The following is a 100632-nucleotide window of genomic DNA, read 5'->3' as shown; positions in this document are numbered from 1 at the left end:
GGGTTCGGGGCGGGATGGGGATGATGGAACGGCGCAGGCCGGCCTTTGCGGCGCCGCGCGCGGTCAGGGCGTGTCCAGCTAATCCATCTGCAAGGCTCCTCCCTCGCATTGTCGCCTGCAGCTTGGTCGGGCCGGGCAAGGCTGTCAACCAAGGGCACAGCCCCGCCTATGAATGGCATAGGGGCGGCTGCTTGTTGCGCCCCGGCCTTGCGCCGTGGTTGGGTTCATGCATGCCCGCCCGCATCGGCGGGCGCGACCAGGAACGGAGAGACCCATGATCGAGACGCTGGAGCTGCGCGGTGACTTCCCGATCCTTGCGCGCAGGGTGAACGGCAAGCCGCTGTGCTATCTGGACAGCGCCTCTTCGGCGCAGAAGCCGCGGGCGGTGCTGGATGCGGTGATGTCCGCCTATGCCGAGGATTATTCCAACGTGCATCGCGGGCTGCACCACCTGTCCGCCGTGATGACCGAGCGCTATGAATCCGTGCGCGGCATCGTCGCCGATTTCCTGAACGCCGACGAGGACGAGGTGGTCTTCACCTCGGGCGCGACCGAGGGGATCAACCTGGTCTCTGCCGCCTGGGCCGCGCCGCGGCTGGGGCCGGGCGACGAGATCGTGCTGACCGCGGCCGAGCATCACGCCAATGTCGTGCCCTGGCATTTCCTGCGCGAACGCCAGGGCGTCGTGCTGAAATGGGTCGATTTCGATGCCGGCGGCTGGCTCGACCCGCAGGCGGTGATCGACGCCATCGGACCGCGGACGCGGCTGGTCGCGGTCACGCAGATGTCGAACGTGCTGGGGGTCGAGGTCGACCTGGCCGCCATCTGCGCCGGCGCGCGGGCGCGGGGCGTGCCGGTGCTGGTCGATGGCGCGCAGGGCGCGGTGCATGCGCCGGTGGACGTAAAGGCCATCGGCTGCGATTTCTATGCGCTGGCGGGGCACAAGCTCTATGGTCCCTCGGGCTCGGGCGCGCTGTGGGTCCGGCGCGAGCGGGCGGCCGAGATGCAGCCCTATCGCGGCGGAGGCGACATGATCCGCGAGGTCACGCGCGAGGCCGTGACCTATGCCGCGCCGCCCCTGCGGTTCGAGGCCGGAACCCCGGCGATCGTCGCCCAGATCGGCCTGGGCGCCGCGCTGCGCTATCTCGGCGGCATCGGCATGGCGCGCATCCGCGCGCATGAGCAGGCCGTGGTCGCCCATGCGCAGGCGGAACTGGCCAAGGTGCCGGGGATCGAGCTGTTCGGCATGGCGCCGGGCAAGGGGCCGCTGTTCTCGTTCCGGCTGGAGCGGGTGGGATCGCCGCAGCGCCTGGCGGCGCTGCTGGACCAGGAGGGCATCGCCGTGCGCGCCGGCTCCTTCTGCTCGCAGCCGCTGATGGCCTCGCTGGGGGTCACGGCGCTGTGCCGCGCCAGCCTGGGCCTTTATACCACGCGCGAGGACATCGACCGGCTTTGCGCCGCGCTCTGCGCCCTGTGACCCTCGAAGCCGCCTGACATGCCCCGCCGGTGCGACAGGCCGGCGGCGGGGCGAGGCCGAAAGACGCCCCGCTGCGGCCCTTGGACAGGCAGGCATCCGGGACCGGAACGCCTGCCCGAGGGGGTTGCTCAGACCTCTTGCGCGGTCATCTCGTAGGAGAATGCCTTGGCGTCCAGCTCGTCCAGCCGTCCCTGGGCGTTCAGGCCCTGCGGATACATCAGGAAGGGCAGGGCCGGGGCGCCGTTCGCGCCGGGCAGGGACACGTCGCTGGCGGTGTTGTAGGCGACCCAGTTGCCTTCCCAATTGCCGAAAAGCGCCGCATTGACGGGTGCGACCAGCGGGTCGGCCGGATCCTTGATCCAGCGGTCCGTCTCGGCCCGCATCACCTTCAGCACGTCCGCCGGGTCCATCGCCACCCAGCCGTGGCCCGCCAGCCAGACTTCGGCCCGGCAATGTTGCGCGCCGGTCACGTCGGGGCTGTTCGCGCCCAGCTGCTTGTAGCCGAAGGCCGAGGGCGCCACCCGTACGCCGTAGATGTCGCGCGCCGGCACGCCCGCGGCGCGGGCAAGACCCACGAAAAGCCCGTTCAGGTCGGCGCATTTGCCGCCAAGGCCCGCGCTGGTCAGCGTGGCCTGGATGTCGCCGGGGCCGCAGCCGGGGGTGTCGAGGTTGCGATGGCAATTTGTGACGATCCAGGCATAGATCGCGGCGATCTTCTCGCGGTCGGTGGTGGCGCCCTGGGTGATCTCGCGCGCGCGGTCCAGCACCACGCCGTCCAGCGGCTTGAAGCTGGAGCCCTTCAGCGCGGCTTCCAGCACCGCCGGGTCTTCCTGCACCTCCGAGGTGCGGCTCCAGTCCACGGTGCGGTTGCGGGTCTGGATGCGGCTGACCAGCTCGACCGTGGGCTCGGCGACCGAGGCGTCGAAGCGCGCGTGCAGCATCCGTGCCCCGCTGGCCGGATCGGTGACGAAGGCGGCTTCGCTGGCATTGCCGGTCACGCTGTCGTCCAGCGAGCGCTGGTAGTCCGACTGGGCCGAGGGCACCGGCAGCCAGATCTGCGCTGGGCCCTGCGGCGCAAGCCTGACCCGCGTGCGCAGCTCGAAGCTGCGCCAGTCGCCGGGCGCGGGGGCGAAGCCGCGGGGTTCGGGCGCCGCCCGCAGCAGGCCCGGCACCGCGGGGATCGCGGCGGCGGCCAGGGCGAGTTTCAACAGGTTGCGTCGGCTGGTGCTGGGCATGGTCTGGTCCTCTGGTTGCGGGAGGGTGCCGGGATGATGCGGGGTGCTGCCGCAACTGCCATCGGAACCTCCGACGTTGCACGGGGTCGCGTTCGGCTGGACAGCCACGACACATGCAGCCTAGTCGGCGGCGGCCGGCACCGTCAACGAATCTGAAGCGGGCCTATGAATGCCATAGGAGCCAGGGGAGGCCGTTCCGGCACGTCGCCGGCCTTGCCCCATGCGAGCGCCCGCGCCGCGCCGACCCAGGGCCGGGCCTGTCCCCCCGCCATGCCTAGGCGCGCCGCGGCTTTGGCATAGGGGGCGCCTATGCGGCCCGCTCGGCGATTGCCTCACGGGCCGTTCTGCCGGATCATCCAGGGCACCAGGGCCATCGCGCCCCCCGCGTTTTCAGGAGGGAACCATGACGGAACGACTGTTTATCCATGATCCGCGTGCCAAGGCCCGCGATGCCGCGGCGCAGCTTTATCCCAAGATCGACGGCTTGCAGGGCAAGACCATGGTGGTGCTGAACAACCACTGGACCTGCATGGACGAGATGATCGACCATCTGGGCACCGCGCTGAAGTCGCGCTATGGCGTCAAGGACGTGATCCAGTTCGACGTCCCGGTCAGCACCGCCGTCGACGAGGCCGTGATCGCCGAGGCCGCCCGGCTGGGCGATTTTGCCGTCGTCGGCCTGGCCAACTGAGGCTCATGCACGTCGTGGAGTGTCCATGACTGCATCGAATTGACCAAACGCGGAATCCCCTCGGTCGTCTTTGTCACCGAACGCTTCACCGCGCTTGCCAGGATGGCGCGCACGGGACGGGGAATGCCGGATCTGCCCACCATCGTCTTTCCGCTCAACCCGCAATTCTACGCGGAGGGAGAGGTGGCGCGCGTCACCGAAACCATCGTCGAGACCTATGTCGGCCTGATCGCACCGGGCGCTGTCGGGGCGGGGCGGCAAGGCGGGGGAGATACGGAATGAACCAGCAGAACGCCGCCATGATCGAGGCGCCGGCCGATCCGGCCGAGCTGTTCGACACGCTCTATCGCATGGGACTGACCGACGGCATGCCGGTCATCCCGCCTACCGACGACCTAGTGCAGCGGTTCATCGCCGCATCGGGCCGGCCCGGCTCGGACGAGATCGCCGTGATCCCGCCGGCCAACCATCTGGCCACCGTGACGGGGATCGCGGTCAACGCCGTCATGGCCGGCTGCCTGCCGGAATACATGCCGGTGCTGATCGCGGTGGTCGAGGCGCTGGTCGAGCCGCAGTTCAACCTGTTCGGCGTCGCCACCACCACCAACCCGGTCGGGCCGCTGATCCTGGTCAACGGCCCGGTCCGGCAGCAGCTGGACCTGAACTGCGGGCGCAATGCGCTGGGTCCGGGGCGGCGGGCGAATGCCACCATCGGCCGGGCGATCCGGCTGATCATGCTCAACATCGGCGGCGCCATCCCCGAAGAGGTGGACAAGGCCACCCTGGGCCAGCCGGGCAAATACACCATGTGCCTGGGCGAGGCCGAGGAGGAAAGCCCCTGGGTGCCCTTGCATGTCGAGCGCGGCTTCGAGCCGGAGGACAGCACCGTCACCGTGGTCGGCGTGCAGGACATCGGCAACATGTTCGTGTGCTTCCAGCAGGCCGAGAGCATCCTGCGCACGCTGGCCAGCGGCATGGTGTCCTTTGCCGCCAACAACATGCTGCTGGGCGAAGGCAACCCGATCCTGTTCCTCAATCCCGGCCATGCCGACCTGCTGGCCAAGCAGGGCTACGACAAGCCGCGCATCCGCGAGGAGCTGTTCCGCCGCGCCACCTTTCCGGCCAGCGAACTGCCCCAGGAGGTCAGCGCGGTCGAGCAGAACTCGCGCAACATCATCGACGGCAGGAACATGGTCACGGCCAGGGCCGAGGACATCCTGATCGCGGTGGCGGGGGGGCCCGAGGCCTATCACAACTCGTATTGCGCGACCTTCGGCAACATGGCGGTGACGAAGAAGATCCGGCTGCCCTGAACCAGGCGCGGGGTGCGCCCCGGCGCACCCTGACGCGCCTCAGTCGCCGGCCGGTTTCAGCAGCCGCGCCTTCAGGCGATAGCGGGCGATCATCTCGGCCAGCACCGACAGGATCATCCGCTCGACCAGCAGGCTGGCCGAGGACACCGGCCGGTCGCGCCGGCGCAGCAGATAGGCGGTATGGGTCGGTGCCGGCTCGCGGAAGGGGACCAGCACCAGCGTTCCGTTCGCCACCTCCTTGACCACCGCGGCATGGGACAGGACGATATGCGCGCTGGCCCGGCTGGCGAATGTCACCAGGCTCAGCAGCGAATCCAGCTCCAGCAGCGGTTTCAGTTCGCATTTATGCGCCTTGGCCAGGCGATCCAGCATCAGCCGCATCGGGTTCTGCTTTGCCGGCAGGACCAGCGGCAGATCCGCCAGGCGATCGAAGGCGATGGCCTTCTGAGCCAGGCCGTCGATGACCGGGCTTTCGCTCCAGTTGTCCGAGGCGGCGACCAGGAACAGCTCTTCCTCGAAGATCGGCTGCGCGGCGAAGGCGTCGAAATCCGCCCCGCCATAGCAGACCGCAAGGTCCAGCGCGCCGCTGGCCAGCTGCTCCAGCAGGACCGTGGTGGTCGCCTCGGTGATCTGCACGCGGATGTCGGGATGCTCGTGGGCGATGCTGTCGGCCAGCGGCACCGCCATCAGCCCGGTCAGCGTCATCGGCAGGCCGACCGCGATCTCGCGCCGGCTCTGGTGGCCCAGCTTCTGGACCTGCTCCAGCGCGGTGTCGATGGTGTCCAGCACCTGCCGGCCGGTCTCGGCCAGGGTGGCGCCGGCCTCGGTCAGGATCACGCCATGCTTGCCGCGCACCAGCAGCGCGGTGTCGAGATCCTGTTCAAGCCGGGACAGCGCCTCGGACAGCGAGGGCTGGGCGATGCCCAGCCGGGCGGCGGCGCGGGTGATGCTGCCGCATTCCGCCACCATGGCCACGTAGCGCAGCTGCCGCAGCTCCAGCCGCGGCGGCTTGTTGTCCACGGCCGTCATGGCCGGGCATGTCCGGCAAGCGCCGGTATGGCTGGTCGGGACATGCCGCGCCTCCTCCGCCCGCAACGGTCAGGCGAGCATTTGCAGGTCGCCGTCGATGCTGATCGCCTGCCCCGAGATCGAGCGCCCCCGCGGCGAGGCCAGATAAGCGATCATGTCAGCCACCTCCCCGGCCTTCAACATCCTTTTGATCGAGGCATGGGCCAGCCAATCCTGCGCCACCGCCTCGGGGCTGCGGCCCTGCGCCTGGGCATTCGCCGCCAGCACGCGCTGCAGCCGGTCGCCGTCGACGATGCCGGGCAGCACCGCGTTGCAGCGGACCCCCGCCGGCCCCAGCTCGCGCGAGAGCGTGCGGGTCAGGCCCAGGATGCCCGATTTCGCCGCGGCATAGGCCGAGCGGTTGGTAAAGCCGAACTTCCCCGCCGCCGAGGACAGGTTGACGATCGAGCCGTTCGCCGAGCGCCGAAGATGCGGCACGGCAAAGCGGCAGCAGTAATACTGCCCGAACAGGCAGACCCGCAGGCAATGTTCCCAGGCCGCGATCTCGGTTTCCTCGACCGGGGCCAGCGGCCCCGAGACGGCGGCATTGTTGACGAGACAGTCGAGCCCGCCCAGGACCTGCACCGCCGCGGCCAGCATCCGCTCGACCGATTGCGGGTCGGCCACGTCGCAGGCGCCCAGCGACAGCCCGTCCTGCCGGCCAAGCCGGCCAAGCGCCGCCTCGTCGATGTCGCAGGCATGGACGCGCGCGCCTTCTGCCAGGAAACGGCGCACGATTTCCGCGCCCAGCCCCAGGGCGCCCCCGGTGACGACGACGCGCAACCCCTTGATGTCCAGATCCATTGCCGCCCCTCCCCTCGTCATGGCCCGGTTCCCCGCAAGCCTAGCGGCCTGGCGGTGGCGGGGAATACCGGCGCGGCCCGATGTCGATCATAGGCGGTGCCTATGCAGGTGCTTTCGTCGTAGGTGCGCGCTGGAAATTGCCGCATCATCCCTGCGTCCGGGTGGAGGAGACGCCCGATCGCCAGGCCCCGGCCGGCGAAGACAGATCAGGGAGGACATCATGATTTCATGGAAAGCCGTGTTCCGACAGGGCAGCCGCCTCGTCGGTCCCGCCGCGGCGCTGGCGCTGCTGGCCGGGCCCGCGATGGCGGAGGACACGATCACGCTGAAGATCGCGCATCTGCTGCCGGCGGATGTCTATATCTGGAAGCAGGGCGGCCAGGTCATGACGGACGAGATCACCGCCAGGACCGACGGCCGCGTCCGCTTCGAGGTCTATCCGGCGGGCCAGCTGGGCAAGGACATGCTGTCGGTGCTGTCCTCGGGGATCGCCGACATCGCCTTCTTCGTCCCGCAATATTCCCCCGACAAGCTGCCGCTCTCGACCGCGGGCGAGCTGCCGGGGCTTTACGATTCGTCCTGCGAAGGCACGCATATGGTCTGGGACATCGTGAAGCCCGGCGGCCTTCTGGGCGACAGCGAATACAAGGCGCAGGGCATGCGCGTGCTTTTCGCCAACGTGATCCCGCCCAACGTGCTGATGACCACCAGGGTCCGGCCCGAGGGGATCGAGGCGATCAAGGGGCTGAAGATCCGCGCGAACGGCAATGCCGTCGGCAAGACCGCCAGCCAGCTGGGCGCCGTGCCGATCCAGGCCCCGGTGGGCGAGCTTTACGATTCGCTCAGCCGCGGGACCATCGACGGGACGTTCTATCCCTATGTCAGCCTGCCCGACTTCGACCTGGAGAACCTGCTGAAATACTCGGTCCACGGCCCGCGCTTCGGCGGCAACCTGGTCGGCTTCGCCATCAGCGAGGCCAGCTGGAACAAGCTGCCCGAGGACGTGCGGCAGATCGTGGCCGAGGCCGGGCTGAAGGCGCAGGACCAGCTTTGCAGCTACGAGGATCGCGAAACCCTGGTGATCCGCGACCGGATCGTGGCCGAGAACGGCCATAGCGTCGTCGAACTGACCCCCGAGCAGATCGCCCAGTTCGAGGAGAAATTCGAGGGCGTGGTCGCCGCCTGGGCGCAGGACATGACCAAGGCCGGGCTGGACGCGCAATCCGTGCTGGATGCGCTGAAGCAATAGCCCTGGGGGCGCGGTCCCCGTGCCGGATGGGCCAGGGGTGGCCGCGATGCCCCCGTGGCCCGCGCGGCCCGCCGGGGCCGGACGCAAGCCGGATCATCGACAACAATGGAGCGTGCCATGGTTTCCCGCAGCGCCATCTTTCTGCGCAACGGCCTGCCGCATCGGGCCCGGCCCGTGGCGGGGCGGCCATGATCGTCGCCACGGCCGGCCATATCGACCACGGCAAGACCACGCTGGTCCGTGCCTTGACCGGGATGGAGACCGACCGGCTGAAAGAGGAAAAGGCCCGCGGCATCTCGATCGAGGTCGGCTTTGCCCATCTGCCGCTGGACGACGGCCGCATGCTGAGCTTCATCGACGTGCCGGGGCACGAGCGCTTCATCCGCAACATGCTGGGCGGGGTCTATGCGGTGGGCCATGCCCTGCTGGTGGTGGCGGCCGACGACGGGGTGATGCCGCAGACCCGCGAGCATCTGCATATCCTCGGCCTGCTCGGGCTGCGCGACGGCACGGTGGTCATCACCAAATGCGACCGGGCCGGCCCCGACAGGATCGCGCAGGTCCGCGCCGAGGTCGACGAGCTGCTGGAAAGCGCGGGCTTCCCGCCCTTTCCGCAGATCGCCGTCTCGGCAACGACCGGCGCGGGGATCGGGGCGCTGCGGCATCGGCTGGCCGAGGTCGCAGCCCTGGAAAGCCCGCCGGAAAGGCCGGATGGCGCCTGGCCGCGCTTTGTCGTGGACCGCGTCTTCGTCGCCGCCGGCAGCGGCACGGTCCTGCGCGGCACCCTGCTGGCCGGAGAGGTGCGGATCGGCGACAGCCTGCTGGTCAGCCCCGCCGGCATCCGCGGCCGGGTGCGCAAGCTGCAGCGCCACGGCCAGGCGGTCGAGCTGGTCCGCGCGGGCGAGCGCTGCGCGATCAACCTGGCCAATCTCGACCATGCCTCGGTGGCGCGTGGCGATTGGCTGGTTCACCCCGAGGCCGATCACGTGACCGACCGCATCGACGTGCGCATCCGGGTTCTGCGGGGCGAGGCGCGGGCCCTGGCGCATTGGACGCCGCTGCATCTGCATATCGGCGCCGCCGACATCCCGGCCCGGCTGGCGCTGCGCCGCGGCGGCGCCATCGAGGCCGGGCAGGAGGCGCTGGCACAGCTGCGGCTGGATCGCCCGGTCCATGCCGCGCATGGCGACCGGCTGATCATCCGCGACCAATCGGCCAGCCGGACCATCGGCGGCGGTTTCGTGGTCAATCCCTTTCCGCCCTCTCGCCGCAGCCGGCGGAGCGCGGTTTTGCAGGCGCTGGACGGCCGCGACAGGCAGGCGGGGTTGCTGGCGCTTCTGGACGGCCTGCCAGACGGGGTGCCGATGGACTGGTTCGCCCGCATCCACACCATGCCGCTGCCGCAGGCGCTGGAGCTGCTGCCCCAGGGGGCGCCGCTGACCAGGACGCGCATCCCCACCGCCTTTTCCTTCATGCGCGCCGAGCGGCTGGGCCTGCGCGCCGCCGAGGCGGTGGCGCGCTTTCACGCCGCCCGGCAGGATGCCAGCGGGATCGAGCTGAGCCGGCTGCACAAGGAAATCGCGCCCGGACAGGAGGCCAAGGTCTTTGCCGACCTGGTCCGGCAATGCGCCGCGGGCTGGGGGCTGGAACTGGTCGGCTCGCAATTGCGGCTGGCCGGCTTCGATTCCACGGCAAACCCGCAGGACAAGCAAAGCTGGTCGCTGATCTGGCCGATCCTGGAAGATGCCGGCTTCCAGATCCCCAGCGCCCGCGAACTGTCGGTCCAGACCAGCATCCCCTTGCAGAAGGTCCGCGACCTGCTTCACCGCAAGGCCGCCCTGGGCGAGGCGGTCAAGATCACGCCCGAGCGCTTTGCCCTGCCCGAAACCGTCGAGACGCTGGCCCGCAAGGCGGCCGAGACGGCGCGGCGGTCCGCGGAGGGGCTGTTCAGCGCCGCGGACTACCGCGACGTGATCGGGACCGGGCGCGCCCTTGCCATCGAGATCCTGGAATGCCTGGACCGGCAGGGGGTCACGCTTCGCCAGGGCAATGTCCGCTTGCTGCGGGCCGGGCATGACGCGACGGCCGCGACCGCGGCCGGGCCGGCGCATCCACCCCGCATCCAGAACAGGAGAACGAGATGAGCAATCCCTACGACATCTTCATCATCGGCTCCGGCGTCGCCGGCATGGCGGCGGCCGGGCAGGCCGCGCAACGGGGGCTCAGGGTCGCCCTGGCCGAAGGCGGCATGTTCGGCGGTCTGGTGCTGAACATCAACAGGCTCTGGCCCGGCCCCGAGGGCATGCCGGAATCCGGCGTCGACCTGGCGGCCGAGCTGATGATGCGCGCCACCGAGCTGGGGGTGGAAAACATCCCCGAACATGTGACCGCCATCGAGCCGGGCGAAGGCGGCGGCTGGACCGTCGTCACCGGCGCCGCACGCCACGCCGCGCGCAGCGTGATCGTCGCCAGCGGCGCCGGCCACCGCCCGCTCGGCATCCCCGGCGAGGCCGAGTTCCAGCATCGCGGCGTCTCGCATTGCGCCGATTGCGACGGCCCGATGGTGCGCGGCAAGCCCGGCATGGTGGTGGGCGGCGGCGATTCCGCCCTGCAGGAGGCGCTGATCCTGGCCGAATACTGCCCGGTCGTGCATCTGGTCCATCGCGGCGACCGCTTTACCGCGCGCCCGGATTTCGTCGAGGCGGTCGGGGCCGCTGCGCCGATCTCGGTCCGCTTCGGCACCGTGGTCGAGGCGCTGGAGGGCGCGGGCGGGCTTTCCCATGCCCGGCTGCGCGACCTGCGCAGCGGCGCGCAGGACCGCGTCGAGGTGCAGGGCTTCTTCGCCATGGTCGGGTTGGTGCCGAATACCGGCTTCCTGCCGCCGGGCGCGGTGCAGGGCCAGGAACCGCTGGCCGTAGACGACCATCTCGAGACATCGTTGCCGGGAATGTATGCCATAGGTGCGGTGCGCGCGGGGTTTGGCGGCGAGGTCGGCCATGCGCTGGAAGATGCGAACCGGGCCGTGGCGGCGATCTGCGCCCGGCTGCAGGCCGCCTGAGGGGCGGCGATGGAAGGGAAGCGTTCCTGGTGGGGCGGCCGGATTTCAAATCCGGTTGAGGCTGCGTCAGTCTTTGGTGGGTTCGACTCCCACTCCCTTCCGCCAATCGCCTTGCCGGAGGGTCCGGCGCAGGCCGGCCTGCCGGGCCGGGCCCCTGCCTGCGGATCCGGCTTTGCAGGTGTAGCGCGTCAAAAAACCGGCGCTTTGCGTCAAAAAAAAACCGGCGCGGATGAAGGGAGGTTGAAGGCGCCTTCAAGCCTCGATCCTCGGCCAGCTATGCGCCAGACGCATGACGCGTCACCAAGATCGGCCCCCGTACCGCTCGCAGGGAGCCCTCCGGCGGGGGGCGTTGCAGCACGGTCTCCAGCTTGGTCCGTCCGCTGACAGCCTAGGCCCGCCCCTCATCCACCAGGGTCATCAGCGCCCGCTGTGCCGTCTCGGTGGCGCAGGTCGAGCCGCGCAGCCAGCGGCCCAGCGTCTGCTCTGTGGTGTGCAGCCGCGGCGCGGCAGCATAGGCGCTGCCGCCGTGCCGACCGATCCAGTCGCGCAGCACCTCGGCGAAGGGGCGGGGGTTAGATATTGGGGTCACGATATGCCTCACGCGCCCAATCGACTAGACCGCGCGTGAATGCGTCGAACTCTGCCTCCGTCATCCTGGTGACGTGGCGGTGATCCGATGACGACGCTCGGCGCCAGGCCTCCGCCTTGCTGTTCGATATTTCGAGGCGAGCCGGACAAGACGCGGCGGATCTTCGTTCTGCACCGCATCCGGGGCCTTAGCTATCGCAAGGTGGCGCGGCATATGGCGCTGTCGGAAGGTTCGGTGCAAAAGCACCTGGCGCGGGTGCTCCTCGAGGTCACGTGCCGGTTGCGGGAATACGAGGACGGCCGATGAAGGCACAATCCGGCAAGGGCGCCCCCGCCGGCAATCCCCGCCGCCAGGGCGCGGCTTCAGGCCCCCAGCAGGGCCATGCGGAAATCGCGGTCGCACAGGACGACCTCCTTCGTTCCCAGCGCCGCCGCGCGCATCAGCGCCCGCGAGGTCTGGACCTGCGCATATTCGACCGCCTGCGCCAGGCTGCGCCCGCTTCCCAGCGCCGCGGCGACAAGGCCGGCGAACAGGTCTCCGGTTCCCGCCATGGCCAGCGGCAGGTGCGGCGTGGGGTGGCGCGACAGGCCCTCGGGACCGTGGATCACGCTTTCCAGCATGTCCGGCGCCGTCTCGCGCAGCTTGCAGCCGGTGACGATCAGCCGCGCCTCGGGGGCCATGCGCAGGGCGCGGGCGGCGCGGGGGATGTCGGCCAGTTCCGCGATGGGCTGGCCGGTCAGCCAGGCGACCTCGAACGGGTTGGGCGAGGCGATGTCGGCCATGGGCAGCAGCCGGTCGCGGAAGGTGTCGGCGATCTCCCTGGGCACATAAAGCCCCGGCTGCTCGTCGCCCAGCACCGGATCGCAGTAATAGCGCAGCCGCGGGTTCGCCGCCTTGGCGCGGGCGACGAAATCGGCGGTCAGCCGCGCCACCTCGACCGAACCGATATAGCCGGTCAGCAGGAAATCCGCGCGCTCGGGCAGGCCGCGGTCCCAGGCGCCCTGCAAGAGGTCGGCGAAGAAATCGCCCGGCAGCGCCCGGCCGCGCAGGGTCGGGTAATCCGGCGTGTTGGAAAAGATCACCGTCGGGATCGGCGCCACCTCCAGCCCGGCGGCCAGCATCGGAAAGACCGCGGCGGAATTGCCGACATGGCCCATGACCACCTGGCTCTGGATCGAGATCACCAGCGACCGGCTCATGCGCTGCCCTCCAGCCGCCTGGACCAGTCCTCGACCCGCCCGCTCTCCAGCCGGCGGATGGCGTAGCGCCGCCAGCCCTCGGCCAGCACGTCGAGCCCGGCGATGCCCTGCAACTCGCCCAGGTTCAGCCGGTCCACGTAAAGCGCATGCCACAGCCGGCCGAGCGTCCATTCCGGCGCCACCCGGTCGACCAGCTCCAGCCGGTCGCCGGGGGCGATCATGCCGGGCTGCAGGACGCGGTAATACCAGCCGGTGCGGCCGCTTTCCTGCACGCGCCGCGCCATGTCCGCGACCCCGAAGCGGCGGTTCAGCTTCCAGCAGGGCTGCCGCCCCTGCGAGACCTGCACCAGCGCCGTGCCCAGCCGGAAGATGTCGCCCACCGCGACCTCCGCCTCGGTCGACCCCTCGGTCGAGATATTCTCGCCAAAGGCGCCGGGTGCCCCCAGCAACCCCATGATTTCTCCGTTTTCCAAATACCCCACGGGGGTCCGGGGGTGTGAAACCCCCGGTGCTTCGGCCGGGCGCAGCTGCCCAAGTTCCTCGCGCCAGGCCGCATAATGATCGAAAGGATAGTGATGCACGGCCTTTTCCGGCCCGCCATGCACGCGGCGGTCGGCCTGTTCGTCGCCTTCGAGCCCCTCCGGGCCAAGCGCCAGCGGCCGGTCCACCGGGCGCTTGTCGATGCCGCTTTTCTGGTTGTTTCCGGGCAGGGGGGCGGCCTTGCCCGTCAGCAGGATGATCTCTGGCATGGTGTCCCTCTGCTCGCGCGTCGCCGCCAGATTAGCCAAACCCCCGCCAGGCTCAAGGGAGCGGGCGCGGCAACCTTCCTGCCCGCCCCTTGGGCAGAGCCGTCCGAAAACTGCCCGCCGGGCGGGCAGATCCCGCGCGGGGCGGCACGGCGACGGTGTGATGCGTTGCGGGCGCGCGGCTGCGATGGCACCTGCAAGGGCGGCACAGATCAGGAAGCAGATGGACAAGCGCCTTTCCATCGTCGTCATCGAGCCCGACCCCGAGCGCGCCGCCCCGATCGTGGACGGGCTGCGCGAGATCGGCGACCACGACATCCGCATCATTTCCGAGGAAACCGGCCTCGCACGCCATATCGCCGAATGCCGGCCCGACATCGTGCTGATCGACCTGGCCAACCCCTCGCGCGACGTGCTCGAGGAGCTGGCGCTGGCCTCGGGCCCGACCGAGCGGCCGGTGGCGATGTTCGTGGACCGCTCGGACGAGCATCTGACGCGGGCGGCGGTCGAGGCCGGCATCTCGGCCTATGTCGTGGACGGGCTGCGGCCGGACCGGATCAAGCCGGTGCTGGACGCGGCCATCGCGCGCTTTCACATGTTCCAGCGCATGCGCGCCGAACTGGCCGCGACCCGCGCCGCGCTGGAGGAGCGCAAGGTGATCGACCGCGCCAAGGCGGTGCTGATGAAGGCGCGCGGCATCGACGAAGAGGCCGCCTATGCGCTGTTGCGCAAGACGGCGATGGACCAGGGCAAGCGCGTGGCCGAGATCGCGCAGCAGCTGGTCCTTGCCGCGGGGTTGCTCTCATGCCGCTGACGCCCCTGCGCCTTGGCTATGTGCCGCTGATCGACGCCGCCCCCCTGATCGTGGCGCGCGAGCTGGGCTTTGCCGCAGAAGAGGGGCTGGAATTCCAGCTGCTGCGCCTGGGCGCCTGGGCGCAGGCCCGCGACATGCTGGGCGCCGGGCTGATCGAGGCGGCGCATATGCTGGTGCCGATGCCGGTCGCGCAGGCGCTGGGTCTGGGCCCGGCGCTGCCGGAGCTGGACCTGGCGATGTTCCTGTCGCAGGGCGGGCAGGCGGTCGCGGTCAGCGCCGCCCTGGCCGCCCGGATGCGCGAGCAGGGCCACGACTTCGACTTCCGCGATGCCCGCAAGGCCGCCCATGCGCTGCATGAGGCCGCGCCCGGCCGGCTGCGGGTGGGCGTGCCCTTCCATTTCTCGACCCAGCTGGAACTGATCCGGCACTGGCTGGGCGCCAGCGGCTTCAGCCCGGCCCTGGAGGTCGTGACTGTGCCGCCGCCGCTGATGGCCGAATCCATGGCCGCGGGCGAGGTCGATGCCTTCTGCGTCGGCGAGCCCTGGGCGTCGAGCGCGGTGGACCGCGGCCTTGCCTCGCTGCTCTTGCCGGGCACCGCGATCTGGGCCTCGCCGCCGGAAAAGGGGCTGGTGCTGCGCCGCGACTTCACCGAAGGCCAGCCGCAGCTGACCGGCGCGCTGATGCGGGCGGTCTGGCGCGCCGGGCGCTGGCTCGACGAGCCCGAGAACCGCGATACCGCCGCCGAGATCCTGTCACGGCGCGAATACCTGGACCTGCCGACCGAACTGGCCGAGCGCGGGCTGACCGGGCGGCTGCAGGTCACGCCCTCGGGCGAAATCCGCCATGTGCCGGGCTTCATCGCCTTCCATGCCGGGGCGGCGAATTTCCCCTGGAAAAGCCTGGCCGCCTTCTTTGCGCAGCGCATCGCCGCGCGGCATGGGCTGGACCCGGCGCCGGCGATGGAAAAGGCGATGGCGCATTTCCGCACCGATCTTTATCGCCAGCACCTGCGCGAGGCGGGGGCGGCGCTGCCCGGCGCCTCGGCGCGGCTGGAAGGCGCGCTGGCCGAGGACCGCGAGGTCGCGGCCGAAAAGGGCCAGATGATTCTGCGCGCCGATGCCTTCTTCGACGGCACCATCTTCGAGCCCCCTTTCGCCGGCTGAGCGTTTCGCGGGCAGGCCGGGCGCGATGCTGCCCGGCTTTCGGGCGGAACGGGCGGCGGATGCTGCGATGCCGCATCAAGGCTTGATCCGGCCGGCATCCTGACCCAATCTGGTCCCATGGCCCGGCGCAATGGCGTGCCACCGGCCCGCTCGCAATGATGCGGCACGGATTCCCGCAAGGGCGCGGAAATCCCTCCCCTCCGAAAGCGCAGTCCCGCTGCGGCGTCCCGCCGCCCTGGCCGCGCGCTTTCCGACAGCTTTCGCCATCAGCAACGCATCGGAGCCACCATGCCCGCCGTTTCCCCCGTTCCGCCCTCCGAGGCCAGCCGCGCGCTGGGCCTCTCGACCTTCGCCTTCACCATCTGCTTCGCGGTCTGGACGATCTTCTCGATCATCGGCCTGCAGATCCGCGAGCAGCTTTCCCTGACCGAGACCCAGTTCGGCCTGCTGATCGGCCTGCCGATCCTGACCGGCTCGCTGGTGCGCATCGGCTTGGGCGTGCTGACCGACCGGCTGGGCGGGCGGCGCGTCTATACGCTGACCATGCTGGCCGCCGCCGGCGCGACCTTCCTTCTGTCCCATGCCTCGACCTGGCCGCAGATGCTGCTGGCGGCGCTGGGCGTGGGGCTGGCCGGCGGCTCCTTCGCCGTGGGCGTCGCCTATGTCTCGCGCTTCTATGCCGAGGGGCGGCAGGGCACGGCGCTGGGCATCTTCGGGGTCGGCAATGTCGGCGCCGCCGTGACCAAGTTCGCCGCGCCCTTCGTCATGCTGGCGCTGGGCTGGCAGGCGACCGCGCAGATCTGGGCCGGCGCGCTGGCGCTGACCGCGATGCTGTTCTGGCTTTTCAGCAAGGACGATCCCGTCACCGCCGCAGGGGCCGGCCGCAAGGCGCCGCTGCGCGCCGAGTTCGCGCCGCTGGGCCAGGTCCGGGTCTGGCGCTTCTCGGCCTATTACTTCTTCAGCTTCGGCGGCTTCGTGGCGCTGGCGCTGTGGCTGCCGCATTACCTGACGCAGGTCTACGGCTTCGACATCGCCACCGCCGGCATGATCGGCGCGGCTTATTCCATCCCCGGCTCGATCTTTCGCGCTTATGGCGGGGTGCTGTCGGACCGGATCGGCGCGCGGACGGTGATGTATGCGACCTTCGCCGTCTCGCTGGTCGCGACCGGGATCCTTTCGATCCCCTCGGGCGTGCCGGTGCCGGTCTTCCTGGCGGTGATCTTCGTCCTTGGCTTCTTCATGAGCCTGGGCAAGGCCGCCGTCTACAAGCACATCCCCAGCTATTACCCCGGCCATGTCGGCGCGGTGGGCGGGCTCGTCGGCATGATCGGCGGCCTTGGCGGGTTCCTGCTGCCGCTGCTCTTCGGCTGGCTGCGCGACCAGACCGGGCTGTGGTCCAGCTGCTTCATGGCGCTGTTCCTGCTGGTCGGGGCCTGCGCGCTCTGGATGCATGCCTCGATCCGCCAGATGGGCCGCGCGCCCCTGCAAGCCGCCTGAGAAAGGAGTCACGCGATGAAGAAACTCGTCGTCATCGGCGCCGGCATGGCCTCGGGCCGCCTGCTGGAGCAGCTGTTCGAGGCCGCGCCCGGCGAATGGCATGTCACCCTGTTCAATGCCGAGCCGCGCGGCAATTACAACCGGCTGATGCTGTCGCCGGTCCTGTCGGGCGAAAAGACCTATGAGCAGATCGTCACCCATGACGCGGACTGGTATGCCGCGCATGGCGTCGACTGCCGCTTTGGCGAGCCGGTGGTCAGGATCGACCGCGCCAATCGCGCCGTCTATTCCAACACGGGCGGCGCGCCTTATGACGCGCTGGTCATCGCCACCGGCTCGGCGCCCTTCATCATCCCGGTGCCGGGCAGCGACCTGCCGGGCGTCGTGACCTATCGCGACCTCGAGGATACCAATGCGATGATCGAGGCCGGCGTCGCCGGCAAGGACGCGGTGGTGGTCGGCGGCGGGCTGCTGGGCCTTGAGGCGGCGGCCGGCATGGCGGCGCGGGGGGCCAGCGTCACCGTCGTCCACCTGATGGGCCACCTGATGGAGCGGCAGCTGGACCCCGCCGCCGGCTACCTGCTGCAGCGCGACCTGGAGCGGCGCGGCATCAAGGTGCATTGCAAGGGCGCGACCAAGGCCATCCTGGGCCACGACCGGGCCGAGGCCGTGCTGCTGGAGGACGGCACCGTCCATGCCGCCGACCTGGTCTGCATGGCCGTCGGCATCCGCCCCGAGGTGCGGCTGGCCAATGACGCGCATCTGGAGGTCGAGCGCGGCATCGTCGTCGACGACGCCCTGCGCACCAGCGACCCGCATATCTTCGCGCTCGGCGAATGCGTCGAGCATCGCAGCCAGGTCTTTGGCCTTGTCGCGCCGCTTTACGACCAGGCCAAGGTGCTGGCCCGGACCCTGCTGGGCGAGGAAGCCGCGTTCCGCCCGGTGCAGACCGCGACCAAGCTGAAGGTGACGGGCTGCGACCTCTACAGCGCCGGCGATTTCGCCGAAGGCGAGGGGCGCGAGGACATCGTCTTTCGCGACCCCGGCCGCGGCATCTACAAGCGGCTGGTGCTGGAGAACGACCGCATCGTCGGCGTGGTCATGTATGGCGACACCGCCGACGGCAACTGGTTCTATGGGCTGATGAAGGACGAAACCGACATCGGCGAGATGCGCGACACGCTGATCTTCGGCCCGGCCTTCCAGGGGGGGACCACGTTGGACCCTATGGCGGCCGTTGCAGCCTTGCCGCCTGAGGCGGAGATCTGCGGCTGCAACGGCGTCTGCAAGGGCACCATCGTCGATGCCGTTCTGGGCGGCGCCCACACGCTGGACGCCGTCCGCGCCTGCACCAAGGCGTCGGGATCGTGCGGCACCTGCACCGGGCTGGTCGAGCAGGTGATGAAGCTGACCCTGGGCGACGGCTTCGTCGCGCCCGTCCCCGCCGGCATATGCAAATGCACCGACCACAGCCACGAGGACGTGCGGCGGCTGATCCGCTCGATGGGGCTGAAGTCGATCCCGGCCGTCATGCAGGAGCTGGGCTGGAAGACCGTGGGCGGCTGCCATTCCTGCCGCCCGGCGCTGAACTATTACCTGCTGGCCGAATACCCGCTGGACTATCGCGACGACCGCCAGTCGCGCTTTGTCAACGAGCGGAACCACGCCAATATCCAGAAGGACGGCACCTATTCGGTGGTGCCGCGCATGTGGGGCGGCGTCACCACGCCGGGCGAGCTGCGCGCCATCGCCGACGCGGCCGAGAAATATGCCGTGCCCATGGTCAAGGTCACGGGCGGCCAGCGCATCGACCTGCTGGGTGTGCGCAAAGAGGATCTGCCGCATATCTGGGCCGACCTGAACGCGGCCGGGCTGGTCTCGGGCCACGCCTATTCCAAGGGGCTGCGCACGGTGAAGACCTGCGTCGGCAGCGAGTTCTGCCGCTTCGGCACCCAGGATTCGACCGGGCTGGGGATCAGGCTGGAAAAGCTGCTCTGGGGATCCTGGACGCCGCACAAGGTCAAGCTGGGCGTCTCGGGCTGCCCGCGCAACTGCGCCGAGGCGACCTGCAAGGACGTGGGCGTGATCTGCGTCGACAGCGGCTACCAGATCAGCGTCGCCGGCGCCGCCGGGATGGAGGTGAAGGAGACCGAGCCCCTGGCCTCGACCCCCTCCGAGGACGAGGCGGTCGAGATCATCACCGCCTTCATCCAGCTTTACCGCGAGCACGCGCGCTATCTGGACCGGCCCTATAAATGGGTGGCCAAGGTCGGGCTCGACTGGGTGAAGGCGCAGGTCGCGGACCTGCCGACCCGCCGCGCGCTGGTCGAGCGCTTCGAGGTCAGCCAGTCGGTCTATCGCCGCGACCCCTGGGCCGAGCATTCCACCACCACCGAGACGCCCAAATGGGCGCCCCTTGCCGATCTGACCCTGGAGGCCGCGGAATGACCATCTTTGTCGACATCGGAGCCCTGGACGACATCCCCCGCCAGGGCGCGCGGGTGATCCGCACCGCGCAGGGCTGCGTCGCGGTATTCCGCACGCTGGACGACCGGGTCTTTGCCCTGGACGACCGCTGCCCGCACAAGGGCGGCCCGCTGTCCGAGGGCATGGTTCATGGCGATCGCGTGACCTGCCCGCTGCACAACTGGGTGTTCGACATGAACTCGGGCGCCGCCCAGGGTGCCGACGAGGGCGCGGTCCGCACCTGGCCCGTCCGCGTCGAGCGGGGCCGCGTCCTGATCAGCGCCGAACTCGTCTCCCGCTCGAACGCCGCCTGAGGAGTTGCATCATGTCCTACGTCAATCCTGCTGATTTCGCGAAGAAAATGATCGATGCCGGCGAGGCCAAGGTCTTCATGTCCACCAAGGACACCCTGATCCGCGCCTATATGGCCGGGGCGATCCTGGCGCTGGCGGCGGCCTTTGCCGTGACCGTCACCGTGAACACGGGCGAGCCGCTGATCGGCGCGCTGTTGTTCCCGGTCGGCTTCTGCATGCTCTACCTGCTGGGCTTCGACCTGCTCACCGGGGTGTTCACGCTGGTGCCGCTGGCGCTGATCGACCGCCGGCCGGGGGTGACGCTGCGCGGCATGCTGCGCAACTGGGGGCTGGTGTTCGCCGGCAATTTCGCCGGCGCCTTCACCGTCGCGGTCTTCATGGCGATCATCGTCACCTTCGGCTTTTCCGAGGCGCCGAACGCGGTCGGCGAAAAGATCGGCCATATCGGCGAGGGGCGGACGCTCGGCTATGCCGCCCATGGCGCGGCGGGGATGCTGACGCTGTTCATCCGCGCGGTCATGTGCAACTGGATGGTCTCGACCGGCGTGGTCGCGGCGATGATGTCCACCACCGTCTCGGGCAAGGTCATCGCCATGTGGATGCCGATCCTGATCTTCTTCTACATGGGGTTCGAGCATTCCATCGTGAACATGTTCCTGTTCCCGGCCGGGCTGCTTCTGGGCGGGCAGTTCACCATCATGGACTACATGATCTGGAACGAGATCCCGACCGTGCTGGGCAACCTGGTCGGCGGGCTGACCTTTGTCGGCGCGATGATCTATGCCACGCATCACAAGACCTCGCCCCGCCGCGCGGCGGATGCGGATGCCGGTGCCCGCCCCGAAGCCCCCGCCGTTCCCGCCGAGTGAGGGCCCCGATGCAGACCATCCGCACCACCTGTCCCTATTGCGGCGTGGGCTGCGGCGTGCTGGCCGCGCCCGACGGCCGCGGCGGGCTGGGCATCGCCGGCGACCCCGCGCATCCGGCGAACAAGGGCCGGCTCTGCGTCAAGGGCTCGGCGCTCGGCGAGACGGTCGGCCATGCCGGCCGGCTGCTCGCCCCGCGCATCCACGGGCGCGAGGCCGGCTGGGACGAGGCGCTGGACCTGGTCGCGCGCCGATTCACCGAAACCATCGCCGAACACGGGCCGGATTCGGTCGGCTTCTACGTCTCGGGGCAGCTCCTGACCGAGGATTACTATGTCGCCAACAAGCTGATGAAGGGCTTCATCGGCTCGGGCAACATCGACACCAATTCGCGGCTTTGCATGGCCTCGGCGGTGGCGGGGCACCGGCGGGCCTTCGGCTCGGACACGGTGCCGGGGCTCTACGAGGATCTGGAGCTGGCCGATACGGTGGTGCTGGTCGGCTCGAACCTGGCCTGGTGCCATCCGGTGCTTTACCAGCGGCTGGCCGCGGCGCGCGAGGCGCGGGGCACGCGGGTCGTGGTGGTCGATCCGCGCCGCACCGCGAGTTGCGACATCGCCGACCTGCATCTGCCGCTGGCGCCGGGTTCCGATGCGGCGCTGTTCAACCTGCTGCTGGCGGAAATCGGCAGAAGATCAGAGATCTGCGCCGACAACCTGGAAGGAATCGAGGATGCCATGACTGCGGCGCGCGAGACGCTGCCCTCGGCCATCGGGCTGGCGCACAGCCAGATCAGGCAGTTCCTCGACCTGTGGCTGCACAGCGACAAGGTGGTGACGGTCTGGTCGCAGGGCGTGAACCAGTCCGACAGCGGCACCGACAAGGTGAACGCGATCCTGAACTGCCACCTGGCCAGCGGCCGCATCGGCCGGCCGGGCATGGGCCCGCTCAGCGTCACCGGCCAGCCCAACGCCATGGGCGGGCGCGAGGTCGGCGGGCTGGCCAACATGCTGGCCTGCCACCTGGAGATCGAGAACCCCGCGCATCGCGAGGCGGTGCGCGGTTTCTGGAACGCGCCCCGCATGGCCGAGCGGCCGGGGCTGAAGGCCGTGGACATGTTCCGCGCCGTCGAGGACGGCCGGATCAAGGCGCTGTGGATCATCTGCACCAACCCTGCCGTGACCATGCCCGAGGCCGATCGCGTCGCCCGCGCCATCGCCGGCTGCGATTTCGTCGTGGTCTCGGACATCATGGCGCGGACCGATACCACGCGGCTGGCGCATGTCCTGCTGCCGGCGACCGGCTGGGGCGAAAAGGACGGCACGGTGACGAATTCGGAACGCCGCATCAGCCGCCAGCGCCGGACGCTCGCCCCCGCGGGCCAGGCGCGCGACGACTGGCGCATCCTGGCCGAGGTCGGGCGCCGCATGGGCTGGCCGGAGGCCTTCGGCTGGACCAGCCCGGCGCAGGTCTTTGCCGAACATGCCGCGCTGTCGGGCATCGCGGGCGGGTTGGGCAGCGATTTCGACATCTCGGCCCATGCCGGCATCGCCCAGGCGGAGTATGACGCGCTGGAGCCCTTCCTGTGGCCGCAATCGGCGCGCCGGCAGGGCGGGCGCTTCTTTGGCGACGGGCGGTTCCATACGCCCTCGGGTCGCGGGCGGCTGGTCGCGGTCACGCCGCGTGCGCCCCGGCCGGCTGGCGCGGATCGTCCGTTCCGGCTGAACACCGGCCGGGTGCGCGATCATTGGCACACGATGACCCGCACCGGCCTGTCGCCGCGCCTGTCGCGCCACCTGGCCGAGCCCTTCCTGGAGCTGCATCCCGGCGATGCCGCCCGGCTGGGCCTGGCGCCCGCCAGCCTGGCCGAAGTCGTAAGCCCGCATGGCCGCGCCGTGCTGCGGGTGCTGGTCAGCGACCGCGTGGCGCCGGGCCATCCCTTTGCGCCGATGCATTGGACGGGCGAGACCGCGCCCTCGGGCCGGGTCGATGCGCTGGTGCCGGGGACGGTCGATCCGGTCTCGGGCCAGCCGGCGCTGAAATCGGCGGCGGTGGCGATCCGGCCCTTTGCCGCGCGCTGGTTCGGCTTTGCCGTGTCGGCGGGTCCGATCCGCCCGGATTGCGCCTATTGGGCGCGGGCCACGCTGCCGCGGGGCGAGCAGGCCGAACTGGCCGGGTTGGAGCCGGTGCAGGACTGGACCGCCCATGCCCGCGCGCTGTTCGGCCTGCCGGACGAGCCGCTGGTGCTGCATGACCGCGCCCGCGGGCAGGTGCGGCTGGCCTTCCTGCGCGAGGGCCGCTTGCAGGCGGCGCTGTTCGTCGCGCCCGAGCCGGTGGGCCTGTCGCGCAGCCATGTCGCGGCGCTGCTGGGCGAAAACGGGGCCGAGGCGCTGGCCGGCCGCCCCGGCGCCGACCGCCCGGACGAAGGCGCGCTGGTCTGCGCCTGTTTCGGCATCGGGGTGAACAGCATCGTGCGGGCCATCGCCAGCCAGGCCCTGACCTCGGTCGAGGCGGTGGGGCAGGCGCTGCGGGCGGGCACCAATTGCGGCTCGTGCCGGCCCGAGATCCGCGCGCTGCTGGAGGCCGGCACCGCCTGCCGCGCCGCCGCCGAATAGGGAATGGGCCGCGCCTACTCGCCGTCGCCGGCAAAGACCATGGCGCTGCCGGGCTGGACTGCGACGCGGATCAGGCTGCCCGGCGCGGGCAGGACCAGGCCGGGGATGCGGGATTTCATCGCCGCGCCGCCGGGTTCCAGCCGGATCTCGATCAGGCTTTCGCGGCCCAGATAGCGCGCGCGCTCGACCCGCGCCGGGGTGCCGCCGGCCTCGGCCGGGACCAGGTGCTGCGGGCGGACGGCGACCTCGGCCCGGCTGCCTTCGGCAAGGCCGGGCGCGGGAAAGGCGCCCAGCACGGTCTGCACCCGCCCGCCCGCCACCCGTCCCGCGACGATGTTCAGGTCCGAGAAGAAGGCCGCCACGCCGCGGTCGGCCGGGCGGTTGTAAAGCTCGTCCGGGCGGCCTTCCTGGATCAGCCGGCCCCGGCGCATGACGGCGATGCGATGGCCCATCAGCATCGCCTCTTCGGGGTCGTGCGTGACCATCACCACCGCGGTTTCGGTTTCGCGCAGCAGGTCCAGCGCCGCGTCGCGCACCCCGTCGCGCAGCCGGTGGTCGAGGCTGGAGAAGGGCTCGTCCATCAGCATCAGGCAAGGGCGCGGCGCCAGGGCCCGGATCAGCGCCACGCGCTGCTGCTCGCCGCCCGAAAGCTCGTGCGGGTATTTCGCGGCATGGCCGGACAGGCCCACGCGCTCCAGCAGCGCGGCTATCCGGTCGCGGTCCTGCCGCGCCGGGCCGCGCAGGCCGAAGCCGACATTCGCCGCCACGTCCAGATGCGGGAACAGCGCGAAATCCTGGAACACCATGCCGACCGGCCGGCGTTCGGGCGGAAGGAAGGCGCCGGCGCCCGACATCGGCCGGCCGGCGATGCGGACGGCGCCGGAATCGGGCCGCTCGATGCCCGCGATCATGCGCAGCGTGGTGGACTTGCCGCAGCCCGAAGGGCCCAGCAGGCATGTCACCTGGCCCGGCGCCACGCGAAAGCCGACATCCTCGACCGCCGCCACGCCGGCGAAGCGGCGGCACAGCGCCTCGACCTCCAGCATGGGCAGGGACGGGGTGGCATCTGGCGCATCCACCTGGCTGGCCCAGTCGGGAGGGCTGGCGAATTGGTTCATCGGCATCCCTTCGTGACCGCAACCGCATGAGAATAGTTTACATTACTAATTAGTTTAGTAAACATGTCGAGAAATCGCAAGGAGGACAGGGAATGCGTGTCGGACTATCTGGAGTGATCGGTGTCCTGTTGGCGGCACAGGCCGTTGCCGCAAGCGCCCAGGAATTGAACCTTTACACCACGCGCGAGCCGAATCTGATCGAGCCGCTGCTGGCATCGTTCAGCGAAACCACCGGGGTGAAGGTCAATACGATCTTCCTCAAGGACGGCCTGCCCGAGCGGGTCGAGCAGGAAGGCGACGCCTCGCCCGCCGACGTGCTGATGACCGTGGACATCGGCAACCTGGTCGACCTGGTCGACCGCGGCCTGACCCAGCCGGTCGAATCCGAGGTGCTGGCCGCCGCCATCCCCGAGAACCTGCGCGACAAGGATGGCAACTGGTTCGCGCTGTCGCAGCGGGCGCGGGTGCTTTACGCCGACAAGGATCTGGACCTGGCGAGCTTTACCTACGAGGATCTGGCCAAGCCGGAATGGAAGGGCAAGGTCTGCATTCGTTCGGGGCAGCATCCCTATAACGTGGCGCTGACCGCCTCCTACATCGTGCATCACGGCGAAGAGGCCGCCAAGGCATGGCTGGAAGGCGTCAAGGCGAACCTGGCCCGCACCGCCGGCGGCGGCGACCGCGACGTGGCGCGCGACATCATGGGCGGCATCTGCGAGATCGGCATCGCCAATTCCTATTACGTCGGGCTGATGCGCAGCGGTGCCGGCGGCCCCGAGCAGGAGGAATGGGTCAAGGCGATCAAGGTCATCCTGCCCACCTTCGAGGGCGGCGGCACGCAGGTCAACGTCTCGGGCGCGGCGGTGGCCAAGCACGCGCCGAACCGCGACCAGGCGGTGCAGTTGCTGGAATACCTGGTCTCGGACGAGGCGCAAAGGATCTATGCCGAGGCGAATTTCGAATATCCGGTCAAGCCCGGCGTCGCGGTCAGCCCGGTGATCGAGGACATGGCGGGGCTTCAGGTCGACGGCACCGACCTGACCGAGATCGCCCGCCAGCGCAAGGCGGCGAGCGAACTGGCCGAGGCGGTCGGCTTCGACAACTGAGCCCGCCGCGGGCGCAGGCCGCATGACCCCGGAACTGACACGAATCCCCCGTGTCCGCGCGGGGATGGGCTGGCAGGCGGCGGCACTGGCCGTCGCCGCGCTTGTCCTGCTGCCGGTTCTGGCGCTGGGGCTTTTCGCGCTGCGGGGCAGTCCGGGGCTCTGGGCGCATCTGGTCAGCAACGTGCTGCCGGTGGCGGCGCGGCAGACGGTGATCCTGCTTCTGGGCGTCGGCGCCATCGTCGCCACGCTGGGCACGGTCACGGCCTGGCTGGTCGCGGCCTGCGACTTTCCGGGCCGGCGCTTCTTCGGCTGGGCGCTGCTGCTGCCGCTGGCGGTGCCGACCTATATCGTCGCCTATGCCTATCTGGACCTCTTGCACCCGGTCGGGCCGGTGCAGGGCGCGATCCGCGGCTGGCTGGGCTATTCCAGCCCGCGCGAGTTCCGCCTGCCCGACATCCGCTCGATGCCGGGCTGCATCCTGCTCTTGGGGCTGGTGCTTTACCCCTATGTCTACCTGCCGGTGCGGGCGCTGTTCGCCATGCAGGCCGGCAACCTGCTGGATGCGGGGCGGAGCCTGGGGGCGGGGCCGGTCGCCGGCTTCCTGCGCGTGGCCCTGCCGCTGGCCCGGCCCGCCGTCGCCATCGGCACGGCGCTGGCGCTGATGGAGGCGATGAACGACATCGGCGCGGCCGAGTTCCTGGGCGTGCGCACGCTGACCGTCTCGGTCTATTCGACCTGGATCAACCGCTCGGACCTGCCGGGGGCGGCGCAGATCGCGCTGGCGATGCTGGCCATCACCATGGCGCTGGTGATGCTGGAGCGCCGCGGCCGCCGGCGCCAGCGCTATGCCGCGGGCGCGCAGCCCCTGCGGCGCACCCGCCTGGGCGGCTGGCGCGCCTGGGGGGCCACGCTGGTCTGCGCGCTGCCGGTGGCCCTGGGTTTCGCGGCGCCGGCCTGGTATCTGGTCGGCGCGGCCTGGGCGCGCTATCGCTTTGCCGGGCTTTCGCCGCGCATCATCGAAGAGGCCGGGAACACCGCCCTTTTCGCCGCGCTGGCGACGCTGGTCGCGCTGGTGCTGGGCCTGGTCGTGACCGGGGCGGCGCGGATGCGGCCGGGGCGCCTGACCCGCAGCATGGCGCGGCTTTCGACGCTGGGCTATGCGGTGCCGGGCACCATCCTGGCCATCGGGCTTTTGCCGGTGATCGCGCTGGCCGACCGGCAGATCGCCGCCGTCTCGCAGGCGCTGCTGGGCGCGGGGCCGGGGCTTTTGCTGCTGGGGTCGGGCGCGGCGCTGGTCTATGCCTATGTCGCGCGCTTCCTCGCCATCGCCACCGGCGGGATCGAGGCCGGGCTGAGCCGGGTGCCCGCCTCGCTCGACCATGCGGCGCGGACGCTGGGCCGCAGCCCCGGCCAGGTGTTCCGGCAGGTGCATGTGCCGATCTCGCGCCCGGCGCTGGCGGCCTCGGGGCTGTTGATCTTCGTCGATTGCGTCAAGGAACTGCCCGCCACGCTGCTGCTGCGGCCGCTGAACTTCGAGACGCTCTCGACCCATCTTTACGGCGAGGCGGCGCGCGGCACCTATGAGGACGCCGCCATCGCCGCGCTGATCATCGTCGTCATCGGCATCCTGCCGGTGATGGTGCTGGCGCGGACGATTCGCCGGTGATTGCGGCAGATTGTCCCTTTTCTCCGGCACCGATTTCTGACAGGGCTGCGCCCATGCAGGGTCGAAGCGGACATCGGACGACGAGGCTTGGACGCGGCACGGCGCTGCGGCGCCTGTGCTGCTGGCTGGCGGTGCTGCCTTTCCTGCTGTTCTCGCTGATCCAGCCCGGCACCATGTTCGTCCGCGACGCGCAGGGCAGCGTCGCCGTCGTGCTGTGTTCGGGCGAGGGGCCGGTCCAGATGGCCGTGGCGGCCGATGGCAGCCTGGTCCCGGCCGACGAGATGCCGCATGGCGATCCCCATGCCTGCGACTGGGCGCCGCATGGCCAGCCGGCGCTGCAAGGGGTCGTCGCCGATGCGCCCCAGCCCATGGCGGCCGCGGCGCGGTTGGCGCTTTGGCCCGCACCGCCGGCCCCGCCGCATGCCTCGGCCCTGCCCGAGCCCTCGGCGCGGGGGCCGCCGCGCCTCATCTGACGGAATCCTGCTTCGGCAGCCGGCGGGCCAGGGCCCGGCGGTGCCTTTCCCATCAGATGAGAACGATCATGCAAAAACCTGTTTTCGCCGCGCTTTGCGCCACGCTTCTTGGCCTTGCGGCCGGTCCGGCCCTGTCCCATGCCACGCTGGAGAAATCCGAGGCCCCGGCCGGCGCCGCCTATCGCGCGGTGATCCGCATCGGCCATGGCTGCGACGGCCAGGCCACCCAAACCCTGCGGGTGCAACTGCCCGATGGCTTCTACAACGCCAAGCCCATGCCCAAACCGGGCTGGGCGCTGGAGACGGTCAAGGGCGCCTATGCCCAGCCCTTCGACAACCACGGCACGCAGATGACCGAGGGCACGCGCGAAGTGATCTGGTCCGGCGGCGCGTTGCAGGACGACTGGTATGACGAATTCGTCATCCGCGGCACCGTCGGCGCGGATGTGGCGCCGGGCACGGTGCTGTATTTCCCGACCGTCCAGGAATGCGCGGATGGCAAGGCCGACTGGACCGACGTCTCGGGCAGCAAGGACGTGCCGAACCCCGCGCCGGGGCTGACGGTCATGGCGGGCAAGGCCGGTCACGGTCATGGACACGGGCATGGCCAGGCCGATCAGGCGGCGGATGCCGGGCCGGTGGTCCTGGGCGACCTGTCGCTCAGCGGCGCCTTCAGCCGCGCGACGCCCCCCGGCGCGCCGGTGGCGGGCGGCTTCCTGACCATCGCCAACGGCGGGGCCGAGGACCGGCTGGTCGCGGCCCATGCCGATTTCGCCGGCCGCACCGAGATCCACGAGATGGCGATGGAGGGCGAGGTGATGCGGATGCGCCAATTGCCCGAGGGGCTGGCGATCCCGGCCGGCGCCACGGTTGAATTGAAGCCCGGCGGCTATCACCTGATGTTCATGGAATTGAAACAGCCGCTGGTCGAGGGCGAGACGGTGAACGTCACGCTGAGCTTCGAGAAGGCGGGCGAGGTCAGCCTGCCGCTGGCGGTCGGGCCGCGCAATGCCGGGGCGGCGCATCAAGGGGGTGGCCATGGCGGGCACTAAGGGCAAGTCCGGGTTGAAACCGCTGCGCTATGCGCTTTGGGCGCTGGTCGTGCTGGCGCTGGCCGGCTTGGGCTGGTTCCAGTTCGTCTCGCCCCGCTCGGGTTCGGGCACGGGCTCGATCGCCGATGCCGGGACGGCGGCGCTGGGGCGGGGCGACTACCGGCTGGCGGCGACCGACGGCACCGAGTTCAGCCAGGCCGCGCTGAAGGGCCAGCCCTCGGCGGTGTTCTTCGGCTTCACCCATTGCCCGGACGTCTGCCCGACCACGCTGGGCGACGTCGCCAGCTGGCAGGAGGAACTGGGCGAGGACGGCAGGAAGCTGCGGGTGTTCTTCGTCACCGTCGACCCCGAGCGCGACACGGTCGAGGCGCTGCGCGAATACGTGTCCTGGGTGCCGGGGGTGGTCGGCGTCTCGGGCGCGCCCGAGGAGGTCGCCAAGGCGGTCAAGGCCTTCCGCATCTATGCCCGCAAGTCGCCGCTGGAAGGGGGCGACTACACCATGGACCATTCCTCGACCATGCTGCTCTTTGACGGCAATGGCGATTATGCCGGGCTGATCGGCTATCAGGAGGACCGCGAGCGCGCCCTGGCGAGCCTGCGCCGCCTGCTGAACGGCTAGAGCCCCTGCGGCGCCGGGTTTCCGGCGCCGCTTTCCCCGATCCGGCAGGTCTGGCCGGTTTTCGTCTCCGAAATGTTTTGGAAACCTGCACGGCGGCCGATTCCCGGCCTCGCGCCGGTGATTCGGCCGCGAAAGCGCCCTTGGCGGCGAAATGCGCCCTGTGATGTTAGCGTATGACATCCGCCGCCCCGCCCGGTCGCCGCGACACCCGCAGCGCCGATACGGTTTTTCCCAGGAAATGCATGGTTTTTTGCCGCCTGCCGGAGGTTTCCGGCGGGGTCTGCCGGAATTATTGACCGGATCGGCCGGATGCGGTAGGAAATTCCCGAAAGGTTTCGGAACGGGCGCAGGCAGGGGCACCCGATGCTGCGAACGGTGCTGGGAGGCACCTTTACCAAGGGGAGGATGAGGATGGGAAAAATCAGCCGGGGCGCGCTGCGCCCGGTCGCATTGGCCGCGCTGCTGGGCAGCATCGCGCTGCCTGCCGTGGCGGACGAGCTGTTCTATGTCGCCGGCGGCGTGGGCAAGCAGGCCGAGCATTTCAAGGATCTGGTCAAGCCCTGGGAAGAGCGCACCGGCCACACGGTGACGCTGGTGCCGATGCCGCAGTCCAGCTCGGACCAGTTCGCGCAATACCGGCTGTGGCTGGCGGCGGGGACGGCGGATGTGGACCTCTATCAGACCGACGTGATCTGGGCGCCGCAGCTGTCCGAATATTTCGTCGACCTGTCCGAGGCGGCCAAGGACATCCTGGGCGAGCATTTCCCCTCGGTCATCGAAAGCCAGACCTCGGACGGCAAGCTGGTGGCGCTGCCGCTTTATACCGATGCCCCGGCGCTTTACTACCGCACCGACCTGCTGGAGAAATACGGCAAGCCGGTGCCCAAGACCTGGGCCGAGCTGACCGAGACCGCCAAGCTGGTCCAGGACGGCGAGCGTGCCGAAGGCCAGGGCGATCTGTGGGGCTTCGTCTGGCAGGGCAATGCCTATGAGGGGCTGACCTGCAACGCGCTGGAATGGGTGAAGTCCTTTGGCGGCGGCCAGATCGTCGAGGCGGACGGCACCATCTCGATCAACAATCCGCAGGCGGTGGCGGCGCTGGAACTGGCGGCCGGCTGGATCGGCACCATCAGCCCGCGCGGCGTGCTGGCGCACAAGGAAGAAGAGGCGCGCGGCGTCTGGCAGACCGGCAATGCCGTCTTCATGCGCAACTGGCCCTATGCCTTCGCGCTGAGCGCGGGCGCGGACAGCGCGGTCAAGGGCAAGTTCGACGTGGCGCCGCTGCCCGCCGGCACCGAAGAGGCCGGCTCGGCCGCGACCCTGGGCGGCTGGAACGTCGCGGTGTCGAAATTCTCGACCAAGCAGGAGGCGGCGGTCGACCTGGCGCTTTATCTCGCCTCGGCCGAGGCGCAGAAGCGCCGCGCGCTGCTGGACGGCAACCTGCCGACCGTGGTCGCGCTTTACGACGACCCCGAGATCGCCGAGGCGGTGCCGCTGATCCCGCGCTGGAAAGAGGTCTTCGCCGATGCGGTGCCGCGTCCCTCGGGGCCGACCAAGAGCAAGTATAACGAGGTCTCGTCGAAATTCTGGTCGGCCGTGCATGACACGCTGTCGGGCAACGGCACCGCGGCCGAGAACCTGGAACTGCTGGAGCTGGACCTGAGCGACATGCAGGGCTCGGGCTGGTAAGGCGCTTGGCGGGGGCCGGCGCGCAAGCCCGCCGGCCCCGAGCGGCCCTTGCGGCCGATGAGGAGTTTCCCCCATGACTGACCCCATCGCGGGCCGCCCCGGCGGTCCCAGCCTGCGGCAGCGTCGGCAAAGGGCGGCCTTCTGGTTCCTGGCCCCCATGCTTTTCGCGCTGCTCTGCGTCGCGGCCTGGCCACTGGCGCGCACCATCTGGTTCTCGTTCACCAACACCACGCTGTCGAACCTCTATGGCGGCGAATGGATCGGCTTCGACAACTACCTGTCGATGCGCACGCTGTCCTCGGGCCGGGTGGTCTGGCGCGGCACGCTGGTCGATCCGGCCTGGTGGAACGCGGTCTGGAACACCGTCCGCTTCTCGCTGATCTCGGTCGGGTTCGAGACGGTGCTGGGCCTGATCGTCGCCCTGGTGCTGAACGCCGAGTTCAAGGGCCGCGCGCTGGTGCGCGCCGCCATCCTGATCCCCTGGGCGATCCCGACCATCGTCTCGGCCAAGATGTGGGCCTGGATGCTGAACGACCAGTTCGGGATCCTGAACGACATCCTGCTGCGGCTGGGGCTGATCGGCGAGAAGATCGCCTGGACCGCCAGCACCGAGACGGCGATGACCGCTGTGCTGATCGTGGACATCTGGAAGACCACGCCCTTCATGGCGCTGCTGATCCTGGCCGGGTTGCAGATGGTGCCGCGCGACATCTACGAGGCGGCGCGGATCGACGGCATCCACCCGGTCAAGGTGTTCTTCCGCGTCACCCTGCCGCTGATCAAGCCGGCGCTGATGGTGGCGGTGATCTTTCGCATGCTCGACGCGCTGCGCATCTTCGACCTGATCTATGTGCTGACGCCGAACAGTTCGGCTACCAAGACCATGTCGGTCATCAGCCGCGAGAACATGATCGACTTCGACAAGTTCGCCTATGGCGCGGCGCAATCGACGCTGCTGTTCGCGATCATCGCCGTCTTCGTCAGCGCCTATATCTGGCTCGGCCGCGTGGACCTGGGCGGGGAGGGCTCGAAATGACCCGTCACAAGCTGCTGAAACAGATCGGCTTTTACGCGCTGGTCGTGGTGATCGTCGTCTTTTCGGTCTTTCCCTTCTACTATGCCGTCGTGACCAGCTTCGCCTCGGGGACGGCGCTGTTTCGGGTGAACTACCTGCCCGCGGGGTTCGACCTGCGCAATTACCAGGCGGTGCTGGGGTCGAAGAACTTCCTTTACTCCATCGGCAACTCGCTGGTGATCGCCACCGCCACGGTGGGGCTGTCGCTGTTCCTGGGCGTCACCGCCTCATATGCGCTGGCGCGGGTGCGGTTCCGGGGGCGGGGCCTGCTGCTGATGACCATCCTGGCCGTGTCGATGTTTCCGCAGATCGCGGTGCTGGCCGGGCTGTTCGAGCTGGTGCGCTTCCTGGGCATCTTCAACACCCATTGGGCGATGATCCTGTCCTATACGATCTTCACGCTGCCCTTTACCGTCTGGGTGCTGACCACCTTCATGCGCGACCTGCCGGTCGAGATCGAGGAGGCGGCGATCGTCGACGGCGCCAGCCCCTGGATCATCATCACCCGCGTCTTCCTGCCGCTGCTGTGGCCGGCGATGGTGACGACCGGGCTTCTGGCCTTCATCGGCGCCTGGAACGAGTTCCTGTTCGCGCTCACCTTCACCAGCACCGAAAGCATGCGCACCGTGCCGGTGGCCATCGGCCTGCTTTCGGGCGCGTCCGAGCAGGAGATCCCCTGGGGCCCGATCATGGCCGCCTCGGTCATCGTGACGGTGCCGCTGATCGTCCTCGTCCTCATTTTCCAGCGCAAGATCGTGGCGGGCCTGACCGCCGGCGGCGTGAAAGGTTGAACCATGGCCAAGATCGAGTTGAAGAACGTCACCAAGTCCTATGGCGGCTTGCAGGTCATCAAGGGCATCGACCTGGAGATCCGCAAGGGCGAGTTCATGGTCTTCGTCGGCCCCTCGGGCTGCGGCAAGTCCACGCTGTTGCGGCTGATCTCGGGGCTCGAGGAGATCACCACCGGCGACATGCTGTTCGACGGGCAGCGGGTGAACGACCTGGTGCCCTCGGACCGCGGCATCGCCATGGTGTTCCAGAGCTATGCGCTTTACCCGCATATGAAGGTCTATGACAACATGGCCTTCGGCATGAAGCTGGCCAAGGCCGGCAAGGCCGAGATCGACCGCCGCGTGCGCGAGGCGGCGCGGCTCTTGCAGATCGAGCATCTGCTGGACCGCCTGCCCAAGCAGCTGTCGGGCGGCCAGCGCCAGCGCGTCGCCATCGGCCGCGCCATCGTGCGCGACCCGCGCGTCTTTCTGTTCGACGAGCCGCTGTCGAACCTCGACGCGGCGCTGCGGGTGCAGACGCGGCTGGAGATCGCCAGGCTGCACCACGGCATGGAGGACGTGACGATGATCTACGTCACCCATGACCAGGTCGAGGCGATGACGCTGGCCGACCGCATCGCCGTGCTGCGCGACGGCAAGCTGGAGCAGGTCGGCACCCCGGCCGAGCTTTACGAGCGGCCGAACTCGACCTTCGTCGCGGGCTTCATCGGCAGTCCCAAGATGAACTTCCTGACCGACGGTTTCGCCCATGCGCATGACTGCGCGACCCTGGGCATCCGGCCCGAGCATATCGACATCATCGAGGGCGGTCCCTGGTCGGGCGAGGTCGTCCATGCCGAGGATCTGGGCGCCGACCATTACCTTTTCGTCGAGATCGGCGCGGCCGAGCCCATGGTCGTGCGCCAGCCGGGCAAGCTGGCCCTGCCGCTGGGCACGCGGCTGAGCCTTGGGCCGCGCGAAGGCCACCTGCACCGTTTCGACGCCAACGACGCGCCGATCCGCTGAACCCACCACCCGTTCCCGCAGGGAACAACAAGGAGCGATGAATGACCATCCGAGTCACTGTCTGGGGCGAGAACGTCCACGAGCAGAAGAACAAGACCGTCGCCGGGATCTACCCGGACGGGATGCACAACACAATCGCCGCGGCGCTGAACCGCGATAGCGGCATCGCGGCCGGCAGCGTGACCCTGCAAGACCCCGAGCATGGGCTGACCGCCGAAAAGCTGGCCCAGACCGACGTGCTGATCTGGTGGGGCCATTGCGCCCATGGCGAGGTGCAGGACGCGGTGGTCGAGCGCGTGGCCGAGGCGGTCTGGTCCGGCATGGGCATGATCTTCCTGCATTCGGCGCATTTCTCGAAGCCCTTCAAGCGGCTGATGGGCACGCCCTGCAACCTGACCTGGCGCGAGGCGGGCGAGCGCGAGCGGTTGTGGCTGACCTCGCGCAACCATCCCATCGCCGCCGGCCTGCCCGATCATTTCGAGCTGGAGCACGAAGAGATGTATGGCGAGCCCTTCGGCGTGCCCGAGCCGCTGGAGACCGTCTTCGTCAGCTGGTTCGCGGGCGGCGAGGTGTTCCGCTCGGGCCTGACCTACAAGCGCGGGGCCGGCAACGTGTTCTATTTCCGCCCCGGCCACGAGACCTATCCGACCTATCACGACGCCAATGTGCAGCGGGTGATCCTGAACGCGGTGAAATGGGCGCATAACCCGGCCGCGCGCCTGGCCGAGCCGACCGTCGCGCCCAATGTCCCGGTCGAGCAGGCGCTGGAGCCGATCGAGGAGCGCGGTCCCAAGCTGCACGCCGCCGGCGAAGAGGGCTATCGCTGATGGTCCGGCTTCTCGTCATCGGCACCGGCGGCATGGCGGCGAACCATGCCCGCGCCTTCGCCGCCATGCCCGGCGTCGAGCTGGTCGGCGGCGTCGATCCGCGGCCCGAGCCGCTGGCCGCCTTCAACGCCGAGCACGGCATCGCCCGCGGCTTTGCCAGCCTGGACGAGGCCCTGGATTGGGGCGCGTTCGACGCCGCGACCAACGTGACGCCGGATGCCGCGCATTACCCGACCACCATGCCGCTGCTGGCGGCGGGCAAGCATGTGCTTTGCGAAAAGCCGCTGGCCACCAATGCCGCGGATGCGGAGGCGATGGCCGAGGCGGCGGCGCGGGCGGGCGTGGTGAACATGGTCAATCTCAGCTATCGCGACGTGCCGGCGCTGCAAAAGGCCGCGGCCATGGTGCGCGCGGGCGAGATCGGCGAGGTGCGGCATTTCGAGGCGAGCTACCTGCAAAGCTGGCTGACCCAGCCCGGCTGGGGCGACTGGCGCACTGACCCGAAATGGCTGTGGCGGGTGTCGACCGCGCATGGCTCCAAGGGCGTTCTGGGCGACGTGGGCATCCATATCCTCGACTTCGCCACCTGTATCGCCGGGCAGGACGCGGCGCAGGTTTCCTGCCTGCTCAAGACCTTCGACAAGGCGCCGGGCGGGCGGATCGGGGACTATGTGCTGGACGCCAACGACAGCGCCACCATGCAGATCGTGCTGGAGAATGGCGCGCTGGGGACGGTGGCGGCGACGCGCTTTGCCAGCGGGCACCTGAACGACCTGCGGCTGCGGATCTACGGCGACCGCGGCGGGCTGGAGGTCGGCTTCGAGAACCGCGTGAGCCGGCTGCGCGCCTGCCTGTCGCCGGACCTGGAGACCGCCGCCTGGCACGAGATCGAATGCCCGCCGGTGCCGACGATCTACCAGCGCTTCATCGCCGCGATCCGGGGCGAGGGCGCGGCCGATCCCGATTTCGTCCGCGGCGCGGCGCTGCAACGCCTGCTGGACCGGGCCGAGGAATCCTCGGTCGAGTCCGGCCTTAGCCTCGCCGTCTAGGCGCAACCGATCCGGCGGCGGCCTTCTCCTCCCTGCCGCCGCCGGACATCCCGCAAGGAGCATGGCATGACCCGGACCGTTCATCGCGCGCCCCGCATCCGCCTTGGCATGGTCGGCGGCGGGCAGGGCGCCTTCATTGGCGGCGTGCATCGCATCGCCGCCCGGATCGACGACCAGTATGAGCTGGTCGCGGGCTGCTTTTCCTCGACGCCCGAAAAAAGCGCGGCCTCGGCGGCGGAACTGGGCGTGGGCCGCGCCTATGGCGATTTCGCGCAGATGGCCATGCGCGAGGCGCGGCGCAAGGACGGGATCGAGGCGGTGGCCATCGTCACCCCGAACCACCTGCACGCCCCCGTCGCCCGCGCGTTCCTGAAACGCGGCATCCATGTCATCTGCGACAAGCCCCTGACCGCGACCCTGCCCGAGGCGCGCAAGCTGGCCAATGCCGCCGCGGATTCGGATGCGCTGTTCGTGCTGACCCACAACTACACCGGCTATCCGATGGTGCGGCAGGCCCGCGCCATGATCGCATCGGGCGAGTTGGGCGAGATCCGGCTGGTGCAGGTCGAATATGCCCAGGACTGGCTGGCCGAGCCCATCGAGCAGGCGGGCAACAAGCAGGCCGGCTGGCGCACCGATCCGGCGCAATCCGGCGCGGGCGGGGCCATCGGCGACATCGGCACCCATGCCTTCAACCTGGCCGGCTTCGTCACCGGGCTGGAGCTGGAGGCGCTGGCCGCCGACCTGCAAAGCTTCGTGCCCGGCCGTCCGGTCGACGACAACGGCCATGTGCTGCTGCGCTATCGCGGCGGGGCGCGCGGGATGCTGTGGTGTTCGCAGGTCGCCTCGGGTTGCGAGAACGCGCTGCGGCTGCGGGTCTATGGCAGCCGCGCCGGGCTCGAATGGGCGCAGGAGGAACCCAATGCCCTGTGGGTCACGCCGCTGGGCCGGCCGCGCTACCGGCTGTCGCGCGGCGGTGCCGGCACCGGGGCCGAGGCCGCGCGCCTGACCCGCATCCCCGCCGGCCACCCCGAGGGCTATCTGGAGGGCTTCGCGAACATCTATGCCGAGGCGGCGCGCGCCATCCTGGCCCGCCGCGACGGGGCCGCGCCCGACCCGGCGGTGGTCTTTCCCGGCATCCGCGAGGGGCTGGAGGGCGTGGCCTTCGTCGATGCCTGCCTGCGTTCCAGCAAGCGCAACGGCGCCTGGGTCGCGTTGGCGCTCTAGGCCCCGGCAGAGCCCGGCATTCCGCGCGATTGTCGCGCCGGTCCAGCGCCGGCCATTGTTCATGCCGCCCCGGCCATGCTACCTCGCGCCGCGAGAATGGAGGCGCGCGTGATCCTTTGCGAATTCGGTCCTGACGGCAAGCCGGTCCTGTTCCGGGATCCGCGGGAAGTGCTGGTGGTCACGCGCCCCGAGGACGCCCTTGCCGCGCTCGACCATCTCGAGGCGCGGCGCCGGCAGGGGGCCTGGATCGCGGGCTACCTGTCCTATGAGCTGGGCTATGCGCTGGAGCCGGTGCTGGCGCGCGACATGCCGGCCGACCGGCGCACGCCGCTCATGGCCTTCGCCGTCCATGACGCGCCCGAGCCCGCGCCGGCGCTGCCCGCGGGCGACGCGGCCCGGTTGGCGCCGCTGGAGCCGATGATCTCGCCGCAGGATTATGCCGCGGCCTTTGCCCGCACCCGCGACTATATCGCGGCGGGGGATTGCTACCAGATCAACCTGACCTTTCCCCTCCGCTCGCGCCTGATCTCCGGCTCGGCGTTGGAGCTTTACGCTGCGCTGGCCGCGCGCCAGCCGGTCGGCTTCGGCGCCTATGCCGATCTGGGGCAGGGGCCGGTCGTCGTCTCGCGCTCGCCCGAGCTGTTCTTTCGCCTGGATGCGCAGGGCCGGATCGAGGCGCGGCCGATGAAGGGCACCGCGCCGCGCGACCCCGACCCGGCGCGCGACGCGGCCTTGGCGGCGGGGCTGGCGGCATCGGAAAAGAACCGGGCCGAGAACCTGATGATCGTCGACCTGCTGCGCAACGACATCGCCCGCATCTCGCGCGTGGGTTCGGTGCGGGTGCCCGAGCTTTTCGCCGTGGACAGCTTTGCCACCGTCCACCAGATGAGTTCGCGCGTGGTGGGCCAGCTGGAGCGCCCGGCGGACCTGGGCGCGCTGTTGCGGGCGCTGTTTCCCTGCGGCTCGATCACCGGCGCGCCCAAGATCCGCGCCATGCAGATCATCCGCGAGGTCGAGCCGTTCCCGCGCGGCGTCTATTGCGGCGCCATCGGCTGGATGGCGCCGGACGGGGCGGCCTGTTTCTCGGTCGCGATCCGCACGCTGTCGGTCTGGCCGGATGGCGAGGTCACGCTGAACGTCGGCGGCGGCGTGGTGCAGGATTCGACCGCCGAAGGCGAATGGGAGGAGGCGCTATGGAAAGCCCGCTACGCGCAGGATCTGACGACCCCGATCTGAGGCTGATCGAGACGGTGCTGTGGGACGGCGCCGACTGCCCGCGGATCCAGGGGCACCTGGCGCGGCTGGCGGCGGGGGCGCGGGCGCTTGGCTGGCCCTGCGACCTGCAGGCCGCCCGCGCGGCGCTGGTCGCGCCTGCGGGCCAGCCCGCGCGGCTGCGGCTGACGCTGGACCGGGCTGGGCGGATCGAGGTGACGCGCGGCCCATTGCCGCAGTCGCGGCCGGAGTGGCGGCTGGCGCTGGCCGGGACGCGGCTGCGCTCGGACGATCCCTGGCTGCGGCTCAAGACCACGCGGCGGGCGCATTACGACGCCGCCCGCGCCGCCCTGCCCGAGGGGATCGAGGAGGCGATCTTCCTCAACGAGTGCGGCGAGGTCTGCGACGGCACCATCACCACGGTCTTCTTCGACCGCGGGCAGGGGATGCGCACGCCGCCCCTGTCCTGCGGGCTTTTGCCGGGCGTGCTGCGCGCCGGGATGCTGGCCGAGGGCACCTGCCGCGAAGAGCTGCTGCCGGCCGAGGATCTGCCGCGCGTCCGGCTGTGGGTCGGCAATGCGCTGCGCGGTCTGATCCCCGCCACCTGGGCGGGCTGAGCCGGTCAGGCCAGCGCCGCCAGCTCGCGTGCGGCGCGTTGCAGCGCCGGCAGATGCGTCATTGCCGTTTCCAGCGACATGCGCTGCACCGGCGCGTGGAAGGTCACGGCGGCCAGAACCCGGCCGCGCGCATCCAGCGCCGGGACCGAGATGCCGACCATGCCGGGAATGAACTCCTGGTCGTCGACGGCATGGCCCTGTTCGCGCACCCGCGCCAGTTCCTCGCGCAGGCTTTCGGCCGAGGCGAAGGTGTTCGGCGTATGCGGTTGCAGCCGGGCATGGCGCAGGAAATGCTCGACGCTCTGCGGGTTCATGAAGGCCAGGCAGACCTTGCCGGCCGCGGTGGCATGCAGCGGGATGCGGGTGCCCAGCCGGATCACCAGCCGCAAGGGCCAGGTGGTTTCGACCCGGTCCACATAGACCAGCGTGTCCCCTTCGGGGATCGAGATCGAGCAGGTCTCGCCCACGGCGGCGAACAGTCGCACCAGCACGTCGTGGCGCGGCAGGTCGTATTGGCCGGCATGCATGACGCCCAGCATCATCTGCCGCAGCTTGAGGCCGGGCAGGTAGCTGCGCCCGTCGAGCTGGCGCGACAGGTAGCCCTCTTGCTCCAGATGGGCGACCAGGCGGTGGATGGTGGGCTTGGGCAGGCCCAGGGCGGCATTGATCTCGGTCGCGGTCATCGGGCGGGCCTCGCGCGCCAGCACTTCCAGGATCTGGAGGTTTCGCAGGCTGGGCGGCACAGGGGAATTGTCTTGGAACTCTTGCATGGCCTGGAACCCGATCACTTCACCGTCCTTTTTACCGCAGGACGGCCCGAGGTCCAGACGCCAAGGCCGGGCAAGGCCGCTTGTCCCCTTGCCGCGGCGTAGCATTTGCGTTGCCCGAGCGTCATCCATGGGTTAGGAACCGCGACTCACGGGCCCGGCGCTCTGGTATCGGGGGCCGGGCGCATTATATCCGGGGTGACTGCGACGCGGGCAGAGTGGGGGGACCGAATGCTCGATCTGACGACCATCCGCAGCGAGCTGGGCTCGCATTACGATCTCGAGCCCTCGCTCGAGCTGGCCGAGCGCATGGCCGATATCCATGCCCGGATGGGTCGCGTCATGCCCTGGCCCGACTGGGCGATCCATGCCCCCTATGTCGCCGCGATCAACAAGCTCAAGAAGGAACGCGGCGCCGTGGTGCTGGCGCATAACTACATGACGCCGCAGATCTATCACGGCATCTCGGACGTGGTGGGCGACAGCCTGGCGCTGGCCATCGCCGCGACCAAGGTCGAGGCCGAGGTGATCGTGCAATGCGGCGTGCATTTCATGGCCGAGACCTCGAAGATCCTGAACCCGCAAAAGACCGTGCTGATGCCCGACATGGCGGCCGGCTGCTCGCTTGCCGAAAGCATCACCGCCGAGGGCATCGCCGAGATGCGCGCCCGCTATCCCGGCGCGCCGGTGGTCAGCTACGTCAACACCACCGCCGAGGTGAAGGCGGCGTCCGACATCTGCTGCACCTCGGCCAATGCGGCGCAGATCGTCGCGGCCATGGACAGCGACACCGTCATCATGACGCCCGACAAGTGGTTGGCGCAGAACGTGGCCAACAAGGTGCCGCAAAAGCGCATCGTCTGGTGGGATGGCGCCTGCATCGTGCATGAGCAGTTCACCGCACAGGACCTGCGCGACTTTCGCGACTGGAATCCGGGGCTGAAGATCATCGCCCATCCCGAATGCCCGCCCGATGTGGTGGCCGAAGCCGACTATGCCGGCTCGACCGCCAATATCCAGGGCTGGGTCGAGACCGAGCGGCCGAAGCAGGTGATGCTGGTCACGGAATGCTCGATGGCCTCGAACATCTCGGACGCCAATCCCGAGGTCGAGTTCCTGGGCCCCTGCAACATGTGCCCCTACATGCAGAAGATCACGCTGGAAAAGGTGCTGTGGTCGCTGCACACCATGACCGGCGTGGTCGAGGTCGATCCCAAGGTCGCGGACCGCGCCCGCCTGGCGGTGCAGCGCATGATCGACCTGTCGCAGCGCCTGGCGGCCTGAGGTGCGCGAGGTCTCGACCGGCCGCGTCATCATCGTCGGCGCCGGTCTGGGCGCGCTTTACGCGGCGCTGAAACTGGCGCCGCGCCCGGTGCTGATGATCTCGCCCGAGGTTCTGGGGCAGGGCGCAAGCTCGGCCTGGGCGCAGGGCGGGGTGGCGGCGGCCATGGACCCGGCCGACAGCGCCGAGGCCCATGCCCGCGACACGCTGCGCGCCGGCGCCGGCACCGTCGATCCCGCCATCGCCCAGCTGGTCACGGACGAGGCGCGGGCGCATATCCTGGACCTGACCCGGCTCGGCACCCCCTTCGACCGCAAGCCGGACGGCGGCTATGTGCTGTCGCGCGAGGCGGCGCACAGCTTTGCCCGCGTCGTGCGGGTGCGCGGCGACCAGGCCGGGGCCGAGATCATGCGCGCGCTGGTCGCCTGCCTGCGCGAGGCGCCCTCGGTGCAGGTGCTGGAGGGCGTCATGGCCACCGGCTTGCGGGTCGAGGGCGGCGCGGTCGCGGGGGTCGAGGTCACGCTGTCCGGCCCGCAGGGCTCGGCGCCGGTCCTGATCCGGGCGCCGGGCGTGCTGCTGGCGGGCGGCGGCTCGGGCGGGCTTTACGCGCTGACGACGAACCCGCCGCGCATCCGCGGCCAGGTGATCGGCATGGCGGCGCGGGCGGGGGCCGAGATCGCGGATGCGGAATTCGTGCAGTTCCATCCCACCGCCATCGACTGCGGCGAAGACCCGGCGCCGCTGGCCACCGAGGCGCTGCGCGGCGAGGGGGCGCAGCTGCTGAACCGGCTGGGCGAGCGCTTCATGCTGGCGGTGCATCCCGATGCCGAGCTGGCGCCGCGCGACGTGGTGGCGCGCGCGATCTATGCGCAAAGCCAGGCCGGGCTGCGGCCGGTGCTGGACACCCGCGCCTGCCTGGGCGACCGCATCCTGAGCGAATTCCCGGCCGTCGCGGGGGCCTGCTCGCGGGCGGGGATCGACCCCACCCGCGAGCAGATCCCGGTGGCGGCCGCGGCGCATTACCACATGGGCGGGGTGGCGGTGGATGACGAGGGGCGGGCCAGCCTCGACCGGCTGTGGGTCTGCGGCGAGGCGAGTTCGACCGGGCTGCATGGCGCGAACCGGCTGGCCTCGAACGGGCTTTTGGAGGCGCTGGTCTTTGCCCGCCGCTGCGCGCTGTCGATCGAGGCGCGGCTGGGCCCGGCGGCGCAGGACGCGCCGGAAGTCGTGCTGCCCGACCTGCCGCCCGGCCCGGTGCCCGACCCGGCGCTGGTCGCCCGCCTGCGCCGCGCCATGACCGAGGGCGCGGGCGTCCTGCGCGACGCCGGGGGCCTGACCCGCTGCCTGCGCGAGATCGCCGCCATCGAGGCCGCGCAGCCCGATTGCCCGGCGCTCTCGAACATGACCGCCACCGCCACGCTGATCGCCGCCGCGGCGCTGATGCGGCAGGAAAGCCGCGGCGCGCATTGCCGCACCGATTTCCCGCAGACCCTGCCCGAAGGGCGCCGCTCGCGCCTGCGGCTGGCGCAGGCGCTGGCCCTGCGCGCCTCGCTTGAACCGGAGACGACATGACCGAGATGCCCCCGCTGCCCGAGATGATCCTGGAACCGCTGGTCCGGGCCGCGCTGACCGAGGATCTGGGCACCTATGGCGACATCACCACCCGCACGGTGATCCCGGCCGGCACCCGCTACCGGGCGCGGATCGTGGCGCGCGAGGCGGGCGTGGCCTCGGGGATGCAGCTGGCGGCCATCGCCTTTCGCCTGATCGACCCAGGCTTGGACTGGCGGCTGCACCATGCCGACGGCAGCCGCTTCCAGCCCGGCGACACGCTGGCCGAGATCGCGGGCGAGGCGGCCTCGATCCTCTCGGCCGAGCGGGTGGCGCTGAACTTCGCCGGCCGGCTGGCGGGCATCGCCACGCAGACGGCGGCCTTCGTGGCCGAGACGGCGGGAACGCGCGCGCGCATCACCTGCACCCGCAAGACCACGCCCGGCCTGCGGCTGGTCGAGAAACAGGCGGTGCTGCACGGCGGCGGCTTCAACCATCGTTTCAGCCTGTCCGACGCCATCCTGATCAAGGACAACCACATCGCCGCGGCGGGCGGCATCCGGCCGGTCCTGCAAGCCGTCAAGGCCCGCGCCTCGCATATGATGCGGGTCGAGATCGAGGTGGACCGGCTCGACCAGCTCTCCGAGGTGCTGGAGGAGGGCGGCGCCGATGTCGTGCTCTTGGACAACATGGAGACGGCAGAGCTGCGCGAGGCCGTCGCCATGGCCCAGGGCCGGGTGGTGCTGGAGGCTTCGGGCAACATGCGCCTGGCGCGCGTGGCCGAGGTGGCGGCGACGGGGGTCGACTACATCTCGGTGGGCGCGCTGACGCATTCGGCGCGCACGCTGGACCTGGGCCTGGATTTCTGACCGGCCAAAGAGCCGCAGAACATGCGGCCCTCGCCCGGTTTGGCGCAATCCTTTGGCGTGCGGGGCCGGGAATGCGGGCGATTCCGACGATCCGAGCCGGGTTTCGGCACGATATTGCCCGCGTCGGTTAACGCTAACAGAATTTTCTCCCAACCGCTTGCTTTCGATAACGGATGGCTTAAGCCAAGGGGATGACCCGAAAGGATACGGGTGTGCCGAAAGAAGGGTGATCCATGGCCAGGGACGACATGCCCCAAAGCGATTTCCGCGACGCGATCCTGTGGCACCTGGCCTATACGCTGGGCAAGGATCCCGACCACGCGCAGGTCTTCGACTGGCGGCTGGCGCTGAGCCACGCGGTGCGCGACCGCATCGTGGACCGCTGGATGGCGGCGACCCGCGCCACCTATCGCGCCGATGCCAAGCGGGTCTATTACCTGTCGATGGAATTCCTGATCGGACGGCTGCTGCAGGACAATATCGTCAACCTGCAACTGGCCGACGAGGCGCAGGCGGCGGTGGAAAGCTTTGGCCTCGACTATGCCGGGCTGCTGCTGGACGAACCCGACGCGGCGCTTGGCAACGGGGGGCTAGGGCGGCTGGCGGCCTGCTTCATGGAATCGCTGGCCACGCTGGGCTGCCCGGCCTATGGCTATGGCATCCGCTACGAACACGGGCTGTTTCGCCAGAGCTTTGCCGAGGGCCGGCAGGTCGAGGCGCCCGAGGACTGGCTGGAACAGCCCTTCGTCTGGCAGTTCGAGCGCCCCGAGGCGCGCTTTACCCTGGGCTTCGGCGGCCGGGTCGCGACCCGCGACGGCCGGGCGGTCTGGGAACCCGAAAGCTTCGTGCAGGCCGAGGCCTTCGACACGCCGGTCATCGGCTGGCGCGGGGCCTGGGCCAATACGCTGCGGCTCTGGGCCGGGCGGGCGGTCGATCCCTTCGACCTCGACCGCTTCAACGCCGGCGATTTTGCCGCCGCGGTCGAGGCCGAGGCGCTGGCCCGCACCATCTCGCGCGTGCTTTATCCCGAGGATTCGACCGAAAAGGGCAAGCGGCTGCGGCTGACGCAGGAATATTTCTTCTCGGCCGCCTCGATCCGCGACATCCTGCGCCGCTTCGAGGCCGACCATGCCGACCTGCGCCTGTTGCCGCAGAAGGTGGCGATCCAGCTGAACGACACCCATCCCGCCATCGCCGGGCCGGAACTGGTGCGCATCCTGCATGACGAACGCGGCCTGCCCTTTGACGAGGCGGTCGGGATCACCCGCGGCTGCGTCAACTACACCAACCACACGCTTTTGCCCGAGGCGCTGGAAAGCTGGGGCGAGGGGCTGTTTGCCGACCTGCTGCCGCGCCACCTGCAGATCATCGACCGCATCGACGAGGCCGATGCCAAGGCGCATCCCGACCGCCGCAATACCGCGCGCGGCGATGGCAAGGTGCGGATGGGCGAGCTGTCCTTCATCCTGTCGAACCGGGTGAACGGCGTCTCGGCCCTGCATACCGGGCTGATGAAGACCACGGTCTTTGCCGACCAGCACCGCATCTGGCCCGACCGCATCGTCAACCAGACCAACGGCGTGACCCCGCGGCGCTGGCTTCTGGGTTGCAACCCGCGGCTGTCGCGGCTGATCGCCCAGACCATCGGCGACGGCTGGGTGGGCGATCTGGAGCAGTTGCACGCGCTGGAGCCCCATGTCGCCGACGCCGGCTGGCTGGATGCGTTCGCCGCCGTGAAGGCCGCGAACAAGGCGGACCTGTGCGACTGGATCGCCCGCGAGCATGGCGTGGCGCTGAACCCGCAGGCGCTGTTCGACGTGCAGATCAAGCGCATCCACGAATACAAGCGCCAGCACCTGAACATCCTGGAAGCCATCGCGCTGTGGCAGGAGATGCGCGAGAACCCGTCCGCGGATTGGACCGCGCGGGTCAAGATCTTTGGCGGCAAGGCGGCGCCGGGCTATTTCTTCGCCAAGGACATCATCCGGCTGATCAACGACGTGGCTGCCGTCATCAACGCCGATGCGGCGACGAACGAGAAGCTGCAGATCCTCTACCTGCCCAACTACAACGTGACGCTGGCCGAGCGGCTGATCCCGGCCGCCGACCTGTCCGAGCAGATCTCGACGGCGGGCAAGGAGGCATCGGGCACCGGCAACATGAAATTCGCGCTGAACGGCGCGCCGACCATCGGCACGCTGGACGGGGCCAATGTCGAGATCCGGGAACTGGTCGGGGCCGAGAACTTCTTCCTGTTCGGCCTGACCGCCGAGGAGGCCGAGGCCCGCCGCGCCGTCCCCGACCATGCCGCCCGCGCGATCGCCGCCGATCCGCGCCTGACCCGCGCCGTCGAGGCGATCCGCAGCGGCACCTTCAGCCCCGGCGAGCCGGACCGCTATGCGAATATCGTCGAGAACCTGACGCGGGCGGACTATTTCCTCGTCGCTTCGGATTTCGCCGATTACTGGCGGGCGCAGCGCGAGGTCGACTTCGCCTATGCCAACCGGACCGAATGGACGCGCATGGCGGCGCTGAACGTGGCGCGCTCGGGCTGGTTCTCGTCGGATCGCACCATCCGGGGCTACATGCAGGACATCTGGAACGCGAAAAGCCTGCTCGGGCAGGAGTGACGCCGTCGCGGAGGGGGAACCATGGCGCAGATCGACCCGGATGATATCGCCGACCCCGCGGTGCTGAGCCGCATCGCCGAGGGACGCTTCGACGATCCCTTCGCGGTCCTTGGCCCGCATCCGCGGGGCGGCACGCGCCATGTCACCGCCTTCGATCCCGGCGCGCAGGAGATGGCGGCCATGGCGGGCGGCAAGGCGCATCCGCTGGACCCGGTCGAGGGCTATCCCGGCCTGTTCCATGGCATGGTGCCGGGCGCGGAACCCTATCTCTTGCGCGGGCGGCGCGACGGCGAGGAATGGCTGGTCGAGGACGCCTATCGCTTCGGCCCGGTCTTGGGCGAGCTTGACGAATACCTGCTGGGCGAGGGGCGGCACCATGGGCTGTGGCAGGCGCTCGGGGCGCATGTGATCGAACACCAGGGCACGGCCGGCACGCATTTCGCGGTCTGGGCGCCCAATGCCCGCCGCGTCTCGCTGATCGGGGATTTCAACGCCTGGGACGGGCGGCGCCATGTCATGCGCCGCCGCGGCGCGACCGGCGTTTGGGAGATCTTCATGCCCGGCCTGGGCGATGGCACCGCCTATAAATACGAGATCCTCGGCGCCTATGGCGGGTTGGCGCAAAAGGCCGATCCGGTCGGCTTCGGCGCCCAGCACCCGCCGGCCACGGCCTCGGTCGTGCGCGACATTGCGGGCTATGGCTGGTCGGACCATGGCTGGATGGGCACGCGGGCCGAGGCGCAGCGCATCGACCGCCCGATCTCGATCTACGAGGTGCATCTGGGCAGCTGGCGCAGGAAGGACGGCGGCCGCCCGATCTCATACCGCGAGGCGGCGGTCGAGCTGGTCGATTACGCCAAGGACATGGGCTTCACCCATATCGAGCTGCTGCCGATCAGCGAATATCCCTTTGACGGCTCCTGGGGCTATCAGCCGGTCGGGCTGTTCGCGCCGACGATCCGCTTCGGCCCGCCGCACGAGTTCCGCGACCTGGTGAACGCCGCGCACAAGGCCGGGCTGGGGGTGATCCTCGACTGGGTGCCGGGGCATTTCCCGACCGATCCGCACGGGCTGGTGCAGTTCGACGGCACCGCGCTTTACGAACATGCCGACCCGCGCGAGGGCTTCCACCAGGACTGGAACACGCTGATCTACAATTACGGCCGGGCCGAGGTGATGAATTACCTGACCGCCAATGCCTTGTATTGGCTCAGGGAATATCACCTGGACGGGCTGCGGGTGGATGCGGTGGCCTCGATGCTCTACCGCGACTATTCCCGCGCCGAGGGCCAATGGATCCCCAACAAGGACGGCGGGCGCGAGAATTACGAAGCCATCGCCATGCTGCAGGCGATGAACCGCCTGACCTATGGCGAAGAGCCGGGGATCATGACCGTGGCCGAGGAATCGACCAGCTATCCCAGGGTCTCGCGCCCGGTGCATGAAGGCGGGCTGGGCTTCGGCTTCAAGTGGAACATGGGCTGGATGAACGACACGCTGGATTACATCAAGCGCGAGCCGATCCATCGCAAGCACCATCACCACCAGATGACCTTCGGCCTGCATTACGCCTTCAGCGAGAATTTCATCCTGCCGATCAGCCATGACGAGGTGGTCCACGGCAAGGGCTCGATGCTGGCCAAGATGCCCGGCAGCGAATGGGAGAAATTCGCCAACCTTCGCGCCTATTACGGCTTCATGTGGGGCCATCCGGGCAAGAAGCTGCTGTTCATGGGCCAGGAATTCGCCCAAGGGTCGGAATGGAACCACGATGCCGAGATCGACTGGGCCTGCATCGGCAACCCGCTGCATTACGGCATGCAATTGCTGGTGCGCGACCTGAACGCGATCTATCGCGCGACGCCCGCGCTTTACGCGCATGATTGCGACGGCGCGGGCTTCCAGTGGATCGAGGCCGATGATGCCGCCCATTCCATCTATGCCTGGGTGCGGCGCGGGGGTCCGGGCGATGCCGAGGTGGTGGTGGTCTGCAACTTCACCCCGGTCGAGCGCAGCGGCTGGCGCATGGGCTTTCCGCAGCCGGGCCTGTGGCGCGAGGTGCTGAACAGCGATGCCGAGGTCTATGGCGGCGCCGGGCGCGGCAACCTGGGCCGCGTCACCGCCCTGCCGGGCGAAAGCCACGGCCAGCCCGCCCATGCGGACCTGGTGCTGCCGCCGCTTTCGACGCTGATCTTCATCAAGGACGACAGGACGACATCATAGCAACCACACCCGCGCGCCGGGCAAAAAGGGGGAGGGCAGAGAGATGGCACCGCGTGAGGAAAGGCTTTCCAGAAGATCCATGGCCTTCATTCTGGCCGGCGGCCGCGGCTCGCGCCTGCGCGAGCTGACCGACAAGCGCGTGAAGCCGGCGGTCTATTTCGGCGGCAAGTCGCGGATCATCGACTTCGCGCTGTCGAATGCGCTGAACTCGGGCATCCGCAAGATGGCGCTGGCCACGCAATACAAGGCCCACAGCCTGATCCGCCACGTCCAGCGCGGCTGGAACTTCTTTCGCGCCGAGCGCAACGAGTTCCTGGACATCCTGCCCGCCTCGCAGCGTTACGACGAATCGATGTGGTATCGCGGCACCGCCGATGCGGTGGCGCAGAACATCGACATCATCGACAGCTACGGCGTCGACTACGTGCTGATCCTGGCCGGCGACCATATCTACAAGATGGATTACGAGCTGATGATCCGCCATCATGTCGAGGCGGGCGCGGACGTGACCATCGGCTGCCTGACCGTGCCGCGGGCCGAGGCATCGGCCTTTGGCGTCATGGCGGTGGACGGCAACGACGTCATCACCAGCTTCCTGGAAAAGCCCGCCGATCCGCCGGGAACGCCGGACGACCCCGAGGTGACGCTGGCCTCGATGGGCATCTATGTCTTTCGCTGGGACTTCCTGCGCGACCTGCTGATCCGCGACATGCAGGACGACAATTCCAGCCATGATTTCGGCAACGACCTGATCCCCCAGATCGTCAGGGACGGCAAGGCGCAGGCGCATCGCTTTGCCGACAGCTGCGTGCGCTCGGACGGCGAGCCGGTCTATTGGCGCGACGTGGGCACGGTCGATGCCTTCTGGCGGGCGAATATCGACCTGACCGACTTCAACCCGGACCTGAACCTGTGGGACCGCGACTGGCCGATCTGGACCTATTCCGAACTGGTGCCGCCGGCCAAGTTCATCCATGACGAGCCCGACCGCCGCGGCAGCGCCGTCAGTTCGCTGATCTCGGGCGGCTGCATCATCTCGGGCAGCGAGATCCGCGAGTCGCTGCTGTTCACCCAGGTCCACACCAATTCCTATTCCAGCCTGGAGCGCGCGGTGGTGCTGCCTTACGCCAATGTCGCCCGACACGCGCGTTTGACCAATGTGGTCATTGACCGCGCCGTTCGAATCCCCGAAGGGCTGGTCGTCGGCGAAGACCCGGAAGAGGACGCGAAATGGTTCCGCGTCTCGGAAGGGGGTGTCACGCTGATCACGCAGGACATGCTGGATCGAAGGGAAGCGTCTTTATGACAAGGGTTCTGTCCGTCGCCTCGGAATGCGTGCCGCTGGTCAAGACCGGCGGCCTTGCCGACGTGGCGGGCGCGCTGCCGGCGGCGCTGGCCGGGCAGGGGGTCGGGATGCGGGTGCTGCTGCCCGGCTATCCGGCGGTGCTGGGGGCCGCGGCCAAGGCCCCGGTGGTGCGCGAGATCCCGGAGCTGTTCGGCGGCCCGGCCCGCATCCGGCGCGGCGCGCTGGGAAAGGCGGTGCTTTACATCCTGGACGCGCCGCATCTTTTCGACCGGCAGGGCGGCATCTACCTGGGCCCGGACGGCCGCGACTGGCCCGACAATCCGCAGCGTTTCGCCGCGCTGTGCAAGGCCGCCGCCCTGATCGCCGCCGATGGGGTCGAGGGCTGGCGGCCGCAGGTGCTGCACCTGCACGACTGGCAGGCGGGGCTGACCCCGGTCTATCTGCGCCAGGCGGGCGTGCGGGACGTGCGGACGCTGCTGACCATCCACAACATCGCCTTCCAGGGCCTTGCGCCGGCGCATATGCTGTCGGCGCTGCAACTGCCGGCGCATCTCTTCAACCCGCGCGGCTTCGAATATTGGGGCCGGATCTCGGCGCTGAAGGCGGGGATCGTCTTTGCCGACAAGGTCTCGACCGTCAGCCCCACCTATGCCGAGGAGCTGATGACCCCCGAATACGGCATGGGGATGGAGGGGGTGCTGGCCGACCGCGCCGCCGACTTCACCGGCATCCTGAACGGCATCGACCTGGACGCCTGGAAGCCGCCCTATGCCACGCCCGAGGGCAAGGCGCCCCACCGCGCCGCGCTGCGCGACGAGTTCGGCCTGCCGGATGCGGATGGGCCGCTTTGCGTCGTCGTCTCGCGCCTGACCGGGCAGAAGGGGCTGGACCTGCTGATCGAGGCGCTGCCCACGCTGCTCGACAACGGCGGCCAGCTGGCGGTGCTGGGCTCGGGCGACCCTGGGCTCGAGGCCGCCTTTTCCCAGGCCGCCGCCCGCCATCCCGGCGTGGCCTTGCGGCTGGGCTATGACGAGCCGCTGTCGCGCCGCATGATCGCCGGCGGCGACGCCATCCTGGTGCCCTCGCGCTTCGAACCCTGCGGGCTGACGCAGCTTTACGGGCTGCGCTTCGGCACCCTGCCGCTGGTGGCGCTGACCGGCGGGCTGGCCGATACCGTCATCAACGCCTCGGCCGCCGGGCTGGCCGCGGGGGTGGCGACCGGGGTGCAGTTCCACCCGGTCGATGCCCAGGCGCTGTCCCGCGCGCTGTCCCGGCTTTGCGCGCTCTGGCGCCAGCCGGCGGTCTGGAGCCGCATGATGGAAAACGCCATGGCGCATCCGGTGGGCTGGGACGCCTCGGCCCGCGCCTATGCCCAGCTGTTCGGGGCGATGGCCGCCTGATGACCCTGCTGCGCATCCTCGAGGGCCGGGCGGAACCGCTGGGCGCGACCTTCGACGGCGAGGGGGTGAACTTCGCCGTGTTTTCCGAACATGCGCGGCGGGTGACGCTGTGCCTGTTTTCCCCCGACGGCCGGACCGAGACGCACCGGCTGGACCTGCCCGAACGCGACGGAGACGTCTGGCACGGCTATGTCCCCGGCCTGCGCCCCGGCCAGCTTTACGGGCTGCGCGCCGACGGCCCCTATGCGCCGGCCGAGGGGCACCGCTTCAACTATCACAAGCTGCTTCTCGATCCCTATGCCAAGCGGCTGACCCGGCACCCGGTCTGGCACGACGCGCTGATGGGCTATACCGTCGGCGCGCCCGAATCCGACCTGAGCTTCGACCGCCGCGACAGCGCCCGCTTCATGCCGCGCTGCGTGGTCGAGGATCCTTCCTTCGCCTGGGGTGCCGACCAGCCGCCGCGCCGCGACATCGCCGAGACGGTGATCTACGAGGCCCATGTCAAGGGCCTCACCGAAGCGCACCCCGATGTCCCGTATCGCGGCAGCTTCCTGGGCCTCGCCTCGGACCCGGTGCTGGAGCATCTGCAATCCTTGGGCATCACCGCGCTGGAGCTGCTGCCGGCGCAGGCCTTCCTCAACGACCGCTTCCTGCTGGAAAAGGGGCTGGTGAACTATTGGGGCTACCAGACGCTCGGCTTCTTCGCCCCCGATCCGCGCTACCTGGCCAAGGATCAGATCGCCGAGTTCCAGCACATGGTCGCCCGCATGCATGCCGCCGGCATCGAGGTCATCATGGACGTGGTCTACAACCACACCGGCGAGGGCAACGAGCTTGGCCCGACGCTGAGCTTCCGCGGCCTCGACAACCGCAGCTATTACCGGCTGCAGGAGGATCCGCGCTATTACATCAACGACACCGGCACCGGCAACACGCTGAACGTGAACCATCCGATGGTGCTGCGCATGGTCATGGACAGCCTGCGCTATTGGGTCGAGGTCATGCATGTGGACGGATTCCGCTTCGACCTCTGCGCGACGCTGGGGCGGCGGGCGCGCGGCGGCTTCGACCGCAGCGCCTCGTTCTTCGACGCGATCCGGCAGGATCCTGTGCTGACGCGGGTCAAGCTGATCGCCGAACCCTGGGACATCGGCCCCGGCGGCTATCAGCTGGGCGGCTTCCCGCCGCCCTTCCTGGAATGGAACGACAAGTATCGCGACGGCATCCGCCGCTTCTGGCGCGGCGACGCCCGGCAGGTGCCCGAGCTTGCCGACCGCATGGCGGGTTCCGCCCGGCAGTTCGACCATTCCGGCCGGCCCGCCACGGCCTCGGTGAACTTCCTGACCGCGCATGACGGCTTCACGCTGATGGACGTGGTCAGCTATTGCGAAAAGCACAACGCCGCCAATGGCGAGGAGAACCGCGACGGCCATTCCGAGAATTTCTCGGACAACATGGGCGCCGAGGGGCCGAGCGACGATCCCGCGATCCTCGATGCCCGCGCGCGGCGACGCCGCAACCTGCTGGCGACGCTGCTTTTGTCGCAGGGCACGCCCATGCTGCTGGCCGGGGACGAGCTGGGCAATTCGCAGGCCGGCAACAACAACGCCTATTGCCAGGACAACGAGATCGGCTGGGTGCAATGGGACGGCGCCGACCCGGCCTTCCTGGACTTCACCCGCAAGCTCATCGCCTTTCGCCGCGCCCATCCGATCCTGCGGCAGAAACGCTTCCTGCATTCGCGCCCGCGCCTGACCGACGGGCTGCCCGACCTGTTCTGGCTGCGCCCGGACGGGGCCGAGATGACGCCGGCCGACTGGGGCAACCCCGAGCTGCGCGTGCTTTGCGCCGAGCTGCGCATGGCCGCCGGCACCCCCGAATATGCGCAGCGCGAAGAGGCGCTGTTCCTGGTCTTCAACAACGGCGACCCGCTGGAGGTGGTGCTGCCCGAACGCCCCGCGGGCTGGCGCTGGCGGCTGCACCTGGACACCAGCCGCCCCGACCTGGCCCCGCATGTGGTCGAGGCCGAGCGGCTGGCGGTGGATGGCCAATCCGTCCTGGCCTTCGATCTGGAGCGCGAGGATGACTGACCCGCGCCTGGCCCTGGCGGAGCGGATGGGGGTGCTGCCGGGTTTTCACGACCTTGCCGGGCACTGGCGCGCGACCTCGGTCGAGACGGCGGTGGCGCTGCTTGCCGCCATGGGCCTGGCCGTGCCGACCGCGGCCGAGGCGCAGGCGGCGCTGGACGACCATGCCGACCGCCTGCCGCAGGACGTGATCTGCGCCGCCGGCGCCCGCCCCGACCTGTCCTTCGGCGAATGGCAGCTGACCTTCGAGAATGGCGCCGAGGCCGAGGGCAACGGCCCCTTGCCCGAGCTGCCGCTGGGCATCCATCGCCTGCGGGCCGAGGGGCGCGAGTTGACGCTGCTCGCCGCGCCGCCGCGCCTGCCCGAGCCGGCGCGCTGCTGGGGGCTGGTCGCGCCGCTTTACGGCATCTCGGAAACGGGGATCGGCAGCTATGCCGACCTTGCGGCCCTGGCGCAGGGGATGGGCGGGAAGGGGGCGGCGTTTCTGGGCATCAACCCGGTCCATGCCGGCTTCCCGACCGTGCCGCAGCTTTTCAGCCCCTATACCCCCTCGCACCGCCGGCGGCTGAACGTGATCCACCTGCCCGGCGGCGCGGGCTCGCCCGGCCCGCGCGTCGATTACGCCCGCGACATTCCGGCCCGCATGGCGGCGCTGCGGGCGGAATACGACGCCTTCCCCGGCGATCCCGGTTTCGACGCCTGGCAGGCGGCCGAGGGCGAGGGCCTGCAACGCTTTGCCCTGCATCAGGCGCTGTCGGCGCGGCTGGGTGCCTTCTGGGGCGATTGGCCGGCGACGCTCGCCTCGCCCGACACGCCCGCTGCCATCGCCGCGCGGGCGGAACTGGCCGCAGAGATGCGCTTTCACGCCTGGCTGCAATGGTGGGCCGAGCGGGCCTTGGCGGCGGCCGGGCAGGCGGCGCGCGACGGCGGCATGGCGCATGGGCTTTACCTGGACCTCGCCGTCGGCACCCATCCCTTCGGCGCCGAGACATGGGAGGATCGCGCGAGCTTCGCCTTCGGCGCCTCGCTGGGCGCCCCGGCCGACGCCTTTGCGCCCGAGGGGCAGAACTGGTCGCTCGCACCCTTCAGCCCCTTGGGCCTGCGCGCGCGGGCCTATGCGCCGCTGGCGGAAACCCTGCGCCGCCAGCTGCAATTCGCGGGCGTGCTGCGCATCGACCACATCCTGGGCTTCGAGCGCGCCTATTGGGTGCCGGACGCGGCCCCCGGCGCCTATGTCGCCATGCCGCGCGACGCCATGCTGGCCGTGGCCCGGATCGAGGCGACGCGCGCCGGCAAGGCGGTCATCGTCGGCGAGGATCTGGGCAATATCCCCGAGGGGCTGCGCGAGGCGCTGGCGGCCTCGGGCATCCTTGGCTGCCGCGTGGCGATGTTCGAGCGCGACGGCTGGCATCCGCCCGCCTTTCGCGCGGCCGAATCCTATGACCGCGGCGCCATCGCCAGCTTCTCGACCCACGACCTGCCGACCTGGCGCGGCTGGCGGCAGGGCGCCGACATCACCGCCCGCGCCCGCATTGCCGGGCAGGAAACCGCCGCCCAGCAGCAGGAACGCGCCGAGGAAATCGCCGCCTTCAACCGGTTGCTGCCCCATCCCGGCGTCGATGCGCTGCACGATTTTCTGGCCCGCACGCCGTCGCTTCTGGTGGCGGTGCAGGCGGAATTGCTGCTCGATATGGCCGACCAGCCGAACCTGCCCGGCACGGTCGGCGAATATCCGAACTGGCAGCTGCGCCTGCCGGTGGCGGCCGGGGATTTCCCGGCATTGCCCTCGGTCGCGCGGACTGCCAGCATCATGCGCGACCACGAACGCTAAGGAGAGGTCCATGACCGTTCACACCGTCCCGACCCAGCCCATCGCGGGCCAGAAGCCCGGCACCTCGGGCCTGCGCAAGAAGACCCCGGTCTTCATCGAGCCGCATTACCTGGAAAACTTCGTCCAGGCGATCTGGAACGGCACCGGCGGCGCCGCGGGCAAGACCTATGTGCTGGGCGGCGACGGGCGCTATTTCGGCGACCGCGCCGCGCAGGTCATCCTGCGCATGGCGGCGGCCAGCGGAGCGAAGAAGGTGATCGTCGGGCAGAACGCGCTGCTGTCCACCCCCGCCGCCTCGCACCTGATCCGGCTGCGCGGCGCGGACGGCGGCATCATCATGTCCGCCAGCCACAACCCCGGCGGCCCGACCGAGGATTTCGGCGTCAAGTACAACACCGCCAATGGCGGCCCCGCGCCCGAGCCCGTGACCGAGGCGATCTTCGAGGCGACCAAGGCGCTGACGGAATACCGCATCCTCGACGCGCAGGACGTGGACCTGTCCAGGCCGGGCACCACCACCCTGGGCGGCATGGAGGTCGAGGTCGTCGATCCCGTCGCCGACTACCAGGCGCTGATGGCGCAGATCTTCGATTTCGCCAAGATCCGCGCGCTGTTCGCGGACGGCTTTCGCATCCGCTTCGATGCCATGCATGCCGTGACCGGCCCCTATGCCAGGGCGATCCTGGAAGGGGCGCTGGGGGCGCCCGCGGGCTCGGTGGTGAATGCCGAGCCGAAACCCGATTTCGGCGGCGGCCACCCGGACCCGAACCCGATCTGGGCCAAGGATCTGATGCAGGCGATGTTCGGCGAGGGCGCGCCGGATTTCGGCGCCGCCTCGGATGGCGACGGCGACCGCAACATGATCGTCGGGCGGGGCTGCTACGTCACGCCCTCGGACAGCCTCGCGGTGCTGGCGGCCAATGCCACGCTGGTCCCGGCCTATGCCGGCGGGCTGAAGGGGGTGGCGCGGTCGATGCCGACCTCGCGCGCGCTGGACCGGGTGGCCGAGAGCCTTGGGATCGCCTGCTACGAGACGCCCACCGGCTGGAAGTTCTTCGGCAACCTGCTCGATGCCGGCCGTGCCACGCTCTGCGGCGAGGAAAGCGCCGGCACCGGCTCGGACCATGTGCGGGAAAAGGACGGGCTCTGGGCGGTGCTGTTCTGGCTGAACCTGCTGGCCGAGCGCCGGCAGTCCGTGGCCGAGATCATGGCCGACCATTGGGCCCGATACGGCCGCAACTATTACTCGCGCCACGATTACGAGGCGGTGGATGCGGCGGCCGCGGCCGAGCTGATGGCGGCCCTGCGCGACCGGCTGGCCGAATTGCCGGGCCAGAGTGCCGCCGGGCTGCGGATCGAGGCGGCGGACGAGTTCGCCTATGACGACCCGGTGGACGGCTCGCGCAGCGAGGGGCAGGGCCTGCGCATCATGACCGAGGGCGGCGGCCGCATCGTGCTGCGCCTGTCGGGCACCGGGACCGAGGGGGCGACGCTGCGCGTCTACCTGGAGCGGGTCGAGACCGCCCCGGCCCGGATGCAGGACGACCCGCAACAGGCGCTGGCCGCGGTCATCGCCGCCGCCGAGGAGATCGCCGGCATCCGCGCCCGCACCGGCCGCGCCGCGCCCGACGTCATCACCTGAGCGCGCCTTGCGGCGGCGGGATCAGCCCGCCGCCAGCTCGTCCCAGCAGGCCAGCGCCCGGCCGGCATACATCAGGCCAGGCCCGCCGCTCATCTGGATCGCCATGGACAGCACGTCGCCCAGTTCCTCGCGGGTGGCACCGGCCTTCATCAGCGCCTCGACATGGAACAGGATGCAGGGCTCGCAGCGCTGGACGATGGCCATGCCGACGGCGATGAACTCCTTGGTCTTGGCGTCCAGCACGCCGCCGTCATGCACCGTCCTGGTCAGCGCGCCGAAGCCCTTTGTGGTGTCGGGGATGGCCTTGTTCATCACCCGCAATTCGCCGCGCATCTCGTCGATCTTTGCCTTGTAGCTCATGGTTCGCACTCCTTCTGGGCCGGGCATGGCTAGCCCGGTGCCGGCCGGAACGGCTTGATCCAGGTCAAGGAAATTGCGAATTTTCGCAGGTTCGCGGCATCAGACCCGGCGCCCGCGCACCCAGGTCTCGCGCATGACCGGCGTCACCTCGTCCAGCATGGCAAAGCGGATCAGGTCGGCGCGCAGCCCCGGCGCCAGGCGGCCGCGATCGTTCAGCCCGGCCGCCTGCGCCGGATTGGCCGTCACCGTCGCCATGGCGCGCGGCAGGTCGTCCCAGATCCGCGCCAGGATCAGCGCCCCGGCCAGGAGCCCCGAGGGCACGTAATCCGAGGACAGGATGTCCAGGTGCCCGGCCCGCGCCAGTTCCGCCGCCGAGACATTGCCGGAATGGCTGCCGCCGCGGATCAGGTTGGGCGCGCCCATCATCACCATGATGCCGTGGTCGTGGCAGGCGGCCGCCGCCTCGGGCGTGGTCGGGAACTCGGCCAGCCGCACGCCATGGCCGGCCGAAAGCGCGACATGGGCGGCCGTGGTGTCGTCATGGCTGGCCAGCACCGCGCCCAGCCGATGCGCGATCTCGACCGCTGCCGCCTCGTGGCGGTCGCCGAAGCGGGCGCGCAGGTCTTGCAGCCGGGCGACATGCTCGGCGAAGGCCGCGTCCGAGAGCTTGTACTTGCCCTGCACGTATTGCGCGAGCTTCGAGATGTCGCGGAACTGGCGCTGGCCGGGGGTGTGGTCCATCAGGCTGATGATGCCGACCCGGTCCTCGGGGCCGAATTCGTCCAGCTCGGCCAGCAGGGTCTGCGAGCAGATCTCGGCGCGCAGGTGCAGGAAATGGCTGATGCGCAAGGCGCCCCGCGCCCGCAGCGCGGCGAGTTCATGCGCCAGCTCGCGGGCATATTTGTCGTAATCCTGGTCCGGCCCCTCGTTCGGGATCGAGCCGACGCGCATGGCGTCGAAGACCGTGGTGATGCCGCAGCCCGCCAGTTCGGCGTCATGGGCGAGGATGGCGCCGGCATGGGGCCAGTCCACGCCGGGGCGGGGGCGGATGTGGCGCTCCAGGTTGTCGGTATGCAGCTCGACCATGCCGGGGGCGATGAAGTCGCCCTGCATGTCCAGCGCGCCGGCCGGCACGACGTTGCCCGGCTGGATCGCGACGATGGCGCCGTCTTCCAGCACCAGCGCGCCGGGGGTTACGGTCTCGGGCAGGATCAGGCGGGCATTGGCAAGGATGGTGCGGGTCATGGCGGGCCTTGGGGTTGCGGGGCGCAGGCCAGGGGTGGCCGATTGCGCCGCCCTGGTCAAGCGCGGTGCGGGTTGCAGGGGGCGCCTGGGGGCTCTGCCCCCACGCCGGGCCGGCCCCTCGATGGGGCCGGCCCGGCGTTCCCCCGGGGTATTTTCGCAACGGAGAAAAACGCGGGAGGGGTCAGCCGCAGAGCGCATCGACCCATTGCGGCACCATCAGGGTGGCGGGGCCGGTGCGGCGGTCGGAGAAGTCGCGGCTGACGGCCGAGCTTGCCAGGTTCAGCTCGATCGTCTCGGCGCCGTTGCGGCGGGCGTGCTGGGCAAGGCCCGCGGCCGGATAGACCAGGCCCGAGGTGCCGATGGCGGCGAAGAGTTCGGCGCTTTCGACAGCCTGCCAGATCCGCTCCATGTGATAGGGGATCTCGCCGAACCAGACGATGTCGGGCCGGGCCAGGGCCTGGCCGCAGGCCGGGCAGGGATCGGGCGGGCGCATCACCAGCGCCGCCGGCCAGCGGTGCCCGCAGCCGGCGCAGAGCGCGCCGAGCAGGCTGCCGTGCATGTGGATCACCTCGGGCGAGCCGCCGCGTTCGTGCAGGTCGTCCACGTTCTGCGTGACCAGGGTCAGCTCGTGGCGCTGCGCCAGCCGCGCCAGCGCCCGATGCGCCGCATTGGGCCGGGCGCGGGCGGCATCGGCGCGGCGCTGGTTGTAGAAGCGATGCACCAGCGCCGGGTCGCGGCGGAAGCCCTCGGGCGTCGCGACATCCTCGATGCGATGCTCTTCCCACAGCCCGTCGGTGGCGCGGAACGTCCTGATCCCGCTTTCGGCCGAGATGCCGGCCCCCGTCAGCACGGTGATGCGCATCCCCGCCTCAGCGCGTGCAATAGGCCTCGGCCGCGGCGGCGAAACTTTTGTAGCGCGCCCAGAAGGCGTTGTCGGTGTCGCTTTTCGACATGCGCACTTCTTGCGCCGCATCGGCGTCGCGGAAGAAGCGCGCCGCGCGCCGCTGGTCCGAGCGCGACAGCGTCTGGTCGGCGACCTGCTGGATGCAGCGGCAGGCCTGGCCGTTGCGCGCGCCGCGTTCCGAACGGACGCAGGCGGAATCGATCGGGCCCGCCACGGCGAGCGGCGTGGTCAGCACCACCGCGGCGGCGGCGATCATCAATCGGTTGAACATCTCTGTCTCCTCGGCTCCTGCCACGGCAGCGGGGCTGGGCACCCTCTTTCGGCCGCGTTCTTGTCCGGCGCAGCTTAGCAGAAGCCGCCCCTCGCCTCAATTGCGGCGGGGCGGCGCAGGGGATCCAAGGATGGCGGCTGCGGGCGCGCGCGCCCCAAGATATGCGCTCAGGCCGGTTCCGGCGTATAGCCGGCTTCGCGAATCACCTCGGCCGCGCGGGCGGCATCCAGCCCCTCGACCGTGACGCTGCGGCCGGCGAGGTCGGTCGCGGCCCTGCCGCCCGCCTCGGCCACCGCCTTTTCGATGGCGGCGGTGCAATGGCCGCAGCTCATGTCCTCGACGCGGAATTTCATCGGTGCATCCTTTCGCCTGCCCGGACCTTTCGCCTGCCCGGCAACGCGGCTATGATCGCGCCAAGGCGCCGCGGGCGCAACTCCCCCACATGAGGCTGCGACCGATGGTCACTGAAAACTTCCGTGGCGCGATCCTGATGGTCCTGTCCATGGCGCTGTTCGCCTTCGAGGACATGTTCGTCAAGCTGATGACCATGGGCCTGCCCTATGCGCAGGTTCTGGCCATGGTGGGCGGCATGGGTTTCCTGGCCTTCTGGGCCTCGCTCCTGCGTCGGCGTCGGCGCTTCTGGACGCGCCAGCTGCTGCATCCGCTGCTGCTCTTGCGCAACCTGGGCGAGGTGGTGGGCGCCATCGGCTTTACCGTGGCGCTGGCGCTGAGCGAGCTTTCCTCGACCTCGGCGATCCTGCAGGCGTTGCCGCTTTTCATCGTCCTGGGCGCGGCGCTGTTTCTGGGCGAGCCGGTGGGCTGGCGCCGCTGCAGCGCGATCGCCGTGGGCTTCGCGGGCGTGCTGCTGATCGTGCGGCCGGGATTTGCGGGCTTCCAGCCGGTCTCGCTGATGGCCCTGCTTGCCGTGGTGGCGCTGGTGGTGCGCGACCTGGCGACGCGCCGCATCCCCGACAGCATCCCCTCGGACCAGATCGCCGGCTCGGCCTTTCTGGCGATCATGCTGGGCGGGCTGGCCATGTGGGCTGCCCTGGGCCAGCCGCTTGCGCGGCCCGGCGCGGTGCAGCTGGGCCAGCTGGCGGGCTGCATGGTCGTCGGCGTCGGCGGCTATGCCCTGCTGGTCGCCGCCACCCGCATCGGCGAGGCTTCGGCCATCGCGCCCTATCGCTATTCCCGGCTGGTCTTTGCGCTGATCCTGGCCTTCCTGGTCTTCGACGAACGTCCCGACCTGCCCACGCTTCTGGGCGCCGGGCTGATCGTCGCCTCGGGCTGCTATACCATGTGGCGCGAGGCCGCGCTGCGCCGGCGCCGGCTGCGCGAGGCCGGTTTCGCCAGCCCGTGCTGAACCCCCTTTCCGCAACGCCAAAGCCCTTGTATAGCCCGGCCATGACCGACCTTGACCTAATCCGCAATTTCTCGATCGTGGCCCATATCGACCACGGCAAATCCACCCTGGCCGACCGCCTGATCCAGTTGACGGGCACGGTCGCCGAACGCGACATGAAGGCCCAGCTGCTCGACAGCATGGATATCGAGCGCGAGCGGGGCATCACCATCAAGGCCAACACCGTGCGCATCGAATACCCGGCGAAGGACGGGCGCACCTATGTGCTGAACCTGATCGACACGCCCGGCCACGTGGACTTCGCCTATGAGGTCAGCCGGTCGATGCGCGCGGTCGAGGGCTCGCTTCTGGTCGTGGACGCGACCCAGGGGGTCGAGGCGCAGACGCTGGCCAATGTCTACCAGGCCATCGACGCCGGGCACGAGATCGTGCCGGTGCTGAACAAGATCGACCTGCCCGCGGCCGAGCCCGATCGCGTCAAGGAGCAGATCGAGGACGTGATCGGCATCGACGCCCAGGACGCCATCGAGATCTCGGCCAAGACCGGACTTGGCATCCCCGACGTGCTGGAGGCCATCGTCACCCGCCTGCCGGCGCCCAAGGGCGACCGCGACGCGCCGCTGAAGGCGATGCTGGTCGATTCGTGGTATGACCCCTATCTGGGCGTCGTGGTGATGATCCGGGTCATGGACGGGGTGATCCGCAAGGGCGACCGCATCCGCATGATGCAGACCAACGCCGTCTACGGCATCGACAAGCTGGCGGTGCTGCGCCCGCAGATGCAGGACATCGCCGAGCTGGGGCCGGGCGAGATCGGCGTCTTGACCGCCTCGATCAAGCAGGTGCGCGACACCCGCGTCGGCGACACCATCACGCATGAGCGCAAGGGCACCGACAAGCCGCTGCCGGGCTTCAAGCCGGCGCAGCCGGTGGTCTTCTGCGGCCTCTTCCCGGTCGATGCCAACGACTTCGAGGCGCTGCGCGATGCCATCGAGAAGCTGGCGCTGAACGACGCGAGCTTTTCCTACGAGATGGAGACCTCGGCCGCGCTGGGGTTCGGCTTCCGCTGCGGCTTCCTGGGCCTTCTGCACCTCGAGGTGATCCGCGACCGGCTGGAGCGCGAATACGACCTCGACCTGATCACTACCGCGCCCTCGGTGGTGTTCCGCCTGCACATGCGCGACGGCGAAGTGCGCGAGTTGCACAACCCCGCCGACATGCCCGACCTGACCCATGTCGACCATATCGAAGAGCCGCGCATCAAGGCCACGATCATGGTGCCGGACGAATACCTGGGCGACGTGCTCAAGCTCTGCCAGGACCGCCGCGGCATCCAGATGGACCTGACCTATGCCGGCAACCGGGCGATGGTGGTCTATGACCTGCCGCTGGCCGAGGTGGTGTTCGATTTCTACGACCGGCTGAAATCCGTGACCAAGGGCTATGCCAGCTTCGATTACCAGCTCTCGGAATATCGCGAGGATTATCTGGTCAAGATGTCGATCCTGGTGAATGACGAGCCGGTGGATGCGCTGTCGATCATGGTTCACCGCGACCGCGCCGAAAGCCGCGGCCGGGCGATGGTGGAAAAGCTGAAAGAGCTTATCCCGCGCCACATGTTCAAGATCCCGATCCAGGCCGCCATCGGCAGCCGGGTGATCGCGCGCGAGACGCTGTCGGCGATGCGCAAGGACGTGACGGCGAAATGCTATGGCGGCGACGCGACGCGCAAGAAGAAGCTGCTGGAAAAGCAAAAGGCCGGCAAGAAGAAGATGCGCCAGTTCGGCAAGGTCGAGATCCCGCAGACGGCATTCATCCAGGCGTTGAAGATGGATGGATGACACATTCCCCGGATTGTGGCAGCATGGATTCGCGCCACATCGGGGAATGGTATGCGTGTTGCATTCGTTTTACTGGCGGGTTTTTCCCTGGGCACGGGAGCTTTCGCCCAGGAGGGCGACGATTTCGGCTTCCCGGTCCCGATCAATGTGCAGACCCAGCGGCAGCTGCTGAGCGAAGCCTTTCCGCAAGTCGATAACAGCCTGAAAAAGCTGGACAGCCTGATCAAGTATCGCCGGGATCTGGAGCTTTACCGGGTCACCTATCTCGAGGCGTTCAACGAGTCGATAGACCAGATCTGCCGGGATCTGCTTATTGTCGAGGCCAGGGTGAACGCCGCCGCAGGCAGGGGCGATCTTTCCCCGAACGAGAAAAGCAATTACGACTACCGGATCGCCGAGGAACGCGGGCAATGCTCGGTGTCGAACAAGTCCTCCAGCCGGTATTACAGGCTTTATGACCAGTTCATGGGCATCTATCGGGACGAGGCCGCCAGTTCCAGGGATCGCCTGAACAGTTGCTATGCCAGCGATCCTTGCCGGCTGGGGCAGGAATAGATGGCGTTGAACTGGGGCAACATCGCCGAACGGGCCGAACTTTCGCTTTTCAATTTCCTTTTGGCGCTTTCGGACCTGCTGCCCGCCATATTCTTCGCGATCGCCTTTCCGCTGGTCCTGCTGCTTTTCATCCGCTTCGATGAAGGGGAAAAGGTTCTCGCCCCATTCGAGCTGACATTCTTTTCCTTTATCGGGCTGCTGGTCGCCTATCTGACCTATCTGAGCAAGGATACCTTGCTGGAAAACCTGCTGCCGTCCTTTGTCGTGATCCTGGCATTCTTCTTTCAGCTGTTCGGCCGGACCAAGACCGGGGCAGAGGTGCCGCTGGGAACCAAGATGACGCTGGCGGCGGGGATCGTCACCGTCGGCTCGTTCGTCATCGGCTCGCGATTCTTCAACCTGCTGTTCGGCGGCGGCGGCGGAGGCTAGGGCAGGGGTCCCTGCCGATGCGCAATCATGCTGCAAGCTACCGTTCAGGATATTGAGCAAGCGGATTGAAAACCGCCCGGCCTTGCCCTATGACCGAAGCGGCCGACGGCCGATTCCAGCAGGGGGACAGGATGAGCTATCCGAACACGCAGCTTTTCATCGACGGAACCTGGCGCCCCGCGCGGGACGGGCGCAGCCTGCCGGTGCTGAACCCGGCCACCGGCGCCGAGATCGGCCGCGTCGCCCATGCCGGCCTCGCCGACCTGGACGAGGCGCTGGCCGCCGCCGACCGCGCCTTTGCCGAATGGAAGCGCAGCTCGCCGCTGCAGCGCTCGGACCTGATGCGCAAGGCGGCGGCGCTTTTGCGCGAGCGGGCCGAGGCCATCGCCGCGCTGATGGTGGCCGAGCAGGGCAAGCCCTTGGCCCAGGCGCGGGTCGAGACCATGGCCGGCGCCGAGATCATCGAATGGTTCGCCGAAGAGGCCCGGCGCACCTATGGCCAGGTCATCCCGCCCCGCGTGCCCGGCGTCACCCAGCTGACGATCCGGGAGCCGCTGGGCCCGGTCGCCGCCTTCACGCCGTGGAATTTCCCGATCAACCAGGCGGTTCGCAAGGTCTCGGCTGCGCTGGCGGCGGGCTGCACCATCATCGTCAAGGCGCCCGAGGAAACCCCGGCCTCGCCCGCCGAGCTGATCCGCTGCTTTGCCGATGCCGGGGTGCCGGCGGGGGTGGTGAACCTGGTCTATGGCGACCCGGCCGAGATCTCGGGCTATCTGATCCCGCATCCGGTGATCCGCAAGGTGTCCTTCACCGGCTCGACGGCGGTGGGCAAGCAGCTGGCCTTGATGGCCGGGCTGCACATGAAGCCCGCCACCATGGAGCTGGGCGGGCACGCGCCGGTGCTGGTCTTCGACGATGCCGATGTGGATGCGGCGGTCTCGGCCATGGCGGCCGCGAAGCTGCGCAATGCCGGGCAGGTTTGCATCTCGCCCACCCGCTTCCTGGTGCAGGAAGGCGTGGCGGATCGCTTTACCGAAGGCTTTGCCGCCGCGCTGGCTGCCGCCAAGGTCGGGCCGGGCACGGACCCGGACAGCGCCATGGGACCGCTGGCCAACGCCCGCCGCATCCCCGCCATCGAGCGGCTGATCCGCGATGCGCTGGACCGCGGCGCGCGGCTGGCGACCGGCGGCGCGCGCATCGGCAACGAGGGCTGGTTCTTTGCCCCGACCGTGCTGGCCGACGTGCCCGCGGATGCGGCGGTGATGAACGAGGAACCCTTCGGCCCCATCGCCGTGGTCAACAGGTTCCGCAGCGATGACGAGGCCTTTGCCGAGGCGAACCGGCTGCCCTATGGCCTGGCCAGCTATGCCTGGACGGGCAGTTCGGCCCGCGCGCAGCGGTTGCAGGACGAGATCCAGGCCGGGATGCTGACCATCAACCACGTCGGCCTGTCGCTGCCGGAACTGCCCTTTGGCGGCATCGGCGATTCCGGCATGGGCACCGAGGGCGGTTCCGAGGCGATCGGCGCCTATCTGCAAACACGGCTGGTCACTCGCAAGGGCTAGAGATAGGGCGGCGTGCAGGCGCTGACCACCACCGCCTCGCGATCCGAGACATTGCGGAAGCGATGCGGCTGGTTCGAGGCGAAGAGGTAGCTGTCGCCGGCCTTCAGCACCCGGCTCTGGTCGCCCACGGTCAGCTCGATCTCGCCGGCGATGACGATGCCGCCCTCGCTGCCGTGATGGGCCAGCATGGTCTCGCCGGTGTCGGCGCCCGGCTCATAGCGTTCGTGCAGGACCTGCAGGTTGTGCAGCCGCGCGTCGCCGACCTGGCGCAGGGTCATGCGCCCGACCGGCCCCTGCGTCGCCGAGTAAAGCCGCGAGGTCAGGTCGCGCAGCTCGGCCGGGGTAAAGAAGGGCTGCGGGCTTTGCGGCAGGTCCGGTTCGAAGAACTCGGACATGGTGACGCCCAGCCCGCCAAGGATCTTGCGCAGCGAGGCGACCGAGGGGCTGGAGCGCCCGGTCTCGATCATCGAGACCTGGCCATGCGGCACGCCGGAAGCCTCGGCCAGCTGCCGCTGCGACAGGCCCGCGCCGCTGCGCAATTCCTTCAGCCGTGCGCCTACGTCGAAATCGCTCATTCTTGCCCCGATGCCGTTTTGCGCAGGTTATCAGGGCTGGCGACTGCGCACCAGCATTGCAGGCATGCGAGGATTCCAAGAAATTTGTTGCTCAATATATTGAGCATCGTGTATTGGGATTGCGTCAGCATGGAGGTCTGCACATGGAATCGAGACAGTTGATCGACCGGCGCAAGGCGGCGGTGGCGCGCGGCGTCGGCACGCGGGACATCTATGCCGTCCGGGCCGAGAATGCCGAGCTTTGGACCGCGGACGGCCGGCGGATGCTGGATTTCGCCGCCGGCATCGCGGTGAACAACACCGGCCATCGCCATCCCAGGGTGATCGAGGCGGTCCAGCGCCAGATGCAGGACTTCACCCATACCTGCTTCCATGTCGCGCCCTATGAAACCTATGTCGCCCTGGCCGAGCGGCTGAACGCGCTGATCCCCGGCGATTTCGCGAAAAAGACCATGTTCGCCACCACCGGCGCCGAGGCGGTCGAGAATGCGGTGAAGATGGCGCGGGCCTTTACCGGGCGCTCGGGCGTGATCGCCTTCAACGGCGCCTTCCATGGCCGCACGCTTCTGGGCATGGCGCTGACCGGCAAGGTCGCGCCCTACAAGGCCGGTTTCGGCGCCATGCCGCCCGAGATCCATCACGCGATCTTCCCGAACGCCATGGCGGGCGTGACCACGGCGCAGGCGATTGCGCATCTCGAGACGCTGCTGGCCTCGTCCATCGACCCCCGGCGCGTGGCGGCGATCATCGTCGAGCCGGTGCAGGGCGAGGGCGGCTTCAACGTCGCCCCGCCCGAGTTCCTGGCCGCGCTGCGCCGGATCTGCGACAGCCACGGCATCGTGCTGATCGGCGACGAGATCCAGGCCGGCATGGCCCGCACCGGCCGCATGTTCGGCTTCCAGCATTCCGGCGTCGCGCCCGACCTGGTGACCATGGCCAAGGGGCTCGCCGGGGGCTTTCCGCTGTCGGCGGTGACAGGGCGGGCCGAAATCGTGGACGCGCCGGCGCCCGGCGGGCTGGGCGGGACCTATGCCGGCAACCCGCTGGCCATCGCCGCCGCGCTGGCGGTGCTGGAGGTGGTCGAGGACGAAGACCTTTGCGCCCGCGCCGAGGAAATCGGCCTGGCCATCCGCGCGCGCCTGCAGAAGCTGGCGGGACGCTTCCCGGCCATCGGCGACGTGCGCGGGTTGGGGGCGATGAACGCCTTCGAACTGGTGCAGGCCGGCGACCGCAGCCAGCCCGACCCGCAGCTGACCGCCGCCATCGTGGCCGAGGCCGAGGCGCGCGGGCTGATCCTGCTGTCCTGCGGCACGCGCTATAACGTCATCCGCCTGCTGCCGCCGTTGACCATCCCCGACGCGCAGCTGTCCGAGGCGCTGGCGATCCTGGAAGCGGCCATCGAGGCGGCGCTGGTCCCGGCCTGAAAGCGGGCCGCCCCGGCCGCTCCTTAACCCATGCCGTCCTGCGCCATGCGGGCGGCGATCCAGTCGCGAAAGGCCGCCAGCGGCTTCAGCCCGGCCTTGCGCGTGGGCCAGGCCAGCCAATAGGCGCCGCTGCCCGGCACCCCCTGCCGCAGCACCGGCGCCAGCCGGCCCTCGGCGATCTCGACCTGGGCCAGGTAGTCGGGCAGCAGCGCGATCCCCAGCCCCGAGATCGCCGCCTGGATCATCATCGAGAATTGGTCCATCATCATGCCCTCCAGCGGCGCCGGCGGCTCGGCGCCCTGGCCCCGGAACCAGGCCTGCCAGGCATCGGGGCGGGTCGGCAATTGCAGCAGCACCATCCCGGCCAGGTCGGCGGGCGCCGTCACCGGCCGCCGCGCCAGCAGATCGGGCGCGGCGCAGGCGGTCAGCCTTTCGTCGAACAGCTTCAGATGCTCGGCCCCCGGCCAGTCGTCCCGGCCGTAGAAGATCATCGCGTCGAACGGCTCTTCGTCGAAGCTGAAGCGGCGAAAGCGCGTCGTCAGGTTGATCGACACGCCCGGATGCGCCGACAGGAAATCCGGCAGCCGTGGCGCCAGCCAGCGCGTGGCAAAGGTCGGCAGCACGGCCAGGTCCAGGCTGCCGCCGTCGGGATTGGCGATCAGCGACATGCTGGCGCGCTGGACCAGGTCCAGCGCCGCGGAAATGTCGCGGAAATAGCGCTCGGCCGCTTCGGTCGGGGTCAGGCGCTTCTTGTGGCGGATGAACAGCTCCTGCCCCAGTTGCGCCTCAAGGCTTTGCAGCAGCCGGCTGACCGTGCTTTGCGTCAGTCCCAGGTCCTGCGCCGCGCCCGTGACCGAGCCGGTGCGCATCACCGCGTCGAAGGCCAGCAGCAGGCTGAGGTTCGGAAGAAAGCGCCTTTGCCGCAAGAACATTCATCCTATGCATGAAGTAATGAGGATTATCCATTTTCCGGCCCGGTTTGAAAGCGGTAATGAATGAACCGACAAGCATCAGCGCATGAGGCATCACCGTGACGACGAAATCGCACAAGGGCGGCCCTTTCTCGTGGTCCGACCCGTTCCTGCTCGACGACCAGCTGACCGAGGAAGAGCGGATGATCCGCGACAGTGCCGCCGCCTTCGCCGCCGACCGGCTGGCACCGCGCGTCGAGGCCGCCTATCTGAACGAAGAGACCGATCCCGAGATATTCCGCGAAATGGGTGCCTCGGGCCTGCTGGGCGTCACCGTGGACGAAGCCTATGGCGGCGTCGGTGCCTCTTACGTCGCCTATGGGCTGGTCGCGCGCGAGATCGAGCGCATCGATTCGGGCTATCGCTCGATGGCCTCGGTGCAAAGCTCGCTGGTGATGTTCCCGATCGAGGCCTATGGCAGCGAAGAGCAGAAGCAGAAATACCTGCCGAAACTGGCCTCGGGCGAGTTCATCGGCTGCTTCGGCCTGACCGAGCCGGACGCGGGCTCGGACCCCGCCGGCATGCGCACCGTGGCCCGCAAGACCGGGGGCGGCTATGTGCTGAACGGGTCCAAGATGTGGATCTCGAACGCGCCCATCGCCGATGTCTTCGTGGTCTGGGCCAAGTCCGAGGCTCACGGCGGCAAGGTGCGCGGCTTCGTGCTGGACAAGGGCATGAAGGGCCTGTCGGCGCCGAAGATCGAGGGCAAGCTGAGCCTGCGCGCCTCGATCACCGGCGAGATCGTGATGGAGAATGTCGAGGTCGGCGAGGACGCGCTGCTCCCGAATATCGAGGGCATGGGCGGTCCCTTCGGCTGCCTGAACCGCGCGCGCTACGGCATTTCCTGGGGCGCCATGGGCGCGGCCGAGGATTGCTGGTTCCGCGCACGGGCATACGGGCTGGATCGCCACCAGTTCAACCGCCCGCTGGCCGCGACGCAGCTTTACCAGAAAAAGCTGGCCGACATGCAGACCGAGATCGCCTTGGGCCTGCAAGCCAGCCTGCGGGTCGGGCGGCTGTTCGACGAGGGCAAGTTCGCGCCCGAGATGATTTCCATCGTCAAGCGCAACAATTGCGGCAAGGCGCTGGAGATCGCGCGCCAGGCCCGCGACATGCATGGCGGCAACGGCATCCAGATCGGCTATCACGTCATGCGCCACGCGCAGAACCTGGAGACGGTGAACACCTATGAGGGCACGCATGACGTTCATGCGCTGATCCTGGGCCGGGCGCAGACCGGCATCCAGGCGTTTGCGTGATGGCGGAACCGGCGCTGAAGGGGCTGCGCGTCGTCGAGCTGGCGCGCATCCTGGCCGGCCCGTGGATCGGCCAGACGCTGGCCGACCTGGGCGCCGAGGTGATCAAGGTCGAGGCGCCCGAGGGCGACGACACCCGCCGCTGGGGTCCGCCCTTCATCGAGCGGCCGCGCGCGGACGGGACGACCGAACGGGTCGCGGCCTATTTCCACGCTGCCAATCGCGGCAAGCGTTCCGTCACCTGCGACTTCAACGACCCAGCCGGCCTGGAGCGGCTGCGGGTGCTGATCGACCAAGCCGACGTGGTGGTCGAGAATTTCAAGCTGGGGGGCCTGCGCAAGTTCGGGCTGGACTACGCGACGCTTTCGGCGCGCAATCCGCGGCTGGTCTATGCCTCGATCACCGGCTTCGGGCAGGACGGGCCGCGCGCGGCGCAGCCGGGCTATGATTTCCTGATCCAGGGCATGTCGGGCATCATGGACCTGACCGGCGATCCGGCGGGCGAGCCGCAGAAGGTCGGCGTGGCCTGGATCGACATCTTCACCGGGCTTTACGGGGTGATCGCCGTGCAGGCGGCGCTGGCCGAGCGGGCGCGCTCGGGCCTGGGCCAGCATCTGGACCTGTCGCTGCTGGATTGCGGCGTCGCCGTGCTGGCCAATCAGGCGACGAATTACCTGCTGGGCGGCACGGTGCCGCACCGGCTGGGCAATGCGCACCCGAATATCGTGCCCTATCAGCTGTTCCCGGCCTCGGACGGGCATCTGATCGTCGCCTGCGGCAACGACCGGCAATTCGCCGCGCTCTGCCGGGTGCTGGACCTGCCGGACCTGGCCGTGGCGCCCGACTACGCGACCAACCCGGCGCGGGTGGCGAACCGCGCGCAACTGGTGCCGCTCTTGGCCGATGCCACGCGCCGCTTCACCCGGAGTGCGCTGATCGCCGCGCTGGAGGGGGCGGGGGTGCCCGCCGGCCCGGTCAACGACGTGGCCGAGGCCCTGGCCGAACCGCAGGTGCAGGCCCGCGGCCTGCGCATCGCCCCCGAGGGCATTGCCGGGCTGCGCAGCCCGCTGCGCTTTTCGCGCAGCCCGCTGGTGACGGATCGCGCCGCCCCGGCGCTTGGCGATGGCGCATGGCGCTTCCAAGGGTGAGCCCTGGGTGTGTGATCCGATGATTTGATGGGGCGATTCCCGCCAATGAATGGAGCGGTTCGTCGCAGCCTGCAACCTTGCCCGCAGGGGCAAGACGCTGAACGGCCTCATGCCATAGGAATGCTTCGGCAAGGTCCACACCGATTCATCGGTGATCCGATCCACCAGATGCAGAAACCGAACGGCTAGCCCTGCCGCCCGGCGCGGCAGGCGGCGCGATAGCTGCTGGGGGTCTGGCCGAACATGGCCCGGAACAGCCGCGAGAATTGCGCCTGGTCGCTGAAGCCGAAGCGATAGGCGATGGCGGCCAGCGACAGGTCGCCCGGCATCTGCAACATGTCCCGCGCCGCCTTCAGCCGCGCCTCGCGGATGAATTGCGCGACCGTCGTCTCGGTATCCCCGAACAGGTCGTGCAGATAGCGTTTCGAGATGCCGCAGGCCGCCGCCACCGTCTGGGGCGACAGGGCCGGATCGGTCAGGTTGCGCAGGATCGTGTCCTGCGCGCGCTTCAGATGCGCGGCGCGGATCACCGTGGCGGCGCCGGCATCGGTCTCCGCCTGCCGGTCCAGCGCCAGCGCCAGCAGTTCGACCAGCTGCCGGCCCAGCACCTCCGAGGCGGCGGGGTCCGCCGGCATGGCATGGGCGCGGCGCACTGTCTCGGCGAACAGCCCGCCCAGCCCCTCGCGCCCGTCGAAGACCGTGGCGCACAGCCGGTCGGGCTGGCGCAGCCTTTCGGCCAGCGCGCGGCGGGCGATCTTCATCACCAACAGGTCGTTGCGCGCCTGATAGGCGAAGCGATAGGGCTCGTCGCCGCGCTCGACGATGAAGCCGCCGGGGGCGCAGGTGATGTCGCGGCCCAGCTGGCGAAACAGCACCGGGGCAAGGCTGGGGATGGTGACCAGGTATTCCTCGGCCTCGCCCTGCCGGATCAGGCCGGGCACCCGCTCATAGCGCGCCGGCTCGGTGCGCAGCCGCGACAGCGACACCCGCCCCATGCCGCGCCGCTCCAGCCGGCCCTGGAAGGTGGCGGGGTCGCGATAGCTCAGGTGCAGCGGGAAATAGGTATCCGCGATGATCGCCGACCAATGCGCCGCGCGCTCGGGCGGGGCGATGGCGGCCGTGCCGTAGCTTTCCAGGGTCATGATGCGCCTCCCCGCATCGCTTGGGCGATTCGTAGCGCGCCGCGAGCAATCGGGCAAAAGAAAACTGGCGCGGCGGGCAGGAGGCTGCGCCGCGGCGGCCGATCCTGCCGCTTGGATCGGCAGGACTGCACCCGGCGACAAGTTTATCCGCACCCAGCGCCAAGACCGGCCGCCGCCCAGGCCGCACCATGGTCCGACCGAAAAGATGCCGCGCCAGGCGGCACGCCGCAGGGAGAAGACCGTGACCAGCCGATTCCCGGCTGCCCTGCCCGTGTGCGCCCATGCGGCCCCAGACAGGGAAAAGCCATGACCAGACCCAAACCCGACCCCATCACGCTTTCGGTGGTGCGCGGCGTGCTGGAGACCACGCAGCGCGAGATGACGCTGACGCTGGAACAGACCGCCCGCAGCTCGGTCTTCAACCTCGCGCATGACTATTCGACCGCGCTCTTCAACCACACGCCCGAGATGATCCTGCAAGGCCAGGACATCCCCATCCACTTGGGCAGCCTGATCCCGGCGATGAAATCGGTGGCGCAGTTCTTCCAGGGCGACATCCACGAGGGCGACCTGATCCTGCACAACGACCCGGCCCATGGCGGCAGCCATATCATCGACACCTGCATGTATTACCCGGTCTTCTACCAGGGCGAGCTGGTGTTCTGGACCGTCTGCAAGGGCCACCTGACCGATATCGGCGGCCCGGTGCCCGCCGGCTACAACCCCAACGCGACCGAGATCTATGCCGAGGGGCTGCGCATCCCGCCGGTCAAGCTCTGGGACCGCGGCAGGCCGCGCCATGACGTGATGAACCTGATCCTGACCAACATGCGCGCCCGCCGCGACCAGGAGGGCGACTTCAACGCCCTGATCGGCGCCTGCCAGGTCGGCGCCCGCAACCTGGTCCGGCTGATGGACAAATACGGCAAGCAGGTGGTGCAGGACTGCATCGCCGAGCTTCTCGACATGGCCGAGGCGCATATGAGGAAGCTGATCGCGCAGGTCCCGGACGGCACCTATACCGGCACGGCGGTGCTCGAGGATGCGGGCCACGGCTTCGGCGACATGGACATCACCGCCACGGTGACGATCCAGGGCGACGGCTGCCACATCGCCATCAGCTCGCCGCCGCAGGTGCCCTATTTCATCAACAGCTACGAAGGCAACAGCCATTCCGGCGTCTACCTGGGGCTGATGATGTTCGCGCAGCTGCCGCCGCCCTACAACGAGGGGCTCTATCGCTGCGTGACCACCGACATGGGGCCCAGGGGCACGCTCTGCAACGCGAAATCCCCGGCGCCGCACATGAACTGCACCACGACGCCGATGGAGACGCTGACCGATGCGGTGCGGCTGGCCTTCGAACAGGCCGCACCCGCCAAGGTCTCGGCCAGCTGGGGCCACGCCAACGGCTGCAACATCGCCGGCTGGGACAAGCGCCATGACGAGGAATACGTGACCATGGTGCTGGCCTCGATCATCTCGGGGGCGGGGGCCACGGCCAGCCAGGACGGCTGGCACGCCTGCGGGCCGGAATGCTGCTTCGGCGCGCTGACCTCGGGCGACATCGAGATGCTGGAACACAGCTATCCGATCATCATCCATCGCTATTCGCTGATGCAGGATTCGGGCGGCGCCGGCCAGTTCCGCGGCGGCTCGGGCACCTGCTGGGAGGTCGAGCCGCTGGACAGCCCGATGACGCTCGTCACCTTCGGCGAGGGCCGCCGCATCCCGGCCATGGGCGCGGCCGGGGCGAAATCGACGCTGATCCCGCCCAAGGTCGGCCGGCTGGAAGTGACCCGCAATGGCCAGACGCAGGTCATCACCGAAAACGTCATCGAGACCATCCAGCCGGGCGAACGCGCCGCGAACCGCAACCCCGGCGGCGGCGGCTACGGCAACCCCTACCAGCGCCCGGTCGAGAAAGTGGTCGAGGATGTCAGGAACGGCCTCGTCAGCCTGGAGGGGGCGCGGCTCGACTACGGCGTCGTCATCGCCGATGCCGCGACCCTTGCCGTCGATCACGCGGCCACCGCGCGCCTGCGCGCCGCGTAAGGCTTTCTCCGTTTTCCAAATACCCCGCGGGGGTCCGGGGGCGCGAAGCCCCCGGCGCCGGATCCGCGGACCGCAGCCACAGATGGAACCCGCCATGAAACACCAATATCGCCTCGGCATCGACGCCGGCGGCACCTTCACCGATTTCATCCTCGCCGACCGCAAGGGAGAGCTGCGCATCTTCAAGGCGCTCTCCACCCCGCAAGACCCGACGCAGGCCATCCGCAACGGCCTCGCCGTGATCGAGGAAGAGACGGGGATCGCCCCGCGGGAACTGGTCTCGAACGCCGATCTCTGCATCAACGGCACCACGGTCGGGCTCAATGCGCTCATCACCCATACCGGCGCCAAGACCGGCCTGATCGCCACCAAAGGCCACGAGGACAGCATCGAGATCCGCCTCGGCCACAAGGAGGACGGCTATCGCTACGACCCGGACTATCCGCCCGCGACCATGCTGGTGCCGCGCTACCTGCGGCGCGGGATCAGCGAGCGGGTGATCTCGACCGGCGCCGTCCACACCCCGCTGGACGAAGACGAGCTGCGCGAGGCCTGCCGGCATTTCCTGCGCGAAGGCGTGCAGTCGGTCGCGATCAGCTTCGTCTGGTCGGTGCTGCATCCCGATCACGAATTGCGCGCTGCCCAGATCGTGCGCGAGATGATGCCGGGCGTGCCGCTGACCGTCGGCAGCCAGCTCTATCCGCAGCTGCGCGAATACACCCGGACCTCGACCGCGGTGGTGAACGCCTATCTGGCGCCGATCCTGTCGCGCTACGTGCAGGCGGTGGACGGCTATTTCCAAAGCCTCGGCGCGCGCCAGCCGGTGCGCTACTTCCAGTCGAACGGCGGGCTGGCGCTGGGCTCGGTGGTCTCGGACCGTTCGGTCTATGCGATCAACTCGGGCCCGGCCTCGGCGCCGCGGGCGGCGCTTTACCTGGGCGAGCCCTATGGCCTGAAGGACATCATCACCGTCGACATGGGCGGCACCAGCTTCGACATCACCCTGACCCGCGACGGCCAGGCCAATGTCTCGAAGAACATCGACTTCCTGCGCTATCGCATCGGCATCCCGATGATCCAGGTCGAGACCCTGGGCGCGGGCGGCGGCTCGATCGGCTGGATCGACTCGATGGGGCTGATGCAGATGGGGCCGCAATCGGCGGGGTCCGAGCCCGGCCCGGCCTGCTACGGCAAGGGCGGCGAGATGCCGACCACGACCGACGCCAACCTGGTGCTGGGCTACCTGAACCCGCAGGGGCTGGTCGGCGGCCGCCTGCCGCTCGGTGTCGAAAAGGCACGCGAGGCGATCCGCAAGCACCTGGCCGAACCCCTGGGCATCAGCGTCGAGACGGCCGCCTACGGCATGTTCACCATCGTCAACAACAACATGGTGAACGCGATCCGCCGCGTCTCGGTCGAGCGTGGCTACGACCCGCGCGACTTCGTGCTGAATTGCGCGGGCGGCGCGACCGGCGCGCATATCACCGCGCTCGCCCGCGAGATGGGGATCGGCAAGGTGCTGGTCTCCAAGCTCGCCTCGGGGCTTTGCGCCTTCGGCCAGATCATCTCGGACGTGAAATACAACTACATGGCCCCCATCGCCGCGCGGCTGGAAGGGGCCGAGGCGGCCAAGCGCCTGGACCAGACCTTTGCCCGGCTGGAAGACAGGGGCCGGGCCGAGCTGATGGCCGACGATTTCGCCCCCGAGCGGATCGGCATCCGCCGCAGCCTCGACATGCGCTATGTCGGGCAGGTGCATGAATGCACGGTCAGCGTCGATCCCTTCCCGATCGACGAGGCGGCGCTGGACCGGCTCAAGGCCGCCTTCCACGCCCGCCACGAGGAGCTTTACACCTATGCCGAGCCGCACAGCCCGGTCGAGGTGGTGAACGTGGAAAGCGCCGTCTCGGGCGCGGTCGAGCGTCCGGCGCGGATGCGCATCGCGCAGGGTGCAGGCGCCCATGCGGCGCTGTCGGGCACGCGCGAGATGATCTTCGACGCCTCGGGCCGCAAGCACGAAACCCCGGTCTATGACGGCGCCAAGCTGGGTGCGGGCGATGTCGTCACCGGCCCGGCGGTCATCCAGGAGGTGACGACCACCATCGTCATCGAGCCGGGCTGGGTCGCGGAACTGGACGGCAACGGCGTCTATGTCGTGACCGCGACCAGCGGCGCGGCGCCGGCGCACAAGCAGGCCAAGGCGCTGGCCGAGGCCTGATCCCAAGGCCGGGCCCAAGGCCGGGCGGGGCCGCGCAAGGCCCCGCCCATCCCCATCCAATCACAAAAATCATGCAGGGAGCTTCAGCCATGGCTGGATCTTTGGACAATTCGGAAGAACTGGAATTTTCGGACCGGCCGGTGCCGCGCGACCAGCGCATGGGCCGGCTGCCCCTGACCATGGCCTGGTGGTCGGTCTGCTCGGCCATGTTCTATCTCGTCATCGCCGCCTCGCTGGCGCTGGCCTATGGGGCGCGCAACGCCATCATCGGGCTGGTGCTGTCGGTCATCGCCTATGCGGCGGTGAATGCGGTGCTGGTGCGGCACGCGATCCGCACCGGGCTCAGCGTATCGCTGTTCTCGCGCATCCTGCTGGGCCGCAGCGGGGCGGCGGTGGCGACGCTGATCTTCTTTGCCACCGCGATCTATTACGCGGTGTTCGAGGGCTCGGTGATCGCCGTCGCCCTGCGCGAATATGCCGGCATCTCCTATCCGCTGGCGGCGCTGGTGGTGGCGGTCTATTCGGTGGCGCTGATCTTCGGCTCGATCCAGAACTGGCTGGACAAGTTCAACGGCGTGCTTCTGCCCTTCTACCTGCTGGGGCTGGTCGCGGCGGTGGTGCTGGCGGTGGCGGAATACGGCTATTCGGACGCCTGGCTGAACCTTGGGCCACAGGGCGGCGCGCCCGCCGGCGGCTGGTGGGATTGCTTCGTCGCCTATATGGGCGTCTGGATCCTGATGATGTTCACCTATGACTATGCCCGCTTCGGCCGGCCCGAGGACGCGCGTTTCCACGCCACCATCAACTTCGGCGCGCCCTTCTATGCCGTGGCCTTCCTGCTCAACGGGCTGGTCGGCATCTTCCTGGCCGCCAGCCTGCCGACCGAGGGCGGGGTTTCCGAGGTCTCGGTCGTCTTCGCGCTGGTGCAGCTGATGGGCGTGGGGGGCCTCGCCTTCGTCTGGATCTCGCAGACCCGGATCAATACCGCGAACTATTACCTCGCCGCGGTGAACATGGAGAGCTTTGCCCAGACCGTCTTTCGCCTGCACCTGCCGAAATGGGTCTGGGCCTGCGTGGTCGGCGCCGTCACCTATGCGCTGATGCTGGCCGATGTCTTTGCCTATATCCTGCAGGCGCTGGCCTATCAGGGCATCTTCGTCGTGGCCTGGGTCGGCATCGCGCTGGTCCATATCGCGACGGATCGCGGCGCCGGCGACGCCGATCTGGCGCAGGCGCGCGCGGTCAACCCGGCGGGGCTGGGGGCCTGGCTTCTGGCCTCGGGCGCGGGGCTGGCGCTGCATTTCGCCGGCGGCACGGCGGCCTCGCTTTCGGCGCCGGCGACCTTCCTGGTCGCGGCGGCGGGCTATGCGGCGCTGGCGGGCCGGGCGGCGGCGCGCCGGGCGCTGTCCTGACCCCTGGCACAAGGCCGGTTGCGCGCAGCCGGCCTTGCTGTCAGATTCCGCCGCGGAGGAAGGAAGGGGGCGGAGCCATGCCTTGGATGCACGGGCCGGGATGCGGATAGGGCCGGCCTTGCGCAAGCCGGTTGCGGGCTGCTGGCCGCTGGCGCTGTGCCTGGCCTGCGTGGCGGCCGTCCTGTGGCTGGGGGCGCAGCTGGCGCATCAGCATTACTTCCGCGAAGGCCACGCCCGCGCCACCACCGCGTTGCGGCTGACGGTGAACGCGCTCAACGCCGACCTGGCGCGCTACGAGGTGGTGCCGCAACTGGTCGCCGACCTGGACCTGATCCGCCAGCTTGCCGCCGATCCCGGCAATGCCGCGCTGCGCCGGCAGACGAACCGCTGGCTGGCCGAGCAGAACGAGGCCGTGCAGGCCTCGGACATCTACCTGATCCTGCCCGATGGCGAGACCATCGCCCATTCCGGCTACCTGGGCCCGGCCAGCTTCGTCGGGCAGAACTTCAGCTACCGGCCCTATGTCATCGACGCCATGGCGGGCGGGCAGGGGCGGTTCTACGGCATCGGCACTACCTCGGGGGTGCGGGGCTATTTCTTCTCGGCCCCGGTCGAGGACGATGCTGGCCGGATCAGCGCCGTCGTCGCGGTCAAGATCGGCGTCGACCGGATCGAGGCCTCCTGGCGCGGCAACCAGTATCGCGTGCTGGTGACCGACCCCGAGGGCACGGCCTTCCTGTCCTCGGAGCCGAGCTGGCTTTACCACAGCATCCGGCCGCTGACGCCCGAGCGGCTGGCGCGCACCGAATCCTCGCGCCGCTATGCCGGCACGCCGCTGGCCGAATTGCCGATGCAGCGGCTGGCGCTGCATGGCGCGCCGGTGTTTCGCCTGCCGCCCGCGCTTGGCGGCGAGGAGGCGCGCAGCCACGACTATATCGCCGCCTCCGAGGACATGCCGGGGGCGGGCTGGACCGTGCATGTGCTGCTGGACAGCGCCGACTTGCGGTCCGAGGCGCGGCTGGCGGTGCTGAGCCTGGCGCTGCTGATCGCCGTCGCCGGCATCGGGCTGATGATGTGGCGCCAGCGCCGGGCGCGGATCGCCGACCGCCTGGCCGCCACCGCCGAACTGGAGCGCCGCGTGGTCGAGCGCACCGCCGACCTGGCGCGGGTCAACAGCCAGCTGGAGCAGGAGATCGCCGAGCGCCGCGCCACCGAGGCCGAGCTGCGCGCCGCCCAGGCCAGCCTGGTGCAGGTCGGCAAGCTGGCGGCGCTGGGGCAGATGTCGGCCTCGCTCTCGCACGAGATCAACCAGCCGCTGGCGGCGGCGCGCAACTATGCCGACAGCGCCGCCATCCTGATCGAGCGCGGCGACCTGGCCCGCGCGCGCGAAAACATCGCCCAGATCCTGGCGCTGGTGGACCGCATGGCCGCCATCGGCAAGCACCTGCGCCATGCCGCGCGAAAGCCCGACGACCGGCTGGGCGCGGTGGCGCTGGCCGGGCTGCTGGACGAGACCCGCACCATCGTCGCCGCCCGGCTGGCCAGCAGCGGCGCGGTGCTGGAGCTGGACGTGCCGCCCGACCTGCCGCCGCTGCGGGCGGGGCCGACGCGCCTGCAGCAGGTGCTGGTGAACCTGATCACCAATGCCGCCGATGCGGTCGAGGGCGGGGCGAACCGCCGCATCACGCTGTCGGCGCGGGCCGAGGCGGGCCGCATCGCCATCCGGGTGCGCGACCGCGGCCCCGGCGTGCCCGCGGCCATCGCCGCGCGCATCTTCGACCCGTTCTTCACCACCAAGGGCATGGGGGCGGGGCTGGGCCTGGGCCTGTCGATCACCGCCAATATCGTGCGCGATTTCGGCGGCGAGATCGCCTGCCGCAACATGGACCCCGGCGCCGAGTTCTGCGTGACCCTGCCCGCCGCCGCGGCTGCCGAGGCCGCCGCATGACCCGGCGCGTGCTTCTGGTCGAGGATGACGAGCAGATGCGCAGCTCGACCGCCCAGGCGCTGGAGCTGGCGGGTTTCGCCGTCGAGCCGCTGGCCTCGGGCGAGGAGGCGCTGGCGCTGGCCGGGCCGGGCTTTGCCGGTGCGGTGGTCAGCGACATCCGCATGCCGGGCATGGACGGCATGACCCTGCTGGGCCGGCTGCACGAGGTCGATCCCGAGATCCCGGTGATCCTGGTCACCGGCCATGCCGAGGTGCCGCTGGCGGTCGAGGCGATCCGCGGCGGCGCCTATGATTTCATCGAAAAGCCCTTCGTGGTGCAGGAGCTGGCCACGGTGATCCGCCGCGCCATCGACCATCGCGGGCTGGTGCTGGAAAACCGCCGCCTGCGCGCCGTCGCCGGCAAGCGCGACGATGTCGAGGCGCGGCTGCCCGGCCGCACCCAGGTCATGGTCGACCTGCGCTATCGGCTGCGCGCCATCGGCGCCTCGGACGCCGATGCGCTGGTGATCGGCCCGACCGGCGCCGGCAAGGAGGTGGTGGCGCGCACGCTGCACGACATCTCGGCCCGCGCCGGGCGGCCCTTCATCGCCATCAACTGCGCCGCCCTGCCCGAGGCGCTGATCGAATCCGAGCTGTTCGGCCACGAGGCCGGCGCCTTTCCCGGCGCGCTGCGCCCGCGATACGGCAAGTTCGAACATGCGCGCGGCGGCACGGTGCTGCTGGACGAGATCGGCTCGATGCCTTTGGAGTTGCAGGCCAAGCTGCTGCGGGTGCTGCAGGAACGCACGATCACCCGGCTCGGCTCGAACGACCCGGTGGCGCTGGACGTGCGCTTCATCGCCGTCAGCAAGGCCGATCTGGAGGGGCTGGTCGCGCAGGGCCGCTTTCGCGAGGATCTGTTCTGGCGGCTGAATGTCGCCGTGCTGCACGTCCCGCCGCTTTCCGCCCGGCGCGAGGACATTCCGCTGCTGTTCCTGCAGCTCCTGCGCGAAGCCGCCGCCCGCCACAACCTGCCCGAGCGCCAGGCCCCCGCCGCCTTCCTGTCCGGCCTGGCCGCGCGGGAATGGCCGGGCAACGTGCGCGAATTGCGCAACCTGGCCGAGCGTTTCGTGCTGGGGCTGGAAGGGGTCGAGCTTGGCCCGGTGCAGGGCGCGCGCCTGGCCGACCGCGTGGCCGCTTTCGAGCGCAGCCTGATCGCCGGCGCCATCGCCGCCCATGACGGCAAGCTGCGCCCGGTCTACGAGACGCTGGGGATCTCGCGCAAGACGCTCTACGAGAAGATGCAGAAATACGGGCTAGACCGCCGGCTGATCCTGGATGCGCCCGAGGACGAGACAGGCTGAGCGAAAAATGGGTGGAAATCCACCCATTCCTGCCGGGCGATGTTCCCCTTTCCACCCATTTCCGGCGCATTGCGGCAATATGCGCCGCATGGTCTGCGTTTTTGATTTGTGCCGCGGTCCGGCCCGCCGCAGGCTTCACCCGGTGGCCGCGCCGGGCAAGGCGCCGGCCGGAATATCCTTGGGGAGGGAACATGGCTTATCCGAAGCTTCTGGGCGCGCTTTGCGCCGCGACATTGCTGGCCGCGCCGGCCTTTGCGCAGGACTGGCCGCAGCGCCAGATCACCATGGTCGTGCCGTTCTCGGCCGGCGGTCCGACCGACACGGTCGCGCGCATGGTGGCCGAGCGCATGTCGGCCGACCTGGGCCAGCAGATCATCGTCGAGAATATCGGCGGCGCCGGCGGCACCCTGGGCGCGGCCAATGTCGCCAAGGCCGATCCGGACGGCTATACGGTGCTTTTGCACCATATCGGCATGGCGACCTCGGCCACGCTTTACCGCAACCTGGCCTATGACACGCTGAACGCCTTCGAATATGTCGGGCTGGTGACCGAGGTGCCGATGGTGGTGACGGCGCGCAAGGATTTCGAGCCGGCCGATTTCACCGCCTTCAAGGACTACGTCAAGGCCAATGCCGACCAGCTGACGCTGGCCAATGCCGGCATCGGCGCGGCCAGCCACCTGTGCGGCATGCTGCTGATGCAGGCGCTGGAGGCGCCCTTGGTGACGGTGCCCTACAAGGGCACCGGCCCGGCGATGACCGACCTGCTGGGCGGGCAGACCGACATCATGTGCGACCAGACCACCAACACCACCCAGCAGATCAAGGGCGGCACGATCAAGGCCTATGCCGTGACCTCGCCCGAGCGGCTGGAGCTGTTCCCCGACCTGCCCACCGCCAAGGAAGGCGGGGTCGAGACGATGGAATTCGGCATCTGGCACGGCATCTATGCCCCCAAGGGCACGCCGGCCGAAGTGACCGAGCGGCTGTCGCAGGCCCTGCAGGTCGCGCTGGCCGACGAGGGCGTCGCCAAGGCGATGGCCGACCTGGGCACGGCGCCCGAACCGGCGGAAAACGCCACGCCGGCCGCGCTCAAGGCCAAGCTGGAATCCGAGATCGCCCGCTGGAAGCCGGTGATCGAGGCCGCCGGCGTCTATGCCGACTGAAACGGAAAGCGGCCCCGCCCCTTGCGGCGGGGCCCGTCACTCGGGGGGAGGAACGCATGTCCGCAAAACCCAAGGATACCACCGACATCGTCGCCGGGCTTTCGATGATGGCGGCGGCGGCATTCTTCGGCTGGCACACGGCCGGGCTGGAAATCGGCACTTCGCTGCGGATGGGGCCGGGATATTTCCCGATGGTCCTGTCCGGCCTTCTGTTCGTTCTGGGGCTGATCATCCTGCTGAGATCCTTCGGGCGCGAGGATGACGAGCCCTTCGGCAAGGTCGCCTGGCGCGGGCTGCTGTTCATCCTGCCGGCGCCGATCTTCTTTGGCCTGACGGTGCGCGGCCTCGGCTTCGTGCCGGCGCTGTTCTTCACCACGCTGATCGCCTCGCAGGCCTCGATGCGCATGCGGCCGCTGGCGGCGCTGATCCTGGCGGTGGCGGTGACGATCCTGTCCACGCTGATCTTCAGCTACGGCCTTGGCCTGCCTTTCCGGCGCTTCGGCCCCTGGCTGGGCATGTGAGGGCGCGATGGAACTTTTCAGCAATCTCGCCCTTGGCTTTTCGGTCGCCTCCTCGCTGGAGAACCTGGCCTTCTGCCTGATCGGGGTGCTGCTCGGCACGCTGATCGGCGTGCTGCCCGGCATCGGCGCCACGGCGACCATCGCCATGCTCTTGCCGATCACCTTCCAGCTGGAGCCCGTCAGCTCGCTCATCATGCTGGCCGGCATCTATTACGGCGCGCAATACGGCGGCTCGACCACGGCGATCCTGATCAACATGCCGGGCGAAAGCTCGTCGGCCGTCACCGCCATCGACGGCTACCAGATGGCCCGCAAGGGCAAGGCCGGCACTGCGCTGGCGCTGGCGGCGCTGGGGTCGTTCTTCGCCGGCTCGGTCTCGACCTTCCTGGTGGCGCTGTTCGCCCCGCCGCTGACCGCGGTGGCGCTGAAATTCGGCGCGGCCGAGTATTTCAGCCTGATGGTGCTGGGCCTGGTGATGTCGGTGGCGCTGGCGCATGGCTCGGTCCTCAAGGCGCTGGCCATGGTGGTGCTGGGCCTGCTTCTGGGCATGGTCGGCACCGACATCTATACCGGCGCGCCGCGCTTCACCCTGGGGATCACGCAATTCGCCGACGGGCTGAACTTCGTCGCCGTCGCCGTGGGGGTCTTCGGCATCGCCGAGATCCTGCGCAACCTCGAGGACGAGCATGACCGCCAGGTCATGACCAAGAACATCAACCGGCTGTTCCCGACGCGCGAGGAGTTGCGCCAGATGATCGGTCCCGTCCTGCGCGGCACCGGCATCGGCTCGATCCTGGGCATCCTGCCGGGCGGTGGGGCGATCCTGGCCAGTTTCGCCAGCTACACGATCGAGAAGAAGGTCTCCCGCCACCCCGAGGAGTTCGGCAAGGGCGCGCTGGCCGGCGTCGCCGGGCCGGAAAGCGCCAACAATGCCGGGGCGCAGACTAGCTTCATCCCGCTCTTGACGCTGGGGATTCCGGCGAACCCGGTGATGGCGCTGATGATCGGCGCCATGATCATCCAGGGCATCGTGCCGGGGCCGAACGTGGTCAGCGAACAGCCCGCGCTGTTCTGGGGCATCGTGGCCAGCATGTGGATCGGCAACCTGATGCTGGTGGTGCTGAACCTGCCGCTGATCGGGCTGTGGGTCAAGCTGCTGAGCGTGCCCTATTACGTGCTGTTCCCGATCATCATGGCCATGTGCTCGATCGGGGTCTATTCGGTGAACTCGAACAGCTACGACCTGTTCGCCGTCGCCTTCTTCGGCCTGCTTGGCTATGTCATGTCCAAGCTGCGCTGCGAGCCGGCGCCGCTGCTGCTGGGCTTTGTCCTGGGCCCGCTGCTGGAGGAAAACCTGCGCCGGGCGATGATCCTGTCGCGCGGCGATCCCACGACCTTCCTGACCCGCCCGATCAGCGCCACCCTGCTGGTGATGTCGCTGATCGTTCTGGTGCTGGTCTTCATGCCGCAGATCCGCAAGCGCCGGGACGAGGTCTTTACCGAAAGCGACGCCTGAACATTCAACTGGGAGGAAACCATGACCGCATCCATCACCCGCCGCCTGCTGCTGGGCGCCGCCATGGCGCTTGGCCTGGCCGGCGCCGCTGCCGCCGAATACCCGGATCGCCCGATCACCCTGGTCATCCCCTTTGCCGCCGGCGGCTCGACCGACGTGGTCGGGCGCATCGTCGCCGAACGGATGAGCCAGGAACTGGGCCAGCAGGTCATCGTGCAGAACGTCGGCGGCGCCGGCGGCAGCCTGGGCGCGGCCCAGGTCGCCAAGGCCGATCCCGACGGCTATACGATCCTGATGGCCACCGTCGCCACCCATGCGCTGAACCCGCTGATCCTGAAGCAGAAACCCTACGACCCGGTTGCGGATTTCGCGCCGGTGTCGCTGTTGGTGCTGGTGCCGAACGTGCTGGCGGTGAACCCGGAGCTGCCGGTGAACACGGTGCAGGAACTGATCGACCTCGCCAAGGCCGAGCCGCTGGCCTATGCTTCCTCGGGCAACGGCACGCCGCTGCACCTGTCGGGTGAGCTGTTCAAGGCCATGGCCGGGGTGGACATCACCCATATCCCCTACAAGGGCTCGGGCCCGGCGCTGACCGACGTTCTGGGCAACCAGGTGCCGATCATCTTCGACAACCTGCCCTCGGCCTCGGGGCATATCGCCTCGGGCAAGCTGCGGGCGCTTGGCGTGACCACCGCCGAACGCGCGCCCAGCTTCCCCGACATCCCGGCCATCGCCGAGACCCTGCCGGGATACGAAACCTATACCTGGAACGCGCTTTTCGCCCCCGCCGGCACGCCGCCCGAGGCGGTCGAGGCGCTGAACAAGGCCGCGCTGGCCGCCATGGCCGACCCGGCGGTGGCCGAGCGGATGAAGGAGTTCTCGGCCACCATCGTCGCCTCGTCCCCCGAGGAGCTGGCCGAGCATGTCAAGGCCGAGATGGCGAAATGGGAGCCGGTGGTCCGCGACGCCAATGTCAGCCTGGACTGAGCGGGGATAAAAGGGCCGGAACCCGGCCCTTTCGCCCCTAGCCCCCTGCGGCGGGGGCGGATGATCTGGCGCCGGCCGCGCGCGTGCCGGCGCCGCCGCCGTTCAGCCGGCGCAGCGACAGATCGAGCCGCGCCTCGGCCTCGCGGATCTCGCGGCTGGCCTGGCGCAGATAGCCGATATGCTCGCCCGCCGCCTGCCGGGCGGCCTCGGCATCGCGGGCAAGGATCGCCTCGGCGATGGCGCGGTGCTGCTGGCGCAGCAACTCGCGGATGGCCGGCACCGCGAACAGCCGGCTGCGGTTCTGGATCACGTCCGAACGCAGCACCCCCGCCAGCGCCTGCATGATCTGCAAGAGCGTCAGGTTATGGCTCGCCTCATAGATCAGCAGGTGCAACTCGGCATCCGCCTCGGCCTCCTCGCCGGTATCGGCGCGGGCATGGGCGCGGTCGATGCGGCCAAGGCAGTCGCGGATGCGCGCCAGCTCGATCTCGGTGGCGCGCTGCGCGGCCAGCCCGGCTGCCGCGCTTTCGACGATGCCGCGGAACTCCAGGTAATCGTCCGCCGCCTCGGCATGGCGGGCCAGCATGGCGATCAGCGGATCGGTGATCGCCGCGCTGCCCAGGGCCGCCACCCGGCTGCCGCGCCCGCCGGCGCTGGTCAGTAGCCCGCGCTCCTCAAGGATCTTCAGTCCGTCGCGCAGGGTCGAGCGCGAGACGTTCAGCCGCTCGGCCAGCTCGCGCTCGGGCAAGAGCCGCTCGTCGGGGCGCAGCGAGCCCTCAAGGATCAGCGATTCGAGATGCTGGGCCACGGCCTCGGCGGCGCGTTCGGATTTTACGGAAGCGTTGGTCATGGGCGCTCGTGCGATTTTGTCGGATCGCTGCCATGTAAGCACAAATCCGGCGCATTGGTCCAGAAAAATACCGATTGACGAATGTGGTCTGAAAATTATACCAAGAATGCAGGGGCAGAGGACGGCCCCGCCACCAAGGGAGGAGAGCTTGTCCGGTATCGCCATGCCCAGCCCCGATGCGGCCATCCTTGCGCGCGCGCCGCAGATCGTCGCCGCCCTGCGCGACGTCCTGCCCGCGGATGCCGTGATCTCGGACCCCGAGGAGACGCGGGCCTATGAATGCGACGCGCTGACCGCCTATCGCTGCCCGCCGCTGGCCGTGGTGCTGCCGCGCACGACCGAGGAAGTCGCGGCCGCCATGCGCATCTGCCACGAGATGCGGGTGCCGGTGGTGCCGCGCGGTGCGGGAACCTCGCTGGCCGGGGGCGCGCTGCCCACGGCCGATTCGGTCATCATCGCCACCCTGCGCCTGCGCGAGGTGCTGGAGATCGACACCGCGAACCGCATCATTCGCGTGCAGACCGGCGTGACCAACCTGTCGGTCAGCGCCGAGCTGGAACCGCAGGGCTTCTTCTATGCGCCCGACCCGTCCTCGCAGCTGGCCTGCACCATCGCCGGCAATATCGCGATGAACTCGGGCGGGGCGCATTGCCTGAAATACGGCGTCACCACCAACAACCTGATGGGCGCCACCGTGGTGCTGACCACCGGCGAGGTGGTCGAGCTGGGCGGGCCCGAGATGGGGCCGATGGGCCTGGATCTGATGGGGCTCATCTGCGGCTCGGAAGGGCAGCTGGGCATCGTGACCGAGGCCACCTTGCGCATCCTGCCGCGCCCCGAGGGCGCGCGCCCGGTGCTGATCGGCTTCGACGGCGCCGAGGTGGCCGGCGAATGCGTGGCGCGGATCATCCGCTCGGGCGTGCTGCCGGTCGCCATCGAATACATGGACGACGTCTGCCTGCGCGCGGTCGAGGCCTTTGCCCATGCCGGCTATCCCGATTGCGCCGCGGTGCTGATCGTCGAGGTCGAGGGCTCGCCGGCCGAGATCGACCACCAGATCGCCCGCATCCGCGAGATCGCGGGTGCCCTGAACCCGGTCGAGTTCCGCGAAAGCCGCAATGCCGACGAAGCCATGGCGATCTGGAAGGGCCGCAAGTCGGCCTTTGGCGCCATGGGCCGGCTGGGCGACTATATCTGCCTGGACGGCACCGTGCCGGTGGGCCAGCTGCCCTATACGCTGAAGATGATCGGCGAGCTTTCGCGCCAGCATGGGCTGGAGGTCGCGAATGTCTTTCATGCCGGCGACGGCAACATGCACCCGCTGATCCTGTTCAACGCCAACAAGCCCGGCGACCTGGAGCGGGCCGAGGCTTTCGGCAACGACATCCTGCGGCTTTGCGTCGATGTCGGCGGCTGCCTGACCGGCGAGCATGGCGTGGGCATCGAAAAGCGCGACCTGATGGGCAAGCAATATGACGGCCCCGACCTGGAGATCCAGATGGCGGTCAAGGACGCTTTCGACCCGCGCTGGCTGCTCAACCCGGCCAAGGTCTTTCCGCTGGACGCAAGCCAGTCCTGGCGCGAGGAGGCAGCCGCCCGATGACCCCCGACAACCCCAGCGGCGCGGGGCTGAGCCCCGCCAGCGAGGCTGAGCTTGCCGCCCTGATCGCCGAGCGTTTCGCCGCCCGTCTGCCCCTGCGCATCGCCGGCGGCGGCACGCGGGTCGAGACCGGCGCCGTGCCGGGCGAGCTGATGTCCACCGCCGCGATCGGCGGCGTCGTGACCTATGAGCCGGGCGAGATGACGCTGATCGCCCGCGCCGGCACGCCCCTGGACCAGATCCGGGCCATGCTGGCCGCCGAGGGCCAGGCGCTGGCCTTCGAGCCCGCCGACATGCGCGGCGTGCTGGGCCGTAACGGCACGCCGACCATCGGCGGCGTGGTCGCGGCCAATGCCAGCGGCCCGCGCCGGCTGCTGGCCGGGGCCTGCCGCGACCATCTGCTGGGGGTGCGCTTCGTCGACGGCCAGGGCCGGGTGCTGAAGAACGGCGGCCGGGTGATGAAGAACGTGACCGGCCTCGACCTGGGCAAGCTCTTTTGCGGCGCGCATGGCACGCTGGGCGTGTTGACCGAGGTGGCGCTGAAGACGCTGCCGCACCTGCCCGACCGCTGCACGCTGGGCTTTCACGGCGTCACGGTCGAGGAGGCGGTGGCGATCTTCTCGGCCGCGCTGGCGACGCCTTTCGAGGTCTCGGGCGCCGCCTTCCGCGACGGCTCGGCCTGGCTGCGGGTCGAGGGGCTGGGGCCGCAGATGACCTATCGCCGCGACCGGCTGCTGGCGCTGCTGGCACCGCGCGAGGCCGAGGTGCTGGACGATGCCGCCACCCTGGCCCTGTGGCCCGAGCTGCGCGACCTGGCGCATTTCGCCGGCGCGGACGCGCCGCTCTGGCGGGTGCTGGTCAAGCCCAGCGACGCCCCGGCCGCGGCGCGGGCCTTGCAGGCGCTGGGGGGCGAGGCGTCGCTCGACTGGGGCGGCGGGCTCGTCTGGTATTGCGGGCCGGGGACGGCCCAGGCGGTGCGGCAGGTCGCGCCCCATGCCACGCTGGTCCGGCGCGGCGGGCTGGACGGCCCGGCCTTTCCGCCCGAGGCCCCGGCCGTCGCCCGGCTCTCGGCCGGGTTGCGCCACAGGTTCGACCCCGCCGGCATCCTCAATCCCGGCCTGATGGACAGCTGACATGCAGACCAATTTCACGCCTCGGCAATTGGCCGACCCCGGCACGGCCCGCGCCAACGAGATCCTGCGCAGCTGCGTCCATTGCGGCTTCTGCACAGCGACCTGCCCGACCTACAAGGTGCTGGGCGACGAGCTGGACAGCCCGCGCGGCCGCATCTACCTGATCAAGGACATGCTGGAGAACGGCAAGATCCCCGATGCCAAGACCGTCGGCCACATCGACCGCTGCCTCAGCTGCCTTTCCTGCATGACCACCTGTCCCTCGGGCGTGCATTACATGCACCTGGTCGATCACGCCCGCGAATATATCGAAAAGACCTATCGCCGCCCCCTGGGCGAGCGGGCGCTGCGCTGGCTCTTGGCGCGCATCCTGCCCTATCCGGGGCGCTTCCGACTGGCGCTGATGGGCGCGAAGATCGCGCAACCCTTTCGCCGGCTGGTGCCGGACGCACGGCTGCGGGCGATGCTGGACATGGCGCCGCGCGACATCCCGCCGCCCAGCCTGAACGACCGCCCGCAGGTCTTTGCCGCCGAGGGGCCGCGCCGCAAGCGGGTGGCGCTGCTGGTCGGCTGCGCGCAAAGGGCGCTGAACACCGACATCAACGACGCGACCATCCGCCTTCTGCGCCGGCATGGCTGCGAGGTGGTGATCCCGCGCGGCCTGGGCTGCTGCGGCGCGCTGACCCATCACATGGGCAAGACCGACGAAAGCCACGCCATGGCCGCCGCCAATATCCGTGCGCTGATGGCCGAGGTCGCGGGCGAGGGGCTGGACGCGGTGGTCATCAACACCTCGGGCTGCGGCACCACGGTCAAGGACTACGGGCACATGTTCGCGCATGATCCGCTGGCCGCGGATGCCGCGCGGGTGGCCGGCCTGGCCAAGGACATCACCGAGGTCATGGCCGAGCTGGGCTTGCGCGAGCCCGGCCATGCCGAGCCGCTGCGCGTCGGCTATCACGCCGCCTGTTCGTTGCAGCACGGCCAGCAGATCCGCAGCGCGCCCAAGGAATTGCTGGCCGCTGCCGGCTTTACCGTGCTGGAGCCCAGGGACGCGCATATCTGCTGCGGCTCGGCCGGCACCTACAACCTGATGCAGCCGGCGATCTCGGCCGAGCTGAAGCGCCGCAAGGTCGAGACGCTGGAGGCGCTGACCCCGCAGGTGATCAGCGCCGGCAATATCGGCTGCATGATGCAGATCGGCTCGGGCACCGGGGTGCCGGTCGTCCATACGGCCGAACTGCTCGACTGGGCCACCGGCGGGCCAAGGCCGCGGGCGCTGGCGGACAGGGCCTAGCGCCGCCGCTTGGAAAAGCCCGACCCCGACATGCGAACGGCGGCCGCAACCCGGCCGCCGTTCTTTTGTCTCATCCGCGAAGGGGCGGGGCGTCAGCTCATCTCGCGCAGCACGTATTGCACGATGCGCTCGGCCGCGTCCTCGGGCGTCAGCTCGACCGTGTTCACGGTCAACTCGGCGTTCTGCGGCTGCTCATAGGGGCTGTCGATGCCGGTGAAGTTCTTCAGCTGGCCCGACCGCGCCTTTTTGTACAGGCCCTTGACGTCGCGCGCCTCGGCCACCTCCAGCGGCGTGTCGACGAAGACCTCGACGAACTCGCCCGGCGCCATCAGGTCGCGCACCATCTGCCGTTCCGAACGGAAGGGCGAGATGAAGGCGGTCAGCACGATCAACCCGGCATCGGTCATCAGCCGCGCCACCTCGCCCACGCGGCGGATGTTTTCCACCCGGTCGGCATCGGTAAAGCCCAGGTCGCGGTTCAGCCCGTGGCGGATGTTGTCGCCGTCCAGCAGGAAGGTGTGCTTGCCCAGGGCATGCAGCTTCTTCTCGACGATATTGGCGATGGTGGACTTGCCCGAGCCCGACAGGCCGGTGAACCAGACCACGGCGGGCTTCTGGTTCTTCAGCGCCGCATGGGCATCGCGGTTCACGTCCAGCGCCTGCCAGTGGATGTTCTGCGACCGGCGCAGCGCGAAATGGATCATGCCCGCCGCCACCGTGGCATTGGTCATGCGGTCGATCAGGATGAAGCCGCCCAGGTCGGGGTTCTGGGCATAGGCCTCGAACGGGATCGGCCGGTCGGTCGAGATATTGACCACCCCGATGGCGTTCAGCCCCAGCGTCTTGCTGGCCAGATGCTCCAGCGTGTTGACGTTGACCTCATACTTGGGCTCGGTCACGGTCGCGGTGACGGTCTGGGTGCCGATCTTCAGCAGGTAGGGGCGGCCCGGCAGCATCTCCTGCTCGGCCATCCAGACCACCGTCGCCTCGAACTGGTCGGCGACCTCGCAGGGCTGGTCGGATTGCACGATCATATCGCCGCGCGAGCAGTCGATCTCGTCGGCGAAGGTCAGCGTCACCGACTGGCCGGCGACGGCCAGGTCCAGGTCGCCGTCATAGGTGACGATCGACTTGACCGTGGTGGTCTTGCCCGAGGGCAGCACCCGGATGGCGTCGCCCGGCCGCACCATGCCCGCGCCGATCTGGCCGGCAAAGCCGCGGAAGTCCAGGTTCGGCCGGTTCACCCATTGCACCGCCATGCGGAAGGGCTGGTCCAGCATGCGGGTGTCGCTGACCGGCGCCTCTTCCAGGTGGCCCAGCAGCGTCGGGCCCTGGTACCAATGCATGTTCGGGCTTTTCTCGACGATATTGTCGCCCTTGAGCCCCGAGATCGGGATCGGCAGGAAGCTGTCCATGCCGATCTGCTTGGCGAAATGCGAATAATCCGCGACGATGTCGTAGAACCGCTCGGCCGAGTAATCGACCAGGTCCATCTTGTTCACCGCCAGCACCACGTTCTGGATGCCCAGCAGGTTCACCAGGTAGCTGTGCCGCCGGGTCTGGGTCAGCACGCCCTGGCGCGCGTCGATCAGGATCACGGCAAGGTCGGCGGTCGAGGCGCCGGTGACCATGTTGCGGGTATATTGCTCGTGGCCGGGCGTGTCGGCGACGATGAACTTGCGCTTGTCGGTGGCAAAGAAGCGATAGGCCACGTCGATGGTGATGCCCTGCTCGCGTTCCGCCGCCAGGCCGTCGACCAGCAGGGCGAAGTCGATCTCGCCGCCCTGGGTGCCCACGACCTTGGAATCGCTTTCCAGGCTCGCCAGCTGGTCCTCGAAGATCATCTTGCTGTCATAGAGCAGCCGGCCGATCAGCGTGGACTTGCCGTCGTCGACCGAGCCGCAGGTGATGAAGCGCAGCATGGTCTTGTGCTGGTGCTTCAGCAGATAGGCGTCGATATCCTGGGAGATCAGCGTGTCCGTGACATAGACGGGGCTTTTCATCTCGTGGTTCATCTCAGAAATACCCCTCTTGCTTCTTCTTCTCCATCGAGGCCGACTGGTCGTGGTCGATGGCGCGGCCCTGCCGCTCGGACGTGGTGGTCAGCAGCATTTCCTGGATGACCTCGGGCAGGGTCTTGGCGTTCGATTCCACCGCGCCGGTCAGCGGATAGCAACCCAGCGTGCGGAAGCGCACGGATTTCATCATCGGTTGCTCGCCCTCGCGCAGGCGGAAACGGTCGTCGTCGACCATGATGAGCAGGCCGTCGCGTTCCACCACCGGCCGCAGGTCCGAGAAATACAGCGGCACGATGTCGATGTTTTCCAGGTGGATATACTGCCAGATGTCCAGCTCGGTCCAGTTCGACAGCGGGAAGACCCGGATCGATTCGCCCTTGCCCTTGCGGGTGTTGTAGAGCTTCCACAGCTCGGGGCGCTGGTTCTTGGGATCCCAGCGGTGGTTGGCCGAGCGGAACGAGAACACCCGTTCCTTGGCGCGCGACTTTTCCTCGTCGCGGCGCGCGCCGCCGAAGGCCACGTCGAAATTGAACTTGGTCAGCGCCTGCTTCAGCCCGTCGGTCTTCCACATGTCCGTATGCAGGCTGCCGTGGTCGAAGGGGTTGATGCCCTTTTCCATCGCCTCGGGGTTGTGGTGGACGATCAGCTCCATGCCCGCCTGCGCCGCGGCGCGGTCGCGCAGATCGTACATGGCGCGGAATTTCCAGGTGGTGTCGACATGCAGCAGCGGGAAGGGCGGCGGGGCCGGGTAGAACGCCTTCTTCGCCAGATGCAGCATGCAGGCCGAATCCTTGCCGACCGAATAGAGCATCACCGGGTTGTCGGCCGCCGCCACGACCTCGCGCATGATCTGGATGCTTTCGGCTTCAAGCCTTTGAAGATGGGTCAGCGTGGCCACCTGACCCCCGGTATGTATGACGGATTGGCTGTTCATCTGGATGGCCCTTGTTCTTAGGATGCGCCGTCCTTGCCAGATTTTCCCGCCGAGACCAAGCCCGGCAAGACCGAAACGGCGTCCCTTTGCCGCATGGACGGCGAAATTGCTGCATTGCGGCAACGGCGGGCAGTCGCGGATGGCAGCGCGGCGGCGTGGAAATGCCTTTCTACCTGCGGTTGCCGCGCCCTCGGCGCTTCCGAATGTTCGTTTCAGTTCGATTTTGGCCTTGACGGCGGCTCGCCGTTCTTGCGGCGCAAGAAAAACCGCGCATCCTGTCCTGGGTTTCTTGCTGCATCTGCATTGTTTTCACGCGAATCATGCTGCAATGCCGCGCATGTTCATTCGCTTTTTCCAAAAGCGATCATAAACGAAAATTTTCGCTTGACCGGGGTCACGAAGCCGTTACACCTTTCGGCTATCGACGGACGCGCAGCGACGGGGAGGGATCGGCGTGTCGGCACCAGTGCGGCCCCAGGCCGACCTTTTCATCATCGGCGGAGGAATCAACGGCTGCGGCATCGCGCGGGATGCGGCGGGGCGCGGGCTTGCGGTCACGCTGGCCGAGATGGGCGACCTGGCGCAGGCGACCTCATCGGCCTCGACCAAGCTGTTCCATGGCGGGCTGCGCTACCTGGAGTTCTTCGAGTTCCGGCTGGTGCGCGAGGCGCTGGAGGAACGCGAGACGCTGCTGGCCGCGATGCCGCATATCTCCTGGCCGATGCGTTTCGTGTTGCCCTGGTCGCCCGACATGCGCTTCGAGGCCGACACGCCGACCTCGCGCATCCTGTCGCTGGCGATGCCCTGTCTGCGCGGCCGCCGCCCGGCCTGGCTGATCCGGCTGGGGCTGTTCCTTTACGACAATCTGGGCGGCCGCAGGATCCTGCCGGGGACCAGGCGGCTGGACCTGTCCCGCGACCCGCTGGGCAAGCCGCTGAAGCCGGGCTTTCGGCGGGGCTGGGAATATTCCGACTGCTGGGTGCAGGATGCGCGGCTGGTGGTGCTGAACGCCCGCGACGCGCAGGCCCGCGGCGCCACCATCCTGACCCGCACCCGCGTCACCCATGCCGAGCGCGCGGACGGGCTGTGGCGCATCACCACCGAGGGGGCGGGGGGCACGCGCATCCACCACGCCCGCGCGCTGGTCAATGCCGGCGGGCCATGGGTCGAGGACGTGATCCGCAACGTCGCGCATATCCCCTCGGCCGAAGGGGTGCGGCTGGTGCGCGGCAGCCACATCGTCGTGCCGCGGCTTTACGACCACGACCGCTGCTATTTCTTCCAGGGCACGGACGGGCGGATCATCTTCGCGATCCCCTTCGAAGAGGATTTCACCCTGATCGGCACCACCGACATGGACCATCGCGGCCCCCCCGGCGAGGCGCGCTGCACCGAGGAAGAGCGCGATTACCTTTGCGCCTTCGCCAGCCGCTATTTCGCCCGGCCGGTGACGCCCGATCAGGTGGTCTGGACCTATTCCGGGGTGAGGCCGCTTTACGACGACGGCGCGAAATCGGCCACGGCGGCGACGCGGGACTATGTCCTCAGCCTGCAGGACGGCGAGGCGGGCGGGGCGCCGCTGCTCAACGTCTTCGGCGGCAAGATCACCACCTACCGCCGGCTGGCCGAGGGCGCGCTGGCCAGGCTTGCGCCCTACTTTCCGCAGGCGGGCGGGGACTGGACCGCGCGGGTGCCGCTGCCGGGCGGCGACTTCCCGGTGGACGGGGTCGAGGATCTGCTGGCCCAGCTGCAGGCGCGCCACCCGTTCCTGTCGCCGCGCCTGTCGCGCCGGCTGGTGCGCACCTATGGCACCGAGGCGTTCCTGCTGCTCGACGGCGCCGGCAGCATGGCGGCGCTGGGGCGCGATTTCGGTGCCGGGCTGACCGAGGCCGAGGTGATCTGGCTGATCCGCCATGAATTCGCCGCCACCGCCGAGGACATCCTGTGGCGCCGCACCAAGCTGGGCCTGCACATGACCGAGGCGCAACGCCGCGAGCTGGCGGCCTTCGTGGACAGGCACCATGCCGCCCATTCGGCGGCGGAATAGGGGAGGGTAAGGCTTTGCTGGAACTGCAGGGCGTATCGCGGTCGGTCGGGGGCAGGGTGCATGTCCACCCCACCAGCCTGACCCTGCAAAGGGGCAGCATGAACGTGCTGCTGGGCCCGACGCTTTCCGGCAAGACCAGCCTGATGCGGCTGATGGCGGGGCTGGACCAGCCGACGACCGGCCGCATCCTCTGGGACGGGCGGGACGTGACCGGCCAGCGGGTGCAGGACCGCGGCATTGCCATGGTCTACCAGCAGTTCATCAACTATCCCGGCCTCTCGGTCTATGAAAACATCGCCTCGCCCCTGCGCATCCTGCGCCGGCCGCGGGACGAGATCGACCGCAAGGTGCGCGAGACCGCCGAGATGCTGCACCTGACGCCGATGCTGGCGCGCAAGCCGCTGGAGCTTTCGGGCGGCCAGCAGCAACGCTGCGCCCTGGCCCGCGCGCTGGTCAAGGGCGCCGGGCTGGTGCTGCTGGACGAGCCCTTGGCGAACCTCGACTACAAGCTGCGCGAGGAATTGCGGGTCGAGATCCCGCGCATCTTCGAGGCTTCCGGTGCGATCTTCGTCTATGCCACCACCGAGCCCGAGGAGGCGCTGCTGCTGGGCGGCCATACCGCGACGCTGTGGCAGGGCCGGATGACGCAATTCGGCCCGACGCCGCAGGTCTATCGCCAGCCGGTGGATGCGACCACGGCGCGGGTGTTCAGCGATCCGCCGATGAATTTCGTCGCCGCCCGCAAGCAGGGCGATGCCGTCACCTTCGGCGACAGCGTGCTGGCCGCGGGCAGTTTCGCCGACCTGCCGGACGGCGCCTATCTGGCCGGGTTCCGCGCCAACCACCTGTCGCTGGCCCGGCACGGCCCGGCGGCGGTGGCGTTCGCCTGCACGCTGGTCGGGACCGAGATCACCGGCTCGGAAACCTTCGTCCATGTCGAGCATGGCGCCGACCGCTGGGTCGGGCTGGTCGAGGGCGTGCATCTGCTGACGCCCGGCCAGCCGCTTTCGGTCTGGCTGGACCCGGCGCATGTCTACCTGTTCGACGCGTCCGGGCGGCTTGCCGCCCCGGCCGCCTATGCGAAGGCGGCCTGACATGGCGCGGATCACCCTGCAGAACCTGGCCCACAGCTACCTGCCCCATCCGCGGTCCGATGCGGATTTCGCCCTGAAACGGATGGACCATGTCTGGCAGGACGGCGGCGCCTATGCGCTGCTGGGCGCCTCGGGCTGCGGCAAGACCACGCTTCTGAACATCATCTCGGGGCTTCTGACCCCCAGCCAGGGCCGGGTGCTGTTCGGCGACCGCGACGTGACTGCGGCCCCCACGGCCGAGCGCAACATCGCCCAGGTGTTCCAGTTCCCGGTGGTCTACGACACCATGACCGTGCGCGACAACCTGGCCTTCCCGCTGAGGAACCGCGGCAAGGACGCCGCCTATGTCAAGGCGCGGGTGGACCGGATCGCGCGCATGATCGGCATGGAGGCATGGCTGAACCGCAAGGCGCAGGGGCTGACCGCCGATGCCAAGCAGAAGATCAGCCTTGGCCGCGGCATGGTGCGCGAGGACGTGAACGCGATCCTCTTCGACGAGCCGCTGACCGTCATCGACCCGCAGATGAAATGGGAGCTGCGCACCCAGCTCAAGGAGCTGCACCGCCAGTTCGGCCATACCATGATCTACGTCACCCACGACCAGACCGAGGCGCTGACCTTTGCCCAGCAGGTCGTGGTCATGCACGAGGGCCGCGTGGTGCAGATGGGCACGCCCGAGGAGCTGTTCGAAAAGCCCGCCCACAGCTTCGTGGGCTATTTCATCGGCTCGCCCGGCATGAACTTCCTCGATGCCGAGGAGCTGCGGGGCGACCAAGCCCTGCTGCCCGGCGGCGAGGTGGTGGCGCTGGGGGCGCATTATCCCCCGGTCGCCGGCCGGGTGCAGATCGGCATCCGCCCCGAACATGCCAGGCTGGTCGCCAGCGGCGGGCTGCCGCTGACCATCCGCCGGATCGAGGATCTGGGCCGCCACCGGCTGGTGCGCGGCGAGGTCGCGGGCCGGCCGCTGAACGTGGTCATGCCCGAGGGGATGGCGGTCGGCGGCCTGCCGCAGGTCGCCTTCGCGCCGGGCAAGATCAACGTCTATGCCGACGACTGGCGCGTCGCGCCGTTGGAACAGGGGGGCGGCTGATGGAAAAGACCCAGAACAACAAGGCCTGGTTCCTGGTCCTGCCGGTGCTGGTCGTCGTCGCCTTCTCGGCGGTGATCCCGCTGATGACGGTGGTGAACTATTCGGTGAACGACACGTTCGGCAACAACGCCTTCTTCTGGGCGGGCCTCGAATGGTTCGACGAGATGGTGCATTCGCGCCGCCTGCACGGGGCGCTGGGGCGGCAGGCGCTGTTTTCCGCCATCATCCTGGCGATCGAGGTGCCGCTGGGCATCTTCGTGGCGCTGAACATGCCCAAGAAGGGCTTCTGGTCCAGCCTGGTGCTGGTGCTGATGGCGCTGCCGCTGCTGATCCCCTTCAACGTCGTCGGCACCATCTGGCAGATCTTCGGCCGCACCGACATCGGGCTTCTGGGCCGCGGGCTCAAGGCGCTGGGGCTGGACTACAACTATACCAACGACCCGCTGGACGCCTGGATCACCGTGATCGTGATGGATGTCTGGCACTGGACCAGCCTGGTCGCGCTGCTTTGCTATGCCGGGCTGCAATCCATCCCGCAGGCCTATTACCAGGCCGCCAAGATCGACCAGGCCAGCCGCTGGGCGGTGTTCCGCCATATCGAGCTGCCCAAGATGAAGGGCGTGCTGCTGATCGCCGTGCTTCTGCGCTTCATGGACAGCTTCATGATCTATACCGAGCCCTTCGTCGTCACCGGCGGCGGTCCCGGCAACTCGACCACCTTCCTGTCCATCGACCTGGTGAAGATGGCGGTCGGGCAGTTCGACCTCGGCCCCGCCGCCGCCTTCTCGATCATGTATTTCCTGGTGATCCTGCTGGTCAGCTGGGTGTTCTACACCGTCATGACCAATATCGACCGCAGCCAGGCCGACATCCCGGAGGGCATGTGATGCGCCTGAAGCCCTCGGCCCTGGTGATGCTGATCTACCTGCTGTTCCTGCTGGTGCCGATCTACTGGCTGGTGAACATGAGCCTCAAGACCAATGCCGAGATCACCGGCACCTTCAGCCTTTACCCGCACAACCTGACCCTGCGGAACTATCGGGTGATCCTGACCGATCCCAGCTGGTACATGGGCTATGTGAACTCGATCATCTACGTGGTGATGAACACGGTGATTTCCGTCGCCGTGGCGCTGCCGGCCGCCTATGCCTTCAGCCGCTACAGCTTCATGGGCGACAAGCACCTGTTCTTCTGGCTGCTGACCAACCGCATGTCGCCGCCGGCGGTCTTTGCGCTGCCCTTCTTCCAGCTTTACTCCTCGGTCGGGCTTTTCGACACGCATATCGCCGTGGCGCTGGCGCATTGCCTGTTCAACGTGCCGCTGGCGGTCTGGATCCTGGAAGGCTTCATGCGCGGCGTCCCCAAGGAGATCGACGAGACCGCCTATATCGACGGCTACAGTTTCCCGCGCTTCTTCGTCAGGATCTTCATGCCGCTGATCGCCAGCGGCATCGGGGTCGCCGCCTTCTTCTGCTTCATGTTCAGCTGGGTCGAGCTGCTCTTGTCCCGCACGCTGACCTCGGTGAACGCCAAGCCCATCGCGGCGACGATGACGCGCACGGTTTCCGCCAGCGGCATGGACTGGGGCGTGCTGGCGGCGGCGGGGGTGCTGACCATCATCCCCGGCGCCTTGGTGATCTGGTTCGTGCGCAACTACATCGCCAAGGGCTTTGCCCTGGGGAGGGTCTGATGTCCGACGCCGCCATCCCGACGCACAAGCGCATCGCCTGGCCGGCGATCTATGCCCTGGCCGTCCTGCTGATGGGCGCCGTCCTGGCCCTGCTGGTCTGGGCCACGCCGGTCAAGGACGGGGCCAGGGACTGGACCGCGCCGATGGTTCCCGGCGGCTGGATGGCCTGGACCTTTCCGGTGGCGCTGTTCTTCTGGGTGATCGCGGGCCTGCTGGTGCTGTTCACCATCCTGGCCATCCGCTTCCCGGAAACCCCGCGCCGCGGCATCCTGCGCATCGAGACGACGCGCGGCGACCGGCTGTTCATCTCGCTTCTCGGCTCGGCCTTCATCTGCCTGGGCTGGCTGTTCTTCGCAGGCCCCCCGCTGTGGTGGGGGCTCGCGCTCTGCCTCGTCCATGCCGCGGCGGTGTTTCGCTGGGTCTGACGGGGATCGGGAAACGGTGTCTCATCAGGGAGGAAAACATGAGACCGATGCAAAGGACCACGGCCATGGCGCTTGCGCTTGTGGTCATGGGCGCGCCCGCCTGGGCGGACATGGAGGCGGCGAAGAAATTCCTCGACGCCGAGATCGGCGATCTGTCCTCGCTCTCGCGCGAGGACCAGGAAAAGGAGATGCAATGGTTCATCGACGCCGCGCAGCCGCTGGCGGGGATGGAGATCAAGGTGGTCTCGGAAACCATCACCACCCATGAATACGAGGCCAAGGTGCTGGCGCCCGCCTTTACCGCCATCACCGGGATCAAGGTCACGCACGACCTGATCGGCGAGGGCGACGTGGTCGAGAAGCTGCAGACCCAGATGCAGACCGGCGAGAACATCTATGACGCCTATGTCAACGACAGCGACCTGATCGGCACGCATTGGCGCTATCAGCAGGCGCGCAGCCTGACCAAGTGGATGGCCGAGGAGGGCAAGGACTTCACCAGCCCGACGCTGGACCTCGACGATTTCATCGGGCTGAAGTTCACCACCGCCCCGGACGGCGAGCTGTATCAGCTGCCCGACCAGCAATTCGCCAACCTCTACTGGTTCCGCTACGACTGGTTCAACGACCAGAAGACGCAAGAGGATTTCAAGGCGAAATATGGCTACGACCTGGGCGTGCCGGTCAACTGGTCGGCCTATGAGGACATTGCCGAATTCTTCACCGGCCGCGACATGTCCTATGTCGAGGGCGGCCCGGCGAAGGCCTGGGGCAACATGGACTATGGCAAGAAGGATCCCAGCCTGGGCTGGCGCTATACCGATGCCTGGATGTCCATGGCCGGCATGGGCGACAAAGGCGAGCCGAACGGGCTGCCGGTGGACGAATGGGGCATCCGCGTCGACGAGAACAGCCGCCCCGTCGGTTCCTGCGTGGCGCGGGGCGGCGCGACCAACGATGCCGCGGCGGTCTATGCCGTGACCAAGGCCATCGACTGGCTGCAGAAATACACCCCGCCCGAGGCCATGGGCATGACCTTCGGCGAGGCGGGGCCGGTCCCGGCGCGCGGCGACATCGCCCAGCAGATGTTCTGGTATACCGCCTTCACCGCCGATATGGTCAAGCCGGGCACCCCGGTCATGAACGAGGACGGGACGCCGAAATGGCGCATGGCCCCCAGCCCGCACGGCGCCTATTGGTCCGAGGGCACCAAGATCGGCTATCAGGACGTGGGTTCCTGGACGCTGATGAAATCGACGCCGGTGGATCGCGCGCAGGCCGCCTGGCTCTATGCGCAATTCGTGACCTCGAAGACCGTGGACGTGAAGAAATCCCATGTCGGGCTGACCTTCATCCGCGAATCGACCATCCAGGACCAGTCCTTCACCGAACGCGCGCCGCAGCTGGGCGGCCTGGTCGAGTTCTATCGCTCGCCCGCCCGCGTGCAATGGTCGCCGACCGGGACCAACATCCCGGATTATCCCAAGCTCGCGCAGCTGTGGTGGCAGAACATCGGCGACGCGCTTTCCGGCGCCAAGACCCCGCAGGAGGCGCTGGACGCGCTTTGCGCCGAGCAGGAGCGGGTGCTGGAGCGGCTGGAGCGCGCCGGCGTGCAGGGCGACCTGGGGCCCAAGATGAACGAGGAAAAGGATCCGCAGGAATGGCTGGCCGCCGAGGGCTCGCCCGTCGGCCCGCTGGAGAACGAAAAGCCGCAGGGCGAGACGATCTCCTATGACGAGCTGATCAAGTCCTGGCAGTGATGCCTTGCGGGGGCGGGGCCCTTGGGCCTCGCCCCCTTTCCGCCGAACCGCCAGCGACCAGGACAGGCCGGAGGCCGCCGATGCCGCATCTTCTTTCGATCGACCAGGGGACGACGTCGTCTCGGGCGATGGTCTTCGACGCTGGTTTGCGTCCGATCGCCTCGGCGCAGCACGAATTCCCGCAGCACTACCCGGCCT

Annotated in this window: 84 protein-coding genes and 1 tRNA gene; 66 read left to right on the top strand and 19 right to left on the bottom strand. The window is 69.0% G+C overall.

The features are described from left to right. Nucleotides 1-274: 274 nt before the first annotated feature. Entirely contained in the window at nucleotides 275-1477 is a 1203-nt protein-coding gene (locus IT40_RS09085) for an aminotransferase class V-fold PLP-dependent enzyme (RefSeq protein ID WP_036753493.1), read from the top strand. A gap of 128 nt (nucleotides 1478-1605) precedes the next feature. Here the strand turns inward: IT40_RS09085 and IT40_RS09080 are convergent, their stop codons facing one another. Then, the gene (locus tag IT40_RS09080) at nucleotides 1606-2712 is read right to left on the bottom strand and encodes a transglutaminase-like domain-containing protein (protein WP_036753490.1); all 1107 of its coding nucleotides are present in this window, start codon (nucleotides 2710-2712) and stop codon (nucleotides 1606-1608) included. A 220-nt stretch (nucleotides 2713-2932) separates the two neighbouring features. Between IT40_RS09080 and IT40_RS30775 the strand changes: the two genes are divergently transcribed. Together IT40_RS30775 and IT40_RS09065 are read left to right on the top strand one after the other, a co-directional pair. Next, a complete protein-coding gene (locus IT40_RS30775) occupies nucleotides 2933-3685 on the top strand; it encodes a UGSC family (seleno)protein (RefSeq protein ID WP_420874810.1) in 753 nt (250 codons plus the stop codon). Then, nucleotides 3682-4716: a hypothetical protein gene (locus IT40_RS09065; RefSeq protein WP_036753481.1), complete on the top strand. Its 1035-nt coding sequence runs from the start codon at nucleotides 3682-3684 to the stop codon at nucleotides 4714-4716. Before IT40_RS30775 ends, IT40_RS09065 begins: the two co-directional genes overlap by 4 nt. A gap of 39 nt (nucleotides 4717-4755) precedes the next feature. Here the strand turns inward: IT40_RS09065 and IT40_RS09060 are convergent, their stop codons facing one another. Together IT40_RS09060 and IT40_RS09055 are read right to left on the bottom strand one after the other, a co-directional pair. Beyond that, complete coding sequence (locus IT40_RS09060; RefSeq protein ID WP_036753478.1) at nucleotides 4756-5745, bottom strand: LysR family transcriptional regulator; 990 nt, start codon at nucleotides 5743-5745, stop codon at nucleotides 4756-4758. A gap of 69 nt (nucleotides 5746-5814) precedes the next feature. Next, nucleotides 5815-6588, bottom strand: a complete 774-nt coding sequence (locus IT40_RS09055) for an SDR family oxidoreductase (RefSeq protein WP_036753475.1) — start codon at nucleotides 6586-6588, stop codon at nucleotides 5815-5817. Between the two features lie 220 nt (nucleotides 6589-6808). Between IT40_RS09055 and IT40_RS09050 the strand changes: the two genes are divergently transcribed. From IT40_RS09050 to IT40_RS28515, 4 genes are all read left to right on the top strand, one after another. Continuing rightward, on the top strand, nucleotides 6809-7837 hold the full coding sequence (locus IT40_RS09050) for a TRAP transporter substrate-binding protein (protein WP_166436090.1): 1029 nt from the start codon (nucleotides 6809-6811) through the stop codon (nucleotides 7835-7837). Nucleotides 7838-8025: 188 nt separating this feature from the next. Then, nucleotides 8026-9981 carry a selenocysteine-specific translation elongation factor gene (gene selB / locus IT40_RS09045; RefSeq protein WP_052095839.1) on the top strand — a complete coding sequence of 652 codons (1956 nt, stop codon included), beginning with the start codon at nucleotides 8026-8028 and terminating at the stop codon, nucleotides 9979-9981. Next, a complete protein-coding gene (locus IT40_RS09040; protein ID WP_036753469.1) occupies nucleotides 9978-10895 on the top strand; it encodes an NAD(P)/FAD-dependent oxidoreductase in 918 nt (305 codons plus the stop codon). The genes selB and IT40_RS09040 overlap by 4 nt, the downstream gene beginning before the upstream one ends. A gap of 11 nt (nucleotides 10896-10906) precedes the next feature. Then, nucleotides 10907-11000: transfer RNA gene (locus IT40_RS28515), tRNA-Sec, on the top strand. Between the two features lie 283 nt (nucleotides 11001-11283). Here the strand turns inward: IT40_RS28515 and IT40_RS09035 are convergent. Continuing rightward, nucleotides 11284-11484 (bottom strand): hypothetical protein, encoded by a 201-nt coding sequence (locus IT40_RS09035; protein ID WP_036753533.1) that lies wholly within the window; start codon nucleotides 11482-11484, stop codon nucleotides 11284-11286. Nucleotides 11485-11571: 87 nt separating this feature from the next. On the opposite strand from IT40_RS09035, the gene IT40_RS09030 reads away from it, so the two are divergent. Next, complete coding sequence (locus IT40_RS09030) at nucleotides 11572-11790, top strand: sigma factor-like helix-turn-helix DNA-binding protein (protein WP_052095838.1); 219 nt, start codon at nucleotides 11572-11574, stop codon at nucleotides 11788-11790. Between the two features lie 56 nt (nucleotides 11791-11846). Here the strand turns inward: IT40_RS09030 and pdxY are convergent, their stop codons facing one another. Together pdxY and IT40_RS09020 are read right to left on the bottom strand one after the other, a co-directional pair. Further along, the gene (gene pdxY / locus IT40_RS09025) at nucleotides 11847-12683 is read right to left on the bottom strand and encodes a pyridoxal kinase (protein ID WP_036753466.1); all 837 of its coding nucleotides are present in this window, start codon (nucleotides 12681-12683) and stop codon (nucleotides 11847-11849) included. Then, nucleotides 12680-13432, bottom strand: a complete 753-nt coding sequence (locus tag IT40_RS09020) for an MOSC domain-containing protein (RefSeq protein ID WP_036753463.1) — start codon at nucleotides 13430-13432, stop codon at nucleotides 12680-12682. The genes pdxY and IT40_RS09020 overlap by 4 nt, the downstream gene beginning before the upstream one ends. Nucleotides 13433-13652: 220 nt before the next feature. Between IT40_RS09020 and IT40_RS09015 the strand changes: the two genes are divergently transcribed. From IT40_RS09015 to IT40_RS08985, 7 genes are all read left to right on the top strand, one after another. Next, the gene (locus IT40_RS09015) at nucleotides 13653-14243 is read left to right on the top strand and encodes an ANTAR domain-containing response regulator (RefSeq protein WP_036753460.1); all 591 of its coding nucleotides are present in this window, start codon (nucleotides 13653-13655) and stop codon (nucleotides 14241-14243) included. Next, the gene (locus IT40_RS09010; RefSeq protein ID WP_036753456.1) at nucleotides 14234-15406 is read left to right on the top strand and encodes a CmpA/NrtA family ABC transporter substrate-binding protein; all 1173 of its coding nucleotides are present in this window, start codon (nucleotides 14234-14236) and stop codon (nucleotides 15404-15406) included. Before IT40_RS09015 ends, IT40_RS09010 begins: the two co-directional genes overlap by 10 nt. A 288-nt stretch (nucleotides 15407-15694) precedes the next feature. Continuing rightward, nucleotides 15695-16903, top strand: coding sequence for an MFS transporter (locus tag IT40_RS09005; RefSeq protein WP_036753453.1), 1209 nt, complete (start codon nucleotides 15695-15697; stop codon nucleotides 16901-16903). 15 nt (nucleotides 16904-16918) lie between these two features. Beyond that, complete coding sequence (gene nirB, locus IT40_RS09000; RefSeq protein ID WP_036753450.1) at nucleotides 16919-19351, top strand: nitrite reductase large subunit NirB; 2433 nt, start codon at nucleotides 16919-16921, stop codon at nucleotides 19349-19351. Next, nucleotides 19348-19683 (top strand): nitrite reductase small subunit NirD, encoded by a 336-nt coding sequence (nirD, locus tag IT40_RS08995; protein ID WP_036753448.1) that lies wholly within the window; start codon nucleotides 19348-19350, stop codon nucleotides 19681-19683. Before nirB ends, nirD begins: the two co-directional genes overlap by 4 nt. 11 nt (nucleotides 19684-19694) lie before the next feature. Next, nucleotides 19695-20552 carry a formate/nitrite transporter family protein gene (locus tag IT40_RS08990; RefSeq protein ID WP_036753444.1) on the top strand — a complete coding sequence of 286 codons (858 nt, stop codon included), beginning with the start codon at nucleotides 19695-19697 and terminating at the stop codon, nucleotides 20550-20552. An 8-nt stretch (nucleotides 20553-20560) separates the two neighbouring features. After that, entirely contained in the window at nucleotides 20561-23164 is a 2604-nt protein-coding gene (locus tag IT40_RS08985; protein WP_036753440.1) for a nitrate reductase, read from the top strand. Between the two features lie 14 nt (nucleotides 23165-23178). On the opposite strand, the gene IT40_RS08980 is transcribed toward IT40_RS08985, so the two are convergent. After that, nucleotides 23179-24282 (bottom strand): ABC transporter ATP-binding protein, encoded by a 1104-nt coding sequence (locus IT40_RS08980; RefSeq protein WP_052095842.1) that lies wholly within the window; start codon nucleotides 24280-24282, stop codon nucleotides 23179-23181. Nucleotides 24283-24374: 92 nt separating this feature from the next. On the opposite strand from IT40_RS08980, the gene IT40_RS08975 reads away from it, so the two are divergent. The 14 genes from IT40_RS08975 to IT40_RS08910 all read left to right on the top strand — a co-directional run bounded on the left by IT40_RS08975 (nucleotide 24375) and on the right by IT40_RS08910 (nucleotide 38690). Beyond that, the gene (locus tag IT40_RS08975) at nucleotides 24375-25388 is read left to right on the top strand and encodes a Fe(3+) ABC transporter substrate-binding protein (RefSeq protein ID WP_036753436.1); all 1014 of its coding nucleotides are present in this window, start codon (nucleotides 24375-24377) and stop codon (nucleotides 25386-25388) included. Nucleotides 25389-25410: 22 nt separating this feature from the next. After that, a complete protein-coding gene (locus tag IT40_RS08970) occupies nucleotides 25411-27054 on the top strand; it encodes an ABC transporter permease (protein ID WP_083539106.1) in 1644 nt (547 codons plus the stop codon). A 53-nt stretch (nucleotides 27055-27107) separates the two neighbouring features. After that, a complete protein-coding gene (locus tag IT40_RS08965) occupies nucleotides 27108-27527 on the top strand; it encodes a DUF2946 family protein (RefSeq protein WP_036753432.1) in 420 nt (139 codons plus the stop codon). 68 nt (nucleotides 27528-27595) lie between these two features. Next, on the top strand, nucleotides 27596-28579 hold the full coding sequence (locus tag IT40_RS08960; RefSeq protein ID WP_036753429.1) for a DUF1775 domain-containing protein: 984 nt from the start codon (nucleotides 27596-27598) through the stop codon (nucleotides 28577-28579). After that, nucleotides 28566-29198, top strand: coding sequence for an SCO family protein (locus IT40_RS08955; RefSeq protein WP_052095841.1), 633 nt, complete (start codon nucleotides 28566-28568; stop codon nucleotides 29196-29198). The genes IT40_RS08960 and IT40_RS08955 overlap by 14 nt, the downstream gene beginning before the upstream one ends. Before the next feature lie 411 nt (nucleotides 29199-29609). Further along, nucleotides 29610-30887, top strand: a complete 1278-nt coding sequence (locus IT40_RS08950) for an ABC transporter substrate-binding protein (protein ID WP_036753426.1) — start codon at nucleotides 29610-29612, stop codon at nucleotides 30885-30887. 73 nt (nucleotides 30888-30960) lie between these two features. After that, on the top strand, nucleotides 30961-31923 hold the full coding sequence (locus IT40_RS08945) for a carbohydrate ABC transporter permease (protein ID WP_028713855.1): 963 nt from the start codon (nucleotides 30961-30963) through the stop codon (nucleotides 31921-31923). After that, entirely contained in the window at nucleotides 31920-32753 is an 834-nt protein-coding gene (locus tag IT40_RS08940) for a carbohydrate ABC transporter permease (protein ID WP_036753423.1), read from the top strand. The genes IT40_RS08945 and IT40_RS08940 overlap by 4 nt, the downstream gene beginning before the upstream one ends. A gap of 3 nt (nucleotides 32754-32756) precedes the next feature. Then, nucleotides 32757-33758 carry an ABC transporter ATP-binding protein gene (locus IT40_RS08935; RefSeq protein ID WP_036753420.1) on the top strand — a complete coding sequence of 334 codons (1002 nt, stop codon included), beginning with the start codon at nucleotides 32757-32759 and terminating at the stop codon, nucleotides 33756-33758. A gap of 41 nt (nucleotides 33759-33799) precedes the next feature. Beyond that, on the top strand, nucleotides 33800-34585 hold the full coding sequence (locus tag IT40_RS08930; protein WP_036753417.1) for a ThuA domain-containing protein: 786 nt from the start codon (nucleotides 33800-33802) through the stop codon (nucleotides 34583-34585). After that, nucleotides 34585-35634, top strand: coding sequence for a Gfo/Idh/MocA family protein (locus IT40_RS08925; protein WP_036753414.1), 1050 nt, complete (start codon nucleotides 34585-34587; stop codon nucleotides 35632-35634). Before IT40_RS08930 ends, IT40_RS08925 begins: the two co-directional genes overlap by 1 nt. A gap of 66 nt (nucleotides 35635-35700) precedes the next feature. After that, nucleotides 35701-36861 carry a Gfo/Idh/MocA family protein gene (locus tag IT40_RS08920; RefSeq protein ID WP_114536632.1) on the top strand — a complete coding sequence of 387 codons (1161 nt, stop codon included), beginning with the start codon at nucleotides 35701-35703 and terminating at the stop codon, nucleotides 36859-36861. A 108-nt stretch (nucleotides 36862-36969) separates the two neighbouring features. Next, the gene (locus IT40_RS08915; RefSeq protein WP_036753513.1) at nucleotides 36970-38097 is read left to right on the top strand and encodes an aminodeoxychorismate synthase component I; all 1128 of its coding nucleotides are present in this window, start codon (nucleotides 36970-36972) and stop codon (nucleotides 38095-38097) included. Next, nucleotides 38055-38690, top strand: a complete 636-nt coding sequence (locus IT40_RS08910) for an aminotransferase class IV family protein (protein ID WP_036753411.1) — start codon at nucleotides 38055-38057, stop codon at nucleotides 38688-38690. Before IT40_RS08915 ends, IT40_RS08910 begins: the two co-directional genes overlap by 43 nt. A gap of 5 nt (nucleotides 38691-38695) precedes the next feature. On the opposite strand, the gene IT40_RS08905 is transcribed toward IT40_RS08910, so the two are convergent. Continuing rightward, nucleotides 38696-39478: an IclR family transcriptional regulator gene (locus IT40_RS08905; protein ID WP_243700170.1), complete on the bottom strand. Its 783-nt coding sequence runs from the start codon at nucleotides 39476-39478 to the stop codon at nucleotides 38696-38698. A 210-nt stretch (nucleotides 39479-39688) separates the two neighbouring features. Here IT40_RS08905 and nadA point away from each other — a divergent pair, with 210 nt between their 5' ends. The 10 genes from nadA to IT40_RS08855 all read left to right on the top strand — a co-directional run bounded on the left by nadA (nucleotide 39689) and on the right by IT40_RS08855 (nucleotide 56281). Then, on the top strand, nucleotides 39689-40741 hold the full coding sequence (nadA, locus tag IT40_RS08900; protein WP_036753408.1) for a quinolinate synthase NadA: 1053 nt from the start codon (nucleotides 39689-39691) through the stop codon (nucleotides 40739-40741). 1 nt (nucleotide 40742) lies between these two features. Beyond that, entirely contained in the window at nucleotides 40743-42311 is a 1569-nt protein-coding gene (locus tag IT40_RS08895) for an L-aspartate oxidase (protein WP_036753405.1), read from the top strand. Then, nucleotides 42308-43159: a carboxylating nicotinate-nucleotide diphosphorylase gene (gene nadC, locus IT40_RS08890; protein ID WP_036753402.1), complete on the top strand. Its 852-nt coding sequence runs from the start codon at nucleotides 42308-42310 to the stop codon at nucleotides 43157-43159. Before IT40_RS08895 ends, nadC begins: the two co-directional genes overlap by 4 nt. Nucleotides 43160-43392: 233 nt before the next feature. Beyond that, complete coding sequence (locus IT40_RS08885; protein ID WP_036753399.1) at nucleotides 43393-45789, top strand: glycogen/starch/alpha-glucan phosphorylase; 2397 nt, start codon at nucleotides 43393-43395, stop codon at nucleotides 45787-45789. A gap of 21 nt (nucleotides 45790-45810) precedes the next feature. Beyond that, nucleotides 45811-48012, top strand: a complete 2202-nt coding sequence (gene glgB / locus IT40_RS08880) for a 1,4-alpha-glucan branching protein GlgB (protein WP_036753396.1) — start codon at nucleotides 45811-45813, stop codon at nucleotides 48010-48012. A gap of 43 nt (nucleotides 48013-48055) precedes the next feature. Further along, entirely contained in the window at nucleotides 48056-49318 is a 1263-nt protein-coding gene (glgC, locus tag IT40_RS08875) for a glucose-1-phosphate adenylyltransferase (protein WP_072462239.1), read from the top strand. After that, a complete protein-coding gene (glgA, locus tag IT40_RS08870; RefSeq protein ID WP_036753389.1) occupies nucleotides 49315-50718 on the top strand; it encodes a glycogen synthase GlgA in 1404 nt (467 codons plus the stop codon). The genes glgC and glgA overlap by 4 nt, the downstream gene beginning before the upstream one ends. After that, the gene (gene glgX, locus IT40_RS08865) at nucleotides 50718-52811 is read left to right on the top strand and encodes a glycogen debranching protein GlgX (protein ID WP_036753385.1); all 2094 of its coding nucleotides are present in this window, start codon (nucleotides 50718-50720) and stop codon (nucleotides 52809-52811) included. Before glgA ends, glgX begins: the two co-directional genes overlap by 1 nt. After that, nucleotides 52804-54639 carry a 4-alpha-glucanotransferase gene (locus tag IT40_RS08860; RefSeq protein WP_036753383.1) on the top strand — a complete coding sequence of 612 codons (1836 nt, stop codon included), beginning with the start codon at nucleotides 52804-52806 and terminating at the stop codon, nucleotides 54637-54639. The genes glgX and IT40_RS08860 overlap by 8 nt, the downstream gene beginning before the upstream one ends. A 10-nt stretch (nucleotides 54640-54649) precedes the next feature. Continuing rightward, nucleotides 54650-56281, top strand: a complete 1632-nt coding sequence (locus IT40_RS08855; RefSeq protein WP_036753381.1) for an alpha-D-glucose phosphate-specific phosphoglucomutase — start codon at nucleotides 54650-54652, stop codon at nucleotides 56279-56281. Nucleotides 56282-56302: 21 nt separating this feature from the next. On the opposite strand, the gene IT40_RS08850 is transcribed toward IT40_RS08855, so the two are convergent. The 5 genes from IT40_RS08850 to IT40_RS08830 all read right to left on the bottom strand — a co-directional run bounded on the left by IT40_RS08850 (nucleotide 56303) and on the right by IT40_RS08830 (nucleotide 59414). Beyond that, nucleotides 56303-56641 carry a carboxymuconolactone decarboxylase family protein gene (locus IT40_RS08850; RefSeq protein WP_036753378.1) on the bottom strand — a complete coding sequence of 113 codons (339 nt, stop codon included), beginning with the start codon at nucleotides 56639-56641 and terminating at the stop codon, nucleotides 56303-56305. 99 nt (nucleotides 56642-56740) lie between these two features. Next, nucleotides 56741-57886 (bottom strand): alpha-D-ribose 1-methylphosphonate 5-triphosphate diphosphatase, encoded by a 1146-nt coding sequence (locus IT40_RS08845; protein WP_036753375.1) that lies wholly within the window; start codon nucleotides 57884-57886, stop codon nucleotides 56741-56743. A gap of 181 nt (nucleotides 57887-58067) precedes the next feature. Continuing rightward, on the bottom strand, nucleotides 58068-58748 hold the full coding sequence (locus tag IT40_RS08840; RefSeq protein WP_036753372.1) for an NAD-dependent deacylase: 681 nt from the start codon (nucleotides 58746-58748) through the stop codon (nucleotides 58068-58070). 7 nt (nucleotides 58749-58755) lie between these two features. Beyond that, nucleotides 58756-59061, bottom strand: a complete 306-nt coding sequence (locus IT40_RS08835) for a hypothetical protein (protein WP_036753369.1) — start codon at nucleotides 59059-59061, stop codon at nucleotides 58756-58758. A gap of 167 nt (nucleotides 59062-59228) precedes the next feature. After that, on the bottom strand, nucleotides 59229-59414 hold the full coding sequence (locus IT40_RS08830) for a heavy-metal-associated domain-containing protein (protein ID WP_036753366.1): 186 nt from the start codon (nucleotides 59412-59414) through the stop codon (nucleotides 59229-59231). A gap of 104 nt (nucleotides 59415-59518) precedes the next feature. Between IT40_RS08830 and IT40_RS08825 the strand changes: the two genes are divergently transcribed. From IT40_RS08825 to IT40_RS08805, 5 genes are all read left to right on the top strand, one after another. Then, nucleotides 59519-60424 carry a DMT family transporter gene (locus IT40_RS08825; protein ID WP_036753363.1) on the top strand — a complete coding sequence of 302 codons (906 nt, stop codon included), beginning with the start codon at nucleotides 59519-59521 and terminating at the stop codon, nucleotides 60422-60424. A 41-nt stretch (nucleotides 60425-60465) separates the two neighbouring features. Beyond that, nucleotides 60466-62265 carry a translation elongation factor 4 gene (lepA, locus tag IT40_RS08820; RefSeq protein ID WP_036753359.1) on the top strand — a complete coding sequence of 600 codons (1800 nt, stop codon included), beginning with the start codon at nucleotides 60466-60468 and terminating at the stop codon, nucleotides 62263-62265. Between the two features lie 51 nt (nucleotides 62266-62316). Then, complete coding sequence (locus tag IT40_RS08815; RefSeq protein WP_036753356.1) at nucleotides 62317-62820, top strand: hypothetical protein; 504 nt, start codon at nucleotides 62317-62319, stop codon at nucleotides 62818-62820. Next, entirely contained in the window at nucleotides 62821-63249 is a 429-nt protein-coding gene (locus IT40_RS08810; RefSeq protein WP_036753354.1) for a hypothetical protein, read from the top strand. A 131-nt stretch (nucleotides 63250-63380) separates the two neighbouring features. After that, nucleotides 63381-64814: an NAD-dependent succinate-semialdehyde dehydrogenase gene (locus IT40_RS08805; protein ID WP_036753350.1), complete on the top strand. Its 1434-nt coding sequence runs from the start codon at nucleotides 63381-63383 to the stop codon at nucleotides 64812-64814. Here the strand turns inward: IT40_RS08805 and IT40_RS08800 are convergent. Continuing rightward, complete coding sequence (locus IT40_RS08800) at nucleotides 64811-65389, bottom strand: cupin domain-containing protein (protein ID WP_036753347.1); 579 nt, start codon at nucleotides 65387-65389, stop codon at nucleotides 64811-64813. The two genes, IT40_RS08805 and IT40_RS08800, sit on opposite strands and share 4 nt — an antisense overlap. Before the next feature lie 143 nt (nucleotides 65390-65532). On the opposite strand from IT40_RS08800, the gene gabT reads away from it, so the two are divergent. Further along, nucleotides 65533-66813 carry a 4-aminobutyrate--2-oxoglutarate transaminase gene (gene gabT / locus IT40_RS08795; RefSeq protein WP_036753344.1) on the top strand — a complete coding sequence of 427 codons (1281 nt, stop codon included), beginning with the start codon at nucleotides 65533-65535 and terminating at the stop codon, nucleotides 66811-66813. 23 nt (nucleotides 66814-66836) lie between these two features. Here gabT and IT40_RS08790 read toward each other — a convergent pair whose 3' ends face one another. Then, a complete protein-coding gene (locus IT40_RS08790) occupies nucleotides 66837-67745 on the bottom strand; it encodes a LysR family transcriptional regulator (protein ID WP_208021311.1) in 909 nt (302 codons plus the stop codon). A gap of 98 nt (nucleotides 67746-67843) precedes the next feature. On the opposite strand from IT40_RS08790, the gene IT40_RS08785 reads away from it, so the two are divergent. Continuing rightward, nucleotides 67844-69043, top strand: coding sequence for an acyl-CoA dehydrogenase (locus IT40_RS08785; protein WP_036753341.1), 1200 nt, complete (start codon nucleotides 67844-67846; stop codon nucleotides 69041-69043). Beyond that, entirely contained in the window at nucleotides 69043-70188 is a 1146-nt protein-coding gene (locus IT40_RS08780; RefSeq protein ID WP_036753338.1) for a CaiB/BaiF CoA transferase family protein, read from the top strand. The genes IT40_RS08785 and IT40_RS08780 overlap by 1 nt, the downstream gene beginning before the upstream one ends. A 185-nt stretch (nucleotides 70189-70373) precedes the next feature. Here IT40_RS08780 and IT40_RS08775 read toward each other — a convergent pair whose 3' ends face one another. After that, nucleotides 70374-71330, bottom strand: a complete 957-nt coding sequence (locus tag IT40_RS08775) for an AraC-like ligand-binding domain-containing protein (RefSeq protein ID WP_052095837.1) — start codon at nucleotides 71328-71330, stop codon at nucleotides 70374-70376. A gap of 306 nt (nucleotides 71331-71636) precedes the next feature. Here IT40_RS08775 and capB point away from each other — a divergent pair, with 306 nt between their 5' ends. From capB to IT40_RS08730, 9 genes are all read left to right on the top strand, one after another. Then, on the top strand, nucleotides 71637-73385 hold the full coding sequence (capB, locus tag IT40_RS08770) for a caprolactamase subunit beta (RefSeq protein WP_036753335.1): 1749 nt from the start codon (nucleotides 71637-71639) through the stop codon (nucleotides 73383-73385). 94 nt (nucleotides 73386-73479) lie between these two features. Beyond that, nucleotides 73480-75603: a caprolactamase subunit alpha gene (gene capA / locus IT40_RS08765; protein ID WP_036753501.1), complete on the top strand. Its 2124-nt coding sequence runs from the start codon at nucleotides 73480-73482 to the stop codon at nucleotides 75601-75603. Between the two features lie 89 nt (nucleotides 75604-75692). Continuing rightward, nucleotides 75693-77015: a purine-cytosine permease family protein gene (locus IT40_RS08760; protein WP_036753332.1), complete on the top strand. Its 1323-nt coding sequence runs from the start codon at nucleotides 75693-75695 to the stop codon at nucleotides 77013-77015. Nucleotides 77016-77133: 118 nt separating this feature from the next. Next, the gene (locus tag IT40_RS08755; RefSeq protein WP_243700171.1) at nucleotides 77134-78963 is read left to right on the top strand and encodes a sensor histidine kinase; all 1830 of its coding nucleotides are present in this window, start codon (nucleotides 77134-77136) and stop codon (nucleotides 78961-78963) included. Next, nucleotides 78960-80306 carry a sigma-54-dependent transcriptional regulator gene (locus tag IT40_RS08750; RefSeq protein WP_036753328.1) on the top strand — a complete coding sequence of 449 codons (1347 nt, stop codon included), beginning with the start codon at nucleotides 78960-78962 and terminating at the stop codon, nucleotides 80304-80306. The genes IT40_RS08755 and IT40_RS08750 overlap by 4 nt, the downstream gene beginning before the upstream one ends. 191 nt (nucleotides 80307-80497) lie before the next feature. Then, nucleotides 80498-81472 carry a tripartite tricarboxylate transporter substrate-binding protein gene (locus tag IT40_RS08745; protein WP_036753325.1) on the top strand — a complete coding sequence of 325 codons (975 nt, stop codon included), beginning with the start codon at nucleotides 80498-80500 and terminating at the stop codon, nucleotides 81470-81472. A 56-nt stretch (nucleotides 81473-81528) separates the two neighbouring features. Beyond that, the gene (locus IT40_RS08740; RefSeq protein WP_036753322.1) at nucleotides 81529-81993 is read left to right on the top strand and encodes a tripartite tricarboxylate transporter TctB family protein; all 465 of its coding nucleotides are present in this window, start codon (nucleotides 81529-81531) and stop codon (nucleotides 81991-81993) included. 7 nt (nucleotides 81994-82000) lie between these two features. Next, the gene (locus IT40_RS08735; RefSeq protein ID WP_036753319.1) at nucleotides 82001-83509 is read left to right on the top strand and encodes a tripartite tricarboxylate transporter permease; all 1509 of its coding nucleotides are present in this window, start codon (nucleotides 82001-82003) and stop codon (nucleotides 83507-83509) included. 21 nt (nucleotides 83510-83530) lie between these two features. After that, complete coding sequence (locus IT40_RS08730) at nucleotides 83531-84496, top strand: Bug family tripartite tricarboxylate transporter substrate binding protein (RefSeq protein ID WP_036753316.1); 966 nt, start codon at nucleotides 83531-83533, stop codon at nucleotides 84494-84496. 37 nt (nucleotides 84497-84533) lie between these two features. Here IT40_RS08730 and IT40_RS08725 read toward each other — a convergent pair whose 3' ends face one another. Then, nucleotides 84534-85346 carry an FCD domain-containing protein gene (locus tag IT40_RS08725; RefSeq protein ID WP_036753313.1) on the bottom strand — a complete coding sequence of 271 codons (813 nt, stop codon included), beginning with the start codon at nucleotides 85344-85346 and terminating at the stop codon, nucleotides 84534-84536. 157 nt (nucleotides 85347-85503) lie between these two features. Here IT40_RS08725 and IT40_RS08720 point away from each other — a divergent pair, with 157 nt between their 5' ends. The 3 genes from IT40_RS08720 to glcF are packed head-to-tail and all read left to right on the top strand — an operon-like array spanning nucleotide 85504 to nucleotide 89376. After that, nucleotides 85504-86949: an FAD-linked oxidase C-terminal domain-containing protein gene (locus IT40_RS08720; protein WP_208021312.1), complete on the top strand. Its 1446-nt coding sequence runs from the start codon at nucleotides 85504-85506 to the stop codon at nucleotides 86947-86949. Continuing rightward, the gene (locus tag IT40_RS08715) at nucleotides 86946-88079 is read left to right on the top strand and encodes an FAD-binding protein (RefSeq protein ID WP_036753307.1); all 1134 of its coding nucleotides are present in this window, start codon (nucleotides 86946-86948) and stop codon (nucleotides 88077-88079) included. The genes IT40_RS08720 and IT40_RS08715 overlap by 4 nt, the downstream gene beginning before the upstream one ends. 1 nt (nucleotide 88080) lies before the next feature. After that, on the top strand, nucleotides 88081-89376 hold the full coding sequence (gene glcF / locus IT40_RS08710; protein ID WP_036753303.1) for a glycolate oxidase subunit GlcF: 1296 nt from the start codon (nucleotides 88081-88083) through the stop codon (nucleotides 89374-89376). Nucleotides 89377-89468: 92 nt separating this feature from the next. Here the strand turns inward: glcF and cysN are convergent, their stop codons facing one another. Both cysN and cysD read right to left on the bottom strand, forming a co-directional pair. Then, nucleotides 89469-91391, bottom strand: a complete 1923-nt coding sequence (gene cysN, locus IT40_RS08705) for a sulfate adenylyltransferase subunit CysN (RefSeq protein ID WP_036753300.1) — start codon at nucleotides 91389-91391, stop codon at nucleotides 89469-89471. 1 nt (nucleotide 91392) lies between these two features. Beyond that, complete coding sequence (gene cysD, locus IT40_RS08700) at nucleotides 91393-92328, bottom strand: sulfate adenylyltransferase subunit CysD (RefSeq protein ID WP_036753297.1); 936 nt, start codon at nucleotides 92326-92328, stop codon at nucleotides 91393-91395. Nucleotides 92329-92782: 454 nt separating this feature from the next. Between cysD and glpD the strand changes: the two genes are divergently transcribed. From glpD to IT40_RS08665, 7 genes are read left to right on the top strand one after another with little or no spacing between them, the layout of a single operon-like run. Next, nucleotides 92783-94375, top strand: coding sequence for a glycerol-3-phosphate dehydrogenase (gene glpD, locus IT40_RS08695; protein WP_036753292.1), 1593 nt, complete (start codon nucleotides 92783-92785; stop codon nucleotides 94373-94375). Nucleotides 94376-94389: 14 nt separating this feature from the next. Next, the gene (locus tag IT40_RS08690; protein WP_036753289.1) at nucleotides 94390-95469 is read left to right on the top strand and encodes an ABC transporter ATP-binding protein; all 1080 of its coding nucleotides are present in this window, start codon (nucleotides 94390-94392) and stop codon (nucleotides 95467-95469) included. A gap of 1 nt (nucleotide 95470) precedes the next feature. After that, nucleotides 95471-96559, top strand: coding sequence for an ABC transporter ATP-binding protein (locus IT40_RS08685; RefSeq protein ID WP_036753286.1), 1089 nt, complete (start codon nucleotides 95471-95473; stop codon nucleotides 96557-96559). Then, entirely contained in the window at nucleotides 96559-97446 is an 888-nt protein-coding gene (locus IT40_RS08680; RefSeq protein ID WP_036753283.1) for a carbohydrate ABC transporter permease, read from the top strand. Before IT40_RS08685 ends, IT40_RS08680 begins: the two co-directional genes overlap by 1 nt. Next, the gene (locus IT40_RS08675; protein WP_036753280.1) at nucleotides 97446-98249 is read left to right on the top strand and encodes a carbohydrate ABC transporter permease; all 804 of its coding nucleotides are present in this window, start codon (nucleotides 97446-97448) and stop codon (nucleotides 98247-98249) included. Before IT40_RS08680 ends, IT40_RS08675 begins: the two co-directional genes overlap by 1 nt. Beyond that, entirely contained in the window at nucleotides 98249-98674 is a 426-nt protein-coding gene (locus IT40_RS08670) for a DUF2160 domain-containing protein (protein WP_072462212.1), read from the top strand. Before IT40_RS08675 ends, IT40_RS08670 begins: the two co-directional genes overlap by 1 nt. A 38-nt stretch (nucleotides 98675-98712) precedes the next feature. Then, nucleotides 98713-100434: an ABC transporter substrate-binding protein gene (locus tag IT40_RS08665; RefSeq protein WP_036753277.1), complete on the top strand. Its 1722-nt coding sequence runs from the start codon at nucleotides 98713-98715 to the stop codon at nucleotides 100432-100434. Nucleotides 100435-100632: the final 198 nt, after the last annotated feature.

Source organism: Paracoccus versutus, from assembly GCF_000763885.1.
Lineage (GTDB): Bacteria > Pseudomonadota > Alphaproteobacteria > Rhodobacterales > Rhodobacteraceae > Paracoccus > Paracoccus versutus.
The sequence above is the reverse complement of the archived record's forward strand: the minus strand, read 5'-3'. Positions and strand labels throughout refer to the sequence as shown.

Coding starts and splice junctions, on each gene's coding strand:
- IT40_RS08835 (WP_036753369.1), bottom strand. CDS start 59,061: ATGTTCAACCGATTGATGATCGCCGCCGCCGCGGTGGTGCTGACCACG.
- IT40_RS08985 (WP_036753440.1), top strand. CDS start 20,561: ATGCAGACCATCCGCACCACCTGTCCCTATTGCGGCGTGGGCTGCGGC.
- IT40_RS09055 (WP_036753475.1), bottom strand. CDS start 6,588: ATGGATCTGGACATCAAGGGGTTGCGCGTCGTCGTCACCGGGGGCGCC.
- IT40_RS08830 (WP_036753366.1), bottom strand. CDS start 59,414: ATGAAATTCCGCGTCGAGGACATGAGCTGCGGCCATTGCACCGCCGCC.
- IT40_RS09005 (WP_036753453.1), top strand. CDS start 15,695: ATGCCCGCCGTTTCCCCCGTTCCGCCCTCCGAGGCCAGCCGCGCGCTG.
- IT40_RS08990 (WP_036753444.1), top strand. CDS start 19,695: ATGTCCTACGTCAATCCTGCTGATTTCGCGAAGAAAATGATCGATGCC.
- IT40_RS08940 (WP_036753423.1), top strand. CDS start 31,920: ATGACCCGTCACAAGCTGCTGAAACAGATCGGCTTTTACGCGCTGGTC.
- IT40_RS08840 (WP_036753372.1), bottom strand. CDS start 58,748: ATGCGCATCACCGTGCTGACGGGGGCCGGCATCTCGGCCGAAAGCGGG.
- IT40_RS08945 (WP_028713855.1), top strand. CDS start 30,961: ATGACTGACCCCATCGCGGGCCGCCCCGGCGGTCCCAGCCTGCGGCAG.
- IT40_RS08665 (WP_036753277.1), top strand. CDS start 98,713: ATGAGACCGATGCAAAGGACCACGGCCATGGCGCTTGCGCTTGTGGTC.
- glgX (WP_036753385.1), top strand. CDS start 50,718: ATGACCCTGCTGCGCATCCTCGAGGGCCGGGCGGAACCGCTGGGCGCG.
- glgB (WP_036753396.1), top strand. CDS start 45,811: ATGGCGCAGATCGACCCGGATGATATCGCCGACCCCGCGGTGCTGAGC.
- IT40_RS09080 (WP_036753490.1), bottom strand. CDS start 2,712: ATGCCCAGCACCAGCCGACGCAACCTGTTGAAACTCGCCCTGGCCGCC.
- gabT (WP_036753344.1), top strand. CDS start 65,533: ATGGAATCGAGACAGTTGATCGACCGGCGCAAGGCGGCGGTGGCGCGC.
- IT40_RS09065 (WP_036753481.1), top strand. CDS start 3,682: ATGAACCAGCAGAACGCCGCCATGATCGAGGCGCCGGCCGATCCGGCC.
- nadC (WP_036753402.1), top strand. CDS start 42,308: ATGACCGAGATGCCCCCGCTGCCCGAGATGATCCTGGAACCGCTGGTC.
- capB (WP_036753335.1), top strand. CDS start 71,637: ATGACCAGACCCAAACCCGACCCCATCACGCTTTCGGTGGTGCGCGGC.
- IT40_RS08950 (WP_036753426.1), top strand. CDS start 29,610: ATGGGAAAAATCAGCCGGGGCGCGCTGCGCCCGGTCGCATTGGCCGCG.
- IT40_RS08825 (WP_036753363.1), top strand. CDS start 59,519: ATGGTCACTGAAAACTTCCGTGGCGCGATCCTGATGGTCCTGTCCATG.
- IT40_RS08740 (WP_036753322.1), top strand. CDS start 81,529: ATGTCCGCAAAACCCAAGGATACCACCGACATCGTCGCCGGGCTTTCG.
- IT40_RS08780 (WP_036753338.1), top strand. CDS start 69,043: ATGGCGGAACCGGCGCTGAAGGGGCTGCGCGTCGTCGAGCTGGCGCGC.
- IT40_RS08805 (WP_036753350.1), top strand. CDS start 63,381: ATGAGCTATCCGAACACGCAGCTTTTCATCGACGGAACCTGGCGCCCC.
- IT40_RS08800 (WP_036753347.1), bottom strand. CDS start 65,389: ATGAGCGATTTCGACGTAGGCGCACGGCTGAAGGAATTGCGCAGCGGC.
- IT40_RS09020 (WP_036753463.1), bottom strand. CDS start 13,432: ATGCCAGAGATCATCCTGCTGACGGGCAAGGCCGCCCCCCTGCCCGGA.
- glgC (WP_072462239.1), top strand. CDS start 48,056: ATGGCACCGCGTGAGGAAAGGCTTTCCAGAAGATCCATGGCCTTCATT.
- IT40_RS09040 (WP_036753469.1), top strand. CDS start 9,978: ATGAGCAATCCCTACGACATCTTCATCATCGGCTCCGGCGTCGCCGGC.
- nadA (WP_036753408.1), top strand. CDS start 39,689: ATGCTCGATCTGACGACCATCCGCAGCGAGCTGGGCTCGCATTACGAT.
- nirD (WP_036753448.1), top strand. CDS start 19,348: ATGACCATCTTTGTCGACATCGGAGCCCTGGACGACATCCCCCGCCAG.
- IT40_RS08855 (WP_036753381.1), top strand. CDS start 54,650: ATGACCGTTCACACCGTCCCGACCCAGCCCATCGCGGGCCAGAAGCCC.
- IT40_RS08750 (WP_036753328.1), top strand. CDS start 78,960: ATGACCCGGCGCGTGCTTCTGGTCGAGGATGACGAGCAGATGCGCAGC.
- IT40_RS08885 (WP_036753399.1), top strand. CDS start 43,393: ATGGCCAGGGACGACATGCCCCAAAGCGATTTCCGCGACGCGATCCTG.
- IT40_RS08980 (WP_052095842.1), bottom strand. CDS start 24,282: ATGAACCAATTCGCCAGCCCTCCCGACTGGGCCAGCCAGGTGGATGCG.
- IT40_RS08775 (WP_052095837.1), bottom strand. CDS start 71,330: ATGACCCTGGAAAGCTACGGCACGGCCGCCATCGCCCCGCCCGAGCGC.
- glgA (WP_036753389.1), top strand. CDS start 49,315: ATGACAAGGGTTCTGTCCGTCGCCTCGGAATGCGTGCCGCTGGTCAAG.
- IT40_RS08965 (WP_036753432.1), top strand. CDS start 27,108: ATGCAGGGTCGAAGCGGACATCGGACGACGAGGCTTGGACGCGGCACG.
- pdxY (WP_036753466.1), bottom strand. CDS start 12,683: ATGAGCCGGTCGCTGGTGATCTCGATCCAGAGCCAGGTGGTCATGGGC.
- IT40_RS09060 (WP_036753478.1), bottom strand. CDS start 5,745: ATGACGGCCGTGGACAACAAGCCGCCGCGGCTGGAGCTGCGGCAGCTG.
- IT40_RS08745 (WP_036753325.1), top strand. CDS start 80,498: ATGGCTTATCCGAAGCTTCTGGGCGCGCTTTGCGCCGCGACATTGCTG.
- IT40_RS08760 (WP_036753332.1), top strand. CDS start 75,693: ATGGCTGGATCTTTGGACAATTCGGAAGAACTGGAATTTTCGGACCGG.
- IT40_RS09085 (WP_036753493.1), top strand. CDS start 275: ATGATCGAGACGCTGGAGCTGCGCGGTGACTTCCCGATCCTTGCGCGC.
- IT40_RS08930 (WP_036753417.1), top strand. CDS start 33,800: ATGACCATCCGAGTCACTGTCTGGGGCGAGAACGTCCACGAGCAGAAG.
- IT40_RS08670 (WP_072462212.1), top strand. CDS start 98,249: ATGTCCGACGCCGCCATCCCGACGCACAAGCGCATCGCCTGGCCGGCG.
- IT40_RS09015 (WP_036753460.1), top strand. CDS start 13,653: ATGGACAAGCGCCTTTCCATCGTCGTCATCGAGCCCGACCCCGAGCGC.
- IT40_RS08815 (WP_036753356.1), top strand. CDS start 62,317: ATGCGTGTTGCATTCGTTTTACTGGCGGGTTTTTCCCTGGGCACGGGA.
- IT40_RS08790 (WP_208021311.1), bottom strand. CDS start 67,745: ATGTTCTTGCGGCAAAGGCGCTTTCTTCCGAACCTCAGCCTGCTGCTG.
- IT40_RS09010 (WP_036753456.1), top strand. CDS start 14,234: ATGCCGCTGACGCCCCTGCGCCTTGGCTATGTGCCGCTGATCGACGCC.
- IT40_RS08680 (WP_036753283.1), top strand. CDS start 96,559: ATGGAAAAGACCCAGAACAACAAGGCCTGGTTCCTGGTCCTGCCGGTG.
- IT40_RS08725 (WP_036753313.1), bottom strand. CDS start 85,346: ATGACCAACGCTTCCGTAAAATCCGAACGCGCCGCCGAGGCCGTGGCC.
- IT40_RS09030 (WP_052095838.1), top strand. CDS start 11,572: ATGACGACGCTCGGCGCCAGGCCTCCGCCTTGCTGTTCGATATTTCGA.
- IT40_RS08730 (WP_036753316.1), top strand. CDS start 83,531: ATGACCGCATCCATCACCCGCCGCCTGCTGCTGGGCGCCGCCATGGCG.
- IT40_RS08845 (WP_036753375.1), bottom strand. CDS start 57,886: ATGACCCGCACCATCCTTGCCAATGCCCGCCTGATCCTGCCCGAGACC.
- IT40_RS08715 (WP_036753307.1), top strand. CDS start 86,946: ATGACCCCCGACAACCCCAGCGGCGCGGGGCTGAGCCCCGCCAGCGAG.
- capA (WP_036753501.1), top strand. CDS start 73,480: ATGAAACACCAATATCGCCTCGGCATCGACGCCGGCGGCACCTTCACC.
- IT40_RS08975 (WP_036753436.1), top strand. CDS start 24,375: ATGCGTGTCGGACTATCTGGAGTGATCGGTGTCCTGTTGGCGGCACAG.
- IT40_RS08675 (WP_036753280.1), top strand. CDS start 97,446: ATGCGCCTGAAGCCCTCGGCCCTGGTGATGCTGATCTACCTGCTGTTC.
- IT40_RS08850 (WP_036753378.1), bottom strand. CDS start 56,641: ATGAGCTACAAGGCAAAGATCGACGAGATGCGCGGCGAATTGCGGGTG.
- IT40_RS08970 (WP_083539106.1), top strand. CDS start 25,411: ATGACCCCGGAACTGACACGAATCCCCCGTGTCCGCGCGGGGATGGGC.
- IT40_RS09050 (WP_166436090.1), top strand. CDS start 6,809: ATGATTTCATGGAAAGCCGTGTTCCGACAGGGCAGCCGCCTCGTCGGT.
- IT40_RS08935 (WP_036753420.1), top strand. CDS start 32,757: ATGGCCAAGATCGAGTTGAAGAACGTCACCAAGTCCTATGGCGGCTTG.
- IT40_RS08910 (WP_036753411.1), top strand. CDS start 38,055: ATGGAAAGCCCGCTACGCGCAGGATCTGACGACCCCGATCTGAGGCTG.
- lepA (WP_036753359.1), top strand. CDS start 60,466: ATGACCGACCTTGACCTAATCCGCAATTTCTCGATCGTGGCCCATATC.
- IT40_RS08735 (WP_036753319.1), top strand. CDS start 82,001: ATGGAACTTTTCAGCAATCTCGCCCTTGGCTTTTCGGTCGCCTCCTCG.
- IT40_RS08925 (WP_036753414.1), top strand. CDS start 34,585: ATGGTCCGGCTTCTCGTCATCGGCACCGGCGGCATGGCGGCGAACCAT.
- IT40_RS08685 (WP_036753286.1), top strand. CDS start 95,471: ATGGCGCGGATCACCCTGCAGAACCTGGCCCACAGCTACCTGCCCCAT.
- cysD (WP_036753297.1), bottom strand. CDS start 92,328: ATGAACAGCCAATCCGTCATACATACCGGGGGTCAGGTGGCCACGCTG.
- IT40_RS08960 (WP_036753429.1), top strand. CDS start 27,596: ATGCAAAAACCTGTTTTCGCCGCGCTTTGCGCCACGCTTCTTGGCCTT.
- cysN (WP_036753300.1), bottom strand. CDS start 91,391: ATGAACCACGAGATGAAAAGCCCCGTCTATGTCACGGACACGCTGATC.
- selB (WP_052095839.1), top strand. CDS start 8,026: ATGATCGTCGCCACGGCCGGCCATATCGACCACGGCAAGACCACGCTG.
- IT40_RS08920 (WP_114536632.1), top strand. CDS start 35,701: ATGACCCGGACCGTTCATCGCGCGCCCCGCATCCGCCTTGGCATGGTC.
- IT40_RS08860 (WP_036753383.1), top strand. CDS start 52,804: ATGACTGACCCGCGCCTGGCCCTGGCGGAGCGGATGGGGGTGCTGCCG.
- IT40_RS08955 (WP_052095841.1), top strand. CDS start 28,566: ATGGCGGGCACTAAGGGCAAGTCCGGGTTGAAACCGCTGCGCTATGCG.
- glcF (WP_036753303.1), top strand. CDS start 88,081: ATGCAGACCAATTTCACGCCTCGGCAATTGGCCGACCCCGGCACGGCC.
- IT40_RS08810 (WP_036753354.1), top strand. CDS start 62,821: ATGGCGTTGAACTGGGGCAACATCGCCGAACGGGCCGAACTTTCGCTT.
- nirB (WP_036753450.1), top strand. CDS start 16,919: ATGAAGAAACTCGTCGTCATCGGCGCCGGCATGGCCTCGGGCCGCCTG.